General features: G+C 66.4%; 95 protein-coding genes and 1 riboswitch (1 of these 96 running past the window's edge). Of the genes, 60 read left to right on the forward strand and 35 right to left on the reverse strand.

Features of this window, described 5'->3' with window-relative positions:
- Positions 1 to 142: 142 nt before the first annotated feature.
- The 3 genes from ACILRJ_RS15730 to ACILRJ_RS15740 all read right to left on the reverse strand — a co-directional run bounded on the left by ACILRJ_RS15730 (position 143) and on the right by ACILRJ_RS15740 (position 2,777).
- The gene (locus ACILRJ_RS15730) at positions 143 to 694 is read right to left on the reverse strand and encodes a YdeI/OmpD-associated family protein (RefSeq protein WP_395684155.1); all 552 of its coding nucleotides are present in this window, start codon (positions 692 to 694) and stop codon (positions 143 to 145) included.
- A gap of 78 nt (positions 695 to 772) precedes the next feature.
- Entirely contained in the window at positions 773 to 2,206 is a 1,434-nt protein-coding gene (ahcY, locus tag ACILRJ_RS15735) for an adenosylhomocysteinase (RefSeq protein WP_395684156.1), read from the reverse strand.
- Positions 2,207 to 2,269: 63 nt separating this feature from the next.
- Positions 2,270 to 2,356, reverse strand: a riboswitch (S-adenosyl-L-homocysteine riboswitch).
- Between the two features lie 49 nt (positions 2,357 to 2,405).
- On the reverse strand, positions 2,406 to 2,777 hold the full coding sequence (locus tag ACILRJ_RS15740; protein ID WP_395684157.1) for a hypothetical protein: 372 nt from the start codon (positions 2,775 to 2,777) through the stop codon (positions 2,406 to 2,408).
- A gap of 157 nt (positions 2,778 to 2,934) precedes the next feature.
- On the opposite strand from ACILRJ_RS15740, the gene ACILRJ_RS15745 reads away from it, so the two are divergent.
- Positions 2,935 to 4,332, forward strand: coding sequence for a TolB family protein (locus ACILRJ_RS15745; protein ID WP_395684158.1), 1,398 nt, complete (start codon positions 2,935 to 2,937; stop codon positions 4,330 to 4,332).
- Positions 4,333 to 4,429: 97 nt separating this feature from the next.
- Here ACILRJ_RS15745 and ACILRJ_RS15750 read toward each other — a convergent pair whose 3' ends face one another.
- The 9 genes from ACILRJ_RS15750 to pdhA all read right to left on the reverse strand — a co-directional run bounded on the left by ACILRJ_RS15750 (position 4,430) and on the right by pdhA (position 15,079).
- The gene (locus ACILRJ_RS15750; protein ID WP_395684159.1) at positions 4,430 to 7,381 is read right to left on the reverse strand and encodes a hypothetical protein; all 2,952 of its coding nucleotides are present in this window, start codon (positions 7,379 to 7,381) and stop codon (positions 4,430 to 4,432) included.
- 86 nt (positions 7,382 to 7,467) lie between these two features.
- A complete protein-coding gene (locus tag ACILRJ_RS15755) occupies positions 7,468 to 8,505 on the reverse strand; it encodes a hypothetical protein (RefSeq protein ID WP_395684160.1) in 1,038 nt (345 codons plus the stop codon).
- Between the two features lie 143 nt (positions 8,506 to 8,648).
- Positions 8,649 to 9,848 carry a methionine adenosyltransferase gene (metK, locus tag ACILRJ_RS15760; RefSeq protein WP_395684161.1) on the reverse strand — a complete coding sequence of 400 codons (1,200 nt, stop codon included), beginning with the start codon at positions 9,846 to 9,848 and terminating at the stop codon, positions 8,649 to 8,651.
- 105 nt (positions 9,849 to 9,953) lie between these two features.
- Positions 9,954 to 10,340 (reverse strand): VOC family protein, encoded by a 387-nt coding sequence (locus ACILRJ_RS15765; RefSeq protein ID WP_395684162.1) that lies wholly within the window; start codon positions 10,338 to 10,340, stop codon positions 9,954 to 9,956.
- A 20-nt stretch (positions 10,341 to 10,360) separates the two neighbouring features.
- Positions 10,361 to 10,828: a cytidine deaminase gene (locus ACILRJ_RS15770; RefSeq protein WP_395684163.1), complete on the reverse strand. Its 468-nt coding sequence runs from the start codon at positions 10,826 to 10,828 to the stop codon at positions 10,361 to 10,363.
- Entirely contained in the window at positions 10,825 to 12,258 is a 1,434-nt protein-coding gene (locus ACILRJ_RS15775) for a dihydrolipoamide acetyltransferase family protein (RefSeq protein ID WP_395684164.1), read from the reverse strand. The genes ACILRJ_RS15770 and ACILRJ_RS15775 overlap by 4 nt, the downstream gene beginning before the upstream one ends.
- 37 nt (positions 12,259 to 12,295) lie before the next feature.
- Positions 12,296 to 12,652, reverse strand: coding sequence for a DUF1304 domain-containing protein (locus ACILRJ_RS15780; RefSeq protein ID WP_395684165.1), 357 nt, complete (start codon positions 12,650 to 12,652; stop codon positions 12,296 to 12,298).
- Positions 12,653 to 12,909: 257 nt separating this feature from the next.
- Positions 12,910 to 13,890, reverse strand: a complete 981-nt coding sequence (locus ACILRJ_RS15785) for an alpha-ketoacid dehydrogenase subunit beta (RefSeq protein WP_395684166.1) — start codon at positions 13,888 to 13,890, stop codon at positions 12,910 to 12,912.
- Positions 13,891 to 14,002: 112 nt separating this feature from the next.
- The gene (gene pdhA, locus ACILRJ_RS15790) at positions 14,003 to 15,079 is read right to left on the reverse strand and encodes a pyruvate dehydrogenase (acetyl-transferring) E1 component subunit alpha (protein ID WP_395684167.1); all 1,077 of its coding nucleotides are present in this window, start codon (positions 15,077 to 15,079) and stop codon (positions 14,003 to 14,005) included.
- Between the two features lie 187 nt (positions 15,080 to 15,266).
- Here pdhA and ACILRJ_RS15795 point away from each other — a divergent pair, with 187 nt between their 5' ends.
- Positions 15,267 to 16,139 (forward strand): tryptophan 2,3-dioxygenase, encoded by an 873-nt coding sequence (locus tag ACILRJ_RS15795; RefSeq protein WP_395684168.1) that lies wholly within the window; start codon positions 15,267 to 15,269, stop codon positions 16,137 to 16,139.
- 97 nt (positions 16,140 to 16,236) lie between these two features.
- Entirely contained in the window at positions 16,237 to 17,733 is a 1,497-nt protein-coding gene (locus ACILRJ_RS15800) for a peptide MFS transporter (protein ID WP_395684169.1), read from the forward strand.
- Positions 17,734 to 17,819: 86 nt separating this feature from the next.
- Here ACILRJ_RS15800 and ACILRJ_RS15805 read toward each other — a convergent pair whose 3' ends face one another.
- Complete coding sequence (locus ACILRJ_RS15805; RefSeq protein ID WP_395684170.1) at positions 17,820 to 18,260, reverse strand: MarR family winged helix-turn-helix transcriptional regulator; 441 nt, start codon at positions 18,258 to 18,260, stop codon at positions 17,820 to 17,822.
- A gap of 72 nt (positions 18,261 to 18,332) precedes the next feature.
- On the opposite strand from ACILRJ_RS15805, the gene hppD reads away from it, so the two are divergent.
- The 5 genes from hppD to maiA all read left to right on the forward strand — a co-directional run bounded on the left by hppD (position 18,333) and on the right by maiA (position 23,253).
- Entirely contained in the window at positions 18,333 to 19,418 is a 1,086-nt protein-coding gene (hppD, locus tag ACILRJ_RS15810) for a 4-hydroxyphenylpyruvate dioxygenase (protein WP_395684171.1), read from the forward strand.
- Positions 19,419 to 19,441: 23 nt separating this feature from the next.
- Positions 19,442 to 20,746: a homogentisate 1,2-dioxygenase gene (gene hmgA, locus ACILRJ_RS15815; RefSeq protein ID WP_395684172.1), complete on the forward strand. Its 1,305-nt coding sequence runs from the start codon at positions 19,442 to 19,444 to the stop codon at positions 20,744 to 20,746.
- Between the two features lie 12 nt (positions 20,747 to 20,758).
- Positions 20,759 to 21,496: a class I SAM-dependent methyltransferase gene (locus ACILRJ_RS15820; RefSeq protein ID WP_395684173.1), complete on the forward strand. Its 738-nt coding sequence runs from the start codon at positions 20,759 to 20,761 to the stop codon at positions 21,494 to 21,496.
- A gap of 85 nt (positions 21,497 to 21,581) precedes the next feature.
- Positions 21,582 to 22,574, forward strand: coding sequence for a fumarylacetoacetate hydrolase family protein (locus ACILRJ_RS15825; protein WP_395684174.1), 993 nt, complete (start codon positions 21,582 to 21,584; stop codon positions 22,572 to 22,574).
- A gap of 19 nt (positions 22,575 to 22,593) precedes the next feature.
- Entirely contained in the window at positions 22,594 to 23,253 is a 660-nt protein-coding gene (gene maiA, locus ACILRJ_RS15830; RefSeq protein ID WP_395684175.1) for a maleylacetoacetate isomerase, read from the forward strand.
- Between the two features lies 1 nt (position 23,254).
- Here the strand turns inward: maiA and ACILRJ_RS15835 are convergent, their stop codons facing one another.
- The 5 genes from ACILRJ_RS15835 to ACILRJ_RS15855 all read right to left on the reverse strand — a co-directional run bounded on the left by ACILRJ_RS15835 (position 23,255) and on the right by ACILRJ_RS15855 (position 32,100).
- On the reverse strand, positions 23,255 to 23,683 hold the full coding sequence (locus ACILRJ_RS15835; RefSeq protein ID WP_395684176.1) for a CBS domain-containing protein: 429 nt from the start codon (positions 23,681 to 23,683) through the stop codon (positions 23,255 to 23,257).
- A 119-nt stretch (positions 23,684 to 23,802) separates the two neighbouring features.
- Positions 23,803 to 26,835: a hypothetical protein gene (locus ACILRJ_RS15840; RefSeq protein ID WP_395684177.1), complete on the reverse strand. Its 3,033-nt coding sequence runs from the start codon at positions 26,833 to 26,835 to the stop codon at positions 23,803 to 23,805.
- A gap of 28 nt (positions 26,836 to 26,863) precedes the next feature.
- Complete coding sequence (locus tag ACILRJ_RS15845; protein WP_395684178.1) at positions 26,864 to 27,796, reverse strand: glycosyltransferase family 2 protein; 933 nt, start codon at positions 27,794 to 27,796, stop codon at positions 26,864 to 26,866.
- Between the two features lie 66 nt (positions 27,797 to 27,862).
- Entirely contained in the window at positions 27,863 to 28,582 is a 720-nt protein-coding gene (gene mtgA, locus ACILRJ_RS15850; RefSeq protein WP_395684179.1) for a monofunctional biosynthetic peptidoglycan transglycosylase, read from the reverse strand.
- Positions 28,583 to 28,668: 86 nt separating this feature from the next.
- Complete coding sequence (locus ACILRJ_RS15855; RefSeq protein ID WP_395684180.1) at positions 28,669 to 32,100, reverse strand: S8 family serine peptidase; 3,432 nt, start codon at positions 32,098 to 32,100, stop codon at positions 28,669 to 28,671.
- 344 nt (positions 32,101 to 32,444) lie between these two features.
- Here ACILRJ_RS15855 and ACILRJ_RS15860 point away from each other — a divergent pair, with 344 nt between their 5' ends.
- Complete coding sequence (locus ACILRJ_RS15860) at positions 32,445 to 33,434, forward strand: hypothetical protein (RefSeq protein ID WP_395684181.1); 990 nt, start codon at positions 32,445 to 32,447, stop codon at positions 33,432 to 33,434.
- A gap of 348 nt (positions 33,435 to 33,782) precedes the next feature.
- Positions 33,783 to 36,566, forward strand: coding sequence for a TonB-dependent receptor domain-containing protein (locus ACILRJ_RS15865; protein ID WP_395684182.1), 2,784 nt, complete (start codon positions 33,783 to 33,785; stop codon positions 36,564 to 36,566).
- Positions 36,567 to 36,701: 135 nt separating this feature from the next.
- Here ACILRJ_RS15865 and ACILRJ_RS15870 read toward each other — a convergent pair whose 3' ends face one another.
- From ACILRJ_RS15870 to ACILRJ_RS15880, 3 genes are all read right to left on the reverse strand, one after another.
- Positions 36,702 to 38,276, reverse strand: coding sequence for a tetratricopeptide repeat-containing sulfotransferase family protein (locus ACILRJ_RS15870; RefSeq protein ID WP_395684183.1), 1,575 nt, complete (start codon positions 38,274 to 38,276; stop codon positions 36,702 to 36,704).
- A 137-nt stretch (positions 38,277 to 38,413) separates the two neighbouring features.
- Complete coding sequence (locus ACILRJ_RS15875) at positions 38,414 to 40,000, reverse strand: sulfotransferase (protein ID WP_395684184.1); 1,587 nt, start codon at positions 39,998 to 40,000, stop codon at positions 38,414 to 38,416.
- Between the two features lie 229 nt (positions 40,001 to 40,229).
- Entirely contained in the window at positions 40,230 to 41,333 is a 1,104-nt protein-coding gene (locus ACILRJ_RS15880) for a PilT/PilU family type 4a pilus ATPase (RefSeq protein WP_395684185.1), read from the reverse strand.
- 35 nt (positions 41,334 to 41,368) lie between these two features.
- Between ACILRJ_RS15880 and ACILRJ_RS15885 the strand changes: the two genes are divergently transcribed.
- The 8 genes from ACILRJ_RS15885 (at position 41,369) to ACILRJ_RS15920 (ending at position 49,498) form a co-directional block, all read left to right on the forward strand.
- Positions 41,369 to 41,842, forward strand: coding sequence for a DUF4398 domain-containing protein (locus ACILRJ_RS15885; RefSeq protein ID WP_395684186.1), 474 nt, complete (start codon positions 41,369 to 41,371; stop codon positions 41,840 to 41,842).
- Positions 41,839 to 42,480: a hypothetical protein gene (locus tag ACILRJ_RS15890; protein ID WP_395684187.1), complete on the forward strand. Its 642-nt coding sequence runs from the start codon at positions 41,839 to 41,841 to the stop codon at positions 42,478 to 42,480. The genes ACILRJ_RS15885 and ACILRJ_RS15890 overlap by 4 nt, the downstream gene beginning before the upstream one ends.
- A 1,041-nt stretch (positions 42,481 to 43,521) precedes the next feature.
- Positions 43,522 to 43,734 carry a YdcH family protein gene (locus ACILRJ_RS15895; RefSeq protein ID WP_395684188.1) on the forward strand — a complete coding sequence of 71 codons (213 nt, stop codon included), beginning with the start codon at positions 43,522 to 43,524 and terminating at the stop codon, positions 43,732 to 43,734.
- 152 nt (positions 43,735 to 43,886) lie between these two features.
- On the forward strand, positions 43,887 to 45,257 hold the full coding sequence (locus tag ACILRJ_RS15900; protein ID WP_395684189.1) for a pyridoxal-phosphate dependent enzyme: 1,371 nt from the start codon (positions 43,887 to 43,889) through the stop codon (positions 45,255 to 45,257).
- A 58-nt stretch (positions 45,258 to 45,315) separates the two neighbouring features.
- Positions 45,316 to 46,350: a methyltransferase type 11 gene (locus ACILRJ_RS15905; protein ID WP_395684190.1), complete on the forward strand. Its 1,035-nt coding sequence runs from the start codon at positions 45,316 to 45,318 to the stop codon at positions 46,348 to 46,350.
- Positions 46,351 to 46,425: 75 nt separating this feature from the next.
- Complete coding sequence (locus tag ACILRJ_RS15910) at positions 46,426 to 46,653, forward strand: hypothetical protein (RefSeq protein WP_395684191.1); 228 nt, start codon at positions 46,426 to 46,428, stop codon at positions 46,651 to 46,653.
- Positions 46,654 to 46,669: 16 nt separating this feature from the next.
- Positions 46,670 to 47,839 carry a trans-sulfuration enzyme family protein gene (locus ACILRJ_RS15915; protein ID WP_395684192.1) on the forward strand — a complete coding sequence of 390 codons (1,170 nt, stop codon included), beginning with the start codon at positions 46,670 to 46,672 and terminating at the stop codon, positions 47,837 to 47,839.
- 36 nt (positions 47,840 to 47,875) lie between these two features.
- On the forward strand, positions 47,876 to 49,498 hold the full coding sequence (locus ACILRJ_RS15920) for an FG-GAP repeat domain-containing protein (protein WP_395684193.1): 1,623 nt from the start codon (positions 47,876 to 47,878) through the stop codon (positions 49,496 to 49,498).
- 7 nt (positions 49,499 to 49,505) lie between these two features.
- On the opposite strand, the gene ACILRJ_RS15925 is transcribed toward ACILRJ_RS15920, so the two are convergent.
- Together ACILRJ_RS15925 and ACILRJ_RS15930 are read right to left on the reverse strand one after the other, a co-directional pair.
- On the reverse strand, positions 49,506 to 51,203 hold the full coding sequence (locus tag ACILRJ_RS15925; RefSeq protein WP_395684194.1) for a proline--tRNA ligase: 1,698 nt from the start codon (positions 51,201 to 51,203) through the stop codon (positions 49,506 to 49,508).
- Positions 51,204 to 51,569: 366 nt separating this feature from the next.
- A complete protein-coding gene (locus tag ACILRJ_RS15930; RefSeq protein ID WP_395684195.1) occupies positions 51,570 to 51,989 on the reverse strand; it encodes a DUF4124 domain-containing protein in 420 nt (139 codons plus the stop codon).
- 264 nt (positions 51,990 to 52,253) lie between these two features.
- Between ACILRJ_RS15930 and pssA the strand changes: the two genes are divergently transcribed.
- The 9 genes from pssA to rimI all read left to right on the forward strand — a co-directional run bounded on the left by pssA (position 52,254) and on the right by rimI (position 59,971).
- Positions 52,254 to 53,051: a CDP-diacylglycerol--serine O-phosphatidyltransferase gene (gene pssA, locus ACILRJ_RS15935; protein ID WP_395684196.1), complete on the forward strand. Its 798-nt coding sequence runs from the start codon at positions 52,254 to 52,256 to the stop codon at positions 53,049 to 53,051.
- Positions 53,048 to 54,799 (forward strand): SpoIIE family protein phosphatase, encoded by a 1,752-nt coding sequence (locus tag ACILRJ_RS15940; RefSeq protein ID WP_395684197.1) that lies wholly within the window; start codon positions 53,048 to 53,050, stop codon positions 54,797 to 54,799. The genes pssA and ACILRJ_RS15940 overlap by 4 nt, the downstream gene beginning before the upstream one ends.
- Positions 54,796 to 55,140 (forward strand): STAS domain-containing protein, encoded by a 345-nt coding sequence (locus ACILRJ_RS15945; protein WP_395684198.1) that lies wholly within the window; start codon positions 54,796 to 54,798, stop codon positions 55,138 to 55,140. The genes ACILRJ_RS15940 and ACILRJ_RS15945 overlap by 4 nt, the downstream gene beginning before the upstream one ends.
- Entirely contained in the window at positions 55,137 to 55,934 is a 798-nt protein-coding gene (locus ACILRJ_RS15950) for an MlaE family ABC transporter permease (protein WP_395684199.1), read from the forward strand. Before ACILRJ_RS15945 ends, ACILRJ_RS15950 begins: the two co-directional genes overlap by 4 nt.
- A gap of 412 nt (positions 55,935 to 56,346) precedes the next feature.
- Positions 56,347 to 57,147, forward strand: coding sequence for an ABC transporter ATP-binding protein (locus ACILRJ_RS15955; protein ID WP_395684200.1), 801 nt, complete (start codon positions 56,347 to 56,349; stop codon positions 57,145 to 57,147).
- Positions 57,148 to 57,276: 129 nt separating this feature from the next.
- Positions 57,277 to 58,203, forward strand: a complete 927-nt coding sequence (locus ACILRJ_RS15960) for an MlaD family protein (protein ID WP_395684201.1) — start codon at positions 57,277 to 57,279, stop codon at positions 58,201 to 58,203.
- A 2-nt stretch (positions 58,204 to 58,205) separates the two neighbouring features.
- Positions 58,206 to 58,811, forward strand: a complete 606-nt coding sequence (locus ACILRJ_RS15965; RefSeq protein WP_395684202.1) for an ABC-type transport auxiliary lipoprotein family protein — start codon at positions 58,206 to 58,208, stop codon at positions 58,809 to 58,811.
- Positions 58,801 to 59,259 (forward strand): hypothetical protein, encoded by a 459-nt coding sequence (locus ACILRJ_RS15970; RefSeq protein ID WP_395684203.1) that lies wholly within the window; start codon positions 58,801 to 58,803, stop codon positions 59,257 to 59,259. The genes ACILRJ_RS15965 and ACILRJ_RS15970 overlap by 11 nt, the downstream gene beginning before the upstream one ends.
- Positions 59,260 to 59,494: 235 nt before the next feature.
- Positions 59,495 to 59,971: a ribosomal protein S18-alanine N-acetyltransferase gene (gene rimI, locus ACILRJ_RS15975; protein WP_395684204.1), complete on the forward strand. Its 477-nt coding sequence runs from the start codon at positions 59,495 to 59,497 to the stop codon at positions 59,969 to 59,971.
- A 19-nt stretch (positions 59,972 to 59,990) separates the two neighbouring features.
- On the opposite strand, the gene ACILRJ_RS15980 is transcribed toward rimI, so the two are convergent.
- Entirely contained in the window at positions 59,991 to 61,679 is a 1,689-nt protein-coding gene (locus ACILRJ_RS15980) for a Wzt carbohydrate-binding domain-containing protein (RefSeq protein ID WP_395684205.1), read from the reverse strand.
- Positions 61,680 to 61,682: 3 nt separating this feature from the next.
- Positions 61,683 to 64,502, reverse strand: a complete 2,820-nt coding sequence (locus ACILRJ_RS15985) for a valine--tRNA ligase (RefSeq protein WP_395684206.1) — start codon at positions 64,500 to 64,502, stop codon at positions 61,683 to 61,685.
- 190 nt (positions 64,503 to 64,692) lie between these two features.
- On the opposite strand from ACILRJ_RS15985, the gene upp reads away from it, so the two are divergent.
- Both upp and ACILRJ_RS15995 read left to right on the forward strand, forming a co-directional pair.
- A complete protein-coding gene (gene upp / locus ACILRJ_RS15990; protein ID WP_395684207.1) occupies positions 64,693 to 65,328 on the forward strand; it encodes a uracil phosphoribosyltransferase in 636 nt (211 codons plus the stop codon).
- A gap of 197 nt (positions 65,329 to 65,525) precedes the next feature.
- Positions 65,526 to 66,746 carry an RCC1 domain-containing protein gene (locus ACILRJ_RS15995; protein WP_395684208.1) on the forward strand — a complete coding sequence of 407 codons (1,221 nt, stop codon included), beginning with the start codon at positions 65,526 to 65,528 and terminating at the stop codon, positions 66,744 to 66,746.
- A 10-nt stretch (positions 66,747 to 66,756) separates the two neighbouring features.
- Here the strand turns inward: ACILRJ_RS15995 and ACILRJ_RS16000 are convergent, their stop codons facing one another.
- From ACILRJ_RS16000 to ACILRJ_RS16010, 3 genes are read right to left on the reverse strand one after another with little or no spacing between them, the layout of a single operon-like run.
- Complete coding sequence (locus ACILRJ_RS16000) at positions 66,757 to 67,182, reverse strand: DNA polymerase III subunit chi (RefSeq protein WP_395684209.1); 426 nt, start codon at positions 67,180 to 67,182, stop codon at positions 66,757 to 66,759.
- A gap of 3 nt (positions 67,183 to 67,185) precedes the next feature.
- Complete coding sequence (locus ACILRJ_RS16005) at positions 67,186 to 67,635, reverse strand: hypothetical protein (RefSeq protein ID WP_395684210.1); 450 nt, start codon at positions 67,633 to 67,635, stop codon at positions 67,186 to 67,188.
- Positions 67,632 to 69,110: a leucyl aminopeptidase gene (locus tag ACILRJ_RS16010; protein ID WP_395684211.1), complete on the reverse strand. Its 1,479-nt coding sequence runs from the start codon at positions 69,108 to 69,110 to the stop codon at positions 67,632 to 67,634. Before ACILRJ_RS16010 ends, ACILRJ_RS16005 begins: the two co-directional genes overlap by 4 nt.
- A 119-nt stretch (positions 69,111 to 69,229) precedes the next feature.
- Here ACILRJ_RS16010 and lptF point away from each other — a divergent pair, with 119 nt between their 5' ends.
- From lptF to ACILRJ_RS16040, 6 genes are all read left to right on the forward strand, one after another.
- Entirely contained in the window at positions 69,230 to 70,378 is a 1,149-nt protein-coding gene (gene lptF / locus ACILRJ_RS16015) for an LPS export ABC transporter permease LptF (RefSeq protein WP_395684212.1), read from the forward strand.
- Positions 70,375 to 71,454: an LPS export ABC transporter permease LptG gene (gene lptG, locus ACILRJ_RS16020; RefSeq protein ID WP_395684213.1), complete on the forward strand. Its 1,080-nt coding sequence runs from the start codon at positions 70,375 to 70,377 to the stop codon at positions 71,452 to 71,454. Before lptF ends, lptG begins: the two co-directional genes overlap by 4 nt.
- 548 nt (positions 71,455 to 72,002) lie before the next feature.
- Positions 72,003 to 73,136 carry an acyltransferase family protein gene (locus ACILRJ_RS16025; RefSeq protein WP_395684214.1) on the forward strand — a complete coding sequence of 378 codons (1,134 nt, stop codon included), beginning with the start codon at positions 72,003 to 72,005 and terminating at the stop codon, positions 73,134 to 73,136.
- A 107-nt stretch (positions 73,137 to 73,243) separates the two neighbouring features.
- On the forward strand, positions 73,244 to 74,374 hold the full coding sequence (locus ACILRJ_RS16030; RefSeq protein WP_395684215.1) for a PilT/PilU family type 4a pilus ATPase: 1,131 nt from the start codon (positions 73,244 to 73,246) through the stop codon (positions 74,372 to 74,374).
- 122 nt (positions 74,375 to 74,496) lie between these two features.
- Positions 74,497 to 75,264, forward strand: a complete 768-nt coding sequence (locus tag ACILRJ_RS16035; protein WP_395684216.1) for a class I SAM-dependent methyltransferase — start codon at positions 74,497 to 74,499, stop codon at positions 75,262 to 75,264.
- Positions 75,258 to 75,902 carry a hypothetical protein gene (locus ACILRJ_RS16040; protein WP_395684217.1) on the forward strand — a complete coding sequence of 215 codons (645 nt, stop codon included), beginning with the start codon at positions 75,258 to 75,260 and terminating at the stop codon, positions 75,900 to 75,902. The genes ACILRJ_RS16035 and ACILRJ_RS16040 overlap by 7 nt, the downstream gene beginning before the upstream one ends.
- A gap of 126 nt (positions 75,903 to 76,028) precedes the next feature.
- Here ACILRJ_RS16040 and ACILRJ_RS16045 read toward each other — a convergent pair whose 3' ends face one another.
- The 6 genes from ACILRJ_RS16045 to gshB all read right to left on the reverse strand — a co-directional run bounded on the left by ACILRJ_RS16045 (position 76,029) and on the right by gshB (position 81,683).
- The gene (locus ACILRJ_RS16045) at positions 76,029 to 77,696 is read right to left on the reverse strand and encodes a hypothetical protein (protein WP_395684218.1); all 1,668 of its coding nucleotides are present in this window, start codon (positions 77,694 to 77,696) and stop codon (positions 76,029 to 76,031) included.
- A 166-nt stretch (positions 77,697 to 77,862) separates the two neighbouring features.
- Entirely contained in the window at positions 77,863 to 78,819 is a 957-nt protein-coding gene (locus ACILRJ_RS16050) for an aspartate carbamoyltransferase catalytic subunit (RefSeq protein ID WP_395684219.1), read from the reverse strand.
- A gap of 34 nt (positions 78,820 to 78,853) precedes the next feature.
- Entirely contained in the window at positions 78,854 to 79,267 is a 414-nt protein-coding gene (gene ruvX / locus ACILRJ_RS16055) for a Holliday junction resolvase RuvX (protein ID WP_395684220.1), read from the reverse strand.
- Entirely contained in the window at positions 79,251 to 79,814 is a 564-nt protein-coding gene (locus ACILRJ_RS16060) for a YqgE/AlgH family protein (protein ID WP_395684221.1), read from the reverse strand. Before ACILRJ_RS16060 ends, ruvX begins: the two co-directional genes overlap by 17 nt.
- A gap of 52 nt (positions 79,815 to 79,866) precedes the next feature.
- Positions 79,867 to 80,733 carry an energy transducer TonB gene (locus tag ACILRJ_RS16065; RefSeq protein WP_395684222.1) on the reverse strand — a complete coding sequence of 289 codons (867 nt, stop codon included), beginning with the start codon at positions 80,731 to 80,733 and terminating at the stop codon, positions 79,867 to 79,869.
- A complete protein-coding gene (gene gshB / locus ACILRJ_RS16070) occupies positions 80,733 to 81,683 on the reverse strand; it encodes a glutathione synthase (RefSeq protein WP_395684223.1) in 951 nt (316 codons plus the stop codon). Before gshB ends, ACILRJ_RS16065 begins: the two co-directional genes overlap by 1 nt.
- 440 nt (positions 81,684 to 82,123) lie before the next feature.
- Between gshB and ACILRJ_RS16075 the strand changes: the two genes are divergently transcribed.
- The 6 genes from ACILRJ_RS16075 to ACILRJ_RS16100 all read left to right on the forward strand — a co-directional run bounded on the left by ACILRJ_RS16075 (position 82,124) and on the right by ACILRJ_RS16100 (position 93,695).
- Positions 82,124 to 82,480, forward strand: a complete 357-nt coding sequence (locus tag ACILRJ_RS16075; protein ID WP_395684384.1) for a response regulator — start codon at positions 82,124 to 82,126, stop codon at positions 82,478 to 82,480.
- A gap of 54 nt (positions 82,481 to 82,534) precedes the next feature.
- The gene (locus ACILRJ_RS16080; protein WP_395684224.1) at positions 82,535 to 83,143 is read left to right on the forward strand and encodes a chemotaxis protein CheW; all 609 of its coding nucleotides are present in this window, start codon (positions 82,535 to 82,537) and stop codon (positions 83,141 to 83,143) included.
- Positions 83,144 to 83,198: 55 nt separating this feature from the next.
- Positions 83,199 to 85,226 carry a methyl-accepting chemotaxis protein gene (locus tag ACILRJ_RS16085; RefSeq protein ID WP_395684225.1) on the forward strand — a complete coding sequence of 676 codons (2,028 nt, stop codon included), beginning with the start codon at positions 83,199 to 83,201 and terminating at the stop codon, positions 85,224 to 85,226.
- 107 nt (positions 85,227 to 85,333) lie between these two features.
- On the forward strand, positions 85,334 to 91,453 hold the full coding sequence (locus ACILRJ_RS16090) for an Hpt domain-containing protein (protein WP_395684226.1): 6,120 nt from the start codon (positions 85,334 to 85,336) through the stop codon (positions 91,451 to 91,453).
- The gene (locus ACILRJ_RS16095) at positions 91,446 to 93,158 is read left to right on the forward strand and encodes a chemotaxis protein CheB (RefSeq protein WP_395684227.1); all 1,713 of its coding nucleotides are present in this window, start codon (positions 91,446 to 91,448) and stop codon (positions 93,156 to 93,158) included. Before ACILRJ_RS16090 ends, ACILRJ_RS16095 begins: the two co-directional genes overlap by 8 nt.
- 72 nt (positions 93,159 to 93,230) lie before the next feature.
- Entirely contained in the window at positions 93,231 to 93,695 is a 465-nt protein-coding gene (locus ACILRJ_RS16100) for a chemotaxis protein CheW (RefSeq protein ID WP_395684228.1), read from the forward strand.
- 29 nt (positions 93,696 to 93,724) lie between these two features.
- Here the strand turns inward: ACILRJ_RS16100 and ACILRJ_RS16105 are convergent, their stop codons facing one another.
- Complete coding sequence (locus ACILRJ_RS16105) at positions 93,725 to 94,159, reverse strand: RDD family protein (protein ID WP_395684229.1); 435 nt, start codon at positions 94,157 to 94,159, stop codon at positions 93,725 to 93,727.
- 81 nt (positions 94,160 to 94,240) lie between these two features.
- Between ACILRJ_RS16105 and xerD the strand changes: the two genes are divergently transcribed.
- From xerD to ACILRJ_RS16200, 19 genes are all read left to right on the forward strand, one after another.
- On the forward strand, positions 94,241 to 95,224 hold the full coding sequence (gene xerD, locus ACILRJ_RS16110; RefSeq protein WP_395684230.1) for a site-specific tyrosine recombinase XerD: 984 nt from the start codon (positions 94,241 to 94,243) through the stop codon (positions 95,222 to 95,224).
- Positions 95,225 to 95,402: 178 nt separating this feature from the next.
- Positions 95,403 to 96,143, forward strand: coding sequence for a DsbC family protein (locus ACILRJ_RS16115; protein WP_395684231.1), 741 nt, complete (start codon positions 95,403 to 95,405; stop codon positions 96,141 to 96,143).
- A gap of 11 nt (positions 96,144 to 96,154) precedes the next feature.
- A complete protein-coding gene (locus tag ACILRJ_RS16120; RefSeq protein ID WP_395684232.1) occupies positions 96,155 to 96,907 on the forward strand; it encodes a DsbC family protein in 753 nt (250 codons plus the stop codon).
- Between the two features lie 132 nt (positions 96,908 to 97,039).
- The gene (purL, locus tag ACILRJ_RS16125; RefSeq protein ID WP_395684233.1) at positions 97,040 to 100,933 is read left to right on the forward strand and encodes a phosphoribosylformylglycinamidine synthase; all 3,894 of its coding nucleotides are present in this window, start codon (positions 97,040 to 97,042) and stop codon (positions 100,931 to 100,933) included.
- Positions 100,934 to 101,644 carry an exosortase H-associated membrane protein gene (locus tag ACILRJ_RS16130; RefSeq protein WP_395684234.1) on the forward strand — a complete coding sequence of 237 codons (711 nt, stop codon included), beginning with the start codon at positions 100,934 to 100,936 and terminating at the stop codon, positions 101,642 to 101,644.
- 63 nt (positions 101,645 to 101,707) lie between these two features.
- A complete protein-coding gene (gene gspE, locus ACILRJ_RS16135; protein ID WP_395684235.1) occupies positions 101,708 to 103,447 on the forward strand; it encodes a type II secretion system ATPase GspE in 1,740 nt (579 codons plus the stop codon).
- Positions 103,448 to 103,485: 38 nt separating this feature from the next.
- Entirely contained in the window at positions 103,486 to 103,869 is a 384-nt protein-coding gene (locus ACILRJ_RS16140) for a four helix bundle protein (RefSeq protein ID WP_395684236.1), read from the forward strand.
- Positions 103,870 to 103,888: 19 nt separating this feature from the next.
- Positions 103,889 to 105,106 carry a type II secretion system F family protein gene (locus ACILRJ_RS16145; protein ID WP_395684237.1) on the forward strand — a complete coding sequence of 406 codons (1,218 nt, stop codon included), beginning with the start codon at positions 103,889 to 103,891 and terminating at the stop codon, positions 105,104 to 105,106.
- Between the two features lie 11 nt (positions 105,107 to 105,117).
- Positions 105,118 to 105,558, forward strand: coding sequence for a type II secretion system protein GspG (locus ACILRJ_RS16150; RefSeq protein ID WP_395684238.1), 441 nt, complete (start codon positions 105,118 to 105,120; stop codon positions 105,556 to 105,558).
- 121 nt (positions 105,559 to 105,679) lie between these two features.
- Positions 105,680 to 106,147, forward strand: coding sequence for a GspH/FimT family pseudopilin (locus tag ACILRJ_RS16155; protein ID WP_395684385.1), 468 nt, complete (start codon positions 105,680 to 105,682; stop codon positions 106,145 to 106,147).
- Between the two features lie 42 nt (positions 106,148 to 106,189).
- A complete protein-coding gene (locus ACILRJ_RS16160) occupies positions 106,190 to 106,741 on the forward strand; it encodes a prepilin-type N-terminal cleavage/methylation domain-containing protein (protein ID WP_395684239.1) in 552 nt (183 codons plus the stop codon).
- Positions 106,738 to 107,451, forward strand: coding sequence for a prepilin-type N-terminal cleavage/methylation domain-containing protein (locus ACILRJ_RS16165; RefSeq protein WP_395684240.1), 714 nt, complete (start codon positions 106,738 to 106,740; stop codon positions 107,449 to 107,451). The genes ACILRJ_RS16160 and ACILRJ_RS16165 overlap by 4 nt, the downstream gene beginning before the upstream one ends.
- Positions 107,448 to 108,386, forward strand: coding sequence for a general secretion pathway protein GspK (locus ACILRJ_RS16170; RefSeq protein ID WP_395684241.1), 939 nt, complete (start codon positions 107,448 to 107,450; stop codon positions 108,384 to 108,386). Before ACILRJ_RS16165 ends, ACILRJ_RS16170 begins: the two co-directional genes overlap by 4 nt.
- A 2-nt stretch (positions 108,387 to 108,388) precedes the next feature.
- Entirely contained in the window at positions 108,389 to 109,819 is a 1,431-nt protein-coding gene (locus ACILRJ_RS16175; protein ID WP_395684242.1) for a PilN domain-containing protein, read from the forward strand.
- Positions 109,806 to 110,417 carry a type II secretion system protein GspM gene (gspM, locus tag ACILRJ_RS16180; protein WP_395684243.1) on the forward strand — a complete coding sequence of 204 codons (612 nt, stop codon included), beginning with the start codon at positions 109,806 to 109,808 and terminating at the stop codon, positions 110,415 to 110,417. The genes ACILRJ_RS16175 and gspM overlap by 14 nt, the downstream gene beginning before the upstream one ends.
- Entirely contained in the window at positions 110,414 to 111,115 is a 702-nt protein-coding gene (locus ACILRJ_RS16185) for a hypothetical protein (RefSeq protein ID WP_395684244.1), read from the forward strand. The genes gspM and ACILRJ_RS16185 overlap by 4 nt, the downstream gene beginning before the upstream one ends.
- A 22-nt stretch (positions 111,116 to 111,137) precedes the next feature.
- Entirely contained in the window at positions 111,138 to 113,474 is a 2,337-nt protein-coding gene (gene gspD / locus ACILRJ_RS16190; protein WP_395684245.1) for a type II secretion system secretin GspD, read from the forward strand.
- The gene (locus ACILRJ_RS16195) at positions 113,464 to 113,877 is read left to right on the forward strand and encodes a hypothetical protein (RefSeq protein ID WP_395684246.1); all 414 of its coding nucleotides are present in this window, start codon (positions 113,464 to 113,466) and stop codon (positions 113,875 to 113,877) included. The genes gspD and ACILRJ_RS16195 overlap by 11 nt, the downstream gene beginning before the upstream one ends.
- 176 nt (positions 113,878 to 114,053) lie before the next feature.
- Positions 114,054 to 115,343, forward strand: the 5' portion of a protein-coding gene (locus ACILRJ_RS16200) for a hypothetical protein (RefSeq protein ID WP_395684247.1). It continues 183 nt past the right edge of the window; only the first 1,290 of its 1,473 coding nucleotides appear in the window; it begins with the start codon at positions 114,054 to 114,056; its stop codon lies off the right edge, out of view.

The raw sequence follows: 115,343 nt of genomic DNA on the forward strand, positions 1-115,343 counted from the left end.
GCCTACGGCAGTTGGGCAAGTGCGCCAAAGTCGCCATTACCGCCTGCATGCGTGTCTTGCTCGTCCGACTCAACGCCATGGTGCGCGACAAGGTCGAATGGAAAATGCCTGTGACTGGGTGAAGACAGTTGCTCCCACAGCCTCAATCCGCGGCCTTCGGGGCGCCCATGTTGCCCTTGCTGTACATGCCGGAACGATCGAAGCAGCAGGCGCGGCGATTGCCGCAGGCGAGCTTGTCGCAGGCGACGTCGATGCGCTTCGCGCGCGTCTCGGCCTTCTTGCCGGAAGTGATCCAGTGGATCCAGTCGCGTCGTGCGACGGCGGTGATGTCCTTCCAGGTCGCGCGCGCTTCGGGATTGGCAACAAGTGCCGAACGCAAGTCCGTCGGCACCTTTGGCTCGGGCTCCTCGGCGACCGGCGCGATCTCGAGTTCGACCGTTGCGCCGACTTCGGCGCCGGCCGCATCGCGCAACTTCTTCTCCACCTTGAGCCAGTGGCTGCCCGCGCCGTCCGGTTCCAGCGTTGCCTGGAACAGCGCGCCGTCGAGCGTGCCGTCGACCGTGACCATGCTGCGTGTCGGCAGTTTCGCACTCGCGGCCTTCGGCAGCACGAGGAACGACCACGCCGCGTTCTTCGGTTCCGCGGGCCTTTGCAGTTTTGCTTCGAAGCGGATCTTGCCGGAATCTTTGCTCATCGTGAAACGATAGCACCGACGAAACAGAACAGGCGCCTCGCGGCGCCCGTTCCGTTCAAATCATGACCGGCGAGGCGATCAATAGCGGTAGTGGTCCGGCTTGTACGGCCCGTTCACGTCGACGCCGAGATACGCGGCCTGGTCGGCGGTCAGCGTGGTCAGCTTCACGCCGATTTTTTCCAGATGCAGGCGTGCGACTTCTTCATCGAGCTTCTTCGGCAGGATGTATACCTTCGCCTCGTACTTGTCCTTGTTCGCCCACAGATCGATCTGCGCTAGCGTCTGGTTCGAGAACGAATTCGACATCACGAAGCTCGGGTGGCCGGTGGCGCAGCCGAGATTGACGAGGCGACCTTCGGCGAGCAGGAAGATCGCGCGACCATCCTTGAACACGTACTTGTCGACCTGCGGCTTGATGTTGATCTTGGTCACGCCAGCCAGTGCGTTCAGCGCGTCGACCTGGATCTCGTTGTCGAAGTGGCCGATATTGCAGACGATCGCCTGGTCCTTCATCGCCTGCATGTGGGCAAGCGTGAGCACGTCCTTGTTGCCGGTGGTGGTGACGTAGATGTCGCCGCGTCCGAGCGTCGACTCGACCGTGTTGACCTCGAAGCCTTCCATTGCCGCCTGCAGCGCGTTGATCGGGTCGATCTCGGTCACGACGACGCGCGCGCCGTACGCGCGCAAGGAATGCGCCGAACCCTTGCCGACGTCGCCGTAGCCGCACACGACCGCAACCTTGCCGGCGAGCATGACGTCCATCGCACGCTTCAGGCCGTCCGCGAGCGATTCACGGCAGCCGTAGAGGTTGTCGAACTTGCTCTTGGTGACCGAGTCGTTGACGTTGATCGCGGGCACCAGCAGCTTGCCGGCTTCGACCATCTGGTAGAGGCGATGCACGCCGGTCGTCGTTTCTTCCGACACGCCCTTCCAGTCCTTGACCACGTTGGTCCAGAAACCCGGGCGTTCCTTGGCGACGCGTTTGAGCAGGTTCTTGATGATCTGCTCTTCGTGCGACGAGGACGGTTCGTCGACCCACTTCGAACCCTTTTCCAGTTCGTAACCCTTGTGGATCAGCAAGGTCACATCGCCGCCGTCATCGACGACCAGCTCGGGTCCCTTGCCGCCCGGGAACGTGACCGCGTCGAGCGTGCAGTCCCAGTATTCCTCCAGCGACTCGCCCTTCCACGCGAACACCGGGGTGCCGGTCCTGGCGATCGCGGCGGCGGCGTGGTCCTGGGTCGAGAAGATGTTGCACGACGCCCAGCGCACGTCGGCGCCGATGTCCTTGAGCGTTTCGATCAGCACCGCGGTCTGGATCGTCATGTGCAGCGAGCCGGTCACGCGCACGCCCTTGAGCGGCTTGGCGGACGAATACTTCTTGCGGATCGACATCAGGCCCGGCATTTCCTGCTCGGCGATGTCCAGTTCCTTGCGGCCCCAGTCGGCCAGCGAGATGTCGGCGACCTTGTAGTCACCTTCGCTGGAGAAGGTTCGAAGTTGTGCGTTCATGTTGATGCTCCGGTTCGGGATCGAATCCGGCGCGGTGCCGTTGCCGGTTGCGCAGGTCGATCGAGGGTCCGGGCGCCGTTGGAAATAATGGCTCTGCCGAGCCTGGGTTCGTCAACGCGATGCGGACGACATGCAGCGCCCCTCGGCAGAGCAGCCGATTATATCGCGACTTTTGCGGGCCTGCCTCCCGCCCGGTCGATCACGCCTGGGCGGGGACGAACGGGTCCAGATGGAAGACATGCTCTCCGCCGGCGTCCGAACCGGTGGTGACGACGATGCCGATGCCATCGGCCACGGTCGCGTAGCGACCCTCGAAGCCGAGGCGCACGTTGACAATGCCGGTCCGACCGAGCGGGATGTTCACGATCTTGAAGTCCTTTTCCTGACCGTCATCCCACACCGCCACGCGCAGCTGGTCCGTGCCGTCACCGCGGTCGACCGCGCCGGTGACCTTGCCGCGCACGAGAACCTCGACCCGCGATACGCCTGCGGCGGTCACGCTCTGCGTCCCGCTGACGCTCCAGTCCGCGGGCGATGCTGCATCGGTCGGCGCTCTTGCTTCATTCGACATGATCGTGTCCCCTCGTCGCCGCGCGACCGGCGAAGCCTTGGCCATGTCCGCGGTCAGGGTGACGGTAGCCCCATCCTCGTGCGCTGGCAATCCGCCGCGTTGGGGGATTCGACCCACTTCCGCGTAGGAGAGAGCAACCCCTCACTCGGAGTCCGCCATGCACGTCGCATCCGCCGCTCGGCCGCTGGCCTCGGCCCTGATCCTCGCAGGTCTGGTTGGCCTGTCGGGCCAAGCCCGTGCCGACTTCATCTACGCACGTCTGGTGCCTGGAGTCGGCATCCAGCCGAATGGCGCGTCGCGCACCGTCGACGTATCGTCCGGCGGGCGCACCGTGGTTTTCGCGAGCAATGCGAACAATTGGGTCGGCGACACCTACAACGGTACCCGCGCGATCGCCGTCGATCTCGACACCGGCGTGATCGAGGCGCTGTCCGCGCAGGGCAGCAGCGTTTTCCGCGGCGAATCCCCGGTTGTATCGGGCGACGGACGCTATGTGGCGTTCCTGACCTACAACAACACCACCTTCGGGCCGAACTGGCAGGCGTTGCGCAAGGATCGCCAGACCGGTGCGCTGGAACTGGCCAGCGCGACGGCCGCCGGGCAGCCGGCCAGCAGTGGCACCGAGGACAACACGATCTCCATCTCTGCCGATGGCCGCTACGTCGCCTTCCAGGCCGTTGCGAACATGACCGGCCTCGCCGGCGGCGGTGCCGCACCGAGCGGCAGCTCGGGAGAAATCTACGTCAAGGACATGACTACCGGGCAGGTGAAGATGGCCTCGGTCCCTGCGGGTGGCAACTGTGCGCTGGAGCGGCGTGCACTGTCCGGCAATGGACGCTACGTCGCGATGCTCTGCAGCAGCGCGATGGTAGCCGGCGCCAGCGGCGGGCAGGCTTATGTGCGCGACCTCGTCGCGAACACGACCGAGCTGGTCAGCCGCAGCGCATCCGCCCCGAACGGATCGAGCGCGTTCGCATATCGGCCGGCGATTTCGCCCAGCGGCCGCTTTGTCAGTTTCCAGAACCGGGGCTACGGTGGTCTTGGCTACGCGAACGGCGTCGACAGCGCCGGCAACAGCGGTGTCTATCTGCGTGATCGCCAGACCGGTATGACGACCGCTATTCCGCGCCCCGCGCTGCTGCCCTCTGGTTCCTACGACAGTTGCGCCCTGTCGGCCGTCTCCGACGTCGGCAGCGTAGTGTTCCATTGCAACTACAACTGGGTCGGGCCCGGCGCGTATGCGCAGGTGTTCCTGTTCGTGCCGGGCGCCGGGGCACCCGAGCTGATCAGTGGAACGATCGGCGGCCAGCCCGGCAACGCGCAGGCGGGCGACTCGCTCGGCGTGAATGCCTCGGGCCTGTCGATGGCGTGGGACTCGAGCGCCAGCAACGTCGATCCCGACGACACCAACGGCGTGGCGGACATCTTCGTGCTGGTCGACGAGTCGGTGCTTTCGGACACGATCTTCGCCAACGGGTTCGACACCGCGCCGGTGCTGCGGCAAGCAGCGGGATTGCGTGCCATGGCGATCGCGTCCGGCACCCGCGGCGACTGATCCGGTCCGCACCACCATCCGGTGGTGCGGCAACTGTGCAAAAAGAACGGGCCGCTTGCGCGGCCCGTTCCCTTTTTATGTTGTCGCGAGTGCGACCTTACTGGCAGACGTCGACCTTGAAGTTGTCGATCACGAAGCCGTTCGGCGCTGGTGCGACGGTGTTGCCGTCGGAGACCATGCGGAAACGCAACTTCATGTTCTGGCCGGCAAAGCTGCCCATGTCGACCACCGCGCGCGTCGGCACCGAATTGCCGGCCGGGCCCGGATAGCACCAACTCATCAGGTTGCCGAGTGCGGTGTCGTTCGATGCGGCACCGTTGTACGGGTCAGTCAGCATGTGCGTTCCGTCGAGGTAGCTGAACGTCGTGCCGTTGTTGCTCGCTTCCAACACACCCTGATCCCAGCATGCGCCCGGGCCATTGTTCTCGCCCTTGTGGTAGGCGTCGTAGGAGGCGAACACCGCGGCGGCGCCAGCGGGAATCGCGATCGACGGCGTGGTCAGGATGCGATCGCTCGATACTGCGTTGTCCGGCACCTTCCAGACGATCGTGCTCATGCCGGTGCCGGCCGGCGGTGCTGCCTGCGTCCAGCCGACGCTGCCGCTGCCGGCCGCGACCCAGCCGTTGGCGCCGGTTTCAAACGCGTCCTGGTAGACCGTGGTGGCGGTAGTGCCGGCCGGGCAGGTGCCCGGCACGCCGGTCGTGAACGAGAACGTCGCCGACACCGGGCCGTCGCCGCAGTAGTTGTGCGGCGTCACGCGCCAGTAGTACTGCGTGGTCGGACTCAGGAGCCTGTCGACTGTCCAGTTCGTGGTCGTCACGGTCTTGGTCGCGACGATGTTGGTGAAGGCTGCGTCGGTGGCGACGTCGACGGTGTAGCTGAGCGCATCCGGCGGCAGCAGGAGCGGTGGCAACGCGCTGCCGTCGAAGCCGTCGCCGAAGATGCGATCGGTGCTGACGAGGCCCCAGTTGAGGGTCGGGTAGACGTTCACGCCGGTGGCGACGTCGACCGGCGTGACCAGTTGCACCTGGCTCGGGCCGATCGCCGATACGCCGAGTTGCAGTGCGATCGAGCGCGCAAGGCTGCCGCTGGTGCCAGTGACGTCGATCGTGTACTCGCCGGTGGCGGCGGCAATGCCGCCGGCGAGCGTCAGCGTGCTGCTGCCGGGCGCGGCGACCGGGTTGGGCGTGAACTGCGCCGTGGCGCCAGCCGGCAATCCGGTCGCGGCCAGCGACACGTTGCCGGTGAAGCCGTTCACGACGCCGATGCTCAGCGCGTAGGCCGGATCGCTGGTCGCGGTCGCGCCGCACATCTCGACGCGCTTGGGCGTGGTCGTGGTCAGCGCATAGTTCGGATCGCCGCAGCCGGCGAACTTGAACGAGCACACGCGCGTGTGCCAGCTGCTGCCCGCGGTTGCCGGGTAGTACTCGCTGGTGAAATAGAACGTGCACTGGTCGACCGGATCGACGCTCATCGACGAGTAGTCGCCCCAGCGGTTCGAGGTGCTGGTCTGCGAGCCGTTCGCGATCAGGTCGGTGCAATTCGTCTCGTCGCGCATGGTGCCGCTCGGGTCGTCCAGCGTGCGGCCGGTGAACTCGATTTGCGGATGCGTTGCGCCGCTCGACTTGGAGAAGCCGAGGCCGATGTTGCCGCTGCCGTCGATCGCGATGCCGCCCATCCAGCGGTTTTCAGCGTCGGGCGAGTAGGTGCTTTCGTCGACGAGTATCTTGTCGAGGGGCGTCGGCGTGGCCGGATTGGCGCCGTGGTCGTCGAGGTTGAAATGCACCCAGTTGACCGCGGCCTGGCCCTGGTCGGCGAGCACCGCATGATTGATGACCAGCGAGATGTTGGTCGGCGCGCCGGGCGGGAATGCGCGCGCATTGGCGCGATACATCACGTGCGTGCCGAACGAGTCGAGCCCGCTGGCAGTGCCCTGCTGCGGTACCTCGCCACCATACGGCGCGAAAGGCGTGCCGGCGATGTGGGTCGGCGTCGCGGAGAGCGTGCTGTTCCCCGGCGTGGCCCAGTTCAGGCACAGGTCCCAGAACAGGTAGCCGTCGTTGTTGGTGGTGTCGTAGTGCACGAATGACGGGCAGGCGTTGTTCGGTGCCGCCAGTTGGCCGATGAGGTTGACCGGCTCGATGCCGTAGGCATCGTTGCCGCCGAAGCGGATCACCGCCGCGCCCGGGTCGCCGGTCAGCATCTTGTCGCGTTCCATTGCGATGAATGCGGCGCCCGCAAAATTGTTGCCGTTGAACTCGTGGGTGGTCAGGAGATAGGCATCCTGCGTGCCGGTGCCATCGGTCCACACCGCCATCTTCGGGTAGTCGCCGAAGTTCGGCCACTGGAATTCGTAGCGGTTGTAGGTTCCGAACGGATTGCTGGAGGTCGACACCGCGACGCACTGCGCGAAAGGCGCGTTGGTCGTGAACTGGCTCATGACCCAGCGCTGCGCGCGCGGATCCCACAACGCGATCGGATCACCCGCGTTGGTCGTCTCGCACTGGCCACCGAAGCCGACGAAGAACGAATTGCCCTGCACCGGTGCAGGCGTCGCGGGGTCTGGCAAGCCGGTGGTCTTGTTGAACGCCTGCCAAGCCGAGTTCACCCACTGGATGTAGTGCGCGTCGCTGACATCGCCATTCGTGTCCGGCGGCAGGCATCCACAACCAGATGTCACCACGCTGATCGCCTCGAAACCGAGGTCAAGCGCGGGAGCCGGAACGTTGGTGCTCGCGCCCTGCAGGCTGCGGCGCGCCGCCTCCGGCATCTTCGTTGGCGTACCGGTGAGCTTGAGCAGGATGTTCGGGATCGCGTACGGCTCTTCCTCCGTGCCCATCGGCTGCGGCGGCGGCAGGTTGCGCAGGATGTCGCGCATCGGCGCCGAAACGTCGTGGCGGATCGCATGCATGACACGAGGTCCGGCATTGTCCGGTGCCACCGGATGCGTGGACGATGCGCGGTCGTTGCCGCCGGCCGGAGCCGAGGCGGCGAACGCGAGAGACACGGCCGCGCCAAGCGCGACCGACAAGGAACGACGTGGAATCATGAACGGCAACTCCCCAACCAGAACCGCGACGGCGAATCGATGGCTCCGCACAGCGGAGGCCGTCGCCCCGCGGTGGAGATTGACGATCAGCCGGTTCCGTCCTTCCGCGCCGTGGACCCGGCGTCGAGGCGGTCGAGGCGGCGCAGATGATCGTTGAGGAACTTGCGGGTCTTCTCCGGCAGCTTCGGATCGGCCAGCGCTTGCTGGATGGCCGATCGCGCAAGCGCGGGAGAGTGCCGCCACAACATCAGGTTCGACTTCTCGGCGAGAAGGGGATTCGAACTCCAGACCCAGCGCTTCAACGCCTCCGGGGAGTTGTCCGTACCCTGCTTGTCGAGCAGTTCGAGTGCCGCGAGGACCAGTCCGTCTAGGTCTCCAGCCGCGAAAGCATATCCGTCCACGGGCGTGTCCGCCACTATCCGGCGCGCGGCGTCGGCCCACCATTCGCCGAAATCCGCCGGGCGCGTCGCGGCGGCGACCAGCAGGGTGGTTCGCACCCCCGGCGACGTCGCCGCATCGCGCACGGCCTTTTCGATCGCCGCCTGGCCGCCGTCCTCGCGCAGGCGTTCGCCGAATTCGGGCTCCTGCGCGAATTCGCCGGCGGCAAGGACCTGCAGCGCGCGATCCTTGCCGGCGAGCGCCTTGAGCAGCAGGTCGAACAGGTGCCGCGATTCGCGGCCGTGTTCGCTGCGCCCCGCGGCGAGGATCGCGCGCGCTTCCGGCGTGTCGCGGAACAGTGCGGGCTCAAGTCCGATGCTGGCAATCAGGGCCGCGCCATCCGGATTGACGACCAGACTCGTTGGCCGGCGCGGATCGGGGCGCAGGTTCGTGTAGCCGAAGACATATCGCTCACCGATGCGCACGTCGGCGAGGATATCCGCCGGCACACGCACGTCGATCAGCTCGGGCGGTTTCGGTTTGCCGCCGAGCACGTCCTTGCGCTTGAACACCAGGCGCCCGGCCGGATTGATCTCCACCAGCGGGCCGGCGACGAGCAGGTTGCCGGGCGCATACAGCAATTCCAGCGGCGGTTCGACGCGTTCGGCGCTTGCCGACCCTGCGCAGGCGGCGAGCGCGAGTGTGAAGAGCCGGAGGTGGGTACGAAGCAGGCGTGCGATGCGCATGGAACGAGCTCGGGCGAGTGGAGCGTCGAGCTTTTACACCGCAGCGCGGAGTTTTGACAGGCCGCCATGCCGGATGCATGAAAAGGGCCGCACGAAGGCGGCCCGATTCATTTGCGATCCTCCCTGATCACGCTGAGCACGAACTATCTGAGGCCGGCGGCCTTGCGCAGTTCCGCGGCCTTGTCGGTCTTCTCCCACGAGAACGCGGTGAACTTCTCGCCGTTGGCGAGCTTCGTTTCCTGCGGTGTGCGACCGAAGTGGCCGTAGCTGGCGGTGGCCTGGTACATCGGATGCACGAGGTCGAGCATCTTGATGATGCCGTACGGGCGCAGGTCGAAGTGGTTGCGGATCAGCTTCTCGATCTTGCCGTCGTCGATCTTGCCGGTGCCGAACGTGGTCACCGAGATCGAGGTCGGATGCGCGACGCCGATCGCATACGACACCTGCACCTCGCAACGGTCGGCGATGCCGGCAGCGACGATATTCTTGGCGACATAACGCGCCGCATACGCAGCCGAGCGGTCGACCTTGGACGGATCCTTGCCCGAGAACGCGCCGCCGCCATGGCGCGCCCAGCCACCGTAGGTGTCGACGATGATCTTGCGGCCGGTCAGGCCGCAGTCGCCCACCGGTCCGCCGATGACGAACTTGCCGGTCGGGTTGATGTGGAACTTGGTGCCCTTGTGCAGCCACTTCTTCGGCAGCACCGGATCGATGATGTGCGTGCGCACGGCTTCGACCAGGTCCTTCTGCTTGACCGACGGATCGTGCTGAGTCGACAGCACCACGGCGTCGATCGCGGTCGCCTTGCCGTTCTCGTAGCGCAGCGTGACCTGGCTCTTCGCGTCCGGGCGCAGCCACGGCAGCGGCGAGTTCTTCTTCTTGCGGATCTTCGCCTGCTGTTCGACCAGGCGATGCGACAGGTGGATCGCCGCCGGCATGAAGCTGTCGGTCTCGTTGGTCGCGTAGCCGAACATCAGGCCTTGGTCGCCCGCGCCCTGGTCTTCCGGGTTCTTGCGGTCGACGCCCTGGTTGATGTCGGGCGACTGCTTGCCGATCAGGTTGAGCACGCCACAGGTGGCGCCGTCGAAGCCGACGTCGGAGCTGTCGTAGCCGATGTCGAGGATGACCTTGCGCGTGAGCGCTTCGAGGTCGATCCACGCGCTGGTGGTGACTTCGCCTGCGACGATCGCGACACCGGTCTTGACCATCGTCTCGCAAGCCACGCGCGCGCGCTTGTCCTGCGCGAGGATCGCGTCGAGCACTGCGTCGGAGATCTGGTCGGCGACCTTGTCCGGATGGCCTTCGGAGACCGATTCGGAGGTGAACAGGTAGTTGCTCATCGCGGCAAATATCCTTCTATACGGATGTATGGATTTAACGGGCGCGCATCATACATGGCGCGGGTTTCGTTTGCAGTATGCGCGCTGAACGAGCTCGCCGCCTCGTCATGCGGGCCACGCGTTGAGGTGCGGCCCGAACCGGGCGCGCTGGCGCCTCACCACGCAGAAGCGATGCCCGGTCGGCGCCTGCATGACCCACCAGCGGCCGTGGCAGAACGCGATGCGCGTCGCGCCAAGCGCTTCCAGCCGCGCGACCTCGGTGTCGATGTCGTCGGTCTCGATGTCGAGGTGCACGCGCGATTCGTGCGCGACCCGCTGCAGCAGGATGATCGGTTCGTCGTCCGCCGTTTGCAGTTCCGCGTAGCGACCGTCGCCGTCCTGGTCGACGCTTGCGATCGGCTTGCCGAGCGCGCGGCTCCAGAATTCCGCAGCCGGCGCCAAGTCGTCGACCCGGCAGTCCAGAACGAGCGTGCACAGGCGGCTGTGGTGCATGGTGTTCTCCGCTCGTTCGATCAGCGCCAGGGACTGCGTCGCCGTGCGTCACCCGTGTCGAGAACGAATGCGCCCGGCAACAGTGCCGCCGTCGACGTCTCGCGCACGGCGTCGCCCGCGCCGGCGACGAGGAACACGCGCATCCGCCGCAACGGGTCGCATTCGTGCAGCACCTGGCGGCAGGCGCCGCACGGCGCGACCGGTTCGTCGGTGTCGGCGACGACCGCCAGCGCGAGCGGCTCGCCGCGACCTTGCGCGACCGCTGCGAACAGCGCGTTGCGCTCGGCGCAGATCGTCAGGCCGTAGACGTCGGACTCGACGTTGCAGCCCCCGACGAAGCGTTCGCCGCGACCGTCGTCGAACAGCAGCGCGGCGCCGACGTGGAAGTCCGAGTGTGGCGCGTAGGCGCGCAGGCGTGCGGTTTCCGCGGCGGCGATAAGGCCGGGGAATTCCGCCTCGACGGCGGCGCGCGTGGTCGCCGCCTTCATTGCGCCAGCGCGAGGTCGTCGAGCATCACCTTGAGGAAGCGCGCGGCTTCGCCGCCGGTGGCGGCGCGATGGTCGAAGGTCAGCGACAGCGGAATCACGCGGTGCGATTCGAAGCCGCCCATGACGGGCGTCATCTGGTGGCGACCCTTGCCGGCGGCGATGATCGCGACGCACGGCGGCACCACCACCGGCGTGGCGTAGCGGCCCGCGAAAACGCCGAAATTCGACAACGAGATCGTGTAGCCGGAGAGCTCGGTCGACGGGATCGAACGCTCCTCGACCTGCGCGCGCAGGCGGTTCACCGCCGCGCGCACGCCGATCGCGTCGAGCATGTCCGCATTGCGCAAGGCAGGCACGAACAGGCCGTCGTCGGTATCGACCGCGATGCCGATGTCGACGTGCGGATGCATCGTGCGCGTGAGGTTGTCGCCGTCGAACCACGCGTTCAGCGCCGGCACGGCCTTGCACGCGCGCACGATCGCGCGCACGAGGCGGCCGGTGATGTCGTTGCCGGGCAGCCAGGCATGGATGTCGGCGTCGTCGCAGAGCGTGGTCGGCACGACCGCGGCGTGCGCGGCCGCCATCACGCGCGCCATGTTGCGGCGCACGCCCTTGAGTTGTTCCGGCTGGCCGGTTGCCGAGACCGTCGGCGGTGTCGTGCGCATCGGCTTGCCCGCGGCCGACAGCGTCGTGCGTTGCTGCGCAGTCGTCCCCGTCGGCGCGGCTTCAGCCGCGGCGTTTTTCGAACCCGGCCTGTCGACTGCGGCTGAAGTCGCTCCCACGGGAGCTGTGCCGATCCTTGCGGTCCCCGCCGCGGCCGCGGATTTCACATCCTGCAGGGTCACCACGGAGCCAGCGCCACTCGGCGTGACGCGCGCGAGATCGACACCGAGCTTCTTCGCGAGTGCCCGCACCGCCGGCACCGCTTTCACGCCGCCGACACTGGTCGCCTGTTCCGCATGCACGCGGTCGCTCGATTGCATCGCACCGACGACGGTGCCTTCGTCGGCGCGCGGCGCCTTGCCGCCGCTCACGATTTCGCCGCCTTCGTCGGAGGCGACTACGCCCTTGTGGTCGGGCGCTTCGCTGCCGGCGCCTTTCGTCGGCGCGTCCGTTGCTGCGGTTTTCGGGGGCGGCGCGTGGTGGTGGCCGGTTGATTCGGCTTCCGCGCGCTGCGGCAGTTTCGGATCGAGTTCGAATTCCGCGAGCGCGGCGCCGGTCACGATGATGTCACCCGCGTCGCCGTGCACCTTGACCAGCTTGCCGGAAAACGGCGATGGCACTTCGACCACCGCCTTCGCGGTTTCCATCGACACCATCGGTTCGTCGAGCTTCACGGTGCCGCCGACCTGGACCAGCCATTCGACGATCGTCGCGTCGGGCAGGCCTTCGCCGAGGTCGGGGAGATAGAACGTCTTGATGTCGGCCATGATCGATCCGTGGGTTGCGTAACGCGGAGCAGCGCGCTCAGGGGAAATGCAGCAGGACGAGCGCGGCCAACGCCGGCAACGCCTGCACGTAGAGGATCCTGCGGCTGACCGTCCACGCGCCGTACAGGCCGGCGACGATCACGCACGACAGGAAGAACAGCTTGATGTGGAAGCCTCCGGCACCCGCGGCGAGGCCCCAGACGAGACCCGCGGCGAGAAACCCGTTGTAGAGCCCCTGGTTCGCCGCGAGCGCCTTCGACGCCTGCGCGAACTCCGGCGTGGTGCGGAACACGCGTCGCCCGGTCGGCGTGGTCCACAGGAACATCTCGAGCACGAGGAAGTAGACATGCAGCAGGGCGACGATGCCGACGAGGACGTTCGCGATCGTGGTCATGCGTGCGGTCTCGATTGATGGAGGATGAAGATCTGATTGACGAGCAGGGTGACGGCAAGGACGACTACAGGATACGCAAGCCACCAGCAGGACAACACGTTCGCCGAGACGGAGCATGTGGCAGATCGGTTGAGACAATTCGCCAAGTGCCAAGTCGTCAGAGGCAGTATCCCGAGATAGGCAATGCCATAGCACAGGGCATTGACTATGCAGAACATTGCCAGGAGCCCTGCGGCGTAGATCATCGGTATTCCAAGTCAGCTCACAGCGAGCGTGCGCTTGGCCGCACTGACGATGCGATCGACGCTCGGCAGGTATTTCATCTCGAGACGGTAGAGCGGGATATGCGTGTCGTAACCGGTCACGCGCTCGACCGGCGCGACGAGGTCGTACATCGCGTGCTCGGCCAGGCGCGCGGCGATCTCGGCGCCGAAACCCGCAGTGCGCGGCGCCTCGTGCACGATCACGCAGCGTCCGGTCTTGCGCACCGATTCGTGGATGGTGTCGAAGTCGAGCGGCTTGAGCGTCGCGACGTCGATGACTTCGGCGCTGATGCCTTCGCCCGCGAGCGCGTCGGCCGCTTCGAGCGTTTCCTTCACCTGCGCCCCCCAGGTCACGAGCGTCACGTCGCTGCCGTCGCGCAACACGAAACAGACGTCGAGCGGCAGTGCTTCGCCGTCATCGGCGACTTCTTCCTTGTACTGGCGGTAGATGCGCTTCGGTTCGAAGAAGATCACCGGATCCGGATCGCGGATCGCGGCGAGCAGCAGGCCGTAGGCGCGACCCGGCGACGAGGGCAGCACCACGCGCAGGCCGGGAATGTTCGTGAACAGGTGCTCGTTTGCCTCGGAATGGTGTTCCGGCGCGCGGATGCCGCCGCCCCACGGCGCGCGGAACACGGCCGGACAGGTCATGCGTCCACGCGTGCGCGTGCGCAGGCGCGCCGCGTGGCATGCGATGTGTTCCATCATCGGATAGATGAAGCCTTCGAACTGTGCTTCGGCGATCGGCTTCATGCCTTGTGCGGCGAGGCCGACGGTGAGGCCGGCGATGGTCAGCTCGTCGAGCGGCGTGTCGATGACGCGCTCGCTGCCGAAGGTCTGTTGCAGTCCCTGTGTCGCGCGGAACACGCCGCCGTTGACGCCGACGTCCTCGCCGAGCACGACCACGCTCGGGTCGTGCTTCATCTCGTAGGCGAGCGCCTGGGTCACTGCTTCGATGAGGGTTATCTGTGCCATTTGGGTTACCTGTGCGCTCGTCCATGATCGCGGGAGTCAGGAAGCGGCCATCCATGCCCGCACTGTTCATGGAAGCTTCCGCTCGTGCGGAGGAAAAAAGAACCGCGCAACGTCAATGGGACTTGTCCGTGGCGAGCGCGGCCGCGCGCTGCGCCGCCATGTCCGCGGGCAGTTCGGCCCAGGTGTAGTCGAACATCGCCTCGGTCGGTTGCGATTTCGTCTCGAGGTAGGCGTTGACCTCGGCGTCGACCCTGGCCGCGCAGTCGGTCTTCCAGTCCTCTTCCTCTTTATCGGTCCACGCATTCAGCGACATCAGATAGGTCTTCATTCGCTTGAGCGGCTCGCGCGTCCAGGCGGCCTTGACCTCGTCGTCGGGGCGGTAGCGGCGCGCATCGTCTGCTGTCGTGTGATCGCTGAGGCGATAGGTGACTGCTTCGATCACCATGCCGCCGTGGCCGTGACGTGCGCGCTTCACCGCGTAGTCCATGGCCGTGCGCATCGCGATCAGGTCGTTGCCGTCGACCTGCAGGCATTCGAGGCCGGCGGCGATGCCCTTCTGCGCAAGGGTCTTGGCGCCGGTCTGCGCCGTGCGAGGCACCGAGATCGCCCACTGGTTGTTGACGATCACCGCGACCAGCGGCAGCGTCATCGCGCCGGCAACGTTGATCGCACCGTAGAAATCGCCCTTCGATGAACCACCGTCGCCGACCACGGTGACGGCGACGCGCGGTTCCTTGCGCACCTTGAACGCGAGCGCGGAACCGGCCGCATGCAGGCACTGCGTTGCGATCGGCACGCACCAGGCGAAGTCGTGCGCGGGGCCGGAGAAGTCGCTGCCGCGCTCATCGCCGCCCCAGTACAGCAGGACCTCGCGTGGCTTCACGCCGCGCAGGAACTGCGCGCCATATTCGCGGTACATCGGCGCGAACACGTCGTCCTCCTGCATCGCGCTGCCGATCGCGACATGTGCCGCCTCGTGACCGAGGCAGGAGGCATAGGTGCCGAGCTTGCCCGTACGCTGCAGTGCGACCGCCTTGGCGTCGAACACGCGCACGAACAGCATCTGCTTGTACAGGTCGACCAGTTGGCGGATGTCGCGCGCGATAGCGGGCAGGTCGTCGCGGACGAGTTTGCCGTCGGCGTCGAGGTATTGCAGGTATTCGATTTCGAAGGTGGCGGCGATGGGCAAGACAGCCTCCGTTGCGGTGTCGCACGGCGCATCAGCGCACGGGAAAAATTCGCTGCCGGATGGGCCGGTTGCGGCCGCGGCAGGGGACCCGAACAGTAAGCAAGACGACCGCGTGACCGCAAGGCCCGGCGCAACATGCGGGGTTGCGGGGTAAACTGGCCAGCTCCCCGCGAGCCAAGACGATGCGATGAACGAACCGCACAACCTGCGCCCGATCGAACAAGGCATCGAACTCGACCTGCGCGACCGCACGACCTACGGCGGCTACCTGCAGCTGCCGGTGCTGTTGTCGGCGCAGAAGCCGCTCAGCAGGCCGCCGCACCACGACGAGATGCTGTTCATCGTGCAGCATCAGGTCGCCGAGCTGTGGATGAAGCTGATGATCCATGAGCTGCTTGCGGCGATCGAACGCCTGCGCGCCGACGATGTCGACGCGACGCTCAAGGTGCTCGCCCGCGTCAAGCAGGTGCAGCAGCAGTTGTTCGCGCAATGGGGCGTGCTGGAGACATTGACGCCTTCCGAGTACCTCGAGTTCCGCCACGTGCTCGGGCCGGCGTCGGGCTTCCAGTCGCAGCAGTACCGCACGATCGAGTTCCTGCTCGGCAACAAGAACGCCGGCATGCTGAAGGTGTTCGACCACGATCCGGCTGCACAGGCGCAACTGCGTGCAGCGCTCGAGGCGCCGAGCCTGTACGAGGAGGTCCTGCGCTACTTCGCGCGGCGTGGTCATGCGATCCCGGCCGAAAGCCTCGATCGCGACTTCAGCCTGCCGCACGAGCGCACGCCGGAGCTGGTGCCGGTGTTCAAGCGCATCTACGAGAACGCGCGCGAGTTCTGGCCCGAATACCATTTGTGCGAACAATTGGTGGACATCGAGGAGAGCTTCCAGCTCTGGCGCTTCCGCCACATGAAGACGGTCGAACGCATCATCGGCTTCCGCCGCGGCACCGGCGGCTCGTCCGGCGTGGCATTCCTGAAGAAGGCGCTCGACCTGACATTCTTCCCGGAGCTGATCGACGTGCGCACCGAGATCGGCGTCGCGCCGGCGCCGGGCGCATAACAGCTTCCGACCGGCGCGTCCCGCTGCGCTGCGGTTTGACGTCGCTGCTGCCAGCGGTTAAACGTGGGCGATATCAGCAGAAATCCGAGGGGAATCCATGTCCAACGCCCGCGCCGCGGCGCCCGCCGCACCGCCCCAATTCCCGCAGAGGCTCGGTCATCCGGCGCCGCTGTGGATGCTGTTCATGACCGAGTTCTGGGAACGCTTCGCGTTCTACGGCATCCGCTGGGCGCTGACGCTGTACATCGTGGCGCAGTTCTACGACGGCAGCGGCGAGGGTCAGGCGCCGGCAAGCCGCATCTACGGCGCCTACCTGGCGCTGGTGTATGCGGCGGCGATCTTCGGCGGCTATGTCGCGGACCGGATCATCGGTTACCAGCGTTCAATCCTGATGGGCGCGATCGTGATGTCCGCCGGACTGTTCATGATCGCGTTCCCGGACGAACATGTATTCAAATTCGGGCTGGCGACGGTGATCGCCGGCAACGGCCTGTTCAAGCCGAACATTTCCACCATGGTGGGCAAGCTCTACGCGCAAGGCGACGAGCGCCGCGATTCCGGCTTCACTTTGTTCTACATGGGCATCAACCTCGGCGCGATGATTGCGCCGTTGCTGACCGGCTGGATGGCCGAGCACATGTTCGGCGGCTCGCCGCAAATGCCGACGTACAAGATCGTGTTCATCACGTCGGGCGTCGGCATGCTCATAAGCCTGGTGTGGTTCTGGTTCGGCCGTCGCCAGCTCGGCGACATCGGCCGGCCGCCCGCGGGCGATGGCGGCGGGCTGAAGATGCTTTATGTGCTCGGATTCTGCCTCGTGTCGGCGCCGGTCTACTACGCCCTGCTCACGATCGATGCAGCCAAGCTGCAGATGGTGCTGACCGCACTGTTCCTCGCGCTGTGCGCGATGTTGCTCGTCGAGGGCATCCGTGACGGCAAGGTCGCGCGTGATCGCGCGATCGCCATGCTGATCATCTTCACCTTCAACATCCTGTTCTGGTGCTTCTTCGAACAGGCGGGCAGCTCGTTCAATTTCCTCGCCGAGCAGATCGTCAATCGCGACTTCGGCGGCTGGATCTTCCCGGTCGGCTGGTTCCAGTCGGTCAATTCACTGGCGATCATCACGCTGGCGCCGCTGGTCGCGTGGATGTGGGTGAAGATGGGCGCCTACAACCCGTCCATTCCGCGCAAGTTCGGCCTTGGCATCATCTTCAACGGCCTCGCCTTCCTGCTTCTGATGGCGGCGCTCTCGGGCATGGTGGTCGCCGGCAAGATTCCGTTCTGGACGCTGTTCATGGTTTACGTGATCCAGTCCGTCGGCGAGCTGTGTTTGTCGCCGATCGGCTTGTCGATGACCACCAAGCTTGCACCCGTGCGCCTGGTCGGCTTCGGCATGGGCGGCTGGTTCCTCTCCACCGGCATCGGCAACAACCTGTCCGGAATCTTCGCCAGCCATGCGAGCGGCGAATCGGGCATGACGACCGGATCGGCGCTGGCCAGCTACACGCAGGGGTTCTGGATCCTGATGGTCGGCGGCGTCGCGCTGTTCCTGGTCGCGCCGCTGATCCAGAAACTGATGCACGGCGTGAAGTAGCGCCGGAATTGGAGATTCGGGATTCGGGATTCGCGATCGCTTGCCTGCGTCGCGTTCCCGAATCGCCAATCACGAATCCCCGCATTTCACACCGGCGCGAGCTTGTCGAGGATCGCCTGCAGTGCGCGGCGCTCGTCCGCGCCAAGCAGTGCCAGCAGTTCCCGTTCGTGCGCCCGCGCCAGCGGCGCGACCGTGTCGTGCACCTTCCAGCCAGCCGTGCTCAGGCGCAGCACCGAACGACGCTTGTCGCCGTCATGCGTGCGGCGCGACACCCGCTTCGCGGCGACCAGCCGCGAAAGGGCCCGACTGACCGCCACCTTGTCCATTTCCGTGTGCCCGGCGACCTCGCTCGCCGAAAGGCCGTCGCCGTCGTAGCGCGCGAGCACGGCCATCACGCGCCATTCCGTCATAGAGAGGTCGAAGCGGTCCTGGTACTCGCGCGCGATCGCCTGGCTGATCCGGTTCGACAGGATCGACAGGCGGTAAGGCAGGAAACGCTCGAGTTCGAGTGGGAGATGGTCGGCCATGTGGCGGCGCAGCTTGAATCAAGTTTCAATTGAAACTATCTTAGCACGCTCGGATCAGCCGGAGCAGACGCCATGAACGCCCAGCCCAACCTCGGCATGCAGGTCACCACGTTCGACAACCCGATGGGTATCGACGGTTTCGAGTTCGTGGAGTTCGCCGCGCCGGCCGGTCGCGCCAGCGAGCTGCACGCGCTGTTCAAGCGCATGGGATTCAGTGCGGTGCTGAAGCACCGTGCGCGCGCAATCACCGTGTATCGCCAGAATGGCGTCAATTTCCTCGTCAACGAGGATCCGGATTCGTTCGCGGCCGATTTCGCCGCGCAGCACGGTCCGTGCGCCTGCGGTTTCGCGGTGCGTTTCACGCGGCCGGTCGCCGAGGTCGAGGCGAAGGTGCTCGCCAACGGTGGCGAGCGCGTCGCGCACAAGGCGGCGAGCCGTGCGATCGATGTGCCGGTGGTCAAGGGCATCGGAGACTGCATGTTGTACCTGGTGCCCCGCGACGGCGATGCCTACGCGCAGGACTACGTGGCGATCGAGGGGGCCGAGCAAAATCCGGCCGGCTTTGGCCTGACCTTCATCGACCACCTCACCCACAACCTCTACTTCGGCAACATGCAGAAGTGGTCGGACTACTACGAACGCCTGTTCAACTTCCGCGAGATCCGCTACTTCGACATCAAGGGCGCCAAGACCGGTCTCGTGTCCAAGGCGATGACCGCGCCCGACGGCATCGTTCGCATCCCGCTCAACGAATCCTCCGACCCGAAGTCGCAGATCAACGAATACCTCGACGCCTACCACGGCGAGGGCATCCAGCACATCGCGTGCTTCACTGACGACATCTACGCGACGGTGGAAAGGATGCGCGCGGCCGGGGTCGAGTTCCTCGACACGCCGAGCACGTATTTCGACGTGATCGACATCCGAGTGCCGAACCATGGCGAGGACGTCGCGCGCCTGGCCAGGAACAAGATCCTGATCGATGCCGACGCCGAGACCAAGACGCGCAAGCTGCTGCAGATCTTCACCCAGAACGCGATCGGCCCGATCTTCTTCGAGATCATCCAGCGCAAGGGCAACGAAGGTTTCGGCGAAGGGAATTTCCAGGCGCTGTTCGAATCGATCGAACGCGATCAGATCAAGCGCGGCGTGCTGTAACGCGCAGCCGGAAGGGTCCGACGATGACGATCGCAAGCAACGGTTACCAATCCGGCTTCGGCAACGAATTCGCGAGCGAGGCGATCGCCGGCACCTTGCCGGTCGGGCGCAATTCGCCGCAGCGCGTCGCGCACGGCCTGTACGCCGAGCAGTTGTCCGGCACGGCGTTCACCGCGCCGCGGCATGCGAACCGCCGCAGCTGGCTGTACCGAATCCGGCCCGCGGCAATGCACGGTGCGTTCGAACCGTTCACGCAGCCGGCCTTCCACAACGACTTCGGCGACGGTCCGGTCACGCCGGACCAGTTGCGCTGGAACCCGCTGCCGTTGCCGCAACGACCGGTCGATTTCGTCGAGGGCCTGTTCACGATGGCCGGCAACGGTTCGCCGGCCGCGCAGCATGGCGTCGGCATCCACCTGTATGCGGCGAATCGCGACATGCAGGGACGCTGGTTCAACGACGCCGATGGCGAGCTGCTGATCGTGCCGCAGCAAGGCCGACTGCACATCGAGAGCGAGCTCGGCGTGCTCGACATCGAGCCGCAGGAGATCGCGGTGATCCCGCGTGGCGTGCGCTTTCGCGTCACGCTGCCGGACGGCGCCGCGCGTGGCTATGTCTGCGAGAATTTCGGCGCGCTCCTCAAGCTGCCGGATCTCGGTCCGATCGGCAGCAACGGTCTCGCCAACCCGCGCGACTTCCTCATTCCGAACGCCGCGTTCGCGGACGTCGAAGGCGAATTCGAACTCGTCGCGAAGTTCCAGGGACATCTTTGGCGGGCGCCGATCGGCCACTCGCCCATCGACGTCGTCGGTTGGCACGGCAACTATGCGCCGTACAAGTACGACCTGCGGCGCTTCAACACGATCGGTTCGATCAGCTACGACCATCCCGATCCGTCGATCTTCCTCGTGCTGCACTCGCCGGGCGAGCACGAAGGCGTCAGCAACCTGGATTTCGTGATCTTTCCGCCGCGGATTCTCGCCGCGCAGGACACGTTCCGTCCGCCTTGGTTCCATCGCAATGTCGCGAGCGAATTCATGGGTCTGATCCACGGCGCGTACGACGCCAAGGCTGAAGGCTTCGCCCCGGGCGGCTGCTCGCTGCACAACAGCTTCACCGGCCACGGTCCGGATGCGGCGACGTTCGAGAAGGCGAGCGCCGCCGACACCGCGAAGCCCGATTACATCCAGGACACGATGGCCTTCATGTTCGAGACGCGCGCGGTGATCCGACCGACTGCGCAAGCGCTCGCCGCGGCACATCGCCAACGCGACTACCAGGCGTGCTGGAGCAGCCTGCGCAAGCATTTCCATGTTCCCGGCACCTGACGCGGTCGTCCAATGAGCCGCGAGCATGCTGCGCCCACCGATGCATACGCGGGCTACGCGAACTGGAAGGGCTGGGATGGCGCGTTCGCGGCACGCGAACGCGACGCGCGCTATTTCGCGACCGAATTCGCCGGAATCGAGATCGCCGGCAAGCGCGTGCTCGAGATCGGTTTCGGCAATGGCCGCTTCCTGGCTTGGGCCAGGGCCCAGGGCGCGGATGTCTCCGGCCTCGAGATCAACCAGGACATGCTCGACGCGGCGAACCATCATGGTTATGCCGTGCGCAACGCGTCGCTGGCCGACCTCGTCGGCGAGCGGGCGAGTTACGACCTCATCGTCGCATTCGACGTGCTTGAGCACTGGGATACCGACGAGCTGATTGCGAATTTTCGCCACGTCGCCGACTTGCTCGAAGCGGGCGGCGTCTTCCTCGCGCGCTTCCCGAATGGCCACAGCCCGTTCGGGCGCATCTATCAGCATGGCGATTTCACTCACAAGAGCGTGATCTCCGCGTTCAAGATCGACTATCTGGCGGGCCTGAGCGGGCTCGACGTCGTACGCGTCGCGAATGCGCGGCGCGTCTCGTCCAGGCCGGGTGTCATGCGCGCATTGCGGCATCGCTGGATGGCCTTGCGGCGCGCCTGGATCGAGCGCTCGCTCTCGCGCCTGTACGGCACCGAACGTCTGCCGCTCGACCCCAATCTCGTCGTGGTGCTGCGCAAGCCAATTGCGACGGCGGGTGCGCCGTGACGGCTCTCCTATTGATCGAATCGGCGTGGAATACTTGCGCCCCCGCGATCGAATTCCCGAACAACTCCAGCAACGGAATTACGCCATGAAACTCGGATCCCTCAAGGAAGGCGGCCGCGATGGCACGCTGGTTGTCGTCAGCCGCGACCTCAAGCACGCAGTGCGCGCGGGAGCGATTGCGGCGACCCTGCAGCAGGCGCTCGACGACTGGTCGAACACCGCGCCGCGCCTGAACGCGCTTGCCGCCGAACTCGCTGCGGGCGATGCGGCCGGCGCCTTCGATCTGGACATGACGGCACTCGCCGCACCGCTGCCGCGCGCCTACGAATTCGTCGACGGCTCGGCCTACCTGCCGCACGTCGAGCGCGTGCGCCGCGCGCGCGGCGCCGAAGTGCCGGAGAGCTTCTACGTCGATCCGCTGATGTACCAGGCCACCAGTGCCGGCTTCTACGGTCCGCGTGATCCGGTGCTGGTCGCGAGCGAGGACTACGGCATCGACCTCGAAGCCGAAGTCATCGTCGTCACCGACGACGTGCCGATGGGCGTGGCGCCCGCGACCGCATCCAGGCACATCCAGCTCGTCGGCCTCGTCAACGATGTCAGCCTGCGCAACCTGATCCCCGGCGAGCTCGCCAAGGGCTTCGGCTTCCTGCAATCCAAGCCACGTTCGGCGCTGTCGCCGGTGCTGGTGACACCGGACGAACTCGGTGCCGACTGGAAGGACGACAAGCTGCACCGGCCGATGCGCACGTGGATCAACGGCCACTGGTTCGGCGAAGCCGAGACCGGCGTCGACATGCAGTTCAGCTTTGCCGAGCTCGTCGCACACGCGGCGAAGACCCGACCGCTGACCGCCGGCACGATCGTCGGTTCCGGCACGATTGCCAACGAGGACACCGGCAAGGGCGCTTCGTGCCTGGCCGAGCAGCGCACGGTGGAAACCCTGCGCGATGGCAAGCCAGCCACGCCGTTCCTCAAGTTCGGTGATACGGTACGCATCGAGATCACCGACGCCGTCGGCGCTACGATCTTCGGCGCGATCGAACAGGTGATGACGAAGCAGACGCCACGCGGCTGAGTGCGCAACGGGGACTGGCATGTCGACGACGGATCTGGTGCTGTACGACTACTGGCGTTCGAGCGCGTGTTATCGCGTGCGCATCGCGCTGAACCTGAAAGGACTCGCGTACACCCTCAGGCCGGTGCACCTGCTCAAGGACGGCGGCGAGCAGCACGCCGATGCGTATCGCGAGGTGAATCCGCAGGAAGTCGTGCCCACCCTCGTCGACGGCCAGCGCGTGGTCCGCCAGTCGCTTGCAATCGTGGAATACCTCGACGAGACGCGCCCGCAAGAACCTCTGCTGCCGCCGGTGCCGCGCGACCGCGCGCACGTGCGCGGGCTTGCACAGCTGGTCGCGTGCGACATCCACCCGCTCAACAACCTGCGCGTGATGCAGTACCTCGAACGCGAACTGGGTGCCGTGCAGGACGCGCGCGAGCGCTGGACCCGTCATTGGATCGAGGTCGGTTTTCGCGCGTTCGAGGCGATGCTGGATGCCGATGCCGCGACCGGCGAGTTCTGCCACGGCGACACGCCCGGACTTGCCGATGCTTGCCTGATTCCCCAGGTCTACAACGCGAACCGCTTCGGCGTGGACATGACGCCGTATCCGATGATCGGCGCGATCAACGAGCGCTGCCTCGCGCTGCCTGCGTTCGATGCGGCGCGACCGGAGCGGCAACCCGGCGCGGCGTAGGTTATCCCGCGATATAGCGCTGCAGGTGCTCGATCTCCGCACCCTGCTCGCTGATGACCGCCTTGACCAGATCGCCGATCGACACCACGCCGACGACCTTGCCATTCTCAACCACCGGCAGATGGCGCACGCGGCTGTCGGTGCACAAGCGCATGCAGGTGTCGACTGTATCGGCGGGGTTCACGCTGATGACCGGCGACGTCATGATGTCCTGCACCGGCGTGTCGCTGGATGAGCGACCCTTGAGGATCACCTTGCGTGCATAGTCGCGCTCGGAAACGATGCCGACGAGTTCCTCGCCGCGCATCACCAGCAGCGCGCCAATGGTGTGATCGGCCATCGTGCGGATCGCGGCGAGCACGGGTTCGTCCGGGGCGACGCTGTAGATCCTGTTGCCCTTGTCCGCGAGCAGGTGCTTGACCTGGAGCATGGCGGCCTCCGCGCAGCGCGGCGATGGCGCCGCATGGGAGCAGTCTAGCGCCGAGTGTGCAATGGTGCTCGCCGCCACGCAGCACGCGCCGGTCCGGTGTCCGGCGCGTGCATCCGCATTCAGCTGCCGCAGTCGAAGCCGTCCGCGAACATCGACTGCAACAGCGGCACGAGCACGCTCGCGCTGTCGTTGGTCGAGGTCGGATCGACCGTCGCCGCGCTTGCGCCCGCGCTGAACGTCGCCGGGTCGGGCGCGACGTAGCCGCGCGGCACGCAGACGTCCGTCGTCACCGTGCGCGTCTGTCCGACCGCAATGGTCGCGAAGGCGCAGGGATAACCGGTCGTGCAGTCGCCGCTGTTGTGGTGGAACACCAGACCCGCGGGCATCGGACTGTCGAGTTGCACGCTGGTCGCATCGTCGGGGCCGTTGTTGGTCACGCTGACCGTGTAGCGTTGCTGCAGGCCCGGACGCACGCCTTGCGGCGGCGAGACGGTGACCGCCAGATCAGCGCCGCCGCCGGGTGGAACGGGCAACGGCCAGGCCCACGCACCGCGTGAGCGCGTGAACGCGGCCAGCGTGGTGAAGCCGCGATCGATGTTCAGGCTCCACACCATCACGTGCGGCAACCCTTCGAAGCGTTGCCAGACCGGCGTCGCGGCGCTGATGTCGTCCGTGTAGTAGAGGCCCCAGTCCATGCCGACGAACACCTGGTTCGGGATGTGCGGGTTCGCGATCACCGCATTGGCCGGGATGTCGGGCAGGTTGCCGCTCTTGTCCACCCAGCTGAAGCTCGCGCATTGCGCGGTGCAGCTGACCTGGAACACATGGCCCGGCGTCGCCGGCGAATTCGCGCCGAAGCCGCCTACCGCGGCATAGCCGAGCAGGGGATTGAGCGGATCGGTCGCGACGTCGAGGATCGGCCGGTTCGGCAGCACCGCGTTCGCGCCGGTCACGTTGACCGCCGTAGCGCTGCCGCTGCCGGTGCCGAGGCCGAACACGTACTGCACGTTGCCGTCGTTGGTCGCGACCATCGCGACGGTCGGATCGCTGACCGAGTAGTGGATCTGGTTGATGTAGGAGCGGTTGTCGGAGCCGACGATCAGGTTGTTCTTGGTCAGGTCGCCGGTCTTGGCGATCCACGAGGTCGTCGGACTGCCGCCCTGGATCGATTCCCACACGCGATAGGTGCCGAGGATGATGCGCGAGCAGCCGGCACCGCTGGTGCAGCCGCTGCCGGGCGCATCGAGCGTGCCGTAGCGATACAGGTCGAACGGCGTGAAGAAGCTCTTGCGATCTCCGCTGCTCGACGAGCCACCGCCCCAGCCGCCGTTGATCGGGCTCTGCCCGCCGGACGGACCGCTCGAGCTCATGAAGACGTTGGCGTAGTAGATCGACGAATACCAGCGTTGGCCGAGAACGGGCTCGATACGCGACACGATGCCGTCGCCGCCGTTGTTCGACTGCCATGCGGCGGGTCCCGGCGAGCCGCCGAAAAGCGCCGTCGCACTGCCGTTGTCCTGGAACCCCGCAGCGGCGCCGGCATTGGTCGAGCTCGCGAAATTCGCGCTGATGTCGCCGTGGTAGATCTCGATCGTCGGCAACTGCTTGTTGAGGTCGGTCCAGTTCGCGTCGAACGCGCCGGTCGCGGTGAGCGCGTTGTCGACGAAGTAGGCGCCGCCGTCGTTGCCGTTCAGCACCTTGTTCGCATCGCCGCCGACGATCGCGGTCGCGTGGTTGTCGGGATGCACCGGGCCACCGTTGTAGGCCTGGGTCAGGTTGACGTACGAGGAGCCGCCGTTGCTCGAACGGAACAGGTCCACGCTGTTGACGAACAACACGTTCGCATCGGTAGGCGAGACCTTGAGGCCGGCGTCGTACCACATCTGGGTGCCGGCGCCGCTCGGCGTGCCGACCTGGGTCCAGGAGTCGCCACCGTCGATCGTCTTGTAGATGCCGAGGATGCCGCTGCCGGTCACGTTCGAGAACATCGCGTAGAGCGTGAGCGGATCGCTCGGCGCGACCGCGAGTTCGAGCCTGCCGCGGCTCGTGTTCGGCGTGCCGTTGCCGGTGCCGGCGGGAAAGCCGCTCGCGAGCAAGGTCCAGTCGCCGACTGCGGGGCATCCGCTCGCGGGCATGACCGCTCGGTAGACGCCGTTGGCGCCGTTCTTGTTGAGGTTCGGCTGCACCGGCGTGGCGTTGCCGCGCGTGCCGACTGCGGCGTAGAGCCAGGTGGCGCCGGCCCGGTTCACCGCGAGCAGGCCAGTGGTGTCCTGTCGTTGCTCGCCTGCCCCGCTCGTGAACGCATTGGTGTAGCACGGCCCGGTCCAGTTCACGCCCGCGTCGTAGGAAAAATAGACACCGGTCTTCGCGCCGACGATGACGTTGTTCGAATTGTTCGGATCGACGACCACCTTGCCGATCGCCTGGTACTGCGGGAAGCCACCGGCCGACGGGCCGTACATCGGGTTGAACACGCTCGCGCCCAGCAACTGCCAGGTCTCGCCGCGGTCCGTGCTCTTGAGCACGCCGGCGGCGCCGAACGACATCGAGCCGTAGCGCAGGTCGCCGGTGCCGGCATAGAGCACGTCGTGGTTGGACGGATCCATCGTGAGGTCGCCGATCGCCATGCTGGCGATTTCGGGGAAATCGGTCTTCACGGTCCAGGTGGTGTTCGGCGTGCAGCAGTTGGTCGTCTTCCACACGCCGCCACCGTCCGAACCGAGCCACGCCACCGATGCATTATCCGGGTCGCTCACGATGACATTGGTGCGCCCGGCGGCGCGGTCTGCGCCGAAGGATTCACCGGTCAGCGGTTGCGGCCCGAGCAGCGTGAATGCATTCGGGTCGAGCGCGAGCGCCTTGTCGGCCGAACGCCGATAGGTCTTGCTGCCGGACGGTACGCCGGAAGCGATCGCGCGATCCTGGCGCGCCGAGTCCAGCAGCCATGCGGGTTCGAAGCGAAGCCGCTGCGGATCACCGGCATAGGCCACGCGCACCGCCCAGTAGTCGCCTTCGCTCGGCGAGCGTCCTTTTTCGGCTTCCGCGTCAGCGTGCGCGAACATCCGCGCGCCGCGCTCCACGCCAAGCCATACCCCGACACACGCAACAACCGCCACGCTGGCGGCGGTCAGCCACCTGATTCGTATGTTCATCGTTTCCCCGCGATCGGCCGAGCCCGCGTCAGCCCTGCGGCGGATGATACTCGTCGACGAGATAGAGCGGGCGCTGCTTCGCCTCGACGTACAAACGGCCGAGGTATTCGCCGATCACGCCGAGCGCCATCAGCTGCATGCCGCCGAGGAACAACACGACGACCATCAGCGACGGATAGCCGCGTACCGGGTCGCCGAACAGCAATGCCTTGCCAAATACCCACAGCGCGGCGACGAACGCGAGCAGGGCAGTGGCGAGGCCGATGTAGGTCGCGAGCTTGAGCGGCGCGCCGGAGAACGAGGTGATGCCGTCGATCGCGAAATTCCACAGCTTCCAGTAGTTCCACTTGGTCTGGCCCGCGTGGCGCGGGTCGCGGTGGTAGACGACCGGCAACTGGCGGTAGCCGACCCAGGTGAACAGGCCCTTCATGAAGCGCTGGCGCTCGCGTACCTGGCTCAGCGCATCGAGCGCACGTCGAGAGAGCAGGCGGAAGTCGCCGGTGTCGCGCGGGATCGGCGTCGAAGACAGGCGCTCCATCACGCGATAGAAGCCGGCGGACGTCGCCTTCTTGAGCCCGGTCTCGCCAGCGCGCGAAGCGCGCGTCCCGTAGATGACGTCGTAACCCTCGCGCCAGTGCTGCACGAAGGTCGGAATCAGTTCGGGCGGGTCCTGCAAGTCGGCGTCGATGACCACGGCGGCGCCAGTCTCGACGTGATCGAGCCCGGCGGTGAGGGCGAGTTCCTTGCCGAAGTTGCGCGCGAGTTTCAGGGTCGACACGCGCGCATCGGCTTCGCGCAGCGCGCACATGACCGCGTAGGTGTCGTCGCGGCTGCCGTCGTCGACGTACAGCACTGCGGATTCGACGTTCATGCCGTCGAGTACGGCTGCCAGGCGAGCGTGGAAATCGCGCAGGCCCTCGCTTTCGTTGTAGGCGGGTACGACGACGGTGAGTTCAGGCATGGCATTACCGGACGAGGGAGCGAACGGCCGAATGCTAGCGGACTTTCGTCAATCACCGATGACGGTTCATTGTGGCAGGTAGCTGGCGCCGCCGAGCTGGTTCGCCTGGCGCTGGATCCAGGCGGCCCGACGCAGTACGTACGCACTCGGGCGGTCGACGCGGAAGCGGGCCGGATTCGGCAGCACCGCCGCGAGCAGGGCGGACTGGCGTGCATCGAGGCGGTCCGGCGTGGTGCGGAAGAACAGTTCGCTGGCCGCGGCGGCGCCGTAGACGCCATGGCCGAACTCGGCGATGTTGAGGTACACCTCGAGGATGCGCCGCTTCGGCCACAGCGTCTCGATCAGCACGGTGAAATACGCTTCGAGACCCTTGCGCACGAAACTGCGTCCGCTCCACAGGAACAGGTTCTTCGCGACCTGCTGGCTGATCGTGCTGGCCCCGCGCAGGCGTTCGCCGTCGTCGGCTTCGGCGATCGCGCGCTGGATCGCCTCGAAGTCGAAACCGTGGTGGTCCGGAAAGCGCTGGTCTTCGGCGGCGACGAGTGCGACCGGAAGTGTCGACGCGACATGCTCCCATGGCACCCAGCGCTGGCGCAGCATGAAACTGCGGTCGCCGCTCGCCTTCGCGGCGACCCAGTCCTCGAGCATCACCGCCGACAGCGGCGGATGCACGAAACGCAGCACCAGCACGAGCAGCACGCTGCCGACGACCCAGACGACGCCCGCGAGCAGCAGCCAGCGCACCAGGCGGCGGGACCACGAGCGGCGGGAACTGGCTGCAGGCAAGGAGAAGCGCTCCGAAAAAACGACGCCGGCGCGGAAATCCGCGCCGGCGTCCTGAAGCTTAGCCCGCTCGCGCGGTCAGTGGAACGTCACGGCGTGCACGCGTAGCTGCCGCTGCCGGCGGCGCCGCTGACCTGTACCTGGTCGAGGAAGAAGCCGCTGAAGCCCGTGGCCGGATCCGACGAGAAGCGCCAGCGGATCTTCACGTTCTGGCCGACGAAGCTCGAAAGACTCGTGGTGAACGGCTTGAACACGGCTGCTGCGGTACCGTTGTTCGGATCCGCGTTCGATGCCGCCGTGGTAACGCCGTTGAATGCGCCATGGCTTGCAACGTAGCCGCACGCGTTGACGGGCGGGCTGGTCGTCTGCGCGAAGCTGCTCGGATAGCCACCGGTCGGCGGCAGGTCGCTCCACGTCGTGCCGCCGTCCGTCGAGATCTCCTGCACCACGCCGTCCCACTCGAATTCCAGGTCGTACTTCGCCTGGAAGCTCAACGATGCGCCCGCGGTCAGCAGCATCGACGGCGTGGTGATGCTGGCGCAGGTGTTGTCGAGGTACGGTGGCGAATCGGCGCCGTTGTGGTAGCTGAACGCGCCGGCCGAAGCGGTCACGTTCGAGATCTGCCACGGTGCCTCCATCGAGAAATACGTGTGTGTATCGACGTCATCGAGGAAGCTGCCGGGGTCCGGGCCGTCGACGCCGCTCGGCGTCGCGTTCGCCAGCAGCGACGTCACCGAGTTGTTGCCGGCGCCGTCGACCGCGTGGACGCGGTAGTAGTACGGTGCCCCATTGCTGACTGCGCTGTCGCTGAAGCTGGGTGAGGCAAGCGCGGAACCGATCGGCGTCGGCGCGGTGAAGTACGGATTGGTGTCGCGCTCGAGCGTGTAGGTGACCGCGGGCGCGGCTGGGCAATTCGATGTAGCCGTGGCCCACGACAGGTTCACGCTGCAACTCGCGTTGCTTGCGTCGGCTATCAGGGAATGCGTATCGAACGTCGGCTGCAGCGTGCAATCGTCGAGCGAAAGCGCATCGACGCAGGTGGATGCGTCGCCCTCGATGTCGTTCTGCACGCCACGCAGCTTGTACGCGTAGTCGTAGCCTCCTTGCGTCGTGTCGTCGGTCAGCGGCAGGCTGGGGCCGTTCGCGACGAGGTGGAAGTCGCCTGCCTGCGCCGTCGCACAAGTGCCGTCAGCGCGGTAGAGCTGCCAGCTCTGCGGGCTCGCGCCCGTTGTCGCGTTGACCGTAATGCCCGCGGTGCCATTGCTGCCGATGGCTGGCGCGGTTGGAGCCGCGAACGGCGTCGGGTCGGGCAGGGCAAAGGCGGCAGAGACGGCGAGACCGTAGCCCTGGCGATCACTGCCGGCGCGGCCGTTGCCTGGAACGCTGGTGGCCTTCACGCGGATGAGGTAGCTGCCCGCGACCGGAGTGGTGAAGCGCACCTGTTCGACCGTGTTCTTCGCATCGGCGCTGCCGCCGGTGCTGGACACATTGGCGGTGAAATGGTTTCCGAGGTAGGTGCCGCCTGGGCCGACCACTTCGAGATCGAGGTTGTTGACCAGAGTCGACGCGGCGCCGGCCGCTGCGTCCGGATCGAACCAGGCGAGGGTGGCGCGGAACTCGACACCGGCGGCGACGTTCGCGATCGTGTACTCGTTGATATCGCCGGTTTCGAGGCCGGCGGCGTTCGTACGTTCGAATACGCGCAGGCGGCGGCTGTCGTCGCCATTCGGCATCGTGTCCTTGAACCACAGGTTGGAATCGAGCCACGGACGGCCCCAGCCGGTACCGGTGTTGGGGAACGTATTCGGGCTCGTCGTCAACACGGTCCCGTTCAACAGCACTGCCTTCATCAGGGCGCCGGTCGGATTGAGCGCGTCGAGTCCGATCGAAGGCGTGAACGGCGACACGCCATCGAAGCCGTCCGCGAAGAGGAGGTCGGACGGGATTCCGCTGACGGGGGTGCCGCGCGGATAGAAACCGTCGGCGAAGTATTCGCGCAGGAGCACCGCATTGCCGGCGATCGTCGGCGTCGCCATCGAGGTGCCCGAATTGGGCGTGGTGAGCGGTGCAGTGACGGTCGTGGTCACGCTGGTGCCGTTGCGCGCCGAGATCGTGCCGGTACCGGGGCCGGCGACGTCGGGCTTCTGGCGCCCGTCCGCAGTCGGGCCGGCGTTCGAGAAGCCGGCCTTGGCGAGGCTTCCGGCATGGCCGAGCGCGGCGACCGTGACTGCATTCTTCGAATTGCCCGGCGAGCCGACCGCCATCGCGCCGGCCTGGTCGTTGCCAGCCGCGATGACAACCAGAAGCCCCTCGTTCTTGCGTGTTGCACGATCGGTATTGGCGTCTTCGCTCGTGTACTGGCCGGAACTGGCGGAACCCCAGCTGTCGCTATGGATGCGCGCGCCGCCGGTATAGGCCTGTTCGAGCGTGCCCTCGAAGTCCTGCGTGATGACCGCGGTCGCCTGGTTCGGACCGATGTCCTGGAACAGCAACTGCGCGTTCGGTGCCATGCCGTCCGCGAGATCGTGGTTGGGCAAGTACGGCGTCGACGGCATGTAGGTGGTCGCGCCGAACGTGCCGGCCGCATCACCGACGAGGGTTCCGGACGTGTGCGTGCCGTGGCCGGAGACGAAGTCGTAGTCGGTCGGCCCGCCGGGTTGGGTCCAGTACGCGATGATCTTGTTGTCCGGATGCAGCGTGCCGATTCCGGGCAGCACCGGCGGCGGATTTTCCGCGAAGGTGACTTCGGTGTGCGGGCCGTTGCCTTTGTCGAGTGTCGCGAACCATGCGGCGTTCGGTGTGGTGCCGGAATCGGCGAGGCCGATAATCTGGCCGCCGCCGGTGATGCCCTGGTCGAACAGCGGCGTCGCCCCGCAGATCGGCCCGCTGCCGCTGCAGGTGCCCGTAAGGTTGCCCTGGATCGCGCCGATGCCGCCGGCATTCATCGTATGCGGCGCGATCCAGGGCGAGACGAACGCGACCCCATCGATCGAGGTCGCGGCTTCGATCAGCTCGTCGAGCGACGCGGGGGCGACGTTCGCGCGCACGTACGGCGCGGCATCGGCGCGTTCGCTGCGCATCGTGATCTCGACGCCGGCGACGCGTTTCGTCAGCTGCGCCGCGATGCTTGCCGACGAAACGCCGTCGAAGGCCTGGATCAATATTTCGTAGCGGCCGTCCGCCTGCAGAGCGGCGGACGTCGCGCGCGTCGCGGTCCACAGCGCGGGATCGAGCTTCATCGCGGGCACGACCGCGCCGGCCCAGCGCACGTCCGGGTCACCGCCGAGATCTGCGAGCTGCACACCGTTGAGGCGCACGTAGTAGGCATTGTTCGGCACGTAGCCGAGGATTTCCGCGCCACGCGCGACCAGCGCTTTGCTCTTCTTCAGTCGCCCGGGTTCGAATTGCACGATCGCATAGTTCGATCCGGCCGGCGCCGCAGCACCGACATGGCGTGCGTCCAGCATCTGGGTGACAGGGTCGAAGATGCCTGCGCGCATCAGGATGACGGCCGGATTCATGCGCCCGGCCTCGATGGCGTCCAACGAGGGTCGGGCGGCGGGAACGGGGCTCGCCGCGCCGGCAGCGGCCGCGAAAGCGAGAGTCAGGGCGGCGGCGAGGGCGGTTCGAGCGGGCATGGCCTTCATGTGGATCCCCAGGGCAGTTGTGACGGAAGTGGTTGGCTGTCGAATATGCTCCCGCCGCCGCCGGCGGGCATCGGTCTGCGGTTGTACCCGACACCCGTCAAGGGCTGCGCCGCCCTGTTAGTTTTTCGTGAATCGCGCTATGATATCTGCGTCATCCTGCGCGGAACTCCCGCGTTCGAAAATGCTCTGACCAACTACCTTTCGGTCCGATTGCCCTGATGAAGTTGCGCCTCGCCATGTTCGCGCTCGCCCTGTCGTCGATCCCGCTCTCGGGAACGGCGCAGACGTTGCCGTCGCTGGTATCCGCAACGACGTCGCCACTTGTCGAGCAGTTGCTCGCGCTCGACCCGGCCGGGCACCCCATCGTCGAGCGCGCCTCGCCGGTGCTGCCGATCTGGTCGGGTGCAAACGGCCAGTTGCTAGCGGTCGTCGCGCTGCCGCGTGGCTGGAACGAATCCCTGCGCGGGCCCGATGCTGCGAGCCCGGCTTGGCGCCTCGCGGAGGATTTCGCGGGTGCCGGTGGCATGACCTGGCGTTTCGCCAACGGCCTGCACCTCGACGCGATGTTCGCGGGTTTTTCGCCCTCGAATCCGCTGTCGTTCTGCCCGATCGCAGCGGGTTGCGATGATCGGCGCGGGGTACAGTCTTCCGGCGCGCTGGCAGGCTCGCTGGGAATGGGGATTGCGCTCGGCGACAGCGGCCTTGACCTCAGCTATGGCCTGTCCTGGTTGCAGACGTCCGGCAAGGCCTGGCAGTTTCCCGCCCTCGGCGTCGGCGCGTTGCCAACGCTTGCGCTCCCCGATGCTCCCTTGTATTCGCTCGGCAACGAAGCGGCGATGTTCGCGCGTGGTCGCTGGCGGTTTGCGGAGGACGCGTCGGTCGATATCTCGGCCAGCTATGGCCGCAGCCAGTTCGCCGGTCTCGGCGCGTTGGCTCCGACCGTCGACCTCGACCAGCTGTCGCTCAGCCTCGGCCTCGACGCCGGTTCGCTGCGCGGGGCGATCGTCGGTCACGTCCTGAGCAGCGACGACCCGCTCCTCGCGGGCAAGCGCTGGACGACGCTCGATCTGGGTGTGTCGTGGCGGATGCCGTGGAGCGGCGAACTCAGCGTCGGCGCACAGAATCTCTGGTCCGCGCCCATCCATTCGGCGCGCGACAACGACAACCAGGCGCGTACCCCGTACATCCAGTACCGTCAGGATCTCTGACCGCGCCGGCGGGAAGTCTCGCCGCTTGCCGCACCGCCGAAACCGTCCGGCCCGTTGTTCCGATGAGCCCGTCACACTTGGTCGTACCGACCGGATGCACGGTCAGCAGCGGGATGCAAGTGCCGGCGACACTGCGCTGCGGCATTTTACACGCGAGCCAACTTCTTGACTGGAAAGCGAATTTCCAGATTGTTAAGGCCGCGATCAGGGATTCCCAAGGCGTAAGAATCTTGTTAGTATCGTCCACTGCCGAGGGTTTTGGTGGACCGTTTTGGTCGTTCCCAGGGAATGGGAGAGCACATGTCCCGAGCTGTGACAACTCTGACGTTGGAGAGTGTAATGAATTCTATGAGCAACGAGCTTTTCAAGGCCGTGCGCTACGCGTTGTACGCGGGCACCACGGCTGTGGTCGGATTGTCGGCCGCCCCTGCGTTCGCGCAGGATGACAGCACCCAGAAGCTGGACACCATCACCGTAACGGGTTCGAACATCCGTCGCGTCGATATCGAAACGTCCAACCCGGTCATCACGGTCGACCGCGCCGAGATCCAGAAGTCCGGCAAGCTGACCGTTGGCGATCTCATCCAGCAGCTGCCGACGATCGCCGGCAACGCCAACAACCCGAACGTCAACAACGGCGGCGGCACCGGCGGTGCCTTCATCTCGCTGCGTGGCCTCGGCACCAACCGCACCCTCGTGCTGGTCGACGGCAAGCGCATCACCAACAGCGACGTCAACGCGATCCCGAGTGCGGCGATCGAGCGCATCGAAGTCCTGACCGACGGCGCTTCGGCGGTGTACGGCTCGGACGCGATCGCGGGCGTTGTCAACTTCATCACGCGCAAGGATTACCAGGGCGCGGAAGTCCAGTTGAACTACGGCATCTCCGACCGTGACGACGGCGCGCGCAAGGGCTTCTCGATCACGTTCGGCCAGACGTCCGACAAGGGTAGCCTGATCGGCGGCATCGACTACAACAAGACCGACCAGATCCTCGCCGGTCACCGTGACTTCTCGCAGTTCTCCCTGTCCCTCAACCGCACCGGCACGACGGTTCGTCGCGCAGGTTCGTTCACGGGTCCGGGCGGCTACTTCGTCGGCGTGCCGCAGTTCGCGAACTGCAGCTACTACGGCTATGGCGTGGCCGATCCGAGCGCACCGGGCGGCGGCGGCATCCCGCAGGGCTACCGTTGCTACGAGCCGGCGTCGGCGACGAGCACGGGTGACACGTTCAACTTCGCGCCGGTCAACCTGATCACCACGCCGCAGGAACGCGTCAACTTCTTCCTGAATGGCAACTACAAGATCAGCGATTCGATGGAAGCCTACATGCAGGTCTTCCACAACTCGACGAAGTCGGCTGCACAGCTTGCTCCGCTGCCGATCCAGATGGGCCCGTCGGGCGTCACGATCACGGCCGGCAATCCGTACAACCCGTTCGGCGTCGACATCGGTGCCGGCTCGGCCGATGGCTACGACTTCGGCGTGCGCCTGACCGCGCTCGGTCCGCGCATCATCAACTTCAACACGAAGACCGACCAGGCCCGCATCGGCCTCAAGGGCAACATCTTCGACACCAGTTGGCAGTACGACGCGTGGATGAACTACGGCCACAACAACTTCTCTTCCCGCAATGTCAACTACTTCAACGCGGCTGCCGCAGCGCGCGCATTGGGTGACAACTGCAACCTGCCGCAGGCGGGCGTGCCGTTCGACACCAATACCTGCCTCAACATCTTCAACCAGTTTGATCCGAACACCGCGACGCTGCTGCACAACTTCTACTCGCTGAACGTCGACAACGGCGCGCTGCAGACCGAGCGCCAGGGTGGCCTCGATGTCAACGGCACGCTGTTCGACCTGCCGGCGGGTTCGGTTGGCCTCGCGGCCGGTGCGAACTACCGCAAGTTCTATGTGCGCCAGTACGCGGACACGGTGAGCATCACCGATCCGGTCACCGGTACTTGCCCGGCCGGTTCGTCCTCGCTTTGTAACGCTCCGTTCACCGGCGGATACAACGTGAAGGAAGCCTACGTCGAAGCGTTCGTGCCGGTCCTCAAGGATCTGCCGTTCGTGCACAGCCTCAACGTCACGCTCGGCGACCGCTGGTCGAAGTACAGCACGTTCGGCAGCACCAACAACTGGAAGGTTGCGCTTGAGTACCGTCCGATCGAGGACTTGCTGCTCCGTGGCACGGTCAGCAAGGTGTTCCGCGCTCCGAACACGACGGAACTTTTCCGCGGCCTGACCAGCTCGTACGATTCGTACACGTTCAACCCGGCCCTCAACGAACCGCGCTCCACCAGCAACACCCAGGTGCAGACGATCTTCACCGGTGCGGCGATCGCGGGCTTCCCGATCCAGCCTGAGAACGGCAAGTCGTTCGACTTCGGCGTCGTGTACGACCCGCAGTGGCTGCCGGGCCTGTCGCTGAGTGCTGACGTGTGGCGCATCTACCTGGCCAACAACATCCAGCGTCCGACTGGCCAGACGGTCGTCGACCTGTGCTACAGCAGCAATGCCGCGCACACCTACGATCCGAGCAACCTGTACTGCAGCTACATCAACCTCAACGCCCAGGGCACGATCACGAACATCTCGGGCCTGTCGACCATCAACCTCGGTCGTCTGGACGCGAAGGGCGTCGATTTCGCGGGCGTGTACAAGCTGCCGGAGACCTCGTTCGGCAACTTCACGCTCGGCCTGAACGCGACGTACCTCAACGAGTACGACAACGCGGTTCCGGCCAATCCGACTGCGTCCGTCGCTGGCACGTACAACCAGCAGTTCGGCTCGTTCCCGCGCTGGCGTGCACTGGGTAGCGTGTCGTGGCAGATGGGCGACTTCTCGGCCAACTGGCAGCAGCGCTACATCGGCCACCTGAAGAACAACGCTGGTGCGTTCCGCGGCCTGCCGCAGGGCTACCTGCCGATCGGGGCGGTCGTGTACCACAACGTGTCGTTCGGCTACAACATCGAGCCGATCAACACGCGCGTTGACATCGGTGTCGACAACCTCGGTGACAAGCAGCCGCCGCTGTACTACCAGTCGGTCACCAATGCGAACATCGACATCAACACCTACGATCCGATCGGCCGCTACTACTGGGGTCGCGTGACCGTCAAGTTCTGATCCATCGAACTTGCTGCAAGACTTGGAACCGCGCGGCGAAAGCCGCGCGGTTTTTTAATGTCCGTGGAAAGCGATGGTGCTACACCTTGGCGAAGGAGCACGGCAGTGGAGCGACGTCTGCTTCCCGCGTGAGGGCTATTCGTGCGGGGCTGCCAGTGCCTTGCGCAGCGGATCCAGCAACGCCCCGTAGGCAGCGGTACGTGCCGTATTGCGGCGCAAGGGTTCGCGCACCTGGGCGGCGCTGGCCGTGCGCACGCTGCGTTCGACTTCATAGAACCGGAGGCAGGCCTCATCGAACTCGAGGCCGCAGAAGTCGAGCAGTGCGCGCACTTCCTGTTCGGGGTCGGCGAGCAGGTTCTCGTAGACCTGGTCGCGGATGCGCCCCGGCATCTGTTGTTGCCAGTGGCGCATCATGCGGTCGTAGTCCTGCCAGAGCCGCGCGAGATAGCCGAGGTCGTAACTGAATTCGTTGCCGATCGAGAACATCTGCTTGAAGCACGACCAACAGGTCTCGACCGGATCGCGCCGACAATTGACGATGTGGGCCCCCGGCAGCATCGCCATGATCGCCGCGACGAAATACCAGTTGTTCGGCATCTTGTCGGTGGACCGTGGGCGCTTCGTGCGCCAGCGCGCGGTGCGCGCGAGATAGTTGCGGCCGAGCCGGCTCCAGTCCTCGGCGGTCGCGGCCGTTATCCAGTACGGAAAGTCGACACCGCGGCGCTCGGATTCCTCCTGCAGGACATGACTGACGTCACCGAGCTCGCTCGCGCCCTCCACCTCCGGATGGGCGGCAAGAATCTGTTCCGTAAGGGTCGAGCCGGATCGTGGCAGGCTGACGATGAAGATGACTTCTTCGCCGAGGCGCGGATCATCCGCCACCTGATGTGGTCGGTCGAACTCCGCCATCGCGAGGTCCACCAGCGCGCTGAACTTGTCCGCGTCCCAGGGCTTTCGTTCGCTGATGCGCGCGTTCGTCGCGGTCAGGATCGCGAACGCCTCCGGGTAGCGTCCCTGATCCTCGTACGCCTTGGCGAGCACGCAGCCCATTGCGAGTCGATCGCTTTCGCGCACCCCGCTTTCGCGCAGCAAGGCTTCGAGCAGGCGCGTCTCCGCGTCCGTCAGGCGGACGGTCTTGATGTTCGCAAGCCCCCACCACGCCGGTCCGGTGAACGGCGCGCGGCGCAGCACTTCCAGGTACTGCTCGCGCGCCTGTGGGAACTGGCCGAGCAGGACCATCACGTCGGCAAGCAGCGTGCGCGCGTACCCGCTTTCGGGCGACAGCGCGACAGCACGCTCGAGCGCCGGCAGCGACTCCTCGATCCACGCGAGGTCCTTCAAACGGCTGCCGAGGTTCAGCCATCCGGCTGCCTGGTCCGGTTGCAGTTCGCACACGCGCCTCAATGCCGCGAACGCGCCTTCGTTGTCGCCGCCGGCAAACAGCACCTCGGCCAGTTCGGTCAAGAGGACCGGATCATCGGGTTGCTGCGCCAGCGCTCGTTCGACCAGCGCACGCGCCTGCGCGACGTGGCCGGCTCGATGGAGCAGGGCGATTCGCGCGCGCTGCACTTCCGCGTGTCGCGGAGCCAGCGCCTCCACGCCGACGAGGATGCTCTCGGCACGCGCGAAATCGCCGGCCTGCACGCACTGTTCCATCTGCGCGAGCAGGCCGATGGTCGTGGGCGAGAGACCGGCGAGGCGATCCGGCAAAAGCGGTGGGCTTCCCGGGGCGGAGGACCCGGGGAGCGAAGGGGACGGGGAAATCATCCCGCCACCTTACCCAGTCGATCCATGGGCCGCAATCTGCAGCCTGGACGCATGGGCAGCGCACAAGGACGCGGACGATGTCACGTCGCGGCGAACGGCGGCAGCCCCAGTTCCGCGCGCAGCGGATCGAGCAGGGCGCCGTAGCGCAGCGAATGGCGAGTGTCCTGTTGCAGCGGCTCGCGCACCTGCATGGCGCTCGGCGAGCGCACCTGACGCTCGGTCCGATGGAAATCGAGGCAGGCAGGATCGAACGGCAGGTCGCACGCAGCGAGCAGGCGCCGGATTTCCGTTTCGGTATCCGCCAGCAGTCGCTCGTGTACGCATTCGTGGACATGCGTCGGGTGCTGCGCGAGCGCACCACGCGCGATACGGTCGAAATCGCGCCAATGCGCGGCGAGGTCGGGGTACGTGCGCGTGTATTCGTTGTTCTCCAGCATCTGTCGATAGCAGGAAAAACAGGTCTCGAGCGGATCGCGGCGGGCGAGGATGATGCGCGCAGCCGGCAACATCGCGCGGATCGCGCCGACGTAGTACCAGTTGCTCGGCAGCTTGTCGACGAATACCGGACGCCGTTGCCGCCAGCGCGCGGTCCGCTCGATGTAGCGCGTGCCGAGGCGTTGCCAGTCGTCCTTGCCGCAGCCGACGGCCCATTGCTGCAGCGGCGCGCCGCGCCGCCGCGATTCCTCGTTGATGACGAGCGGCAGGTCCGGCAGTTCGCCCGCACCCTCCACTTGCGGATGCGAAGCGAGGATCTGCTCGATCAGGGTCGAGCCCGAACGCGGCAGGCTGGCCACGAACACGATGCCCTTGCCGAGGTTTCCATCGGACGCCGGCACCGTCGCGAACGCGCTTTCGATCGCGGCCACGCTGGCGGAAAATCCGCGTGCGTCCCACTGCGTGTGCCGACGCGCGATCACATTGGCGCGCTCGATTGCGGCGAGTGATTCGGCGTAGCGCCCATGCTGGTCGAGCGCGCGCGCCAGGGCGAATCCGGTCGCGATCGCATCGCGCGAACTCGCGCGCGGGTCGTTGGCCGCGGCCTCGAGCTCGCGCACTTCGGATTCGCTGAACCGATGGGTCCGCAGGTCCGCGAGCCCCCACCAGGCCATGCCCGCAAACGGCGCCTGGGCCAGCACCGCGCGGTATTCCGCGTTGGCCGCATCGGCGTGATTCTCGGCACGCAAAAGATCCGCGAGCTGGATGCGGGCGCCGAAATTGCCGGGCTCGAGCGCGACTGCCTTGCGCAAGGCCTCGGCTGCCTCGTCGTTGCGCATGCTCCGCACCAGCAGTACACCGAGGTTGTACCAGGCGCCGGCCAAGTCCGGCTTCAGGCGTGCCGCCTGTGCGAAGGCCTCGGCCGCTTCGTCGTACCGGCCCGCGGTCGCGAGGATGCTGCCCAGCGTGTTGTGGTAGAGCGGGTCTTCGGGGCGCCGTGCGAGCGCCTGATGCATCGCCGCGATCGCGTCGTCGTGCGCGCCGAACAGGCTGAGAATGCCCGCATGCAGGCGCAGGACCTCGGCGTGCCCGGGATGGCGCTGCAGCAGGGGAACCAGCAAATCGCCCGCTTCGCCGGCTCGCCCCCCATCCAGGGCCTGTGCCACCGCCATCACGCGTTGCGTGGCAGCGGCATCGAGTCCGAGCAGGCGCGAGCCTGCGGCATTTGGCATCACCATTGAGTCTCCGTGGGCGGCGCGGACGCGTGCCTCGCGCGCAACGACTCAGTGTACACGGCGACCAAATCCCGGTCGCGCGCACGCCGCAACTCCTTCGAGTTCGCTCAGGACAGGCGTGCGATCAGGGCGAACGGAATTTCCCGGGCTGTTCGCGTTGCGCGCAGCGCGCGCAGTCGAAACGACTGCGTGGCGAAGCCGCTCGACCCCGTCGAGCGGCGCCGGCTCAGTAGCTCGTCATGTCGAAGTTTTCGGCCATCGGCGAGTCGCCGCCTTCGGCCAGACGCACCTTCAGCGCGAGACCATCGCGAGAGTCGGCATGGTTCAGCGCTTCCTCGAGCTCGATCTTGCCTTCCTTGTACAGCGCGTACAACGACTGGTCGAAGGTCTGCATGCCTTCCTGCAGGCTGCGGTCCATCGCTTCCTTGACCTCGTGCACCTGGCCGCGACGCAGCAGGTCGCGGATGTGCGGCGTGTTCAGCAGCACTTCGACCGCCGGCAGGCGATGTCCGTCCTTGCCCATCACGAGGCGCTGGCTGATCACCGCGCGCAGGTTGAGCGCGACGTTCATCAGGATGTTCTTGTGCGCCGCTTCCGGGAAGAAGTTGAGGATGCGCTCGATCGTCTGGTCCGCGTTGTTCGAGTGCAGCGTCGCGAGGCAGAGGTGGCCCGTCTCGGAGAACGTGATCGCCGCTTCCATCGTCGTCGCGTCGCGGATTTCGCCGATCAGGATCACGTCCGGCGCTTCACGCATCGCGTTCTTCAGCGCCTCGTGGAAGCTGTGCGTATCGAGGCCGACCTCGCGCTGGTTCACCACCGACTTCTTGTGCCGGTACAGGTACTCGATCGGATCCTCGATCGTGAGGATGTGACCCGAGGTGTTCGAATTGCGGTGGTCGATCATCGATGCCAGCGTGGTCGACTTGCCCGAGCCGGTCGCGCCGACCAGCAGGATCAGGCCGCGCGGCTCCATGATGATGTTCTTGAACAGCTGCGGCAGGCGCAGTTGCTCGATCGACGGAATCTCGCTCTTGATCGCGCGGATCACCATGCCGACTTCGCCGCGCTGCTTGAACACGTTGACGCGGAAACGACCGGCGTCCTTGACCGCGATCGCCATGTTGAGCTCGAGCGCCCGCTCGAACTGCGGCACCTGGCCCTCGTCCATCAGCGAGTAAGCGATCTTCTTGACCATGCCGTTCGGCAGGCCGGTGTTGCCAAGCGGATAGAGCTTGCCCTCGACCTTGATGTTCACCGGGGCGCCGGTGGTCAGGAACATGTCCGACGCACCCTTTTCCGTCATCAGTTTCAGGAAATAGCCGATATCCATCGCCGTTCTCGCTCTTGTCTCGTTCGATCCACTGGATGCGCCATTCTGCCAGCGATTGCCAAACAGGCCTTCGCCTTCCCAAAATACACGATCCACCCCTGAATGCGAGCAGCCACGTTATGACACCAGAACGCGGAAAAATCCATGCGCTGGTCGCGGTTCTGGCCTGCGCTGTCGCCGCGGGTTGCGCCCCGACCAAGCCGCCGGTGGACCAGATGGCCGCCGCCTCGCGCGCCCTCGCCGCCGCGCGTCAGGCCGGCGCGGAGCAACTCGCCGCGACGGAATTCCGCGCCGCCAGCTCGCGCCTCGACCAGGCGCGCGCGGCCGAGCGCGACCAGGACTACGACGTCGCCGCGCAACTGGCCGCCGAGTCGCAGGTCGACAGCGAGCTGGCGCAAGCTCGCGCGCGCCTTGCGAAGGCGCGCAGCGAGGTTGAACGGATCACGCGGGAGAATGAAGGAATGGATCGGGACCTCGGCGCAGGCGCAACGCAGGAGCAACAGCCATGAAGATCACCTCCCGCCGTTGCCGGACTGTGGCACTGCTGCTGGTTGCGCTCATCGCCGGCAACGCCTGGGCACGCGACGATGAATACCAGCGCCTGCTCGACCGCTTCAACCAGGTCGCGACCGACCCGGTGCTCGCATCGCACGCGCCGACCGCAATGGACCGCGCGCGCATCGCGCTCGCCAGTCTCAAGGAAGCGCGCCGCGCCGATCGCGAGCATTGGGTGTACGTGACCGAGCGTCGCATCGATGCCGCGCGCGCATCGGCCGAAGCGGAAGTGATGGAGGCGAAGCAGTCCCAACTGCAACGCGAGAATGATCGCCTGCAACTCGCGCTCGCGCGCCGCGATGCCGAGCTGGCGCGTGCGGAACTCGAACGCCAACGGCTGCAGGCGCAGATCCGCGCCGAGGAAGCCGAGAATGCGCGCCGCGATGCCGAAGCGGCGCGCAGCGAGGGTGCGCAGGCGGTCGAGGCCGCGCGTGCGGAGACGCAGCAGGCGAAGAAGATGGCCGCCGCGCAGGCCCGTGCGGCCGCCCTGGCAAAGAAGGAAGCCGAACTGGAAGCATCCCTCGCCGGAAAGACGCCACCCACGAAGGACAAGGGCAAAGGCAAGCCGGCGGCGGGCGGCAAGAAACCCTGAGCCGTACGCGTTGAGCGCCGCGAGCATCATCACATCCGTTCGCGTTGACCGCAGCGAGCGCGAGTGAGCGGAGTCGAAACGCCTGCGAGAGCCCAAGAGCCCCTTCGACTTCGGCCCTGCGGGCCTGCGCTCAGGGTGAACGGGGTTTCTTGAGCCGTTCGCGTTGGGCGCAGCGAGAGCATCACCACATCCGTTCGCGTTGAGCGCAGCGAGCGCGAGTGAGCGGAGTCGAAACGCCTGCGAGAGCCCAAGAGCCCCTTCGACTTCGGCCCTGCGGGCCTGCGCTCAGGGTGAACGGGGTTTCTTGAGCCGTTCGCGTTGAGCGCAGCGAGCGCGAGCGAGCGGAGCCGAAACGCCTGCGAGAGCCCGGAGCCCTTTCGACTTCGGCCCTGCAGGCCTGCGCTCAGGGTGAACGGGGTTTCTTGAGCCGTTCGCGTTGAGCGCAGCGAGCGAGAGCGAGCGGAGTCGAAACGCCGGCGAGGGCCGAATAACTCCTCCGATCCAGGCCCTGGGTGCCCTTCGACTTCGCCCAGGACAGGCCTGCGCTCAGAGCCTGCCCCGGACATGATCCGGGCGCGAACGGGTCAAGGAACGCATGTGCTCGCGGAGCAGGATTCAGGTCGCAACGCTTTGTAATTGAACGATAAAGTGCGCTCCCGAGAAGCGTGCTGCGCGAACGCGTTTTGAACATTTCAGCGGTTGCCAAGGCGGGGGCGGAGGAGTAGCTTCTACTTCCCAAGTGGCCCGGTTCCGTCGGAACCCACTTGGGCCAAAAAGCCTAGCCCATGACTGCAGCGACCGTGACAGAGGACAGCACTCCCTCGGTTCTCCGAGGAACGGGTCGTGCGAACGGACGTTTCCTGGCAGTGGCGTCCGCAGCAAGATCCGTAGGCCTCATCGTCGCACCCGCTGTATCCAGGTTCCAGGCGGCTCTTTCCGAGCCATCGCGCTACTTCGCTGCAACTCGTCCCGCAACGCAAAGGCGTGGCCTCGCGGCCGCGCCTTTGCGTCTGCGGTTTTTGCACTAGAGGAGACTGGCTGATGTTCGAGCAGAACCCGAAAGAAGTCGAAGCGCTGATGCAGAGCAACGCGGAATTCCGCAGTCTGTATCAGCGGCACAAGGAGCTCGACGGCAAGGTCCGCGACGCCGAACTGGGCGTCCTGCCGATGGACGACGTCACCCTGCACAACATGAAGAAAGAAAAGCTGCACGCGAAGGACAAGCTCACCTCGATGTGGGCCGCGTCGCACTAGACCGCATTCCGGTTGCCGGCGTCGCCGCGATTCCGGCGGCGAAGTCGGCAACAAGCTCCTCGGGTATCATTCCGCACTCGCCTCCAGCCGGAGGTGACGAATGCCGTCGGGCCCGCATCCAGCGCGCTCGCGCCCATCCACGCGGAGCCCGCATGACGATCCACCAGAGCGTACTCGAGCTGATCGGCGAAACGCCGATGGTCAAGGCGCAGCGCCTCGACACCTGCAGTTGCGAACTCTTCCTGAAACTCGAGAGCGCCAATCCGGGCGGATCGATCAAGGACCGCATCGGCCTTTCGATGATCGAAGGCGCCGAGAAGGCCGGCAAGCTCAAGCCCGGCGCAACCCTGGTTGAAGGCACCGCCGGCAACACCGGTCTCGGCCTCGCGCTGGTCGCGCAGGCGAAGGGCTACCGGCTCATCCTCGTCGTGCCCGACAAGATGAGCCGCGAGAAGATCTTCAACCTCAAGGCGATGGGCGCCGAGGTCGTGCTGACGCGCTCGGATGTCGCCAAGGGCCATCCGGAGTACTACCAGGACCTTGCCGAGCGCCTCGCGCGCGAGACGCCCGGCGCGTACTTCATCAACCAGTTCGGCAATCCCGACAATCCGCTCGCGCACGAGCAGACGACCGGCCCGGAAATCTTCGAACAACTCGAAGGCAAGGTCGACGCGATCGTGTTCGGTTGCGGCTCGTCCGGCACGATGACGGGCCTGTCGCGCTACTTCGCGCGCGTTTCGCCGCACACCGAATTCATTCTCGCCGACCCGGTCGGCTCGATCCTCGCGCAGTACATCAACGAAGGCACTCTGTCGACGAAATCCGCGAGCTGGATGGTCGAAGGCATCGGCGAGGATTTCCTGCCGTCGATCAGCGATTTCACGCGCGTGAAGAAGGCGTATGCGATCAGCGACAAGGAGAGTTTCCTCACGGCGCGCGAATTGCTGGCGAAGGAAGGCGTGTTCGGCGGCTCCTCGACCGGGACCCTGCTCGCCGCCGCGTTGAAATACTGCCGCGAACAGAGCACGCCCAAGCGCGTCGTCGTGTTCGTCTGCGACACCGGCAACAAGTACCTGTCGAAGATGTACAACGACTACTGGATGCTCGACAACGGCTTCCTCGAGCGCCAGCCGACCGGCGACCTGCGCGACCTGATCCTGCGCCCGTATGCGCACCGGGACACCGTCGTCGTCGGCCCGAACGAGCTGCTCGTGACGGCCTACAACCGCATGAAGCTGTACGACGTCTCCCAGCTGCCGGTGATGGACGGCGACCGCATCGTCGGCATCCTCGACGAGTCGGACCTGTTGCTGCATGTGCATGCCGACGAAAACCGCTTCCGCGACCCGGTGTCGACCGCGATGGTCAGCAAGCTGCAGGTGCTCGACGTGAAGTCGCCGATCGAAAAACTGATGCCGGTGTTCGAGGTCGGACATGTCGCGATCGTCGTCGACGGACCGAAGTTCGTCGGGCTGATCACGCGCATCGACCTGCTGAACTATCTGCGCCGCCGCGCAGGCTGATTCGTATTACACCTGACGACCAGGCGTGCACCGCACGTCCCGAACCAACTGGATTCCCATGAGCGGACTCAAAGCAACCCCAGAAGACGTGCGTCACGCCTATCGCCTGTTGCTGGGGCGCGAGCCGGATCCCGATGGCTTCCGTCACTACTGCGAGATCGTGGCACAGGATCAGCCGGCTCCGGGCTTGATCGCCGAGTACCTGATGGGGTCCACCGAGTTCCGCGAACGGCATGGGGTCCTGACCAAGGTGGATGCGGGCCGGTGCTCCGAGGCGGGCGTAGTGACGTTGATGTGCCAGGCCTGCACCCAAGCGCAGATCGAATCGCCGACGTTTCGTTACTGGGCGGCCAGCCTGCGCGAGAAACCCGGTGGCTTGCACCGCAAGCTGTGGGAGTGGTGCTACATCACGCAGGCACTGTACGAGCGCGGCATGCTAGAAAAGGGTCGGCGCGGACTCGGCTTCGCCGTCGGTACCGAGCCGTTGAGCGCGCTGTTTGCGAAGATGCATTGCTCGATCACCGCCTCGGACATCGGCGAGGAGGTCGCGCGTGACGCTGGCTGGGTCGACACCAACCAGCATGCAAACGGCGCTGACCAGCTCAATCAGCGTGGCCTCTGTCCGCCGGCGGACTTCGCCGAGCGAGTGCGTTTCCGCGAAGTGGACATGCGCGCGATCCCGGTCGATCTGCGGGGTTTCGATTTCCTCTGGTCGTCCTGCGCGCTAGAGCATCTGGGCAGCCTGCAGAATGGGGTGGACTATGTAATCCAGGCCATGGATTGCCTGCGCGACGGGGGCGTCGCCGTGCACACCACCGAGCTCAACTGCGACTCGGACGAGCATACGATCGAGATCGGGGGCTCAGTGGTCTATCGCAAGCGCGACCTGCTGGAGCTGGCCGATCGACTGCGTGCGCTTGGGCATCGCGTCGAACCGTTCAACTTCGACCTGGGCGATTCCGCGGCGGACCACTACGTAGACGAACCGCCTTACCGCGGCAGGACGCATCTCAAACTGCGGCTGGGTCCCTACGCGTCGACATCGTTCGGCATGATCGTGACGAAGAATGCGATGGCGGGCGGTATTCCGTGAGTAGCGAGCGGGCCAGTCTCGACGACGTGCGCTACGCTACTGCCTGCTGCTCGGGCGGGCGCCGGATGCCGCTGGATGACCGAATTTCATCCCAAGTGCCTGCGCGACAATGCACAGGTCGATCCGCTCGATTACGCCGCGACGCTGCTCGACTACGGCGTCGTGACCGTGCTGCATTTCGACGGCCGGCGCTCGGGCTGCCCCGATCCCGAAGCGCTGATGCGCCGGTGGGCGCGCGAGGACGCCGTGCTGAACAACGACGGTGCCGCGCACCTCGACCTGCTCGTAGAACCCCGCTCTTGAACGACGACCGGAACCCATGAAGAAGACCACCAGGAAATCGCAGCGCGCCCTCGGTACCCGCGCCATCCACGCCGGCCAGAGCCCCGATCCGTCAACCGGCGCGATCATGACGCCGATCTACGCGACCTCGACCTACGTGCAGGACAGCCCCGGCGTGCACAAGGGCTACGAGTACTCGCGCACGCAGAACCCGACGCGCATGGCCTACGAGCGATGCGTCGCCGACCTTGAAGGCGGCCGCCAGGGCTACGCGTTCGCGTCGGGACTTGCGGCGGCAGGCACGATCCTCGAGCTGCTCGATACGGGTAGCCACGTCATCGCGATGGACGATCTCTACGGCGGCAGCTACCGCCTGTTCGAGCGCGTGCGCAGGCGCAGCGCCGGACTCGATTTCACTTTCATCGATCTCAACGACGCGGCCGCGCTGAAGGCGGCGTTGAAGCCGAACACGCGCATGATCTGGGCGGAGACACCGACGAACCCGATGCTCAAGCTCGTCGACCTCGCCAAGATCGGCGCGTTCGCGCGCAAGCACGGCCTGATCTTCGTAGTAGACAACACGTTCTGCTCGCCGATGCTGCAACGGCCGATCGAACACGGCGCCGACATCGTCGTGCACTCCGCGACCAAGTACCTCAATGGCCATTCCGACATGGTCGGAGGCATTGCCGTCGTTGGCGGCAGTGCGCATCTGGCCGAAGAGATGGCATTCCTGCACAACTCGGTCGGCTCGGTCGCGGGTCCGTTCGATTCCTTCCTCGCGATGCGCGGCCTGAAGACACTGCACCTGCGCATGCGCGCGCACTGCGAAGGCGCGCTCGAACTCGCGCGTTGGCTGGAGAAGCACCCGGCGATCGAGCGCGTGATCTATCCGGGCCTCAAGTCGCACCCGCAGCATGCGCTGGCGAAGAAGCAGATGGACGGCTTCGGCGGCATCGTTTCTGTCGAGGTCAAGGGCGGCCTGCGCAAGGCGCGCAAGGTGCTCGAACGTTGCGAGCTGTTCGCCCTCGCCGAATCGCTCGGTGGCGTAGAGAGCCTGATCGAGCACCCGGCGATCATGACGCACGCGTCGATTCCGCCCGCGAATCGAAAGCGCCTGGGGATCAGCGATGGGTTGATTCGTTTGTCGGTGGGTGTCGAGGACGTCTCGGACCTGCGTAGGGAGTTGGAACTCGCCTTGTCGTAGACTGCGTCGGGCCGGCCGCAGCATGTGAGGATTGCCATGAACGCCTTCATCATCCGGATGGCATTGTTCGTTCTTGCGGCCGCCTCCACGGGCCATGCATCCGCTGCGCAAATCGCATGTCCGGTCAATACGATCCCGGCTTGCGCCCCCGGATTTCCGGTTGAGTTCGCTGGGGGAACGATTCCGGCCAGCGTCGGGTATGTGCGGTTTTCGAGTCCTGCGGTAGCACGGCTCGGCGTCGTCAACGATGCCAAGCTGGACATCGTCGTAGGCACCACCAACGGATATGTGATCGCGTATCACGGCGACGGTTCTTTCCTCTGGGCGTACCACACCGGATCGATCGAAGTGTCCGGCAAGCCGGCCATCGCCGACATCGATGGAGACGGATCTCCGGAAGTCGTTGTCGGCGCCGGAAGTCCGAGCGCACCGGGCGGCGGCGTCTACGTGCTTCGCGCCAACGGGACTCTGAAGTGCTCATTCACCGCGCTGGACACGGCGCCGCACGCGGGAGGCGTATTCAGTTCTCCGGCACTGGGCCACCTCGATCCACAGCGCCCCAATGAAATGCAGATCGCATTCGGCAGCTTCGATGCGCACGTCCGCGCGATCAGGCCTGACTGCTCGGTCTGGTGGGTGAAAGGAGTCGCGGACGATGTCATCGACACCATCTGGTCGTCACCGGCCCTGTTCGACCTCGATCACGATGGTCGCCTCGATGTCGTCATCGGGATCGACAGCGGCCAGGGAATCCTTCCGAATGGCCGGCGCGTCGGCGGGCAGGTCCGCGCGTTCCACGGCACGGGTTCCGGTGAAGTGTCAGGCTTTCCGATCAAGCTCGATGAGGTTGTGTATTCGTCGCCGGCGATTGGCCCCGTCGACGGCATCGGCAACATGGCGGTGGCGGTCGGTAATGGCCGCTGCTGGGACCTCGCGACCTGCGCACCCGGCGGGAATTCGCAGGTCGTTACGGAAGCGCTCTTCCGCTGGAATGCCAGTGGCGGCACGCCGGCTGGGTGGCCGTATTCCATGCCCAGCCAGAGCACTCGGACGTCGTCGCCCGCGCTCGTCGATCTTGATGGGGATGGCAAGCTGGAAACGGTCATCAGCACCTTGATCAAGACGGGGACGCCGTCGACCAATGACGTCAATGGCTACATGCACGTGGTCCGCAGCAATGGCACCGCCTATCCGGGCTGGCCGGTAATGCCGATGACCGCCGGATCGTGCAGCACTGACGTGAACTGGGGGCCGACGTTTGCTTCGCCGATAGCGGTGGACATCGACGGCGACGGCGTACCCGAGATCATCGAGCCCGTCGCCACTCAGGTGAGCGTATGGTCGCGAGACGGCGTCCAGCGCTCCTACAACCACGTCGATGCATGCGCGCCCACGCCCAACCCGGCCTTCTTCCAACTGCGCACGAACTCGGGGATCTACAGCACGCCGACGGCAGCGGACATCGACGGCGACGGCAAGATCGAACTCGTGGTCGGCAGCGCGTCGACCCTTGGAGGGTCGACCGGTGCGCTGTTCGCGTGGAAATTCCCCAACAGTGTGGCCAGCGCGAAAAACATGCCTTGGCCGCAGCATCGCCACGATGCGCTCAACACGGGTGTGTACATCGGCGATGTGATCTTCAAGAACGGATTCGACTGAGCGCCGATCAGGCGAGCACGTCGAACAGCGCGTCCCGCGCGAGGATGCGGTTCTCGCTTTCACTGCGGCGCCGGTATTCGAACGTGCCGGCGGCGAGGCCGCGTTCGCTGACGACGACGCGATGCGGGATGCCGATCAGTTCGATGTCGGCGAACATCGGTCCCGGGCGCAGGCCGCGGTCGTCGAGCAGCACGTCGATGCCGCGCTCGGCAAGTTCGGCGTACAGCTTTTCCGCTTCCTCGCGCACCTGTGCGTTCTGCACCGCGTTGATCGGGCAGATCGCGACCTGCCAAGGAGCCATCGGCTCCGGCCACAGGATGCCGGCATCGTCGTGGTTCTGCTCGATCGCGGCGGCGACGATGCGGCTGACGCCGATGCCGTAGCAGCCCATCTGCATCACCTGCGCCTTGCCGCCGTCGTCGAGCACGGTCGCGCCGAGCGCCTCGGCATACTTGTCGCCGAGCTGGAACACATGGCCGACCTCGATGCCGCGCGCGATCTTCAATGTCCCGGCACCATCCGGCGAAGCATCACCTTCGACCACCTTGCGGATGTCGGCGACGCGGGTGACGCGTGCATCGCGCTCCCAGTTCGCGCCCCTGTAGTGCGTGCCATCCTGGTTGCCGCCGCAGACGAAGTCGGCGAGAACGGCAGCGCTGCGGTCGACGATGACCGGGATCGATTCCGGCAATCCCGCGGGACCTATGAAGCCCGGTCTGGTGCCGGTGCCGCGAACGATCTCCGCTTCATCGGCGAGCACGGATTCACCTGGCAGTTCGTCGAGTTTCGACGCCTTGACCTCGTTGACTTCGTGGTCGCCGCGCACGCACAGCGCGACCAGGCCGTCCTTGCCGCGCACGATGATCGTCTTGACGCACTGCGCGGGTGCGACGCCGAGCAGCGCGCAGACCTCGTCGATCGTCTTCTGCGTCGGCGTGGCGACGCGTTCGAGCGCGGCGGCGGGCGCCGGGCGCGGTGTCGTCGGCGCGAGGGCTTCAGCCTTCTCGATATTCGCCGCGTAGTCGGAGCCGGTCGAGAACGCGATCGCGTCCTCGCCGGACTCGGCCAGCACCTGGAATTCGTGGCTTGCATTGCCGCCGATCGCGCCGGTATCGGCCTGTACAGCCCGGAATTTGAGGCCAAGGCGCGTGAAGATGCGGCCGTAGGTCTCGTACATGTTGCGGTACTCGGCGGCGAGGCTGTCGGCGCCGAGATGGAACGAGTACGCATCCTTCATGAGGAATTCGCGCGCGCGCATCACGCCGAAGCGCGGACGGATCTCGTCGCGGAACTTGGTCTGGATCTGGTAGAAATTGACGGGCAGCTGCTTGTAGCTCTTCAGCTCGTTGCGCGCGTAGTCGGTGATCACTTCCTCGTGGGTCGGGCCGTAGCAGTAGGACGCTTCCTTGCGGTCCTTGATCTTCAGCAGTTGCCCGCCGAATTTCGCCCAGCGCCCGGTTTCCTCCCACAGTTCCTTCGGCTGGATAGACGGCATCAGCAGTTCGAGTGCGCCGGCGCGGTTCATTTCCTCGCGCACGACACTCGCCACCTTGGTCAGCACGCGCAGGCCGAGCGGCGACCAGGTGTAGATGCCGGCGGCCAGCTTGCGGATCATGCCGGTGCGCAGCATCAGTCGGTGGCTGGCGATCTCCGCGTCGGCGGGGACTTCCTTGACGGTCGCGAGGTGGAAACGGGACAGGCGCATGACGTTCCGGAGAGCAGGGCGGAACGGTCGATTCTAGCAGCGCTGTTTCCAAACCGTTCGCGTCGAGCGCAGCGAACGGTAGCGAGCGACGTCGAATGGCCCACCAACCGTGATGGCCCCTTCGACTCCGGCCTTTCAGGCCTGCGCTCAGGGCGAACGGATATCTATCCGGCCTTTCCAGCCTCTCCGACGGCGCTCACTACAGGCCGGCGCTCAGCGCGAACGGTTTAGCTTAACGCCAGCGAATTCCCCATTCCGTTCGCGTTGAGCGCAGCGAACGGTAGCGAGCGACGTCGAAACGCCCCCGAACCCTGATGGCAAGCCGGGCAGCGCGCTGATGCGAAGGCTGCGCGGGCCTGCCGCCCCTCAGTGGCAGAACAGCTTGATCTGCTGGTTCGCCTTTTCGATCTGCGACTGGCGCGTTTTCACCGCATCGAGGTCGGTCGGATAGCCCTGTGCGTCGACGGCGATTTTGGTGCCTTCGGCGACGCCACGGTTCTGCTTCGCGATATCGCAGTTGCGCTTGATGTCTTCGGGCGAATAGCCGGCCGCCGCGGCGAGTGCCGGGCCACCGGACTTGGCCTCGTCCGCCTTGGCAGCATCCTCGGCCGGTTCGTTCGAGGTCAGGCCACCCTTGACCTTGACCCGCTGTGCCTTGACCGAAGCAGGGGGCGGGGAGTCGGAGAAGTGCTTCGTGCCGTTGGCGTCGGTCCACGAATACATTTCCCCGGCCGCGACCGGAACGGAGAGGGTGAGCAGGGCAAGCAGCAGCCAGTTGTGTCTCATTTGGGGTAACCCTTCATCTTGTCACGCGTGCCAGGGGCAGCACTTGGGCCGACTGGATAGCACCACTTGGGCCGCGACACAAGCCGGGAAACCCCGAAACAAGGCAGCGGTCTCGTCATCCCGGCGAAAGTCGGGATCCAATGCCTTGGTCCTGCGGCGGAAACGGCAAAGGTTTTAAGACCTTCCTGCCCCGAGGCCCCGGCGTCCCGATTGCGGATCACGGTACACTCAGGGCAACGACGTTCACATTGCCGCTGATCGACCATGGACTCACCTTCGACCGGCGCGCGCAAGCCGCCGCGCGGTATCTACCTGCTGCCGAACCTGTTTACCACGGGCGCGATGTTCGCCGGCTTCTACGCGATCGTCGCCGCGATTGGCGGGCACTACACCGACGCCGCGATCGCGGTGTTCGTCGCCGGCATCCTCGACGGCCTGGACGGTCGGGTCGCCCGCCTGACCAATACCCAGAGCGATTTCGGCGTGCAATACGATTCGCTGTCCGATCTGGTCAGCTTCGGGCTGGCGCCGTCGCTGGTGCTCTACACATGGTCGCTGTCGGCGCTGAAGGCGTACGGGTCGGGCTGGGGCAAGCTCGGCTGGGCCGCCGCGTTCATCTACGCAGCCTGCGCTGCACTGCGCCTGGCGCGCTTCAATACCCAGGTCGGGGTGGCGGACAAGCGCTATTTCCAGGGCCTCGCGAGCCCCGCGGCGGCAGGTTTGTGCATGTCGTTCGTGTGGGCGATCGAATCGGGCGGGCTCGGATTCAAGGCCAGCGAGATGGACTTCGTCACGCCCGTGGTGGCGATCGTCGCCGGCCTGCTGATGGTCAGCCGTGTGCGCTACTTCAGCTTCAAGGCGTGGCCGAAGTCGGACCGCGTGCCGTTCATCTGGATTCCCGCCGCCATGTTGATCCTGGTCGCGCTGGCGGTCGATACGCCGCGCGTGCTGTTCGGCATCGCCGTGCTGTACGTGCTGTCGGGGCCGGCCATGACCCTGTGGGGCCTGCGCCGCAAGCGCAGCGAACGCGCGTTGCGCGGCTCGGGTCGGAGCGAGGGGTGAAGGCGCAGCACGCGCACGCACCCGTCGCGCACGCCGCGAGCGGCGTGCGTGCGGTGCGGCCGGGCGCCGGGCAATCCGCGATGGGCGAATCAGGCACGCTGGCGTTCCTCGCCGAGTTGTCGCAGGCGCTGGCGGTATCGCTGGATCTGCGCCAGACCTTGTCCGAGACGGTCACCCGCGTGGTCGACTTCATGCAGGTCGAGGCAGCTTCGCTGTTCCTGCTCGATCCCGCCACGCTCGTGCTCGATTGCCGCATCTGTGTCGGCCCGGTCGACATCACCGGCATTCGCCTCGCGGTGGGACAAGGCATCGTCGGTGCCGCGGTCGCGGAAAATGCAACCCAGATCGTGGTCGATGCCGCAAGCGACGAGCGTGTCTGGCGCGCCGCCGACGACGGTACCGGGTTCGTCACGCGCAGTCTGGTATGCGCACCACTGCGCACTGCCGCCGGCCCGATCGGCGTGCTCGAGATCGTCAATCGCCGCGACGGCGAAGCATTCTCGGTGGCCGATGCGGAATTGCTCGATCTGGTCGCGGCACCGGCCGCCCTCGCGATCAACAGCGCGCGCATGGCCGCAACCCTGCTCGAACAGCAGCGCCTGAAGCGCGAGTTCGACCTCGCCCGGCGCCTGCAGAAATCGCTTCTGCCCAAGCGCCGCCGCGACAATTTCCCGGTGATCGGCGTGAACCGCCCGGCGCACGAGATCTCCGGTGATTTCTACGACCATTTCGAGCTGGCGGACGGGCGCATCGGCTTCGTCGTCGGCGACATATCCGGCAAGGGTCTCGATGCGGCCTTGCTGATGGTGCGCGCGGCCAGCCTGCTGCGCTGGGCCGGCAAGGACGGCCTCGCGCCGGCCGCGTGGCTCGCGCGCGCGAACGAGGAATTGTGCGAGACGACCCAGGACGGACGTTTCGTCTGCGCGCTGGTCGGCTATTGCGATCGTGCCGCGACCCGCGTGCAGTTCGCCGGTGCGGGCTTTCCGCCGGTGATCGTGCAGCAGGGCGGCGCGTTCACCGACTACGCCTCGGGCGGCCCGCCGCTCGGAATCCTCCCGGGCGTCGCCTTCGAGGAGCACCACGTCGAACTCGCCGGCGGCACCCTGTACGCGTTTTCAGACGGCGCGACCGACGTGCGCGACGAGGACGGCCGACCGATCGGCAACGCCGGCGTGCGCACGCTGATCGCGCGTCACGCGCAGGACTCGCTCGAAGTGCGCCTGCGTCGCCTGCTCGCCGACCTCAAGCGCCTGCGCATCGTCGACGACACCACCCTGCTGCTGGTGGAGGCGCCGCGTGCGGAGCGCCCGGAAGTGCTGCTCGCACGCACGGCGCCGGCGCGCGCGGAATCGCTGCGCGAATTGCGCGCCGCGGTGCGCGCCTGCCTCGACACGCTGGGGGTGGAGCCGCAGTTGCGCGATCGGCTCGTACTGGCGGTCGACGAGGCCGCTGCGAACATCATCCGCCACGCCTATGCGGGCGCCTGCGAAGGCGACATCGACGTGCGCGTCCTGCTCGCCGGCGCGCTGCTCACGTTCGAGCTGGTCGACAGCGCTCCCTGCGTCGAGGCGGCCAAGCTGCGTCCGCAACCGCTCGGTGAAACCCGCTGCGGCGGCTTCGGCATCGCCCTGATCGATGAGGTCATGGACGACTGGCACATCGAACCGTTGCCCGCCCAGCGCGGCAACCGCCTGGTCATGCGCAAGCGCATCGAGGGCATCGTCGGCGAGGAGGCGAACGAGGCATGAGCATCCATCCGAACAGCGTTGCGAGCGAAAGGGGAGACGGCTACGTGCTGGTCCGCCTTGGCGGTGAAGTCGACCTGTCGTGGTCGCAGGACGTGCGCCGCGCCGTGCTCGATGCGCTCGCCGGTGGCGAACCGGTCGGGGTCGAGCTGTCGGCGGTCAGCTACATCGATTCGTCCGGCATCGCGGCGCTGGTCGAGGGTTTCCAGCAGGCACGCACGCGCGGCAAGCGCTTCGCGCTCGTCGCGACCAGCGATGCCGTGCGCGCCGTGCTCGAACTTGCCCGCCTGGACCGCGTGTTCCTGCTCGTGCCGAGCGTGGACGCGCTGCTCGCCACCGCGTGAACGCGCTCGCCCGGCCGCTGACGGATATCGGCCGCGCCACCCTCGGCGCGTTCGCCGGGGTCGGCTATGCGGCGATGCTGCTGCTCGAGGCGCTGTACTACGTGTTCACCGGCTGGCGTGTCGGCCAGCCCGTGCGCCTCGCCGCGGTCGCGCGCCAGATGCGCGAGATCGGCGCCGATGCGTTGCCGATCGTCGCCCTGCTCGGTTTCACGGTCGGCCTCATGCTCGGCATCCAGTTCATCGCGTCCTTGAGCGAATTCGGCGCGCAATCGCAGGTCGTCGTTGCGGTTGCCAAATCGGTCACGCGCGAATTCGGCGCGCTGATCACTGCGATCCTCGTCGCCGGACGTTCGGGTTCCGCACTGGCCGCGCGCATCGGCTCGATGTCGGTGTCGCAGGAGGTCGATGCGCTCGCCGTGATCGGCATCGAACCCGTGCGCTATCTCGTTGCGCCCGCGCTGGTCGCGATGCTGGTGATGCTGCCGGTGTTGACGATCTTCGCGAACGCGGTCGCGATCTTCGGCGCCGCGCTGTACAGCGCGCCCGCGCTCAACGTCACCCCGACCGCGTACCTGCTGCAGACGATGTCGCTGCTGTCGACCGGCGACATCTGGCAGGGCCTGTCGAAGAGTGTCGTGTTCGCGCTGCTGATCACCCTGATCGGCGTGAGCACGGGCTTTTCGGTCACGGGTGGTGCCGAGGGTGTCGGCCGCGCGACCACGCGGGCGGTAGTGCTGTCGATCTGCTGGATCATCGTGGTCGACATGGTCTTTTCGTTCTTCCTCAACCGATGAACGGGATCCGCGCGGAGCCGCCTGTTTTCAAGTCCTACCCTTCAAGGGCAGGGTTGGGTGGGGATGGTGTTGCCGTGTTTGCGTCACCGTCTCGTCGAAGACCTTCGCGCGTCCGTGCGTGCTCCACTCGCATCCCTGCGAGCGGGTTCCTTTCTCTTGCTTGTCCAAGAGAAAGGAACCAAAGAGAAGGACACCCCGACAGCGACGCCCACGAGGCTCCTGCCTCGTGGGTCCGTAAACGTCGGCCGGGGTTCGCCGACAGCGCTTCCTGCGCCGACGGCGAACGCGCGTGCATCCGTGCACGCGCCCCTGCGGGCCTTTCCGTCCGCCGTTCACCGTCGCTGACGGGGACCCCGAAAGGCAGCGCGCTCCTGCGCGCACAAGCGACGGCGCAAAGCGGAGGCGTTGATCAATGAACGCTGCGGCGCCGCTGATCGAAGTCGAGAAGCTCGAGGCCTGGTACGGCCGCCGGCGAGTGCTGCACGGCATCGACTTCTCCGTCGCGCCGGGCGAGATCCGCGTGATCATGGGTGGCTCGGGTTCCGGCAAGAGCACGCTGCTGCGCCACCTGCTCGGACTGCAGCGGCCGCTGTCGGGCAGTGTGCGGCTGTTCGGCGTCGACCTGCGCACGGCGAGCGATCGGGAACTGCTCGATGTGCGCAAGCGCATCGGCGTGTCGTTCCAGGGCGGTGCGTTGCTGACCTCGCTCAGCGTCGGCGAGAACGTCGCGTTGCCGTTGCGCGAACACACGACGCTTGACGAATCGACGATCCGCATCATGAGCCGCCTCAAGCTCGAGGTCGTCAACCTCGGCGGCTTCCAGGACCTCATGCCGAGCCAGCTGTCGGGTGGCATGGTCAAGCGCGCGGCGCTCGCGCGCGCGATCGTCATGGATCCACGCCTGCTGTTCTTCGACGAGCCCTCGGCCGGGCTCGATCCGGTCGTGTCGGCCGAACTCGACGAGCTGATCCTGCGCCTGCGAGATGCCCTGCGCATGACGATCGTCGTCGTCACCCACGAACTCGAGAGCGCGTTCAAGATCGCCGACACGATCACCGTGCTCGACCAAGGCGAGATCCTGCTGACTGGACCGGTCGCGGCGGTGCGTGCGAGCGACAACGAGCGCATCCAGGACCTGCTGAACCGCCGCCCGCGCGAGGTACAGGTCGATGCGGATGCGTACCTGAAGCGTTTGACCGGGGAGGAGGCTTAGAATGCGCGGGCTGTCTGTTGGAACGGCGGAAGCCGCGGTGCCCTTCGTCGCTTGCCAATGGAACAAGCATCGCGGCTTCCGCCGCTCCAACATTGCGCCGATGTCGGCATGGGCGAGGGGGCGCCGTCGATGAAACGCGACACCATCAACTACACCCTGGTCGGCCTCGTCGTCGTCGGAGCGGTCGTGCTGCTGCTTGTCGGTCTCGCCCTGATCACCGGCAAGGGCGTCGCGAGCAGCGACTACGTCGTGCGCTACCACAACGTGACTGGCCTGCGTTACGGCGCACCGGTGTTCTACGAGGGCTACCGCGTCGGCCAAGTCGGCGCGATCACGCCCGAACGCGACGCCGACGGCACGCGCTACAAGGTCGCGCTCGCGATCCGGCGCGACTGGCCGATCCCGCTGGACAGCCCCGCGCGCCTGCAGTCGAGCGGCTTGCTTGCCGATGTCTCGATCGGCATTCGCGAAGGCAAGAGCCGCGAAACGCTCAAGCCCGGCGGCGAACTCAAGGGCGAGGAGGGCGCCGACATCTTTTCCGCGATGAACGAACTCGCCGGCGAGGTCAGCACGCTCACGCGCACGCAGATCTCGCCCTTGATCCAGACCCTGTCGCAGCGCGTCGATTCGATCACCGGCTCGCTCGACAAGAGCACACCGCAAATCCTCGAACAGACACGTGCGCTGCTCGATCGCATGAACCATGCCTCCGACGCGCTCAACGACGTGCTCAAGCCGGAGAACCGTGCCCTGGTCGGCGCGATCCTTGGCGAAGTGAAGGGCCTCAGCGGCGAGTTGCGCAAGACGCGCGGCACGCTCGATCAGGCGCTCGGCGAGCTCGGTGCCATCGCCAGGGACAACCGGCCGGACGTGCGCCGTTCGGTGCAGGATCTCTCCAGCGTGCTCGAGGCGCTGTCGAGCCGGATGGACGTGATCACCCATCACCTCGAATCTTCGAGCCGCAACCTCGACGAATTCAGCCGCGAGATCCGCAGCCATCCGAACCGCCTGATCATTGCGCCGAAGGCCGACAAACTGGAGGAGGAACCGCAATGAGGATGCGAGCGCCGATCCTGACCGCCATGTTCGCGCTGGCCGGTTGCAGTGCGCCGGTGGTGCCGGATTTCACCTACTACCGCATGCCGCGCCCGCAACCGGGCGAGCCGCATGCCACGCCGGCATTCGCCGATCCATTGGTGGTCGATGCGTTCGGTGCGGACGGCCTGTACGCGGATCAGGCGTTGATCTACGCGCTCGACCCCGACGCACAGCAGTTGCGCCAGTATCACTATCAACTGTGGACGGACCCGCCGGTGCGCATCCTGCAGCGCCGCCTGATCGCGAGCCTGCGCGAAACACGGTTGTCGGCGCAGGTCACCGACGAATTGCCGGCCAGCCGGCCGGCGGTGCGCATCAGCGGCGTGATCCTGCGCTTCGATCGCGTGCCGACTCTCGCCGGCGGCTGGAATGCGGTGGTCGCGCTGAAACTCCGGGCGGAAGCGCGCGACGGCACGCCGATGGTGGACGACTACTATCGCGCGGAAATGGCGGCCGCAGACGCCAGCATGAAGGCTACGGTCGATGCCTACGGTCGCGCGCTCGATTCGATCTATGCACGATTCCAGGACGATTTGCGCAAGCACGGAGGCGCGCATGCGGGATGAGGCGGACCTGCGTCGACTCGCCGAAATGGGCATCGACGCCTATGCGCCGCGTACGGGCGATGCGCCGACCCGCGTCGCCGCGTCCGCAGCGGGCAGTGTCGCTGCGCCAAATGGAGCGAACGTGGTCCTGCTGGCGGACGGATCGACGCCGCATGCAAACGTGTTGCTCGCTGCGGTCACCCGCGCGCTCGCGTTCGCGCGCGTTGCGTGCACCCAGGCCGACACGGCCGACGAACGCGTCCTCGCCGGGGCGGCGGCGCTCGTCGCGTTCGGCGACAAGCACGCACGCGCGGCCGGTGCGGCGATGAGCGCGCAGCGCCAGGGCGAAGTCGCATGGGTCGTGACCGCGGAGCCTGCGTTGCTCGCGACCGATCCACACGGCAAGCGCGCGCTATGGAGCGAGCTGAAGCGGATCGCGGGCCAGCTCAGCCGGACGAACGGCGCCTAGCGGACCTCCGGGAAATGGCCGTCATCGCCGCGAAAGCGGAGATCCGCGACTTCAAGCCTCTGGGAGATCAGACGCTGAATTCCCGCCTTTGCGGAAATGACAAGAAAGCGAGTTGTTCCTGGGTTCCCAAGCGCGCCACCAGCGTGCTGCGCAAGCCGGCACGCGTTTCGTGGCAAGATGCGGCCGATCCCGGCGTTGCCGGAACAGCACACCAGGGCGAGCGGAGCCGGCCAGCGTGGTCGCGATACTCAAGCAGTCACAACCCGAGTTCCGCCGCATGCAGGCCGACGACCTCGACAGCGTCGCGGCGCTCGAGGCGCTCGCCTACGAATTCCCGTGGAGCCGCGCGATCTTCAGCGACTGCCTGCGCGCGGCCTATGAATGCGTGGTGCTGGTCGACGCCGATGCGATCATCGGCTACGGCGTGCTGTCCACCGCGGCCGGCGAAGCACATGTCCTCAATGTCTGCGTCGAGCCCTCCCTGCACGGCAGGGGACATGGCCGGCGCATCGTCCGGCGCCTGCTCGACATCGCGCGCTGGCATCGTGCCGAGCGCGTCTACCTCGAAGTGCGGCCATCCAATCCGCGCGCGATCGCGTTGTACGACTCGATGGGCTTCAACGAATTCGGTCGTCGCCCGAACTACTACCCGGCGAAGAAGGGGCGCGAGGATGCGCTGGTGATGGCGATCGAGCTGCTCCCCGCGGAGTGATCCACTGTTGCGGCACCGATTACGCGACCTCGACGTCCACCGTCACCGCCGATTCCGGGCATCGACCGTCGAACCAGCCGACGCCTTCCTGCACCAGCGTCCAGCACAGCCGCAAAGCGCCCGAGCACTGCGGCACGCGTACGAAGCAGACTGCACGCAGCGTTTCGCCCGGGGCAACATCGCGTGGCAGCCGCGAACGCACGCCGTCGAACTCGATCATCGCGCCCCCTTCGTCGAGCCAGTGGTAGGAGATGCAGACGGGCTGCTTGCCGTCGCCGGGCCAGGCTTGCACGCCGCTATTGGTGATTTCCAGTTCGACCAGCAGCTCGGTTCCCCTGGACGTCTTGCCGATCGACTGCAGCGGGCGCAGGCTCGCGCGGAAATCTTTGAGCGGCGGATTCAAGCGGCCGACCGAGAGCGCGATGCGCGACGGCACGTACGACGCTGGTGGTGCGTCGATGCGACCGTGCGGGGACAGCGTGGCGAACTCAAGCGACGGATCCATCATGACGCGTCCCTGGAAATACGGTGTCGCCAGCACATGGACGTCGAATCGGAATGCCTGTTCCTTGAGGTGGTGGCAGCCGAGATTCGGCGAGCCGTTGCGGGTCAGGCTCGCGTCGATCGTGTAGTTGCCACTTTCGATCCGGTTCAGCAGGGAAAACGACACGCGATATCGACCGGGCTCGACCGTGCAGGTGCGGCCGAGCAGCAGTGAATTGGTGCCGAACACGGGCAGTCCGCGTTCGTCGCGGATCACGAAGCCGATCGCCAGTTGGGTGGTGGTCTGGTGCGCCTCGAACTCGAGGTCGATCGTCATCTGCTCGCCGACCATCACGGTGCCCAGGCCGGAGGCCGCGCCGCTGACGCGGACGCTGGAAAACTCGACGCGGCGATCGCCGATGTCGCGCGGTGCGGTTGGCGTCGACGCGCGCGGTCGCGCTCGCGTCGCCGTCGTTGCAACGCGCGGCCCGCCCGCGATGGCTTCACGGCGCAGGGTGCGGAAACGCTCCAGCGCATGCGCGTAGACCGTGATGTCAGGTGCGAGGATGTTGTTCAGGCGCTGCCGGGAAGCCTCCGACAGCGAATGTGGTTCACGCCGCTGCGTCACGTTCACGCGTTCCAGCCGCATGTCCGCGGGCCAGCCCAGGCGCGCGCCGAGCATCGCCACGAAATCGTCGATCTCAGCCTGCACGCCGACGAGGTCGAATGCATCCAGCGCGCGGCAGGCGGCCATCGCCTGCTGCGGCCACGGCAACGCGTCCATCGCATCGGCGCCAATCGGATAGAGCATGTGCGTCTGTGCGTTGAGCTCGTCCAAGTCGTCATCGCACAGCGCCTGGATGTAGGCGTCGAGCGGAAGTTCGCGCACGCGCGGGTCGACCGCGCCGTTTGCGGCGTCGTGCTTGCGGAACCAGTAGTACGACAGGAAGCGGTCGATCGGCTCGCGCAGCACCGTGAGCGTGAGGCGGTCAGCCGGCAGGCATGCGCCATGTTCGGGCTTGAAATGGCCGCTGATCACTTCGTAGTCGGCGTAGCGGATCAATGCTTCATGCAGAAGCTGCGCGGCGAGCGGGCGCGTCACGTGTTGCTCGCCGTACTGTCTGGCGAACAGTTCGCGCAATGCCGTGCCCGCCGTCTTCGGAAGATGCAGGAACAGGATCTTCGATGCGGATGCATGCTCTGCATTCGGCGTCGGCTCGTTCATGGATCAGGCCTGGCGCAGGCGATCGAGCTGCTCGCGCAGCGCCGCCTCGGTTGCCGTGAAATCGGCGAGGCGCTGCTTTTCCTGTTCGACCACGGCCGCCGGCGTCTTCTCACCGAAATTCGCCAGCTTCGCCGCGGCCTTCGCGCGCTCGCCGTCGATGCGGGAGATTTCCTTGTCCAGGCGCTGCTTCTCGGCGTCGAGGTCGATCAGGCCGGCGAGCGGGATCAGCACCTTCAACTCGCCGACGACGGCGGCAGCAGACGCGGGTTCGTGTTCCCCGGCTGCGAGCCAGCGTTGGGATTCGGCGCGGGCGAGGAAGCCGATCTGCGCCGCGAATTTGCCCGCGCGTGCGCGGTCGCCGGCGTTGCCGCCCGCGTAGAGCAACGGAATCTCCTTGCGCGGCGCGATGTTCATCTCGCTGCGGATGCGGCGCACCTGGGTCAGCACCGCCTTCAGCCATTCGATCTCGGCACTGGCCGCCTCGTCCACGATGAAGTCGCTCGCGCGCGGATACGCCAGGGTGGAGACGCTGATCGCCTCGATGCCGAGGTGGGGTTTGACTTCGCTCCAGACTTCTTCGGTTATGAACGGCATCAATGGATGCAATGCGCGCAGCACGGCGTCGAGTACGGTCAGCAGCGTACGGCGAGTCGAAGCCGCGGCTGCCACGTCGCCCCCATTGAGCGCAGGTTTGGCCAGTTCCAGAAACCAGTCGCAATAGTCGTTCCAGACGAACTCGTACAGTGCCTGTGCCAGCAGGTCGAAGCGGTAGGTCGTGAAATGCGCTTCGACATCGGCGAGCGTCTGGTGCAGGCGCGTGAGGATCCAGCGCTCCGCTTCGGTCACCGGCTCGGTGGTGCCCGCGGGTACGATCGCTGCCGTTGACGCTCCCACGTTCATGAGCACGAAGCGCGCCGCGTTCCACAGCTTGTTGCAGAAGTTGCGATAGCCGTCGGCGCGCTTGAGGTCGAAGTTGATCGTGCGGCCATAGGTCGCGAGCGCGGCGAAGGTGAAGCGCAACGCATCGGCGCCTACCGCGGCGATGCCTTGCGGGTACTCCTTGCGGATGCGCTTCTCGACCTTCTCGCGCACCTGCGGGATCAGCAGTGAGGCAGTCGACTTCTTCACCAGCGACTCGAGGTCGATGCCGTCGATGAGGTCGAGCGGGTCGATCGTGTTGCCCTTCGATTTCGACATCTTCTGGCCTTCCGCATCACGCACGATCGCGTTGATGTAGACCTCGCGGAACGGCACCTTGCCGGTGAAGTACCGGGTCGCCATGACCATGCGCGCGACCCAGAAGAAGATGATGTCGAAGCCGGTGACCAGCACGTTGCTCGGCACGAACGCCTTGAACTGCTCCCATTCGGTCGCGCGTTCGGGGGTTTCGCCCGGCCAGCCGAGCGTCGAGAACGGCCACAGCGCGGACGAGAACCAGGTGTCGAGCACGTCCTCGTCGCGGCGCAACGCGCCCACCGGCGGGCTCGCCGCGTGCGCGAGCGCGTCGGCTTCGTCCTCGCCGACGAAGATGTTGCCGGCCTCGTCGTACCACGCCGGGATCTGGTGGCCCCACCAGAGCTGGCGACTGACGCACCAGTCCTGGATGTTTTCCAGCCACTGGTTGTAGGTCGTGGTCCAGTTGTCGGGAACAAACCTGATGTCGCCGTCGCGCACCGCGGCGAGCGCGGGCTCGATGATCGCCTTGCGCCCGCCCGGTCGACCATCGGCGAGCGTGTCGCGCGTGAGGTCGAGGAACCACTGGTCGGTCAGCATCGGTTCGATCACCGCATCGGAGCGCTGGCTGATCGGCACCTGCAGCTTGTGCTTCTTCGTCTCGACCAGCAGGCCGGCCGCCTCGAGGTCGGCGAGCACGGCCTTGCGCGCGACGAAGCGGTCCATGCCGCGGTATTTTTCCGGAGCGTTGTCGTTGACCTTCGCATCAAGCGCAAGGATCGTGATCGGCACGAGCTTGTGGCGCGCGCCGACCTGCCAGTCGTTGAAATCGTGCGCGGGCGTGATCTTCACCGCGCCGGTACCGAATTCGCGCTCGACGTAGTCGTCGGCGATGACCGGGATCTCGCGATCGGTCAGCGGAAGCTTGAGGGATTTACCGATCAGCGCCTGGTAGCGTTCGTCCTCGGGATGCACCGCAACGGCGACGTCGCCGAGCATCGTCTCGGGGCGCGTCGTCGCGACGACCAGGCCTTCACCGCCATCGGATGCCGGATAGCGGATCAGCCACAGCGAGCCGTCCTTCTCCTCGTTGTTGACCTCGAGGTCGGACACCGCGGTCATCAGCACCGGGTCCCAGTTGACGAGGCGCCGGCCGCGGTAGAGGAGTCCGTCGCGGAACCAGGTCACGAACACGCGCCGCACCGCGGTGGACAGACCCTCGTCCATCGTGAAGCGTTCGCGCGACCAGTCGACCGAGGCGCCGAGGCGACGCATCTGGTTGGTGATCGTGGATCCGGACTCCTCCTTCCATTCCCATACGCGCTCGACGAATTTCGCGCGGCCAAGATCGTGGCGCGTCCTGCCCTGCGCGGCGAGCTGGTTCTCGACGATCTTCTGGGTCGCGATGCCGGCATGGTCGGTACCGCCCTGCCACAGCGTCCTGAAGCCGCGCATGCGGTGGTAACGGACCAGCGCGTCCATGATCGTCTGCTGGAACGCGTGGCCCATGTGCAGAGTGCCGGTCACGTTCGGCGGCGGCAGCTGGATGCAGTACGGCTCGCCGCTGCCGGCGGGGGCGAACAGGTTGTTCGCTTCCCATCGCGCGTACCACTTCGGCTCGATCTGACCGGGTTCGAAACTGTTTTCCATGCGTGCCGCGGGCCGTCGCGCGGCCCTTCTCCGGAGGGGGTCGGCCATTCTAGCAGGGGTCACCGCGACCGCCTGCGTAGGGGCGGTACGCGCAACGCGCGTGCCGCCGCGGATTGTGGAGCCCATTGGCGGAACGCTACGCGCGTGCCGCCCTACGCGGTATCGTGCTGGAAACGAACGGGGGAATGCGATGGCGCCAGGCGTGGAAGTGATCGACCACCCTCTCGTGCAGCACAAGCTGACCCTGCTGCGGAAGAAATCGACCAGCACGCTGGAGTTCCGCCGCTTGCTCGGCGAGCTGTCCGCGTTGATGACGTACGAGGTCACGCGCGACCTGCCGCTGCGCGAGGTCGCGATCGAGACGCCGGTCGCGGCTACACGGGGCGTTTGCATCGACGGCAAGAAGGTTGTGCTGGTGGCGATCCTGCGTGCCGGCATCGGCATCCTCGACGGCATGCTGAGCGTGGTGCCCGGCGCGCGCGTCGGCCATGTCGGCCTGTATCGTGACGAGGCGACGCTGCACCCGGTCGAGTACTACTTCCGCATGCCGCGCGATCTCGAACAGCGTGACGTCATCGTGGTCGACCCGATGCTCGCGACTGGCAATTCAGCGATCGCGGCGCTCGACCGCATCAAGGCAGGCATGCCTCGCTCGCTGCGTTTCGTGTGCCTGGTCAGCTGTCCGGAGGGCATCGCGAACCTGCGCGCGCATCATCCCGACGTGCCGATCTTCACCGCCGCGATCGACCAGGGATTGAACGAGCACGGCTACATCGTCCCCGGCCTCGGCGACGCCGGCGACCGTTATTTCGGCACGCGGATGTAAGGTCCCGTCCGCGCGTACGACGAACGATTCCGGCGTCTCACGCAGCGACGACGCGTAGCCCGCCGTGGCCATGGCATCGGCATGGTTCGCGCCCGCACGTAATTCCGGTTGCGCGCGGGGCACTGGCAGCGCGGCGTGAAGCGACGCACCATTCGGTGGTCGTGTCCGACCGGATCGAATGTCGCCTGGGAGCGACCATGCCTATGCCTCGCGACACCGTGCGAATCGCAGCGTCCCTGCTCGCCGGCATCGTCACCGCAGCAAGCACTTTTCCGGCCGCGCGAGCGGCTGTGCCCCTGCGTGGCACGAGCCGCGTGTCCGCCGGTGGCGCGCACACCTGCGTGCTCACGACGGCGGGTGGCGTGTTGTGCTGGGGCGCCAACTCCGCCGGGCAACTCGGCGACGGCACGCAGACGGCGCGTCTTGCACCGGTCGGCACGGTCGGCCTCGCATCCGGCGTCCGGGCGATCAGTGCCGGCAGGGATCACACCTGTGCGTTGACCACGGGCGGTGCCGTGAAATGCTGGGGCATCGACTACGACGGCCAGCTCGGCGATGGCACCGGCGCATTCGGCGTGGTGCGCCGGACACCGGTCCAGGTCATCGGCCTGGCGCAGGGCGTGGCGGCAATCGCGGCCGGTGCGTCGCACAGCTGCGCGATCACGTCGGCAGGCGGCGCGAAGTGCTGGGGCCTCAACGACCATGGCCAGCTCGGCGACGGTACGGCGACCAAGCGGCTCGCGCCCGTCGACGTGTCCGGGCTTGCGAGTGGCGTGGCCGCCATCGCGCTCGGCGAGTACCACACGTGCGCACTGATGATGACCGGCGGCGCGAAATGCTGGGGCGACAACGACGACGGCGAGCTTGGCGATGGCAGCAACATCGAGCGACGCACGCCCGTGAACGTTTCGGCTCTCGCCGGCGCGACGGCGATCGCGGCCGGCGACTTCCATGCGTGCGCGCTCGCGAACGGCGGCATGGTCTGCTGGGGCTACAACGGCAATGGCCAGCTCGGCAACGGCACGACGACCGCGTCGCCGCTGCCGGTAGCCGTGTCGGGACTCGGCAGCGGCGTCGCCGCGATCAGCGCCGGCGCGGACTTCGACCATTCCTGCGCGCTGCTGGTTGGCGGCAGCGTGCGTTGCTGGGGCGAGTATTACTTCCCGATCGGAGGGATCTTCCCGATCGCATCGGCGAATCCGCTCGACCGCGGCTTCGCCGGCGCCGCGTCGATCAGCGCAGGCGGCGCCGGCTACGTACTCACGTCGCACGTCTGTGCGGTCGGCGCCGACACGGGAGTGCGATGCCAGGGCGGCAACAGCGAGGGCCAGCTCGGCAACGGCGTGCAGGGGGACTACTCCGAGACTCCGGTCGATGTCCTGCTCGGCGATTCGATCTTCGCGGACGGCTTCGAGTGACGTGCAGCGCTCACATGTCGTGCTTGGCGACTTCGAAGCCCGCGGCCTTGTAGGTTTTCCAGCGTTCGCGCGAGCCGGCGCGTTCCGCCTCGTCGGCCGGGATGACTTCCAATACGCGTTCGAACAGCCCTGGCGCGCATTCGTCGCGCAGGTTGATCACGAGGACGCGGTCGGGTGTCGTCGCATCGGGTGGCACGATCAGCACCGCGGTGATCGCATCGTCCTCGCCGTCACCGACGATCTGGTGTGGAATGAATGCGTTCTCGTCGAACTCCCACAGTTTCTCGTCCAGCGCCTCGGCCTGGTCACGCGAGCGCACGAGGATCAGGGTCGGCTGCTCTCCGGCGAACGCCTTCTTTGCCAGCTCGCAGACCAGCAGCAGCGGATCGGCGCGGAAGCGCGGTTTGTCGATCAGGTAGAAGTCGGCGCGTGGCATCGGTCACGGTCCCTTGATGGCCGGCATCGGCGCGGCGCCGAGTTGCAGCGCGATGATCGCGCCCGCGCTCATTGCGAGGATCGCGCCGAAATAGACGCCGAAGTAGGCGAGGATCGCCGCGCCGCGTTGCCCCGGTGGTCGCGTCTTGTACAGGTAGTACGGAATGAAGATCGACTTGAACAGGACGATGCCGAGATTGAGCCACCACGGACGACGGATCTGCAGCTGGCGCGAGTCGAGCGTCAGCCAGGTGAAGCAGAACCCGAGCGCGATCGCCTCGAACAGCAGGTTGATGCCGGTTCCCTGGATGGTTTCGAGCGTGGCCTGGAACGTTTCCGGGGTCAGCATCCCGGGAAACAGGCCGATCATGATGCCGCCGAGCACGACGTGCGTGCCAAGCCCCGCGGCGATGACGCGCGTCTTCAGGGTCTGGGCCGGATCCGCCCCGGTCATCGCGTGCGATCGATCAGGTACTGCACCAGCAGCGGCACCGGGCGACCGGTCGCGAGGCCCTTGCGGCCCTCATCCCAGGCAGTGCCGGCGATGTCGAGATGGGCCCAGCGGCGGCCATTGGTGAAGCGCGAAAGGAAGCAGCCCGCAGTGATCGCGCCCGCATACTTGCCGCCGATGTTCGCGATGTCGGCGAAGCCCGACTCGAGCTGGCCCTGGTAGTCGTCCCATAGCGGCAGCCGCCACGCGCGATCGTGGGTCTGGTTGCCGGCGGCGAGCAGCTGCTCGGCGAGTTCGTCGTCGCGCGTCATCAGGCCCGATGCGTGCTTGCCGAGCGCGACCACGCAGGCGCCGGTCAGGGTCGCCGCGTCGATGATGACTTGCGGATCGAACGTCTGCGCGTAGGTCAGCGCATCGCACAGGATCAGGCGGCCCTCGGCATCCGTGTTCAGCACTTCGATGGTCAGCCCCGACATGCTGGTGAGGATGTCGCTCGGGCGATACGCGTTGCCGTCCGGCATGTTCTCGACCGCCGGCACGATGCAGACGAGGTTGATCGGCAACTGCAATTCGACCGCTGCGAGAAACGCGCCAAGCACGCCGGCGGCGCCGCACATGTCGAACTTCATCTCCTCCATGCCCGCGCCGGGTTTGAGCGAGATGCCGCCGGTGTCGAACGTGATGCCCTTGCCGACCAGCGCGTACGGTTTTGCCTCGCCCTTGCCTTTCCACTGCAGCACGATGAGCTTGGGTGGATTCGCCGAACCCTGCGCGACGCCAAGCAACGAGCCCATGCCGAGCTTGGCCATGTCGTCGCGCTCGAGCACTTCGAGGGTGACGCCGGAATGACGCTCGGCGATCTGCTTCGCCTGCGCGGCGATCCAGGCCGGGTTGCAGATGTTCGGCGGCAGGTTGCCGAGTTCCTTGGCGAAACGCACGCCGGATGCGATCGCGGCCGCTTCCGCGAGCGCGCGACCCTCGCTGGCGCTGAACTCGATCGTTTGCAATTGCGGCGTCTTCGGCGCGTCCTTGGGCTTGAACGTCGCGGTGTAGCGGTAGGCCTGCGCGTCGGCGGCGAGCGCCGCAGTACGCGACTTCCATGCGACATCGCGGCCGGGAACGTCGAGCTCGGTCAGGGTCGAGTACGCCGACGCGATCGGCAGCCCCTTCAGCGCGCGCGCGGCATCGTTGGCGACGCGGTGGTAGACGCCTGCGTCGAACTTCTTCTGCTCGCCGAGCCCGACCACCAGCACGCGTTCCGCCGCGACGCCAGGCAGGCCGAACAGCAGGGTCGAGGTGCCCGGCTTGCCGGTCGCGTCGCCGTTTTCGAGCAGGCGACGGATCGCGCCGCCAGCGGCGGCATCCACCCGCTGCGCGGCGGCGCCGAGCACGCGTTCCTCATAGATGCCGACGACGAGGCAGGGAGTGGTCGCGCTTTCGGGCGCATCGGAACGGGAGCTGAACTTCAGGACGGTCATTGCGGTTTCCGGCAGGTTTCGATGTTCCTGGGGCGCGCGCGGTTACACTGTCGGAGGTACGGTGACGATGCGGTCGACGCCGTCGATGGAGCCGTTCCGCACGATCACCCGCAGCGCGCATGAAGCCCACTATTCTAAGGCAAAACAATCCGCTTGCCCTGCGCATCGTCGATCGCTACCTGCTGCGCGAGCTGGCCGCCGGGTTCTTCGCCGCGACCGCGATCCTGCTGCTGGTGATGGTCGGCGGCGCGGTCGCGGACCTGCTGGCGAAGATCGCCAAGGGGCGCATCCCGGCCGACCTGCTGTTCACGCTGATCGCCCTGCGCACGGTCGGTACGCTGGCGATCCTGATGCCGCTGGCGGTGCTGCTCGGCGTGCTGCAGGCGTACGGACGCTTGTGGCGCGAGAGCGAGATGGCGGTGTTGCAGTCTTCCGGCCTCGACCTCGTCGGCCTGCTGCGTCCGCTCGCGTTGTTCGTGCTGCCGACGATGCTGCTGCTTGGCGCGATCTCGTTCTGGCTCGGCCCCGCCGCGGACCGCCTCTCCTCGCGACTGTTGACCGAGGCGAACCGCTCGCTGATCGTCGCCGGTCTGGAGCCCGGTCGCTTCGTCGAATTGCCCGGGCGCGACGGCGTCATCTACGTCGGCGAAATGTCCGCCGATGGCAGCCAGTTCAAGCGCATGTTCATCGAGAGCGAGCGGCCCGACGCGAAGGCCGGCAAGACGCGCATCGACGTGATCACCGCGACCCACGGTTTCCTCTACCACGACGCCGACAACGGTCGTTACATCGCCCTGCAGGACGGATTCCGGGTCGAAGGCAAGCTCGGCGAAGACGACTACCGCCTGATGCGCTTCGCACGCAACGACATCAAGCTTCCCGACAGCGTTGGCGACGACAGCGAGGCGGCGCAGAAGCGCAGCGCGCCGACATCGACCCTGCTCGCCGCCGGTGATGACCTGCTGATGCGTTCCGAACTGCACTGGAGACTCGCGGCGCCGCTGTCGGTGCTGGTGCTCGGCCTGCTCGCGCTGCCGTTGTCGAAATCGAGTCCGCGCGAACCGCGCTTTGCGCGCATGCTGCTCGCGCTGCTGGGGTGGCTGGTCTATTACAACGGCCTGCTGCTCGGTCGCGCATGGATCAGCCAGGGCAAGCTCGCGCCCGCCTTCGGCCTGTGGTGGGTGTACCTGCCGGCGCTGGCGATAGCCGCGTGGATGATCTGGAGCAGCCAGCGCCTGAAGGCGCCGCGCAAGGCGAGGGCGGCATGAAGCGCGTCGACCGACTTGTCGCGATGGCCGTGCTCGGCGCGGTCGCGGTCGCCTGGGCGACGATCGTCGGCCTCGACGCATTCCGCACCTTCATCTTCGAACTCGACGACATCGGCCAGGGGCAGTACACGTTCGCGCGCGCCGTCACCTACGTGTTGCTGACCGTGCCACGGCGCGGCTACGAGATGTTCGGCTACGCCGCACTGATCGGCGGGTTGCTCGGCCTTGGTGGCCTCGCCGGTACCGGCGAGCTGACCGCGCTGCGCGCGGCGGGTCTGTCCAAGCTGCGCATCTGCGCCTCGGTCGTGCTTGGCCTTGGCGTGCTCACGCTTGGCGTGGTGCTGCTCGGCGAGACGCTCGGACCGTACGGCGAGCGCAAGGCGCAGGCGTTGCAGCTCGCGGCGAAATCCAAGGACATCGCGCTCGCGCGCGGCGGCGTGCTGTGGGCGCGCGACGGCGGCAGCGTGATCGGCGCGCGCCACGGCCGCACGCATGGCGGAAAGGGCGAAGTCGACCTCGATGGCGTGCGCGTGTTCGAGTTCGATGCGGATGGCCGTCTCGTCGCGCTGACGCTTGCCGACAAGGCCGTGCACGTGGGCGGCGAGTGGACCCTGCACGACCTGCGCCGGACCGAATTCGGCGAAGGCAGTGCGACCAGCCGCAAGGAGGCATCGAAGCAATGGCAATCGACGCTCGATCCCGGCGTGCTCGCGACCAGCATCATCAAGCCGCAATACATGACCTTGCGCGATCTGGGCCAGAACATCGCCGCGCTCGATCGAAGCCAGCAGGATGCATCGACCTTCCGTGACGCATGGTGGGCGCGCGTGTTCTATCCGCTCGACCTGCTCGTGCTGGTGTTCTGCGCGATGCCATTCGCGTTCGGCACCCTGCGCAGCGGCGGGCTGTCCAAGCGCCTGTTCATCGGCATCGTGCTGACCATCGGGTTTTACCTTGCGCAGCGCGCGATCGTGAGCATCGGTGCCGTGTACGGCCTGCATCCGGCGTTCGCGAACCTGATCCCGCCGCTGCTCCTCGTCGTGCTCGCGACCGGCTATTTCCGCCGTCACGCCTGAGTCGAACGCATTGCGGCTGGACGCCGTGCTTCTTTCGCGGAAACCTGCCCGCATCCTTGCGTTTTCCGCTCGCATCCATGCGAGCGGGTTACCTTCTGTGACTCCGGGCATCCTGCCCTCCTCCCTTCGGGCCAGCTGCGCTGTTCGCGCCGCTCCTGCGGCGCAGTGCTTGTCCAAGAGAAGGTAACCCAAGAGAAGGACACCCCCGCGGTAACGTCCGCCGGGCATCCTGCCCAGCGGGTGCGTGAACGTCGGCCGAGGTTCGCCGACAGCGCATCCGTGCGCTGACGGCGAACGCGCGCGCGTCGTGCGCGCGCCCCTGCGGGCTATTTCGTCCGCCGTTCACCGTTGCCGAAGGGGACCCCGGTGAAAGCAGCGCGCTCCTGCGCGCAGAAGCGTACGCCGGACATCTTGCCGCCGCAGGAGCGGCTTCAGCCGCGATGCTCTTCAGCCCGTAGGGCGGTACGCGCACAGCGCGTGCCGCCGCGCCCGGAGTCCGCAGCTCTCGGCTATAGTCCGCCCGCCCAGAACGCACGACGCGAGATGCGATGCGCAGCCCGAACATCCGCTACCTTCCCGCCGTCGACCACCTGCGTGCGTATGCCGCGTTGCTGATCGTGTTCTATCACGGCCTGCACCTGTTCTCGTACCACGCGCGCTTCCAGCAGGACTTCGGCATCGACCATTGGTTGCAGCCCGCCAATCCGTTGCTCGCCGCGCTTGCCGAAGGTCACACCGCGGTCGCGCTGTTCATGGTGCTGTCGGGGTTCATCCTCACGCTCGGCGCGCTCGATGGCGGTGTTTCGGCCTGGGGCTTCATCCGCAACCGGCTTCTGCGCACCTATCCGCTGTTCCTGCTGCTGGTGTTCGCCGGCATCGCCGCGTTTCCGGATCGCTTCACCTGGGCCGGATTCCTGCAGACCATCGGTGGACTCGGCAACCTGCCGGGCGCTCTGGTCACGCCGCCGTTCTCGAGCATGCTGTGGACGATTGCGATCGAGTGGCAGTTCTACCTGCTGTTCCCGCTGCTGGTGCCGGTGCTGCGCAGCGGCTGGACGCGCCAGGTGCTCGGCCTCGTTGCGGTGCTGCTGCTGTTCCGCGGTGTCGCGGTGCTCGCGGGGGGCAACGCGCGCGACATCGGTTACCTCACCATCGTCGGCCGGCTCGACCAGTTCCTGATCGGCATGTGGGCGGCGTGGGCGTTCCGCAGCTGGCCGTTGTCGCGGCGCGCCGGCGCGCTGCTCGCGGGCGCGGCGCTGGCGGTCGTGATCGGCGCGCTGGCGATGTTCAATGCCGCCGGCGGCTGGCCGGCGACACCGGCCTGGAAGATCGCCTGGCCGACGCTGGAGGCGCTGCTGTGGGCCGCGTTCGTGATCGGTTACGTCGCCGCCGCGAACAGCGCGGACGGTCTGTGGTCGCGCGCGGTCGCGCGCATCGGCGAGATCTCCTACTCGATCTATCTCGTCCACTTCATCGTGATTTGGATGCTGGTCCGCTACGACCTGCCGCTCGCATTCACCGGTCGTTTCGCCGTGGATGCCCTGCTCGAAACGGGGCTGGTCGCGTTGCCGGTGACGCTTGCCATCGCCGGCCTGACCTACGCCTTCGTCGAGCGGCCGTTCCTGCGCCTGCGCGGGCGTTACCACCGGGACGCGGTCGACAGCGGCGTGCAGGCCGCCTGAGCGCGCCGGGTGACGCACCCAAAATGTGCCCGGATCGCCGCGGCGCCCGGCTCCGCGCGGTGTAAGATGGCCGCGAGCCGGTAGGAGTCCCGGCACGGGGAAAGGCCATGAGCAGCAGCGTCGATTTCACCTCGTACCTGAAGTTGATGACGCACAAGAAGGCGTCCGACTTGTTCATCACGGCCGGCGTCGCGCCGTCGATGAAGGTCAACGGCCGCATCACGCCGATCACCCAGAACGCGCTGACGCCACAGCAGTCGCGCGACATGGTGCTGAACGTGATGACGCCCTCGCAGCGCGAGGAGTTCGAGAAGACCCACGAGTGCCAGTTCGCGATCTCGGTGACCGGCGTCGGCCGTTTCCGCGTGTCCTGCTTCTACCAGCGCAACTGCGTCGGCATGGTGCTGCGCCGGATCGAGACGAAGATCCCGACGATCGAGGAACTCAGCCTGCCGCCGGTGATCAAGTCGCTGGCGATGACCAAGCGCGGCATCATCATCTTCGTCGGCGCGACCGGTACCGGCAAATCCACATCGCTCGCGGCGATGATCGGCTACCGCAACCAGAATTCGACCGGCCACATCATCACGATCGAGGACCCGATCGAATACGTGCACAAGCACGAAGGCTGCATCGTCACCCAGCGCGAACTCGGCATCGATACCGACAGCTGGGAGAACGCGCTGAAGAACACCCTGCGCCAGGCGCCCGACGTGATCATGATCGGCGAGGTGCGCACGCGCGAGACGATGGAACACGCGATCAACTTCTCGGAAACCGGCCACCTTTGCCTGTGCACGCTGCATGCGAACAACGCGAACCAGGCGATGGACCGCATCATCCACTTCTTCGCGTCGGATCGGCGCGAGCAGCTGTTCATGGACCTGTCGCTGAACCTCAAGGGCGTGGTTGCGCAGCAGCTGATCCCGACCCCGGACGGCAAGGCGCGCCGCGTTGCGATGGAAGTCATGCTCGGCACGCCGCTGGTGCAGGACTACATCCGCCAAGGCGAGATCCACAAGCTCAAGGACGTGATGAAGGAATCGACCAACCTCGGCATGCAGACCTTCGACCAGAGCCTGTTCACGCTGTACCAGGCCGGCGAGATCAGCTACGAGGACGCGTTGCGCCACGCCGACTCGGCCAACGAGGTGCGCCTCAAGATCAAGCTCGCGCAAGGCGGCGACGCGCACACGCTGAGCCAGGGACTCGATGGGGTCGAGCTGGTTGAAACCTGAGCAAGCCGTGATTCGGGATCCGGGATTGGAGTTTCGTGAAAAGCGATAGAAGCGGGCATGCGCCGGGCGTTGCGCGGCCTGCTGTCTCCCCATCTCCGATCCCCAATCCCCGATCCCCGCAGTTGGACCGCCTTCGAAGCGTCTGGGAGACGCTTGGGCGCGACGACCCGCTGTGGGCGGTGCTGTCGCAGGCGGACAAGCGCGGCGGGCGCTGGAATCCGCAGGAATTCCTCGCGACCGGGCGTGTCGAAATCGACTCGCAGATGGCGGCGCTGGCGCCGAGTGGATATCCGCGCAGGCGCGGACTCGCGCTTGATTTCGGGTGTGGTGCGGGGCGCCTGACGCGCGCGCTCGCCGCGCATTTCGAGCGCGTGATCGGGATCGACGTGTCGGCCAGCATGGTCGCCGCGGCGACGCGCCTGAACGCCGATGTCGCCAACGCCGAGTTCCGCGTCAACGCCTCGCCGCGACTCGAAGCGGTGGCGGACGCGAGCGTCGATTTCGTGTTCTCGCACATCACCCTGCAGCACATCCCGGCGAGTCTCGCCGCGGGTTATGTCGGCGAATTCTTCCGCGTGCTCGCGCCGGGTGGAGCGGCGGTATTCCAGTTCACCACCGGGCCCGACCGCAGCCTGCGCGGGCACTTGTTCGACCGCGTGTCCAATCGCTGGCTCAACTTCCTCCGGCGCGTGGCGTGGCGGCGCAGCACCGTGTTCGAGATGCATGGCGTGCGCGAAGCCGAGCTCGCCTGGTCATTGCAGCGATTCCCGCAGCTGCGCCTTTTGACGGCCGGTGACGACGGCGCGGCGGGACCGGGCTGGCACGGACGCCGCTGGTGCGTCGTCAACGATGCGCCGGACGCAGGCCGCGCGCAGGGCGCGCCATGCTGATTTCGGTGGATGTCCCGAAAACGGGAACGGCCTTCAGCGGCTTGCTGCAGCAGCATTTCGGCGAACGCCTGCTGCTCGACTACGCCGATCGCCCGCTGGCCGAGTATTCCGCATGGCGCCGCTGGTCGGCGCGCGTGCAGCGCGTCACCGCGTTCGATGCGAGTGCGTACGATTGCATCCACGGCCACTTCCTGGCCGACAAATACGATTTCCTCGGTTCCGCGACCCGCCATGTCGCATGGCTGCGCGATCCCGCGCAGCGCGTTGCGAGCCACTATCACCTTTGGCGTCGCGTCCCCGACCTGCGCAATGCGGATTGCCGCCGACTGGTCGAGCGGAACCTCAGCCTTGAAGAGTTCGCCGCGCTGCCGCGCATGCGCAATGTTGCCACGCGCTTCTTTGCCGGCAAACGTCCGCGCGATTTTTTCTTCATCGGTCTGGCCGAGGAGGCCGAGTCATCCATCGCACGGTTCCATCGCCTGACCGGCATCGGCGCGCAAGGCCTGCCGGCGGAGAACGCGGACCCGTCCGATGCCCTCGCGCGCGAGTTGTCACCCGTGCTGCGCGCGCGGATCGAGGCGCTCAACCGCGCCGACCGCGCGCTGTATGACGAAGCGGCGAACCTGCTCGGGCGGTAGGTGGTCTCCGACCCGCCGTCCCGGCGAATGCCGGGACGACTTCAACGCATTCGAGCAACGACTCCAGCCCGGCTCAAGGCATGACGACTTGCTCCGGAGCTCCGGGAGCGCCGCTTGAGCGCAGCCTCACGGATGCCTGAATACCACGCCTTCACTGAGCTCGATGCCTTCCGGCGCGAGCGAGACGCGTGCATCGATGTGCTGGAACCACTGCGCGTACATCGCATACAACTTGCGCTGCGTCTCCAGTTGCTTGCGCGTTTCCTCCGGCAGTGCCGCCCCGAAATGATCGATCGCGTCGGCGAAGGTCGCGTAGATTTCGCCGCGCATGTTCATTTCCAGCAGCGTCGTCGACGCGACCGGTGCGGCGGTGACGGCCGTGGACAGGGCCGCCAGTTGGTCCTTGCCGAGTGCGATGCCGAGCACTTTGGTGCCGAGCGCGACGTTGAGGTCGAGGTTGGCCGGCATGCCCGGCAAGGCGTTCGGCGGAATCGCCACCGGCTTGCCGTCCGCGGCGAGCTTGAGGTCCTGCAACGCCGGCACCGACAGTTGCGCGAGACTGGTCATGAACGAGGGGTTGTTGCTGCCGATCAGCAGCGTGCCCGCCACGTCCGGCCGTGCCGTCGCGTCGCCGGAAGGCCAAGCGAGATGGCTGAGCGTCATGCGCACGCCGCTGAAATCGCTGAACGGCGGCGGGATCGTCTGGCTGAGCTTCGCCTTCGTCTCGGCGACACCCGTGTTCGCCGAAGCGAGCAGCGCGCAGCGGAATGGTTCCTTGGCGAGGGCGTCGTATTGCGCGACGATCAGGTCGCGCGCACGCAGCACCGGCAGCGCGATCGCGAAATCGAGCAGCGCATCCGGCGATGCGCTGCCGGGCAGGGATGGCGCAAGCGCCAGCAACGACTTCGCAGTGGCGGGATCGAGGTCGAGGCGCGCGTGCATGGTCATGCCGTCGCCATCGAGCTTGCGATAGCCGAAGCCGAAGCGCGGCGCTTTCGCGGCGAGTGCGTCGAATTCCTGCCGGCAGGTCGCATCGAGCGGTTCGCCTGCCTGATCCGGCTTCATGCTGGCGGCGAGCGCCACGATGCGGCGCGTGTCGATCCAGCCGCTGCCATACGGCAGGTACCCGAGCTGCTTGTTGAAGTCTGCCAGCGCGCGCGCATCGAAACGCTGCGCCGGAAGATCGAGCCCGAGCAGGCGGCGCTTCGACGCCTCGTCGGCACCGCCCGGCGCGAACGCGATGACGAGGTGACGCCCCTCGATTGCAAGCATGCCCGACATCTTGTCGTCGCCGAAGCTGCGCACCTCCTGCTCGCCGATGCGACTGATCGCGAGCGCCTGGCCAGCCTTCTGCTCGATACGCGCCAGCGTCGCGCGGAACGCCTCGGGGTCGGACAGTTCCAGACGCATCACCGGCATCAGGTCGACGCCGTAGATCGCCGCGTGCGCCTTCGGATCGAAGCCGGCCTGTTGCCACGACTCGGGCGTGTTGCGATTGCGGACTTCGTCGAGGATGGCCGCCATCACCTTCGCCGCAGCGGCGCTCTCCGGCTTTGTGGAGAGTTCGGCCAGCGCATGATCCATCGTCTCGACCAGCAGCGGCCACGCGCCCTGCATCTGCGCGCGCCAGTTGGCGAGCGCGGCCTCCGGCACCGGTTCGATGTTCGCGAACACATAGGGTGTGTCGGCCGGCACGAACGCAAGCGGAGCACTCTCGTCGACCTTGCGGCCGCAACCGGCGGCGAGGGCGAGCATGATGACGAGCGCGGCGCCGCGCAGATACGGTGTACGCATGGTGAATTCCCCTGGGGCGAGACGCGCAGTCTAGCGCACGAGGGAGGGAAGCAAGCGCAGGAAAGCCTGAAACACGAAGCACGCTGCGCACCCGAAGGGGAGCAGTCGGGATGGTTATGGAACCCGGTCATGAATCCCGTTTGCTGCGCCGCATTCGCTTCGTGTTTCAGCCGTTCCGCTCTCGTCCCAGCAGCGTCGCCAGTGCGGCCATGCGTGCAAAGATGCCGTTCGCGACCTGCTCGAGGATCACCGATTGCGCGCCGTCCGCGACATCCGCCGCGATCTCGATGCCGCGATTCATCGGCCCGGGATGCATCACGATCGCATCCGATCGCGCTCGCGCCAGGCGTCGGCGGTCGAGGCCGAAGCGCGCGAAGTATTCCGTTTCGTCGAAACCGGGCAGGTGCTCGATGCGCTCCTTCTGGATGCGCAGCATGATGATCGCGTCGACGCCTTCGAGTGTCGCGTCGAGATCGTGCGACAAGGTGCAATCGGCAAACTCCGCCGCGTCCGGCAGCAGCGCCGCCGGTCCGCACAGGCGGATTTCCGCAGCGCCGAGCGCGCGCAGGCCGTGCACGTCGGAGCGCGCCACGCGCGAGTGGCGGATGTCGCCGCAGATCGCGACGCGCAGGCCGTCGATGCGGCCCTTGTGGTCGCGCAGCGTGAGCAGGTCGAGCAGGCCCTGGGTCGGATGCGCCTGGTTGCCGTCGCCGGCGTTGAGAACCACCGCGCGTCGTGCATGTGCGGCGAGGCGCGCCGGGGTGCCGTTTTCCTTGTGCCGCACGACGAATGCATCGGCGTCCATCGCCTCGAGCGTGGCGAGCGTGTCCTCGAGCGTTTCGCCCTTGCTGGTCGAGGAACCGGAGATGTCGAAATTGACGACGTCGGCCCCGAGCCGGCGCGCGGCGAGCTCGAAGCTCGTGCGCGTGCGCGTGGACGCTTCGAAGAACAGGTTCACCACCGTGCGCCGATCGAGCAGTGCGGGCAGCGGCGCGCCCGCGCGCCAGAGCGAGCGCAGTTGTGCGGCATGGTCGAGCAGCGCCTCGATCCGCGCGCGGCCGAGGCCGTCGAGGGTGAGCAGGTGACGCAGGCGGGCATCCTCGGCGGTTTGCAATTCGGACATCGTCGGTCTTCCGTCGGGTATCGGTGGGTGTCGGCTACAGCCAGGCTTCGAGGATGATGGCCGCCGCCAGTGCGTCGATCTCGGCGGCGTCCTTGCGCTTTGCCGCGCCGCTGGCGCGTTGCCTCGCGAAGCGCCGCGCCGCTTCGCGCGAGGTGTTGCGTTCGTCGACGAGGTGCACGACGCGCTGGTAGCGTTGTTCAAGTTGCGTCGCGAACGCGCGTGCGCGCTTCGACATGGCCTGCTCGCCGCCGTCAAGGGTCAGCGGCAGGCCGACCACGAGCGCATCCGGTCGCCAGGTGGCGACAAGCGCGTCGAGGCGTGTCCAGTCGTCGGGTGCGAGTGTGGTGAGCGCGCGCGCGCTGCCGCTCAGGCGGTTGCCGATTGCGACGCCGATGACGCGGGTGCCGACGTCGAAGGCGAGCGCCGTATCCTCAGGCGTGGCCGGCATAGCTCGCGAGCTGGAAAAGGTTCACGCCGACGAGTCCGGCGGCGGCTTCCCAGCGTTCGTCGAGCGGCGTCTCGAACAGCACCTGTTCGGCCGCCGGCGCGGTCAACCAGTGGTTCTCGTACAGTTCCTGTTCGAGCTGGCCCGGACTCCAGCCGGAGTAGCCGAGCGTGACGACGGCGTGACGCGGGCCCTTGCCCATCGCGATCGCGACGAGGATGTCGCGCGATGTGGTAACGCTGATCTGCTCGGAGATCTTGAACGAAGACTCCCAGTCGCCGCCGGGGGAATGCAGCACGAAGCCGCGCTCCGGTTGCACCGGTCCACCGATCAATACCGGTGCATCGGCGACGTCGGCGAGATCGGAATGCATGTTCATCTGCGCGAGCACGTCGCCGAGGCGGTACTCGGACAGGCGGTTGATCATCAGGCCCATCGCGCCGTCCTCGCCGTGCTGGCACAGGAACGCGACGCCGCGCGCGAAGTTCGGGTCGCGCAGCGACGGCATTGCGATCAGCAACTGGTTCGTGAGCGGGGTCGCATCGGTCATGTCGGCATTGTACGGCAGCCGGCACGACCGATCGTGAAGGCGGGGTGACGCGTCAGCGCGTCTGCAGGCTGTCGCCGGATTCGCCGGCAAGGAACTGCCAGGTGCGCGAAATGTACAGCTCGTCGATGTGTTCCTTGCTGTCGGGCAGCGCCGGGAACGGTTCGGCCAGGCGCACGATGCGGATCGCGGCGTCGTCGAGGACCTTGTGCCCACTCGACTGGATCACGTCGATGCTCTTGACCTTGCCCTGGCGATCGATGCCGACGGTCAGCACGAGCTGGCCGTGCAATTGCTGGCGGCGTGCCTCGTCCGGGTAATTCAGGTTGCCGATGCGCTCGATCCGCGCGACCCACGCGCGCATGTACGCGGCGAACTCGTATTCCTGCGTGTTCGCCGAGATGTACTTGCGCTTGGGCCGCTTGGCGTACTGCTCGGACTCGCGCTGTACTTCCTGGGCGAGCTGGGCCATCTCGATCCGGCGCTGCTCGGCTTCGCGCTCGGCGGCGTCCTGCGGCGTGGCTTCCGGCGCCTGGCGGTCCGTCGCGACGGTATAGGAGGACTTGCGCTGGGTCAGCATCTCGCTCGGTCGCGGTGGCGTCGGTCGTGGCGCGCCGTCCTCGATCGGCAGCGGGGCAATGCCGGGCGTCGCCTTCGGCACCGGGCTCGACAGCGGTTGCGCGGGACGGTGCGCCTTGTCCGATTCGCCGCCGCCGCTGTTGCTCGCTTGCGCGATGAAGTCGGCCTTGTCCGGCTTCTCGCTGTTGGCCGACTGCACGAGGATCACGTCGAGCGAGGGCAGGCGCGGCGACGCCTTCTCGAACTGGAACGTGATGCCGAGCGCGAGCACCGCGTGCGCGACCACCGAGAACAGCAGGGTCACGCCGAGGCGGTCGGCATTGCCGGTCGTCGGATCGGACATCACGCTGCCTGCGCGGCTTCGAGCCGGTCGAACAGCAGGCCGGCGATGTTGAGGCCGAATTGCGCATCGAGTTCGCGCACGCAGGTCGGCGAGGTCACGTTGATCTCGGTGAGCCAGTCGCCGATCACGTCGAGACCGACGAAGCGCATGCCGCGCCGGCGCAGCTCCGGGCCCACTTCGGCGGCGATCCAGCGGTCGCGCTCCGACAACGGCACGCCGACACCCTTGCCGCCGGCCGCAAGGTTGCCGCGGAAGTCGTCGCCCTGCGGAATGCGTGCGAGCGCGTAGGGCACCGGCTCGCCGTCGATCATGAGGATGCGCTTGTCGCCGGCGCTGATCTCGGGAATGAACTTCTGTGCGATCGCGAAGCCGTGACCGTTGCCGGTCAGGGTTTCGAGGATTACGTTCAGGTTCGGATCGCCGTGGCGGGAGCGGAAGATGCTGCGTCCACCCATGCCGTCCAGCGGCTTCAGAACGACCTCGCCGTGCTCGGCGACGAACCGCCTGAGTTCGGTGGCATCGCGCGCGATCGCGGTCGGCGGACAGCACTGCGGGAAACGCAGCGAAAACAGCTTCTCGTTGGCGTCACGCAGGCCGCGCGGGTCATTGACGACCTGCACACCGGCGCGTTGCGCCACTTCGAGCACCATCGTGTCGTAGATGAACTGCGGATCGACCGGCGGGTCCTTGCGGGCCAGCGCGAAATCGATCCCGGCCAGTGGCCGCCAGGCTGGCGTGCCCAGGCTGAACCAGTCGTGCGGATCGTCGCGCACGGCCAGCGGAGCCAGGCGCGCCCAGGCGGCGCCGTCACGGATCGCGAGGTCGCCCTGGGTCGCGTACAGCAGGGAGTAGCCGCGGCGCTGGCCTTCGAGCAGCAGCGCGAGGGTGGTGTCCTTTTTCGGGTTGATCGTGCCGATCGGGTCCATCAGCACGGCGAGACTGGAGGGCATGCGGTTTTCCGGGATGCGTCGGGCGAAGCCCGGGAGCCTATCGGGGATGGCGCGCGCGGTCCGCGATTCCGCGGCCGGGAGCGTCACTTTGCGCCGTTTTTCGTTGCGCGCCGCGGGGTGGCGGGCGAGAAGTCTGTCGCATCCACGCGGCACGCTGCATACTACACTCGAAGCGCTCGCCCAATACCTTTGCGCGAGCGCGAACTTTTGCCCAAACCTGCACTTACGGCAACAACTTGACAGCTTCGCTAGCTATGTTGGATAAGGGTTCCGGACGCAAGGTGCGCCAGGTCGAGCGCGCCGTTGTCCGTTCTTTCCGGCATGCCGATTGCATGTATGGGCGACGCGTCCGAATTCACGGCGATGGCCGCGGGCATCCGATGTGGCGAGGGGGTTAGGTGGACGACACGAAAGAAGGCGGCCTCAACGGCGTCAAGGTGATGGTCATCGACGACTCGAAGACCATCCGTCGCACCGCGGAGACCCTGCTGCGCAAGGAGGGTTGCGAGGTCGTGACGGCGACCGACGGTTTCGAGGCGCTGGCGAAGATCTCCGACACGCAGCCGCAGATCATCTTCGTCGACATCATGATGCCGCGTCTGGACGGTTACCAGACGTGTGCGCTGATCAAGAACAACCAGATGTTCAAGAGCACGCCGGTCATCATGCTGTCCTCGAAGGACGGCCTGTTCGACAAGGCGCGCGGACGTATCGTCGGCTCGGAGCAGTACCTGACCAAGCCGTTCACGCGCGAGGAATTGCTGGGTGCGATCCGTCGTTACGTCGACGGAACGTGACACTGGATTGCCATTCGATCAAAGGGGAAGTGATGGCAGCCATGCAGGTGGTCGGTGTCGAAAACGCGGAGCGACGCACTCGTCGCGCCGCTGTTCGCGTTTGTGCGGGTGGCTGACATGGCCGACCGGTTCTCCACCACTCCTTTCGAAGTGCTCGCCGAATACGAGCGGCGCAGCCTGGAACACGCGGCCGGTGCGCCGGAACTGGTCGATGCGCCCGGGCTCTGGCGCGGCATCGGCTTCCGCATCGGCGATCGCCACTTCGTCAGCAGCATCGCCGAAGTCAACGAAATCCTGACGCCACCCGCCGTGACACTCGTGCCGGGCGCGAAGTCCTGGCTGCTCGGCGTCGCGAACGTGCGTGGCAACCTGGTGCCGGTGGTCGACCTGCGCGATTTCATCGGCGCCAGCCACGGCCCCAACACGGATACGACGCGCGTGCTGGTGGTACGCCAGCACGGCGGCAGCGTCGGCCTGATGGTCGACGAAGTACACGGTCAGCGCAGCTTCTCCGAGGAGCAGCTGTCCAAGGCAGTCGGCGAGTCGGACGAGAAGTACGTCCACTACGTCGGCGAGAATGTCCAGTTGGGCGAAGTGCTGTGGGGCCTGTTCAGCATGGCGGCGCTGGTGCGCAGCACCCAGTTCCAGCAGGCGGCAGCATGAAATCCGCATCGGTGACCCGTCCGGGTCGGCGGTGGAACGCAATAGGGGGTGAAGTGTGAGCACTACGTCGGGTTCTGTCGGCGGCGGGCGGACCAATTCGGTCCTGTTCCTCGTCCTCGGTGCGCTGTTCCTGTTCGCGATCGTCGACTTCGCGCTGCTGTACTACCAGAACGTGCAGGACCGCAAGGCGGTCGCGTACACCACGCAGATCCAGGTGTCCTCGCAGCAGCTGGCGAAGTACGCATCCGAAGCGGCGAGCGGCAACGAGCTCGCATTCCAGGAATTGAAGAGCACGAGCGACAACATCAATGCCTACGTCACGGCGCTGAGCAAGGGCGACAAGACCGGCATGCCGAGCTACTCGTCCTACATCGACGTCAAGACCGACAGCCTTACCAAGGCGTGGGAATTGTTGCAGGCCGATGCCAAGAAGATCATCGACAACCAGGCGGTTGTGCTCACCGCCAACACCAATGCGAAGGATTTCATCGACAAGGTCTCGGGGCTGAACTCGCGCATGAGCGAGGTCGTCAACATCCTCACCGACCGCAACGCGAGCGCGTCGCAGGTGTATATCGCTTCGCGCCAGATGCAGCTCGCCGACCGCATGAGCAATCGCGTCACCAAGATCCTCGTCGGTGGCGCCGACACGCAGTCGTCCGCCGACGGCCTCGGTCGGGATTCGCGCCTGTACCAGACGGTCGTGACCGGTCTGCTCGAGGGTGCACCGGAACTCAACATCAAGCCGCTCGACAACGCCAACGCGAAGCAGATCGTCGGCGACGTCGCCCAGCAATGGACGTCGGTGACCGAGCCGGTCAAGACCATCGTTGACGCGGCGGGCAACCTGCAGGCGGTCAAGGACGCCGCCGACAAGACGTTCACGGACAGCCAGGACGTGCTGCTGCGCGCAGTCGCCGCGGCGCAACGCATCGATGCGCGTTCGTCGAGCCAGAACTGGTACAAGCCACCCAGCCCTGTGCTCGGTGCTCTTGCCGCCGCTGCCGCGATGGTGTTGCTGCTGTTCCTCGGCTTCAACCTGCTGAGCGACCAGCGTCGCCGCCTGCAACAGACCAACGAGCTCAACCAGCGCAACCAGGACGCGATTCTGCGCCTGCTCGACGAAATGGGATCGCTTGCCGAAGGCGACCTGACCGTGAAGGCGACCGTCACCGAGGACATCACCGGCGCGATCGCGGACTCGGTCAACTTCGCGGTGGAGGCGCTGCGCAGCCTGGTGACAACCATCAACGAAACCGCCGTGCAGGTGTCGGCCGCCGCCCAGGAAACGCAGGCGACCGCGATGCACCTCGCCGACGCCGCGCAGCACCAGGCGCGCCAGATCAGCTCGGCCTCGGTCGCGATCAACGACATGGCGAACTCGATCGACAACGTGTCGAAGAACTCCGCCGAGAGCGCCGACGTGGCGCAGCGCTCGGTGCAGATTGCCGCGAATGGCGCGCAGGTCGTGCGCCAGACGATCCAGGGCATGGACAACATCCGCGACCAGATCCAGGAAACGTCCAAGCGCATCAAGCGCCTCGGCGAGTCCTCGCAGGAGATCGGCGCGATCGTCGAACTGATCAACGACATCTCCGAGCAGACCAACATCCTCGCGCTCAACGCGGCGATCCAGGCCGCGTCCGCCGGTGAGGCAGGCCGCGGATTCGCGGTCGTCGCGGATGAAGTGCAACGACTAGCGGAACGCGCCTCCGGCGCGACCAAGCGCATCGAGACGCTGGTGCAGACGATTCAGTCCGATACCAACGAGGCGGTCAGCTCGATGGAGCAGACCACCTCGGAAGTGGTTTCCGGTGCGCGCCTCGCCGAGGATGCAGGCCATGCGCTGGGCGAGATCGAAACGGTTTCGAACAGCCTCGCCGACCTGATTCAGGGCATCTCGACCTCGGCGCGCCAGCAGTCGGCCGCCGCGACGAACATCTCCGCGACGATGAACGTGATTCAGGAAATCACCTCGCAGACCTCGGTCGGCGCCAGCCAGACCGCCGAGTCGATCGGCAACCTCGCGCAGCTCGCGTCCGACCTGCGCCGATCGGTTGCCGACTTCAAGTTGCCGGGATGAGCCGACACGCATGAAGCCACGCCTGACCACTCTTCCCCAGTCCATCGCGGGCGCGCCCGGCGCGTTGCGCGCAGCGCACGCCGGTCGTCGCAGTCGAGGCTAGACGCATGAAACTGTACGACGATGGCGAATTCACTGCCCTCAACTGGGTCAAGCCGGCGCTCGATGCGACGCTTGCGCAAGCGCGCGAGGCGCTCGAGACCTATGTGGACGAGCCCGACAACCGCGCGTTGATGCGCGTCTGCGCCGAGCACCTGCACCAGGTGCAAGGCACTTTGCGCATGGTCGAGCTGTACGGCGCGGCAATGGTCGTGGAGAACATGGAGCGGCTCGCCGAAGGGCTGGTCACCGACTCCGTCAAGCAGCGTGACGAAGGCTATTCGGTGCTGATGCGCGGCATGGTGCAGTTGCCCGATTACCTCGAGCGCCTGCAGAGCGGCCACAAGGACATTCCGATCGTCCTGCTGCCGCTTCTCAACGACCTGCGTGCGGTGCGCGGCGAGAACCTGCTGAGCGAATCGGCGCTGTTCTCGCCCGACCTCGCCCTGCCGCTGCCGGAAGCGGCTGCTGGTAGCGCCGTGGCGCTGCCGCAGAACGAACTGCGCGCGCAGGCGTTGCGTCTGCGTCTGGCATTCCAGGCCGCGCTGCTGAAGTGGTTCCGTGACTCGTCCGCTGGCGAGCACCTGCGCCGCCTGATCGAGGTGCTCGACCGGCTGCGTTCGATTTCGCATGGGGTCGAAGCACGTCGCCTGTGGTGGATCGCCGCTGGCGTGATCGAGTCGGCCGAATCCGGCGAGCTCGATCCGACCGTAGCGGTCAAGCTCCTGTTCGGACGCGTCGATCGCGAAATCCACCGCTTCGCCGAAGTCGGCGAGGGCGGCTTCGCGGCGCGCGCGCCGCGCGAGCTCACCAAGAATCTCCTCTACTACGTGGCGCATGCGGGTTCGACCGGCAGCGCGCCGCTCGGTGAACGTAGCGCGCTCATTCGCCGCACCTATCGCCTCGATACGTTGCTGCCGACGCAAAGCGAACTGCAGCATGCGCAAGGCTCGATGACCGGGCGCAACAAGAATCTGCTCGGCACGGTTTCCGCGGCGATCAAGGACGACCTCGTCCGGGTCAAGGAAGCGCTCGACATCTTCCTGCGCGGCCACAGCACCGATGCGTCCGAGCTCGCCGCGCAGGCGGACGTGCTGAACCGGGTCGGCGACACGCTCGGCATGCTCGGCCTCGGCGTCCCGCGCCGCGTGGTCGGCGAGCAGCGCGAGATCATCGAGGAAATGTCGCAGCAACGGCGCCCGGTCGACGAAGGGTCGCTGCTCGACGTTGCCGGCGCGCTGCTGTACGTCGAAGCGTCGCTCGATGACCACATCGAGCGCCTCGGCGACGGTGGCGAAGGCGAAGCGGGCAGCACCAGCGAACTGGAATTGCCGAAGGCCGAGGTGCGCAAGATCCTCGACGCGCTGATGCGCGAAGCCGCGGTCAACATCCAGCAGGCCAAGCAGGACATCATCGCGTTCATCGAGTCGCCGTGGGACCACCAGCGCGTGCAGCAGATCCCGCGCCTGCTGGAGGAAATCGCCGGTGCGCTGCGCATGCTTGGTCTCGCCAATGCGGGCGAGTTGATGACGGCGCTGGTGCGCTTCGTCGAAGTCGAGCTGATCGCGCACAAGCGCGTGCCGACCGCGGAGCAGATGGACAAGCTCGCCGATGCGCTGGCCGCGATCGAGTACTACCTTGAAGCGACGCGCGAACAACGGCGCAACCGCGACAAGATCCTCGACGTCGCGCGCGAAAGCCTCGAGTCGCTCGGCTATTGGCCGTTGCCGCCCGCGGAAGTGCGCGAGATGCCGGCGCCGAAGCCCGCCCCGCTCGCGCACGAGCAGGTGCCGGCTGCGCAGACGTTCCGCGCCGCGACGGACGAACCGCGCGGCGAACCGGCGATCCTGGCGGATACCGCGTCGCTCGGCGTGCCGACCATCGACGTGCTGCCCGGGCGCGACCTCAACGACCTCGTTGTCGGCGAGGCGCGCACACCGGAGCAGGCGGCGCACGACCTGTCGGGCCTGAAGCTCGCACAGACCGGCGCGACCGACGCGGTCGAAGAGCACTGGATCGAGATCGAGGAGGAAATCGAGGAAGAGGTTCCTGCCGGAGAACAGTCGCTCGCCGGATTCGAGGGCAGCGCCGGCGAAGAGATCGACGACGACATCCGCGACGTCTTCCTCGAGGAAGTCGAGGAGGAAATCGCCAACCTCACCAAACAGCTTCCGGTGTGGAAGCGCGATGTCACGAATTTCGAGGAACTGAAGCCGCTGCGCCGTTCGTTCCATACCCTGAAGGGGTCGGGACGCCTGGTCGGTGCGCTCACGCTCGGCGAATTCAGCTGGAAGGTCGAGAACCTGCTCAACCGCGTGCTCGACCGCACAATCGTCCCCGGCGATGCGGTGCTGGCTCTGGTCGACAAGGCCATGGGCGCGCTGCCGGCGCTGCTGGCGGCGTTGCGCGGCGACAATTCCGCGCACGCGAACATCTCCGGCATCATGGATGCCGCCGATCGTATTGCGGCTGGCGAGGACGCCTACGTTCCCGCGGCGTCGGGCGGCACGCGCACCGAGCGTCGCGTGGTGCGCCGCCGCGTCCCCGCGCCGCAACGCGAGATGCCGACGCTGCATGACGACATCGTGTCGGCACCGAGCTTCGCAAGTGATGAACAGGTCGTACGGACTTCGGGGCAAGTGATCGCCGGGCCGCTGCCGAACATCGATCCGGTCCTGTTCGACATCCTGCAAAGCGAAGTCGCGGCCCACCTCGGCGTCGCAGACGAGTACCTGGCCAATTGCACGCCGACGCCGGTCCGTGCGAGCGAGTCGCTGCTGCGCGCGGTGCACACGCTCAATGGCGCGATCGCGATGGTCGACATCCCGTCGATCGGCAACGTGCTGGCCCCTCTCGAAACCTACATCAAGCGCTTGCGCGCCGCCGATACGCTGCCTGGGGCGGACGGTATCGCCGCGATGCGCGACACGGTGGCGTTGACCCGAGACGTGATGCATCGCCTCGAATCAGGCAATGCGCAACTGCCCGACTCCAGTGCGCTCACCGCGCGCATGATGGCATTGCGCGATGCACTGCCGGAGCCCGAAGCGTCGCTGGCCTGGTACACCGATGACCCTGATCTGCATCGTCCGACGTCGTCGGCGACGTCTGCGTCCGCGCTCGGCGGCGACGTGGCTGCGCCATCGGTTGGACATGATGCGGGCGAGATGGACCGCTGGCTGAGCGATGCCGCCCAGCTGGATCTGCCGGAGGAGCTGCCGCCGCAGGCGCAGATTCCCGACGATCTCGCGGCCGCCCTTGCGGAATTCGAGAAGATGCCGAGCGCGCCGGCCAGTCGTCCGGAAACGTCGGCGGCTGCCGATGCGTCGTTCGACTCGATGCCGGGCGAACTGCAGATGGAGGAGATCTCGCTCGAGGCTCCCGACTACGTCGTCGAACAAGAGCCGGAAGCGCCGATCACGTTGTCGGACGACGAGACGGTCGAATTGGCCTCAATGCCGGAATTCGTGGTCGAGGCCCCGGTCGATGTCGAGCATTCGTTGCCCGTCGCCGAGCCGGAGTCGCAACCGCCGCCACCACCTGTCGCGCCCGCGGTCCCCGAAGTCGCCAGCGTGTCCGTTGCCGCGCCGGCGCCCCTCATCCCGCCGGCCAAGGTCGAAACGCCGCGTGCGGCCGAACCGCCAAAGGCGGCGCCGATCGCGCACGCACCGTTGGCTGGGCATGAGGCGCCCGCGTTGTCGGAAGACGTGCAGCCTGATGGTCCGCTCGAGGCCACCGATGCGGATGACGACCTGCTCGACATCTTCGTCACGGAGAGTGAGGACATCCTCGACCACGCCGATTCGGTCGTGGCCGGACTGCGCGAGTCGCCGCACGAGCGCAGCCATATCGTCTCGTTGCAGCGTGACCTGCATACGTTGAAGGGTGGCGCGCGCATGGCCGGCCTGGCACCGATCGGCGACCTCAGCCATGCGATGGAATCGCTGGTCGATGCGGTCGGCGACGGACGCCTGTCGGTGGATCGCGTCGCCGTCGAGTCGCTCGAGCGCGGCTTCGACCGGCTGCACGTGCTGGTCCAGCGCGTGTCGCAGCGTCGTGCGATCGCGATGCCGATGCATGCGATCACGCGCTTCGAGGATCTGGTGGCCGGCAAGAACCTCAGCGCAGCGGTCTCCGCTCCCGATGCGGTTGCTGGCCCCGCGGCGGAAACGGCAAGCCCCGCCGCAGCCGCACCGGCTCAGCCGGCGCGACCGGCGCCGGCACCGCGCCACCTGACCGCGATGGACCAGGAAGAAGTGGTCCACGCGCCGCAGGAAATGATCCGCGTACGCTCGGAATTGCTCGATTCGCTGGTGAACTTCGCCGGCGAGGTTTCGATCTACCGTTCGCGCCTGGAACAGCAGATCGCGAACTTCCGCTTCAACCTGGTTGAATTCGAACAGACCGTCAGCCGACTGCGTGAACAGCTGCGCAAGCTTGAAATCGAAACCGAAGCGCAGATCATCGCGCGCTACCAGCGCGAGCAGCATGACAGTTCGAGCACGTTCGATCCGCTCGAGCTCGATCGCTTCTCGCAGTTGCAGCAGCTGTCGCGCGCACTCGGCGAGTCGGTCTCGGATCTGGTGTCCATCCAGGGCATCCTCGACGAACAGACGCGCCAGTCCGAAACCCTGCTGCTGCAGCAGTCGCGCGTGAGCTCGGAGTTGCAGGAAGGTCTCATGCGCACGCGCATGGTGCCGTTCGACTCGCTCGTGCCGAACCTGCGCCGCACCCTGCGGCAGGCGGCGCAGGAAGTCGGCAAGCGCGCCCAGCTCAAGGTCGACGGCGCACACGGAGAAATGGACCGCAACCTGCTCGAGCGCATGAAGGCGCCGTTCGAGCACATGCTGCGCAACGCACTCGCGCACGGCATCGAGAAGCCGGACGAGCGCACCGCCGGCGGCAAACCGCCCGAAGGCACGGTCAACATTGCGGTCAGTCGCGAGGCGACCGAAGTCGTGCTGCGCATCACCGACGACGGGCGCGGCATGGACCGCGACGCGATCCGCCGCAAGGCGATCGACCGTGGTCTGCTCAAGCCCGAAGCGCAACTGTCAGATCGCGATCTGTACGGTTTCATCCTCGAAACCGGGTTCTCGACCGCCGAGCAGGTCACCCAGCTCGCGGGTCGTGGCGTCGGCATGGACGTCGTCAACAACGAGATCAAGCAGCTCGGCGGTTCGCTGACGATCGACTCGACGCGCGGCAAGGGCTCGCAGTTCACGATCCGCCTGCCGTTCACGCTGGCAGTGACCCAGGCGATCCTGGTCAAGCTCGGCGAGAGCAGCTACGCGATCCCGATGTCGTCGGTTCAGGGCGTAGCGCGCATCGCACGCGACGATCTGGAAAAGCGCATCGCCGATGGCAACCCGAAACATGCCTATGCGGGCGAGGAATACGTCATCTACGAGCTGTCGCAACTGCTCGGCGTGCCACGCCCGCGCGTGGCCAGCGACGATACCCAGGTGCCGTTGCTGATGACGCGTACCGGCGACCAGCGCGCCGCAGTGCGCATCGACGGCGTGGTGGGTTCGCGCGAAATCGTCGTCAAGTCGGTCGGTCCGCAGGTCAGTTCGGTGCCGGGCATTTTCGGCGCGACGATCATGGGCGACGGTTCGGTCGTGATGATTCTCGATCTCGCCCCGCTGGTGCGTCGCCTGGCCGCACTGCGCGCGCGCATCGACGCGGGCACGGTCGAGGAACTGCCGGCCTTCATGGCGCCGGAGCCGGTGCAACCGGTCGACGTGCGCACCAAGCCGCTGGTCATGGTCGTGGACGACTCGATCACCATGCGCAAGGTCACCACGCGCGTGCTCGAACGCGCCGACTTCGAGGTTCACACCGCGAAGGACGGCCTCGATGCGCTCGAGAAGTTGCAGGACACGGTGCCCGACATCATGCTGCTCGACATCGAGATGCCGCGCATGGACGGCTACGAGCTGGCGACCTACATGCGCAACGACTCGCGCCTGCGCAAGGTGCCGATCATCATGATCACGTCGCGCACCGGCGAGAAACATCGCCAGCGCGCACTCGAAATCGGCGTCGAACGCTATCTCGGAAAGCCCTACCAGGAAGACGACCTGCTGCGTCAGGTGCAGGAAGTGCTGAGGCGCGAACGTGTCTAGTCCATCTGCCATGCCGGTTGCACTGTTGTACCAATCCGCTGCGCAGTCGCGGCATGTGCGCGAAACCCTCGTCGCGATCGGAACGCCGATCGCCTATGAGGCCGTCGCGGGCGCGCTGGATGCCGACGCCCTCGCACGATCGCGCGCGAGCGTCGTCGTGGTGAACCTCGAAGACGAGGACGATCCGGGCCTGGATGCGGTGTACGCGCTGCTCGACGATGCTCGCTATACCGTGATCTTCAACGACAGCGGCGTTAGCAGCGGCCTGTCCGGCTGGGACCATGCGCGCTGGGTGCGCCACCTGTCGGCGAAGGTGCTCGGCGATGCCGATCTCGACCCGCCGCGACCCGCCGGCGCAGAGCCCGTGCCGGCGCGTGCGAAGGTGCCCGCCCAGGTCGCGCCTGCCGTGGCGGAAGCCGTCGTGGCGGAAAAGCCAGCCATGGCGATCGAATCCGAACCGGTCGAAGTGCCACCGGCTGCTCCACCGCAACCCGAGTTCGATCCGACCGAATTCATCGACCTGCTTCAAGAAGCGGCGCCCTCCGATCCGCTTCAGGGGGGCACCGAAAAGGTGCTGCCGACGATCGACATCGATGGCATCGACGGCAACCTCGAGCTTTCCGGCATCGACGATCTGCTCGCCGATTTCGAGGTGAGGGCGCCAGAACCGATGATCGAACTGGATTCGGTCGACGAATTCATCGTCGACATCGCGCCCGAGGATGTCCCGGTCGCCGCCGGAATCCGTTCGAGCGAGCCAGTGGCGGAACCCTCCGCCGCGATGGAACTGCCAGCAGGCTTTGACCTCGACTTCGACCTGGACGAAGTCGTTGGCACTGCGGCGCCGGCGCCGCCACCGGCGAAGCCGGCGATCGGCGCTCTGGCTGATTCGTGGTCTCTGGAGGACCTCACCGAAGAGGCGGCGCCCGCACCGGTCCCGACCGGTCCGGCACAGTTCGGCATCGAAAAGGTCAGCGCCAGCGATTACCTTGCGCCGGAAGGCGGCGACGAAGCGAAGCAACCGCCGATTCCATCGTTGTCGGAGCTGTCGCTCGAACTGATTCCGCTGGAAGAAGCGGTCTCGCCGACGCGCGAAACCCTCGATCACGAGAACTGGTTCGACCCCGATTCGGTCAAGGCGAAGATCCAGGCCGTGTGGGTGCTCGGCGCATCGGTCGGCGGCCCGGAATCAGTGCGCGAATTCCTGTCGGAATTCCCGCGCGACTATCCTGCGCTGTTCCTGCTCGCGCAGCATCTGGGCGACGAATTCGTCGACATGATGGCGAAACAACTCGGGCGCGCGACGCAGATGACGGTGCGCACGCCTGCGCATGGCGAGCGGGTGGCGCACGGCGAAATCATCATCGTGCCCAACTCGCACCGGCTGCAAGTCGATCCGATGGGCGTGGTCCTGCTCGAGAAAAACACCAGCGAAGCGGCCTACCGCCCGTCGATCGACCGCGTGATCGAGGATGTCGCGAACCGCTACGGCGAGCAAGCCGGTGCGATCGTGTTCTCGGGCATGTCCGACGACGCGGTCGCGGGCTGCCGCCATCTGGTCGAGAAAGGTGGCAAGGTCTACGCGCAGTCGCCGGAAAGCTGTGTGGTCAGCACGATGGTCGACGGCGTGAAAGAGGCGGGCCTCGTCAGTTTCGAGGGAACGCCGAAGGAACTGGCAGCCAAGCTGATGGCGGAACGTACATGAGGGGCGGAGCGCACGCGCTTCGCTGATCCGATGCAGGCGCGTTCCGCCGGAACGCGTCGAAGGGGACAAGAGATGGCTGAACTACCACGCGAAATCCGCGGCGTCATGGTGCCGATCACCGACGGTCGCGTACTGCTGCCGAACGCGACCGTCGCCGAAGTGATCAGCTACACCAAGCCGGAGACGATTCCGAATGCGCCGGCATGGCTGCTCGGTCGCCTGCCGTGGCGTGGCTGGCGCCTGCCGCTGTTCTCGTTCCCGGTCCTCACCGGTCAACTTGCCGAGGAAAGCCGGACGAATGCCCGCGTCGCCGTGTTGAAGGCGCTGGGCAACAATTCCGGCATGCCGTTCATCGCGCTGCTCGCGCAGGGCTTCCCGCGCCTGACGACAATCACCCAGGAACTGCTGATCCAGACCAGCGACGAGCATCCGCATGCCCCTGGCGTGCGCGCCGAAGTGCTGGTGCGCGACGACCGCGCAATCATCCCGGACCTCGATGCCATCGAAGAGATGGTCGCGCGCGCGCTCGCGGTGTAGGCGTTCGACTTCGCGCCTTCGTCGGCGCTTCAGCGCTCGATCCGCACCAGCTCGCTGCGCGCGATGATGTCGTGCCAGGCGCGGCCTCGGCGATCAAACAGGCACCACGCGAAGCCGAGGCCGAATGCGAGCAGCGACACCAGCGCCAGCGAAAACCTCAGCAGAGCACGCGGCCATGGCAGCGCTCGACCCTCCGTCGACACCACCCGCGTGCGCCACGCGCGCATGCCGATGGTCTGGCCGCCGCGCGACCAGGAAGCAACGAAGTAGGTCGCGGTCACCGCGAACAGGGCCATCTGCAGCAGCGCGCGCCATGTTGCTGGCGGATGCGCCGCGTCGACGTCGCCGTGCGCGATGAGCATCGCGAGTGCGGCCGTCAGCATCCACAGGCCGATCAGCGGGAACAGGTCGTAGACGACAGCGGCGGCGCGCAGCCACAGGGAAGCAGGTGTTGCCGAAGGCATGATCGCGGGGTGCGGAAGTGACGGAGCCTAGCGTCGCGGTTTAGGCTCGACCGCGCAAGCCGAACAACCACGGGATGAGCCTTGCCCAAGCGTTCGATCGAAGTCGCAACTCCGTCGCCCCGCAAGCGCGGGCGTCCGCCCCCGCCCGCGGTGCAAGGCGCGGATGGCGCCCTGATCGCATTCTTTCTCGAACGCGCATGGTCGGAGCTGGGTCTCGCCGACAACACGCTCGCCGGCTACCGGCGTGACCTCGAAGGCTATGCGCGCTGGCTCGCCGCTGCGGGAAGATCGCTCGCGAACGCCGATCGCGAATCGTTGCAGCGCTACCTCGGCGCGCGCGCGCGCTCGGGCGGCCGCACTGGTGCCGGATATCGCGCCCGCTCGAATGCGCGACTGCTCTCGGCGCTGCGCCATTTCCATCGCCTGCTGGTGCGCGAGGGGCGGCTTGTCGCCGATCCGACCCTGCTGGTCGATGCGCCGAAGTTGCCGCGTAGCCTGCCCAAGGCGTTGTCTGAATCCGAGATCGACAGCCTTTTGCGCGTTCCTCCCGATACGCCGCTCGGCCTGCGCGATCGCGCCATGCTCGAACTCATGTATGCGACCGGTCTGCGCGTGAGCGAACTGGTCGGCATCACCGCGGCGCAGGTGAATCTGCGCCAGGGAGTGTTGCGCGTGCTCGGCAAGGGCGGCAAGGAACGCCTGGTGCCGCTTGGCGAAGAGGCAGCGCATTGGCTGCAGCGCTATGTCGCGGATGCGCGCCCGCTGCTGCTCAAGGGCGGCCGCAGCGACGCGCTGTTCGTCAGCAACCGGCGCGCTGCAATGACGCGGCAGATGTTCTGGACGCTGGTGCGCAAGCACGCGCTGGTCGCCGGAATCCCGGCCACGCGCATCTCGCCGCATGTGCTGCGCCACTCGTTCGCCACCCATCTGCTCAACCATGGCGCCGACCTGCGCGCGCTGCAGCTCATGCTCGGCCACACCTCTCTGTCGACCACGCAGATCTACACCCTGGTCGCGAAGGAGGGGCTCAAACGCCTGCACGCGCGCCACCACCCGCGGGGCTGACCTGCGCCCGGGAGCTGCTTCACTGTTCGCCGGCGGCCGCGCATGCCAGAATCCGTCGTTGGTCCCGGGAACCTTGGCGCCCGTCGCAGGGTCTTTCCTCCCGGCTGCTGGCGCGGCGCAAGCTGATCGCCCCTGCTCCGGTCCTTCGGACCGATTCCTTTTCACGCGCGAGGTCTTCATGCGTTTTCCGCTATTTGCAACCGGCCTGCTGCTGGCCACCGGGGTGTTTGCCGCGACGCCCGAAGAGACGGTCCGCCAGGCGACGGTGCAATTCGCGCCGAATGTGAAGGTCGAGGCGGTGCAGGAATCGCCGGTGCCCGGCTTCTACGAGGCCATCGTCGGTGGCGAATTCGTCTACGTCAGCAAGGACGGCCGCTACATGCTGAACGGGCGGGCGTTCGACGTCGCCGGCAAGCGCGACATGACCGAGGCCTCGCGCGCGAAGGTGCGTCAGACGGCACTCGCGAAGATCGGCCCGGACAAGCGCATCGTCTTCGCGCCGCAGGCGCCGTTGGCAACCAGGCACACCGTCACCGTGTTCACCGATGTCGATTGCCCGTTCTGCCGGCGCTTCCACGAGCAGATCGCGCAGTACAACGCGAAGGGCATCGCGGTCGATTATCTGTTCTTCCCGTTGTCGATTCATCCCGGCGCGGACAAGAAGGCCGAGGCCGTATGGTGCTCCAAGGATCGTCCGGGCGCGTTCACGCGCGCGATGGCCGGACAGGATCCGGGCAAGGCGACGTGTCCGAATCCGGTGGCGGAGCTGAGCGAGCTCGCACAGGCGATCGGCATCGGCGGCACGCCGACCATGCTCGCCGCGGACGGCACCGCGATTCCGTCGCAGGTTGCGATGTCGCCGGACCGCCTCGCGGTCGAACTCGATCGCATGGCGCAAGCCAGCGTCGCCAAGAATTGAGGATGCATGTCATGAATCGATTCCAGCAGGCAGGCACCGCGCTTGCCGCAATTCTCGCCTTCCACGGCGTTGGCCATGCCGCCGAATCGGCTGCCGATGCCGCCGCGCGCAAGGCGCTGAGCGAACTCGTGCCGCAAGCGAAGATCGACGCGATCGAGCAGGCGCCGCTTCCCGGCTACCGCCAGGTCATCGTCGGCGGCCAGATGGTTTACGTCAGTGATGACGGCAAGTACCTGTTGCAGGGTTCGCTGTTCGACACCAAGAGCAAGCGTGACCTCACCGCAACGCGTCTCGCGGTCGACACCAAGCACAAGGTCGATGCGGTGCCCGAAGACAAGCGCATCGTGTTCGCGCCGTCCGGCAAGCCGAAGTACAAGGTCACGGTGTTCACCGACATCGATTGCGGCTACTGCCGCAAGCTGCACTCGCAGATCGCCGAGTACAACCAGCGTGGCATCGAAATCGACTATCTGTTCTTCCCACGCAGCGGCATCGGCACGCCGTCGTACGACAAGGCGGTCTCGGTGTGGTGCGCCAAGGATCGCAAGGCCGCGTTCACCGCCGCCAAGGCGGGCGCCAATCCGGCACCGCTGAAGTGCGACAACCCGGTGGCCGACCAGTTCACGCTCGGCACCAAGGTCGGTGTCGACGCGACACCGACGGTACTGGCCCCGGATGGCACGCGCATCGGCGGCTACCTGCCGCCGGATGAGATGCTCGCGCGGCTGCAGGCCGTCAGCGCTCCGGCGCTTGCCGGCAACTAGAGCCGTTGTGGCAATCTCCGACGCCCGGCCCACGCCGGGCGTCGTCGTTTCCGCGGACGAAGCGGCCGCAGAGCCGGGCCTTGGCGGAGCACTATCGGCTAGAATAGGCGGCTCCCCATCGCCGCCCGCGCCATGATCGCCCTCGACGGCCTGCCCGCGCTTTCCCCGTTCCGCGTCGACCGCCTCAACGCCGACCTCGCACGCCAGCTGCCCGGCGCATGCGTACGCGCGACGCGGCACGTCTATTTCGTCGCCGCCGAGCCGGATGCCGCGCTCGACCTGCCGCACCTGTGCGAAGTCATCGAGGCCGACACGGCGCCCGTGCGCGCGGCGTCGCTGTGGGTTGTGCCGCGCATCGGTACGCGTTCGCCGTGGTCGAGCAAGGCGACCGACATCCTCGTCGGCTGCGGCTTCCCGGTCCGGAGCATCGAGCGCGGCCTCGCCTTCGAGCTCGACGGCGCGCCTGCGCGTGGCAGCGACGACTGGCAGCGCCTCGCGCGCATCCTGCACGACCCGATGACGCAGTCGGTCGTCGACACGCTCGACGCTGCCGCGCATGCGTTCGATGCGGGAGCGGTGCAACCGCTGGTGCGCGTCGCGCTCGGCACGGATGCCGGCGCGGCCTTGAACGAGGCCAACGCCCGCCTCGGCCTCGCCCTGGCGCCGGATGAGATCGACTACCTCGGCGATCGTTACGGCGAGCTCGGACGCGATCCGACCGACGCGGAACTCATGATGTTCGCCCAGGCGAACTCCGAGCATTGCCGGCACAAGGTGTTCAACGCGTCGTACGAGCTCGACGGCGTCGCGCAGGCGAAGTCGCTCTTCGCGATGATCCGCAACACCCACCAGCAGTCGCCGGCGCATACGCTGTCGGCGTACCACGACAATGCGGCGGTGATTGCAGGCAATGCGGCGCGTCGCTTCTTTGCCGATCCCGCCGACGGTGTGTTCCGCGCGCACGCCGAAGACGTGCCGTACGCGATCAAGGTCGAGACGCACAACCATCCGACCGCGATTTCGCCGTACGCGGGCGCGTCGACCGGCTCGGGCGGCGAGATCCGCGACGAAGGCGCGACCGGTCGCGGCGGAAAGCCGAAGGCGGGCCTGGTCGGCTTCAGCGTGTCGAACCTGCGCATCCCGGGCCTCGCGCGGCCGTGGGAGCGCGAGCGGCCGCTGCCGCCGCGTTTCGCCAGTGCATTCGAGATCATGCGTGACGGCCCGCTCGGCGGCGCTGCGTTCAACAACGAATTCGGTCGGCCCTGCCTTGGCGGCTATTTCCGCGCGTTCGAACAGGAAGGCGAGGTGTTCGGACTGCATCGCGGCTACGACAAGCCGATCATGATCGCGGGCGGCCTCGCCAACCTGCGTGCGCCGCACGTCGACAAGCGTACGTTGCAGGACGGCGACGCAGTGATCGTGCTCGGCGGTCCGGCGATGCTGATCGGCCTCGGCGGTGGCGCCGCTTCGTCGGTCGCGGCGGGCTCCAGCTCGGAGCAGCTCGACTTCGCCTCGGTGCAGCGCGACAACCCGGAAATGCAGCGACGTTGCCAGGAAGTCATCGATGCGTGCTGGGCGCGCGGCGGGACCAATCCGCTCGTGTCGATCCACGACGTCGGCGCCGGTGGCCTCTCCAACGCGATCCCCGAAATCCTCAACGATTCCGGCGTCGGCGGCCGCATCGAGCTGCGCGCGATCCCGAGTGACGATCCGCAACTGTCGCCGATGCAGATCTGGTGCAACGAATCGCAGGAGCGCTACGTGCTCGGCGTGCGTCCCGCCGACCTCGCCGAGTTCGAGGCAATCTGTGCGCGCGAACGCTGTCCATTCGCCGTCGTCGGCCACGCCACCACTGAACGCCGCCTCGTCGTCACCGACTCCCGGTCTGGCTCTCCCGAATCACCAGTCACCAATCACCAGTCACCGCTTCACGTCATCGACCTCCCGCTCGACGTGCTGTTCGGCAAGCCGCCGCGCATGCAGCGCGACGCGCATCGCCGCGGCGGTCGCATGGACGTCGTGCCGGACGTCGACGGCATCGCATTGAACGAGGCGCTCGAGCGCGTGTTGCGCCTGCCGGCGGTCGGCAGCAAGGCGTTCCTCGTCACGATCGGTGACCGCACCGTCGGCGGCCTGTGTTCGCGCGACCCGATGGTCGGCCCGTGGCAGGTGCCGGTGGCCGATTGCGCGGTGACGATCAGCGACTTCGACGGCTATGCCGGCGAGGCGATGGCAATGGGCGAGCGCACGCCGCTCGCGCTGCTCGACGCAGCCGCCAGCGCGCGCATGGCGGTCGGCGAGGCGCTGACGAACCTGGCCGCCGCCGACGTGAGGCTCGACGAAGTGCGCCTCTCCGCGAACTGGATGGCGGCGGTCGGCCACGATGGGGAAGACGCCGCGCTTTATGACGCCGTGCACGCAGTCGGCATGGAGTTGTGCCCGGCGCTCGGCGTGTCGATCCCGGTCGGCAAGGACTCGATGTCGATGCAGGTTCGCTGGCAGGATTCGGCAGGCGAGCAGCGCACCGTTTCGCCGGTGTCCTTGATCGTCAGCGCGTTCGCGCGTTCTCGCGACGTGCGCCAGGCGCTGACCCCGCAGCTCGTGCTCGACCAGGGCGACAGCGACCTCTGGCTGCTCGACCTTGGCGCCGGACGCAATCGCCTCGGTGGCAGCAGCCTGTTGCAGGCGTTCAACCGCGGCGGCGGCGAGCCGCCCGATCTCGACGATGTCGCGCGCTTCAAGGCGTTCTTCGCCGCCGTGCAGCAGGCGAATGCAGACGGCCTGCTGCTCGCCTATCACGACCGCAGCGACGGCGGCGCACTGGTCGCGCTGATCGAAATGGCGTTCGCCGGGCACTGCGGCCTCGACATCGGGCTCGACGGCTGGGGCGACAGCGTGCTCGCCTCCTTGTTCAGCGAGGAACTGGGCGCACTCGTGCAGGTGCGTGCAAGCGATCGCACGGCGTTTTCCGCGCTGCTCGCACGCCACGGCATCGGCGACATCGCGCATCGCATCGGCACGCCGACGAAGAAGCTGCGCCTGCGCCTCGCGCTCGATGGCGAGACGTTGTTGAAGCGCGAATGGCGCGAGCTGATGGCGGCCTGGTCCGAGACAAGCCATGCGATGCAGCGCCTGCGCGACAATCCCGCGACCGCGGATGCCGAGCACGCGTGGCGCTGCGATGAATGCGATCCCGGCATTGCACCCAAGCTCAGCTTCGATCCGGCGGACGACATCGCGGCGCCCTACATCGCGATCGGCGCGCGACCGCGCATCGCGATCCTGCGCGAGCAGGGTGTCAATGGCCAGGTCGAGATGGCGGCCGCGTTCACGCGCGCCGGCTTCGATGCGGTTGACGTGCACATGAGTGATCTCGCGGCCGAGCGGCGCCGCCTGACTGATTTCAACGGCTTCGCCGCCTGTGGCGGTTTCAGTTACGGCGACGTGCTTGGCGCGGGCCGTGGCTGGGCCGCATCGATCCTCTACAACGCGCGCCTGCGCGACGAGTTCGGCCGTTTCTTCGCCGATCCTTCGAAGTTCGCACTCGGCGTCTGCAACGGCTGCCAGATGATGGCGAGCCTGAAGGCGATCATTCCCGGCGCGGAGCATTGGCCGCGTTTCGTGCGCAATGCGAGTGAGCAGTACGAAGCGAGGCTGGTCACGCTCGAAGTGCTCGATTCGCCGTCGATCCTGTTCACCGGCATGGCCGGATCGCGCATTCCGGTTGCGGTAGCGCACGGCGAGGGACATACGCTCTACGCGCATCCCGCCGACCTGCGCCGCGCGCAGGCAGCGGTGCGTTTCGTCGACAACGACGGCCGCGCGACCGAGCGCTTCCCGCTGAATTCGAACGGTTCGGCCGGCGGCAACGCGGGCTTTACCGCCGCCGATGGTCGCGTGACGATCCTGATGCCGCATCCGGAGCGCGTCGTCCGCAGCGTGCAGCTGTCGTGGCGACCGCGGGAGTGGGGCGAGGACTCGCCATGGATGCGCATGTTCCGCAACGCGCGGGTGTGGGTCGGCTGAATGGCGCTCTCGCCGATCCGCGAGTTCGGCCTGAAGGCCGTATTGTGGCTTCCGCTCGCATTCGTCGTGTGGTTCTGGTGTGCGCCGCTGTGGGTGTGGCCGTCGATGCTGCTCGCCAAGCAGGTGCTGCTCGGTCATTGGGGCGACTTGTTCGAGAGCGTCAGGCTTGGTGGTGAGGTGCTCGACGAAGCGGGACGCGTGATCGCGCGCGCCGGCTATCTGGTCAGCCTCGGCACCCGCGTGATGGTGACGGTGCCGGCAGGTCCGGAGGGTCCCGGCGGCGTCGGCGTGCTCGAGCCGACCTTGAACCCGATGGTCTACGCGTACTCGCTGCCGCTGTTCGCGGGGCTCGCGATGGCGACGCCGCTGACCACGCGACGCAGGCTGCTGCAACTCGCGCTCGCGCTGGCGGTGATCTGGGTGTGCCAGGCGTTCGGCATCGTCGCCGAGAGCCTGAAGCGGATCGCTTTCGACGCCGGGGTCGAGGGAGCCGCGGCGATCGCGAGGGCCGGCCTCAAGCCGGATGCGATCGCACTTGTCTACCAGTTTGCCTCGCTGATCCTGCCGGCTGTCGTCCCGGTTGCCCTGTGGATTGGCCTGAACCGCGATTTCATCGAACGCCTGGTCGGGCGCGAGCGGGAACCCGCGGCAGCTCGCGAGGGTCACAGTACCGGCAGAAACGGCGATCCTGGCCCCGATGGGGCAGGATGAACCGAAGCCGGGCGCCGATGTGGAACAATGCGGCCCCCATCGCCTTTCGCGCAACAGGAACCCATGGTCGCCGTCGTCCCGACAGAACATGCCGCCCCACCGGCGGCCGAGGTCAGCCTCGATGAGCGTATCTGCCAGTTCCTGGTCGCGCGCGGCCGCCTGAAGGAGACCGACCTCGCGCGTGGCCGGCGCCTGCACGAGGAGGACCCTGCCTCGGGCAGCCTCGTCTCGCTGCTGACCCGCCTCGGGCTGGTGTCTGAGCGCGAGATGGCCGAGGGCGTGTCCGAGCTGCTGAAACTGCCGTTGCTGTCGGCGAAGGAGTTCCCGGAGACCGCGCCGGCCAACGTGCAGACTTCGGTGCGCTTTCTCAAGCACCACCATGTCTGCCCGATCGCCGAGAGCGACCACGACGTGACCTTGCTGGTCGCCGATCCGGCCGATGCGTTTCCGCTGCAGGCGGTGCAGCTCGCCACCGGCCGCGCGGTGAAACTCAACATCGGCCTGCGCAGCGAGATCGATGACCTGATCGAGCGCTATTACGGGTCCGGACGTTCGGCGATGGGCACGATCGTCGAGAACCTCACCGACGACAACAACCGCAGCGAGGACGACATCGAGCACCTGCGCGATCTCGCGTCGGAAGCGCCGGTGATCCGCCTCGTCAACCTGGTGATCCAGCGTGCGGTCGAGCAGCGCGCGTCGGACATCCACGTCGAACCGTTCGAGAGCCGCCTCAAGGTGCGCTACCGCATCGACGGCGTGCTGCACGAAGTCGAATCACCGCCAGCGGCCTCGACCGCTGCCGTGATCTCGCGCATCAAGATCATGGCCAAGCTCAACATCGCCGAGCGTCGCCTGCCGCAGGACGGTCGCATCATGATCCGCGTGCAGGGCAAGGAGCTCGACCTGCGCGTGTCGACCGTGCCCACCGCACACGGCGAGTCGGTAGTCATGCGCATCCTCGACCGCGAAGCGGTCGTGTTCGACTTCCACACGCTCGGCTTCACCGACCAGTTCCTGCAGAAGTTCATCAACGTGCTGGAGCTGCCGCACGGCATCATGCTCGTGACCGGCCCGACCGGTTCGGGCAAGACCACCACGCTCTACACCGCGCTGTCCAAGCTCAACACGCCGGACGTCAAGATCATCACGGTCGAGGATCCCGTCGAATACCAGATCGAAGGCATCAACCAGATCCAGGCCAAGCCGCAGATCGGCCTCGACTTCAGCCACGCGCTGCGCTCGATCGTGCGCCAGGATCCGGACATCATCATGATCGGCGAAATGCGCGACCTCGAGACCGCGCGCATCGCGATCCAGTCCGCGCTGACCGGACACCTCGTGCTGTCGACCCTGCACACCAACAATGCCGCCGGCGGCATCACGCGCATGCTCGACATGGGCGTGGAGGACTACCTGCTGACCTCGACCGTGAACGGCATCCTCGCCCAGCGCCTCGTGCGCCGCCTCGACCGCTCCGTCGCGGAAACGTACGAGGCGTTGCCGGAAGTGGTGAAGGAATTCAATCTCGAAAACTTCACCGACGAGCGCCCCATCAAGCTGTACAAGCCAGGCTCGAGTGCGGCCAATCCGACCGGCTATTTCGGTCGCACCACGATCATGGAATTCCTCGTGATGTCGGACGCGATCCGCCGCCAGATCATGCAGCACGCCGGCATGGGCGACATCGAGCAGCAGGCCCGTGCCGAAGGCATGCGCACGATGTACGAGGACGGTCTGGTCAAGTCGCTGCAGGGGCAGACCACGATCGAGGAAGTCCTGCGCGTGACGCAGGAGAGTTAGGGACTAGGGACTAGGGACTAGGGACGGGAGTGGTGCACATGATTCAGAGTTATCGCGATCTGCTGGTCTGGCAAAAGGCGATGCAGTTGGCCGAAGAGGTTTATGCGATGAGCACGCGATTGCCTGACATAGAAAAATATGGTTTGGCGAGCCAGATGCGGCGCGCCGCCGTTTCAATTCCATCATCGCTCGCAGAAGGGCATGCGCGGTCCTCCACGAAGGAGTTCGCCCGCTATGTCTCTATTGCAATGGGATCCCTCGCAGAAATCGATACGCAATTGCAGCTTTCTGCACGCTTGGGTTACATGAGCGAAGCTGACATTTTCTCGTTGCTCGAGCGTTGCGACGAGCAGGGGCGAATGCTCCGTGGCCTCAGAAAATCGCTCGACTCCAAGATTGATCAATCGCGCTCCAGCCCCTAGCCCCTAGCCCCTAGCCCCTATGACGTTGTTCTACTACAAGGCGGTCACCGCGGCCGGCGAGACGCTCGAAGGCCAGTTCGACCTCGCCACGCGCGATGAGGTGATCGGCAAGCTGCAGGACGCCGGCAACATCCCGCTCGACGTGCGCGAGGCTGACAGCGGCGATTCGGGCAGCCTGTTCGGTGCGTTGTTCAAGCGTGCGACCCTGCGCGATGCGCAGGTCGTGCAGTTCACCCAGCAGCTTTCGACCCTGCTCAATGCCGGCCAGCCGCTCGATCGCGCCTTGCAGATCCTGCTCGACCTGCCCGAAACCGAGAAGGCCCGGCATTTGCTCGAACGCGTGCGCGACCAGGTGCGCGGGGGCACGCCATTGTCGGACGCGCTCGAGGCCGAACACGGCAATTTCTCGCGCCTGTACGTGAACATGGTGCGAGCGGGCGAGGCGGGCGGATCGCTCGGCGATACGCTCGCGCGCCTCGGCGATTACCTCGAGCGCAGTCGCGTTCTGAAGGGCAACGTGATCAATGCGCTGGTCTATCCGGCATTCCTGATCGGGATGGTGCTGATCTCGCTGTTCGTGCTGCTGGTCGTGGTGGTGCCGCAGTTCCAGGTCATGTTCGCCGACATGAATGTCGAGATGCCGCTGATCACGCGCATCGTGGTCGGCGTCGGCGCGACCCTGAAGAGTTTCTGGTGGCTGATCATCGGCCTCGTCGTGTTCCTCGTCAGCTGGTTCCGCAAGCGCATGGCGGAGCCGGTGTCGCGCCTCAAGTTCGACGAGAGCTTCCTGCGCATGAAGATCGTCGGTGACCTGATCCGCAAGATCGAGACCGCGCGCCTGTCGCGCACGCTCGGCACCCTGCTGAAGAACGGCGTGCCGCTGCTGAGCGGGCTTGTCGTCGCGCGCAACGTCATGGTCAACACCGCGCTGGCGCAGTCGGTCGACGCGGCCACCGACGAGGTCAAGTCCGGCGGCGGACTCGGCCATGCGCTGGCGCAGTCCAAGCGCTTCCCCAAGCTCGCACTGCAGATGATCAGTGTCGGCGAGGAATCCGGCGAGCTCGACTCGATGTTGTTGAAGGTCGCCGATACCTTCGATATCGAGGTCAAGAACACGCTCGACCGCATGCTCGCCGCACTGGTGCCCGCCACCACCGTACTGATGACCGTCGTGGTCGCCGTGATCATGATGGCGATCATCATGCCGATCCTCAGCCTCACCGGTTCGATCCAATGAAGGAGTCCAACATGAAAGCTGTCAGCTTCAAGCGTGCGCGCACGCTCCAGCGGCGAGCCCGCGGTTTCACCCTGGTCGAGATGATCGCGGTGATCGTGCTGCTCGGCATCGTCATCACGGTTGTCAGCGGACCGATCATGAACCGCTTCAGCGGCGCGAAGTACAACGCGGGCAAGGTCGGCGCCGGCAATCTTGCGCAGGCAGTGCAGAACTACCAGATGGACAATGGTGCATTTCCCGCGCAGTTGGCCGACCTGGTGACTCGCCCGGGCAACGCCTCGAACTGGCTCGGCCCGTACACCAAGGAAGCGAACCTGAAGGACCCGTTCGGCCATGCCTATGTGTACAAGGTCCCGGGCGACGGCGGTGCCGACTTCGACATCATCTTCCTCGGCAAGGACGGCCAGCAGGGCGGCACCGACATGAACGCGGACTTCAACGCGTCCAAGTGACGGTGGAAATGCGCACCACGGCAGCTCGACCATGAGTAACCGCGAATCGGAAATTGGCGATCGGGAATCGATGTCTCGTGGCGTACTGCCGCGTCCTCTGACTGGCCATTCGCCAGTCCCCATTCTCCATTCCCGGCGGCGTGCATCCCGGCCACGCGGTTTCACCCTGATCGAAATGATCGCCGTGATCGTGCTGATTGCGATCGTCCTGACCGTGGCGAGCCTGTCGTTGTCCAAGAGCCTTGCCAGCGCGAAGGTGCGCGCCGCGAGCAAGGACCTCGTCGCGGCGTTGCGCTATACGCGCGGACAGGCGATCGTGAAGGGCAAGCCGCAAGTGCTGGTGCTGAACCTCGACGACAATTCCTACCTCGCACCCGGCAAGAAGGCGGTCAGCCTGCCCAAGGACATGGTGATGCGCCTTACCACCGCGGAAACGGAGCAGACCGGAACCAATGCGGGCGGCATCCGTTTCTTCGCCGACGGCAGCTCGACGGGCGGGCATATCTCGGTGCTGATGGGCAAGCGCGAATGGCGGGTCAACGTCGCCTGGCTGACCGGCGAAATCGAACTCGACGAGAAACCCGAGTAGCCTCGCGCGAACTCGGCATACCTCCCGCTGTCCACTGATGCAATGAATCGCTCCCTCCGACCCATCGCCCGTCGCACGCGCGGCTTCACCCTGATCGAGATGATCGCGGCGTTCCTCGTGTTCGCGATCTCGATCGGCCTGCTGATGCAGGTCCTCGCGGGAGCGATGCGCAACGCGCGGCAGTCGTCCGACTACACGATGGCCGCGTTGTGGGCGCAGTCCAAGCTCGATGGTGTCGGCGTGGTCGAGCGGGTGGAGGAAGGGCAGAGCAGTGGCCGCTTCGACGACACGTTCTCGTGGAGCCTCGACGTCAAGCAAGTCGATCCGCACGATGTCGAACCACCGCCGCAGGCGCTCGCCGCCGGTCGCGGCGGCGCCGGGCCCGCGACGACGTCGGGTGCCGATGCGGGACTGGGAGGCGGCATCGAGGTGCAGCCGTTCGACCTCTACCAGGTCGACCTCGTCGTGACCTGGGGCGGCGGCATCGGCAAGCAGCCCCGCAACGCCCGCTTCGGTACCTTGCGCGCCGTCAATCCGCAGCCTGACCAGGCCGATGGCGCGCCGCGTCTTCCGCGCATGGGCAGCCGGCGATGAACGTGCATGCACGCATGCGCGCGCGCGGCTTCACCCTGATCGAGGTCACGCTCGCGATCCTGCTGTTCGCGCTGCTGCTCGCCGGCTCGTTCGGGTCGATCCGCACAGCCGTGCGTTCGATCGATTCGGGCGAGCAGGCGATCAATCGCACCAACCGCTTGCGCGTCGCGCAGGAATTCATGCGCCACCAGATCAGCCGGGCGATGCCGTTGCCGTTCGGGCGCGACAAGCACACGAACTCGAATTTCGTGTTCGAGGGCGAGCGCGACACGATCCGCTTCGTCGCGCCGATGCCGGGCTATCTCTCCAAGGGCGGGCCCTATGTGCAGACTCTCGCATTCGTCGGCAACCGCGGCGGCGGGCGCCGGCTCGTGTTCAGCGACGAAATGCTCAACGGCTTCGATCTCGACGCGAAGAACAACGACAACGAACCTTCGCTGCTGCTCGACCAGATACAGGAAGGGCGCTTCGAGTTCCGCACGATCGACGAGAACGGTGAGCTCACCGACTGGTCCGACAAGTGGGACGATCCGGGCGTGACACCGGTGATGGTGCGCGTCGTCGTGCGCATGCTGCCGCAGGCGCGCGTCGACTTTCCCGAAATGCAGATCCCGCTGATGCTCGATGTCGGCGCGCGCCGTACGGCGCCCGGCCAGTTGAACGCGGCGGGCCGACTCGGCGCCGCCGCGCCGATGGTGCCCGCACAATGAATTCGTCGAAGCGGCTTCCGCGGGGATTGCCGCGCGCACCCGAGCGCGGCGTCGCGTTCCTGCTGGTGTTGTGGGTGGTCGCGATGCTGTCGGTGTTGCTGGGCAGCTTCGCCTTGGTCGCGCGCACCGAGCTGACCCAGTCGCGTCATCTGTTCGACACCACCCAGGCGCGTTACGCGGCGGAGGCCGGTCTGGATCTGGCGGTGTACGAATTGCGCAAGAGTGATCCGATGATGCGCTGGGTCGGCGACGGGCGACCGTATTCGTTCGGTTTCGGCGATGCCGACGTGGAAGTCCGCATCACCGACGACTCCGGCAAGATCGACCTCAACGCACCGAACGAACAGATGCTGACGAACCTGTTCGCCGCGCGTGGACTCGACCCCGACCGGGCGCAGGGCCTTGCGGCCGCGATCAAGGACTGGATCGACCCGGACGACGACACCACCCTGAACGGCGCCGAGCTTGCGCAGTACAAGGCCGCCGGCCTTTCCTACGGCCCGCGCAATGCGCCATTCGACACGGTGCTCGAACTGCAGCAGGTGCTCGGCATGAACTACGAACTGTTCAGCAAGGTCGAGCCGGCGCTGACGATCTATTCCGGCCAGGGCGTGCCGAATCTCGCGAACGCGCCGATCGAGGTTCTCGACGCGCAGGAAGGTGGTTCGGCGGACTGCTCGGCGCAGATCGTCGAATGGCGCCGGTCGTTCCAGCCGGGCGATCCGGCCGCGCCGCCGCAGCCCGAATGCGCGACCCAGGCCGGCATGTCCATCCCGATGGCAGCCGGCGGGGGCCTCACGTATAGTGTCAAGTCCCGTGCAAAGCTGCCGAATGGCGCCAGCACGACCCTGGATGCGACCATCCGCATGGGCGGAATCAATGCGGCCGGCAGGCCCTATGTGATTCTGCGCTGGCGCGATGGGGAAAATTCCTGACCGTGAATCCGACTCTCGACAGACAACTGGCGCGTCTGCGGACGCGCCTTGCCAAGACACCGCTGCCGGGCTTCTTCGCCTGGTGGGGGCGCGAACTGCTGGCTTGCCTGCCGGCGCGCTGGCGCGCCCGGCTGTCCGAGCGCTCCGAATCCCTGCTGCTCGACCTCGAGGGCGAGGAAGTGGTCGTGTGGCGCGAGAAGGGCGATGCGACGAGCGAATACGCGCGCATCCGCCGCGACCTGCCGGCGGATGCGCAGGCAGCGGAATTCCGTCGCCTTCGCGCTGCGCTCGACGATCCGCAGGTACGCACCGTTTTCTGCATTCCGGCCGAGCGCGTGCTCACGCGCGTGCTCAGCCTGCCCGCGGCGGCGACCGAGAACCTGCGCCAGGTGCTTGCGTTCGAGATGGACCGGCAGACGCCGTTCAAGGCCGACCAGGTGTATTTCGACAGCCGCGTGCTGGGCCACGATGCGAGTGGCCGCAATGCACGGGTCGAACTCGTGCTGATTCCGCGCGGCCAGCTCGACCAGGAATTGTCCACCCTGGCCGCGGCTGCAACGGAACTCGACGGCGTCGACAGCTGGAAGGGAGCGCCCGGCGCGGGGCGCCACCAGACCAACCTGCTGCCACCGGAAAAGCGCGCGCGTAGGCGCGACATGCGCCTGCCGCTGAACCTTGGTCTCGCCGCACTCGCGATCATTCTGCTGTTCGTCAACATGGACGAGTCGGTGGCCAACCGCGCGTCGGCGTTGACGTCGATGCAGGCCGAAGTCGAGAAGGCCAACAACGAGGCGCGCCAGGTCGCAGCCCTGCGCAAGACGCTGGCCGACTCGATCGCCGGAGCGAATTTCCTCACCGACAAGAAGCGCAGGATTCCGCTCACCATCGCCTTGCTCGACGATCTCACCCAGCGCCTGCCGACGGATGCCTACCTCGAACGCCTGCAGATCGAGAACAAGCAGGTGCAGTTGCAGGGCCAGGCCACCGAAGCGGCGAAACTGATCGCGCTGCTCGGCGCATCGCCGTGCCTGGGCAATCCGGGATTCCAGGGCCAGGTGCAGCCGGATGCGCGCACCGGCAAGGAGCGCTTCCAGATCAACGCCGACCTCAAGGAATGCAGTCCGCACGGTGTCGCGAAAGCGGATGCCGGAGCGACGCCGGCGAAGGTGCCGGCACCCGCTGCGCCAACGCCGGCGGCGAAGCCCGCAGCCGAGAAGCCCGCGCCGCCCGTTGTGCCCGCGCCGCCGAAAACCGCGCCAGCGGCAGGCGCACCTGCTTCCCGGCCAGCATCGGGCGACGCGACCGCGCGCGGCCCATTGACGCCCGAGCCGATCGAGAGCAGGGAAGTGAACAAGCAGCGCCCGCGCGAAATCCGCGAAGGCGAGGCCGCAGGGAACCGCAAGGACGCGGAGGTCACGCATGGCAAACAGTAAACTCCAGCCGAAGGACGGTCGTTTTCTCGCGGTGGTGCTGCTGCTGATTACCCTCGCGCTCATCTATCTGGTCGGCATCCACTGGTGGTTCGTCGCGCCGCATCTGGAGATCGCCGGGCAGATGCAGGAGTTGCGCGAGCAGCAGGCGCGTTTCAGTCGCGCGATCGCCGAGCGGCCCGAAATCGAAAAGCGCGTCGCCGAAGTCAAGGCGTACGAGCAGGGCAACCAGGCGTTCCTGTCGGAGACGGATCCGAATGCGGCGTCGGCGGCGCTGATCCAGCGCCTCAAGGCGGCGATGAGCGACCACGCCAAGAACGAAGCTCGCTGCCAGAACGTGAGCACGCAGAGCTACAACGGCGGCGAGGATGAGCTGTACAAGCGTGTCACGGTGCAAGCGCGCCTGAAGTGCGACCTCGAACCGCTCGCGGCGATCCTGTACGACCTCGAGAACGGCAAGCCGTACCTGTTCGTCGACCAGGTGATGATCTACAAGCAGCAGACCTACACGCCGCCGGGCGCGAAGACCGTAGCGGTGCCGCTCGACGTGCGCTTCAACGTGTCGGGCTACCTGCGCGAACCGGGCAAGGCGGCGAAATGAACATCCGCACCGCACGCCTGACCACGAACATCCTCGGCGGCCTCTGTGCTGCGCTGGTGTTGCTCGCGATCCTGCAATACGCCGGGTTCGGCCGCGGCTATGCGTGGAGCAGCGACGACGGCGGCGGCGAAGGCAATGCGGTGCCGGGCAGCATCGACAAGCAGGCATTGCAGATGCCGCCCGCGTCCGCATTCGCCGCCGTGGACGAGCATCCGCTGTTCAACGACGATCGCATGCCGACGCCGGTCGATGCCGCCGGCAGTGCCGACACGCCGCCCCCGAGTCCGCTGAACGTCGCACTGACCGGCGTCATCCTCGACGAGGAGAACCACGTGCGCGTCGCCATGTTGCAGGACAAGGCGCGGAACCAAGCGGTTGCGCTCAAGGTCGGAATGCCGCTGGAAGGCGAGCAGGCGAGCTGGACGCTGGTCGAGGTCAAGCCACGCCTGGTCGTATTCAGGAATGCGGCGAACGAAAGCGCGGAAGTGGAACTGGAGACCGCGCTGAAGCCGAGTGCCGCGAGTCCGGCGCGTGGCGGCAAACCGTCCGCGCCGGCCGCTACGCCGCGGAACGCCGCGGCGCCTCCGAAGAAAACCGAGGATGCGAGCAGCGACCTGGCGCGCCGCATCGAAGAACGTCGCAAGCAGATGCGCGAAGATGCCGAACGCCTGCGCAATGGCGCGAAGCCCGCGAAATAGACCGAATGATGGAGTGAGCCACGTGCGATCCCGATTGACGACCCTCCTGCTGAGCCTCGGCCTCGCGCTGCTGGCCGGCTGTGCCTCACCGGGGGTGAAGGTGCCTGCGCGCGACAGCGACGTGCTGACCGCCGAGACCATCCTCAAGCCCGCCGCGCCGATCGCGGCCGAAGACGGCGCAAGCGGGATCTCGATCTCGCCGAAGACGGATGCGAACCGTCCGCCGCCGAAACCCGAGATCGAGGTCGGCACCGCCAAGTTCTACAAGCCGCAGCCGGTACCTTCGCGCGGCGGCGGCGAGGGCCAGGTCACGTTCAATTTCGAAAACCAGCCGGTGCAGGCGGTGGTCAAGGCGATCCTCGGCGACATGCTGCAGGAGAACTACACGATCGCACCGAACGTCGGCGGCAACGTCACCTATTCCACTTCCAAGCCGATCCGCCGCGAAGACGCGATGCCGGTGCTCGAGATGCTGCTGTCGTGGACCGGCAACGCGATGGTGCGCGAGGGCGGGCGCTACACGGTGTTGCAGTCGAAGGATGCTATCGCCGGCAAGTTGACGCCGCGCGTCGGCGCAACCCAGCAGCCGGGCTACTCGCTGCGCATCTTTCCGCTGAGTTACATCTCGGCGAGCGAGATGGCGAAACTGCTCAAGCCGTATGCGAAGCCGGATGCATTCGTCAGCCTCGACCCGAACCGCAGCCTGATCGTGATGGCCGGCAATCCCTCCGAGCTCGACAACTACCAGCGCACGATCGACACCTTCGACGTCGACTGGCTCAAGGGCATGTCGGTCGGCGTGTTCACGATGCAGCACGTCGACGTGACGAAGCTGATGCCCGACCTCGATGCGCTCTTCGGCAGCAAGGGCGAGTCGCCGCTCGCCGGCATGTTCCGCTTCATGCCGATCGAACAGACCAACGCGATGATCGTGATTACGCCGCAGCCGGAATATCTCAAGCAGGCCGAAGAGTGGTTGCGTCGCCTCGATCGCGGTGGCGCCGAGAATTCGGTGCAGCTGTACGTCTACAACGTGAAAAACCTGAAGGCGCCGGATCTCGCCGATTATCTCAGCCAGATCTTCCTCGGCACGTCGTCGGGCGGCAGTCGGCGCAGCAGCACGTCGGGCAGCGTGGGGCAGGGTCTGCGTCCAGTCACGATCGGCGGCATCGGGGGGCGCGGCGGCAGCTCGATGAGCTATCAGAACTCGACGCGCCCGCAGGCGAAGGACGAAAAGGCGACGCCAGCTGCCACGCCTGCGGCCACCGGCAGTGGTGGCAACAAGGATTCGGACATCCGCATCTCGGCGATCGAGGAGAACAATCAGCTGATGATCATGGCGCAGCCCGTCGAATGGGATCAGATCGAAGCTGCGATCAAGAAGCTCGACGTGATTCCCCTGCAGGTGCAGATCGAGGCGAGGATTCTCGAAGTATCGCTGACCGGTGCGCTGCAGTATGGCGTGCAGTGGTGGCTCGGCAATCTGCAGAGTGCCAATGGCACCTACGACAATCCACGCGGCCCGTATCCGTACCCGAACGAGCACGATCGGCACGGAGCGCTTGCCGGATCGGTCGGGCCGCCCTCGACCTGCAGTGGATCGAGTTGTACGCCAGCGACGATTTTCTGGTCCTTCATCAACAGCAAGTTCCAGGTGCAGTTGAGCGCACTCGAAACATCGGGGCAGGCAAAGTCGCTGTCGGCTCCTTCGCTGGTCGTAGCCAACAATCAGGAAGCGCAACTGAGCGTCGGTCAGCAGATTCCGGTGCAGCAGATTTCCTATACCGGCCTGACCGGCGTCAATAACGGCACGAATCAGCTTTCGGGTCTTTCGAGCGTGCAGTACCTCAATACCGGCGTCACGCTCGACGTCAAGCCGCGCGTCAATCCGGGTGGCCTCGTTTATCTTGAAATCAGCCAGGAAGTGAGCAATCCGGGCCCGGCGTCGGCGGGTACGAATCCACCGATCAATCAGCGTCAGATCCAGACCCAGGTTGCGGTGCAGAGCGGCCAGACGGTGCTGCTCGGAGGCCTGATTCGCGATGACCAGGGCGATACCGATTCAGGTGTTCCCTTGCTCAATCGCGTGCCGCTGTTGCGCAATCTTTTCGGATCGACCAACAAGACCAAGAACCGCACTGAACTCATCGTGCTGATTACGCCGCGCGTGATATCGAGCGTCGACGAGGCGCGTGAAATGACCGCGGACTACGCGCGCCAGTTCGAGTCGCTTCAACCGTTGCGATCGAGTTCGCCGCCGCCGCCCGTCGCAGCGCAACCCGCACCACCCGAACGCGCAAGAACATACCCGACCCATGACGACGCGAAGCCGCAAGAGGATCATCCGAATGACAACTAGACTGCCGCAAATCTTCGGCATCGCGGCGCTCGCACTTGTCGCACTGGTCGCCGCGGGCTGCACCGATCATTCGAATCCGGACAGCGTCGATCGGCGCTCGGTCGAACGCTGGAATTACCTGATCGCGCATGAGGCGGAGAAGGCCTACGACTACCTGACGCCCGGCTACCGCGCCACCCAGACGCGCGAAGCGTATGCCGCCGCCATGAACAATCGGCCGGTGCAGTGGAAGGGTGCGAAGTTCAAGCAGAAGACCTGCGACGGCGAGCGTTGCCAGGTCGAGGTCGATGTCACCTACAGGCTCATGACGCCCGGCATGGGCGGCAAGGCGATCGAAACCACCAGTACCCAGGCGGAGATCTGGATATACTCCCAAGGGAACTGGTATTTCCTTCCCAACTGATTGAATTCGCTGGCATGTTGAGGCGTTGGTCGAAGGGATTGCACCGCCCTTTCCTTTGCCTTAACATGGCGGCGCTGTTGCCTGACCCTGCCCATGCCCTCTGGGGTATGCCTGTTGTACGTGCGGGGTCGGCGGTAAAGCAAAAAGCCCTGTGATCAAAATTTAGGAGTGTTGCGATGAAGAAGAACACCTTGACGACTGCCGTCGTCGCCGGTATTGCCGGCGTCGCTGGCTTCGCGGGCCTGGCGAATGCCGTCGACCTGAATCCCGATGGTCTCGGCCAGGTTCTGATCTACCCGTACTACACGGTCAACAATGGCCAGGACAGCCTGTTCTCCGTGGTCAACACCACGGACCAAGGCAAGGCCGTGAAGGTGCGCTTCCTTGAAGGCTACAACAGCCGCGAAGTGCTCGACTTCAACCTGTTCCTGTCCCCGCACGACGTGTGGACGGCGGCCGTGACGGCCACCGGCGCGGACGATGCCTCCGGCGCCAAGCTCATCACGAGCGACCACAGCTGCACCTACCCGGCCATCCCGGCCGGCGGCCAGCCGTTCTCGAGCGCGGCCTACACGGGCGGCTCGATCGCTCCGTTCAATGTGAAGGACGCGGGTCCGCAGACCATCGCTCGTACGCGCGAGGGTTACCTCGAGCTGATCTCGATGGGCGACATCGTCCCGACCAGCGCCCTGTTCGACACCACGCTGCATGCGCAGACCGGTACCCCGAACGAAGGCACGCCGGAGTGCGACAAGCCGACGCTGCTCGCCGCTGCTGGCGCGCTCGTTCCGCCGACCTCGGGCCTGTTCGGCTCGGGCTCGATCGTGAACGTCAACGAAGGCACGTTCCACGGCTACAACGCTGACGCGGTGGACGGCTTCACCTCCACCACGCTGTTCTTCGGTTCGTCGGCCCTCGAGCCGTCGCTGCAGAACGCGAACTCGGCCGAGTCCGCCCTGGCCGCTCGTGCGTACGTGTTCGTGAACGGCGCGCTGGTCACCGCTGACTACGCTCTCGGCGTCGACGCCGTGTCCGCCGTGTTCATGACGGACCACCTGTACAACGAGTTCCTCGTTTCCGAAGGTCTCGGCGCGAACACCGACTGGGTTGTCACGTTCCCGACCAAGCGCTTCTACGTCGACCAGCTGGCTTACCCCACTGCGCCGCGCGCTCCGTTCGTCGAGAAGTTCGCCGCCCCGGGTGAGTCGAACGTCGCCGTCGGCATTGGCCTGTACGACCAGGAAGAGTACTTCACGACGTCGGAAGAGGGCTTCTCGCCGCCGGTCGGCTCGCGTCCGTCCTCGCTGCCGTACGAAGTCAACGTCATCAGCTTCCTGAACGACACCGCCGCTGGCGATCCGTCGGGCGTGTTCGGTTCGCACCTGCGTCCGAACATCACCCCGCTCGGCGAAGCTGGCTGGTTGGATCTCGGCCTGAACGACGCGATCGAACCGCACGCGCTGGGT

This window comes from Dokdonella sp., assembly GCF_044227025.1.
Taxonomy (GTDB): Bacteria; Pseudomonadota; Gammaproteobacteria; order Xanthomonadales; family Rhodanobacteraceae; genus Dokdonella_A.

What these genes read in the sequence shown, in the direction of transcription:
- ACILRJ_RS15730 (WP_395684155.1), bottom strand. Translation starts at nt 694, where the DNA reads ATGAGCAAAGATTCCGGCAAGATCCGCTTCGAAGCAAAACTGCAAAGG.
- ahcY (WP_395684156.1), bottom strand. Translation starts at nt 2,206, where the DNA reads ATGAACGCACAACTTCGAACCTTCTCCAGCGAAGGTGACTACAAGGTC.
- ACILRJ_RS15740 (WP_395684157.1), bottom strand. Translation starts at nt 2,777, where the DNA reads ATGTCGAATGAAGCAAGAGCGCCGACCGATGCAGCATCGCCCGCGGAC.
- ACILRJ_RS15745 (WP_395684158.1), top strand. Translation starts at nt 2,935, where the DNA reads ATGCACGTCGCATCCGCCGCTCGGCCGCTGGCCTCGGCCCTGATCCTC.
- ACILRJ_RS15750 (WP_395684159.1), bottom strand. Translation starts at nt 7,381, where the DNA reads ATGATTCCACGTCGTTCCTTGTCGGTCGCGCTTGGCGCGGCCGTGTCT.
- ACILRJ_RS15755 (WP_395684160.1), bottom strand. Translation starts at nt 8,505, where the DNA reads ATGCGCATCGCACGCCTGCTTCGTACCCACCTCCGGCTCTTCACACTC.
- metK (WP_395684161.1), bottom strand. Translation starts at nt 9,848, where the DNA reads ATGAGCAACTACCTGTTCACCTCCGAATCGGTCTCCGAAGGCCATCCG.
- ACILRJ_RS15765 (WP_395684162.1), bottom strand. Translation starts at nt 10,340, where the DNA reads ATGCACCACAGCCGCCTGTGCACGCTCGTTCTGGACTGCCGGGTCGAC.
- ACILRJ_RS15770 (WP_395684163.1), bottom strand. Translation starts at nt 10,828, where the DNA reads ATGAAGGCGGCGACCACGCGCGCCGCCGTCGAGGCGGAATTCCCCGGC.
- ACILRJ_RS15775 (WP_395684164.1), bottom strand. Translation starts at nt 12,258, where the DNA reads ATGGCCGACATCAAGACGTTCTATCTCCCCGACCTCGGCGAAGGCCTG.
- ACILRJ_RS15780 (WP_395684165.1), bottom strand. Translation starts at nt 12,652, where the DNA reads ATGACCACGATCGCGAACGTCCTCGTCGGCATCGTCGCCCTGCTGCAT.
- ACILRJ_RS15785 (WP_395684166.1), bottom strand. Translation starts at nt 13,890, where the DNA reads ATGGCACAGATAACCCTCATCGAAGCAGTGACCCAGGCGCTCGCCTAC.
- ACILRJ_RS15795 (WP_395684168.1), top strand. Translation starts at nt 15,267, where the DNA reads ATGAACGAACCGCACAACCTGCGCCCGATCGAACAAGGCATCGAACTC.
- ACILRJ_RS15800 (WP_395684169.1), top strand. Translation starts at nt 16,237, where the DNA reads ATGTCCAACGCCCGCGCCGCGGCGCCCGCCGCACCGCCCCAATTCCCG.
- ACILRJ_RS15805 (WP_395684170.1), bottom strand. Translation starts at nt 18,260, where the DNA reads ATGGCCGACCATCTCCCACTCGAACTCGAGCGTTTCCTGCCTTACCGC.
- hppD (WP_395684171.1), top strand. Translation starts at nt 18,333, where the DNA reads ATGAACGCCCAGCCCAACCTCGGCATGCAGGTCACCACGTTCGACAAC.
- hmgA (WP_395684172.1), top strand. Translation starts at nt 19,442, where the DNA reads ATGACGATCGCAAGCAACGGTTACCAATCCGGCTTCGGCAACGAATTC.
- ACILRJ_RS15820 (WP_395684173.1), top strand. Translation starts at nt 20,759, where the DNA reads ATGAGCCGCGAGCATGCTGCGCCCACCGATGCATACGCGGGCTACGCG.
- ACILRJ_RS15825 (WP_395684174.1), top strand. Translation starts at nt 21,582, where the DNA reads ATGAAACTCGGATCCCTCAAGGAAGGCGGCCGCGATGGCACGCTGGTT.
- maiA (WP_395684175.1), top strand. Translation starts at nt 22,594, where the DNA reads ATGTCGACGACGGATCTGGTGCTGTACGACTACTGGCGTTCGAGCGCG.
- ACILRJ_RS15835 (WP_395684176.1), bottom strand. Translation starts at nt 23,683, where the DNA reads ATGCTCCAGGTCAAGCACCTGCTCGCGGACAAGGGCAACAGGATCTAC.
- ACILRJ_RS15840 (WP_395684177.1), bottom strand. Translation starts at nt 26,835, where the DNA reads ATGAACATACGAATCAGGTGGCTGACCGCCGCCAGCGTGGCGGTTGTT.
- ACILRJ_RS15845 (WP_395684178.1), bottom strand. Translation starts at nt 27,796, where the DNA reads ATGCCTGAACTCACCGTCGTCGTACCCGCCTACAACGAAAGCGAGGGC.
- ACILRJ_RS15855 (WP_395684180.1), bottom strand. Translation starts at nt 32,100, where the DNA reads ATGAATCCGGCCGTCATCCTGATGCGCGCAGGCATCTTCGACCCTGTC.
- ACILRJ_RS15860 (WP_395684181.1), top strand. Translation starts at nt 32,445, where the DNA reads ATGAAGTTGCGCCTCGCCATGTTCGCGCTCGCCCTGTCGTCGATCCCG.
- ACILRJ_RS15865 (WP_395684182.1), top strand. Translation starts at nt 33,783, where the DNA reads ATGAGCAACGAGCTTTTCAAGGCCGTGCGCTACGCGTTGTACGCGGGC.
- ACILRJ_RS15875 (WP_395684184.1), bottom strand. Translation starts at nt 40,000, where the DNA reads ATGCCAAATGCCGCAGGCTCGCGCCTGCTCGGACTCGATGCCGCTGCC.
- ACILRJ_RS15880 (WP_395684185.1), bottom strand. Translation starts at nt 41,333, where the DNA reads ATGGATATCGGCTATTTCCTGAAACTGATGACGGAAAAGGGTGCGTCG.
- ACILRJ_RS15885 (WP_395684186.1), top strand. Translation starts at nt 41,369, where the DNA reads ATGCGCCATTCTGCCAGCGATTGCCAAACAGGCCTTCGCCTTCCCAAA.
- ACILRJ_RS15890 (WP_395684187.1), top strand. Translation starts at nt 41,839, where the DNA reads ATGAAGATCACCTCCCGCCGTTGCCGGACTGTGGCACTGCTGCTGGTT.
- ACILRJ_RS15895 (WP_395684188.1), top strand. Translation starts at nt 43,522, where the DNA reads ATGTTCGAGCAGAACCCGAAAGAAGTCGAAGCGCTGATGCAGAGCAAC.
- ACILRJ_RS15900 (WP_395684189.1), top strand. Translation starts at nt 43,887, where the DNA reads ATGACGATCCACCAGAGCGTACTCGAGCTGATCGGCGAAACGCCGATG.
- ACILRJ_RS15905 (WP_395684190.1), top strand. Translation starts at nt 45,316, where the DNA reads ATGAGCGGACTCAAAGCAACCCCAGAAGACGTGCGTCACGCCTATCGC.
- ACILRJ_RS15910 (WP_395684191.1), top strand. Translation starts at nt 46,426, where the DNA reads ATGACCGAATTTCATCCCAAGTGCCTGCGCGACAATGCACAGGTCGAT.
- ACILRJ_RS15915 (WP_395684192.1), top strand. Translation starts at nt 46,670, where the DNA reads ATGAAGAAGACCACCAGGAAATCGCAGCGCGCCCTCGGTACCCGCGCC.
- ACILRJ_RS15920 (WP_395684193.1), top strand. Translation starts at nt 47,876, where the DNA reads ATGAACGCCTTCATCATCCGGATGGCATTGTTCGTTCTTGCGGCCGCC.
- ACILRJ_RS15925 (WP_395684194.1), bottom strand. Translation starts at nt 51,203, where the DNA reads ATGCGCCTGTCCCGTTTCCACCTCGCGACCGTCAAGGAAGTCCCCGCC.
- ACILRJ_RS15930 (WP_395684195.1), bottom strand. Translation starts at nt 51,989, where the DNA reads ATGAGACACAACTGGCTGCTGCTTGCCCTGCTCACCCTCTCCGTTCCG.
- pssA (WP_395684196.1), top strand. Translation starts at nt 52,254, where the DNA reads ATGGACTCACCTTCGACCGGCGCGCGCAAGCCGCCGCGCGGTATCTAC.
- ACILRJ_RS15945 (WP_395684198.1), top strand. Translation starts at nt 54,796, where the DNA reads ATGAGCATCCATCCGAACAGCGTTGCGAGCGAAAGGGGAGACGGCTAC.
- ACILRJ_RS15955 (WP_395684200.1), top strand. Translation starts at nt 56,347, where the DNA reads ATGAACGCTGCGGCGCCGCTGATCGAAGTCGAGAAGCTCGAGGCCTGG.
- ACILRJ_RS15960 (WP_395684201.1), top strand. Translation starts at nt 57,277, where the DNA reads ATGAAACGCGACACCATCAACTACACCCTGGTCGGCCTCGTCGTCGTC.
- ACILRJ_RS15965 (WP_395684202.1), top strand. Translation starts at nt 58,206, where the DNA reads ATGCGAGCGCCGATCCTGACCGCCATGTTCGCGCTGGCCGGTTGCAGT.
- ACILRJ_RS15970 (WP_395684203.1), top strand. Translation starts at nt 58,801, where the DNA reads ATGCGGGATGAGGCGGACCTGCGTCGACTCGCCGAAATGGGCATCGAC.
- ACILRJ_RS15980 (WP_395684205.1), bottom strand. Translation starts at nt 61,679, where the DNA reads ATGAACGAGCCGACGCCGAATGCAGAGCATGCATCCGCATCGAAGATC.
- ACILRJ_RS15985 (WP_395684206.1), bottom strand. Translation starts at nt 64,502, where the DNA reads ATGGAAAACAGTTTCGAACCCGGTCAGATCGAGCCGAAGTGGTACGCG.
- upp (WP_395684207.1), top strand. Translation starts at nt 64,693, where the DNA reads ATGGCGCCAGGCGTGGAAGTGATCGACCACCCTCTCGTGCAGCACAAG.
- ACILRJ_RS15995 (WP_395684208.1), top strand. Translation starts at nt 65,526, where the DNA reads ATGCCTATGCCTCGCGACACCGTGCGAATCGCAGCGTCCCTGCTCGCC.
- ACILRJ_RS16000 (WP_395684209.1), bottom strand. Translation starts at nt 67,182, where the DNA reads ATGCCACGCGCCGACTTCTACCTGATCGACAAACCGCGCTTCCGCGCC.
- ACILRJ_RS16005 (WP_395684210.1), bottom strand. Translation starts at nt 67,635, where the DNA reads ATGACCGGGGCGGATCCGGCCCAGACCCTGAAGACGCGCGTCATCGCC.
- ACILRJ_RS16010 (WP_395684211.1), bottom strand. Translation starts at nt 69,110, where the DNA reads ATGACCGTCCTGAAGTTCAGCTCCCGTTCCGATGCGCCCGAAAGCGCG.
- lptF (WP_395684212.1), top strand. Translation starts at nt 69,230, where the DNA reads ATGAAGCCCACTATTCTAAGGCAAAACAATCCGCTTGCCCTGCGCATC.
- lptG (WP_395684213.1), top strand. Translation starts at nt 70,375, where the DNA reads ATGAAGCGCGTCGACCGACTTGTCGCGATGGCCGTGCTCGGCGCGGTC.
- ACILRJ_RS16025 (WP_395684214.1), top strand. Translation starts at nt 72,003, where the DNA reads ATGCGCAGCCCGAACATCCGCTACCTTCCCGCCGTCGACCACCTGCGT.
- ACILRJ_RS16030 (WP_395684215.1), top strand. Translation starts at nt 73,244, where the DNA reads ATGAGCAGCAGCGTCGATTTCACCTCGTACCTGAAGTTGATGACGCAC.
- ACILRJ_RS16040 (WP_395684217.1), top strand. Translation starts at nt 75,258, where the DNA reads ATGCTGATTTCGGTGGATGTCCCGAAAACGGGAACGGCCTTCAGCGGC.
- ACILRJ_RS16045 (WP_395684218.1), bottom strand. Translation starts at nt 77,696, where the DNA reads ATGCGTACACCGTATCTGCGCGGCGCCGCGCTCGTCATCATGCTCGCC.
- ACILRJ_RS16050 (WP_395684219.1), bottom strand. Translation starts at nt 78,819, where the DNA reads ATGTCCGAATTGCAAACCGCCGAGGATGCCCGCCTGCGTCACCTGCTC.
- ruvX (WP_395684220.1), bottom strand. Translation starts at nt 79,267, where the DNA reads ATGCCGGCCACGCCTGAGGATACGGCGCTCGCCTTCGACGTCGGCACC.
- ACILRJ_RS16060 (WP_395684221.1), bottom strand. Translation starts at nt 79,814, where the DNA reads ATGACCGATGCGACCCCGCTCACGAACCAGTTGCTGATCGCAATGCCG.
- ACILRJ_RS16065 (WP_395684222.1), bottom strand. Translation starts at nt 80,733, where the DNA reads ATGTCCGATCCGACGACCGGCAATGCCGACCGCCTCGGCGTGACCCTG.
- gshB (WP_395684223.1), bottom strand. Translation starts at nt 81,683, where the DNA reads ATGCCCTCCAGTCTCGCCGTGCTGATGGACCCGATCGGCACGATCAAC.
- ACILRJ_RS16075 (WP_395684384.1), top strand. Translation starts at nt 82,124, where the DNA reads ATGGTCATCGACGACTCGAAGACCATCCGTCGCACCGCGGAGACCCTG.
- ACILRJ_RS16090 (WP_395684226.1), top strand. Translation starts at nt 85,334, where the DNA reads ATGAAACTGTACGACGATGGCGAATTCACTGCCCTCAACTGGGTCAAG.
- ACILRJ_RS16100 (WP_395684228.1), top strand. Translation starts at nt 93,231, where the DNA reads ATGGCTGAACTACCACGCGAAATCCGCGGCGTCATGGTGCCGATCACC.
- ACILRJ_RS16105 (WP_395684229.1), bottom strand. Translation starts at nt 94,159, where the DNA reads ATGCCTTCGGCAACACCTGCTTCCCTGTGGCTGCGCGCCGCCGCTGTC.
- ACILRJ_RS16115 (WP_395684231.1), top strand. Translation starts at nt 95,403, where the DNA reads ATGCGTTTTCCGCTATTTGCAACCGGCCTGCTGCTGGCCACCGGGGTG.
- ACILRJ_RS16120 (WP_395684232.1), top strand. Translation starts at nt 96,155, where the DNA reads ATGAATCGATTCCAGCAGGCAGGCACCGCGCTTGCCGCAATTCTCGCC.
- purL (WP_395684233.1), top strand. Translation starts at nt 97,040, where the DNA reads ATGATCGCCCTCGACGGCCTGCCCGCGCTTTCCCCGTTCCGCGTCGAC.
- ACILRJ_RS16130 (WP_395684234.1), top strand. Translation starts at nt 100,934, where the DNA reads ATGGCGCTCTCGCCGATCCGCGAGTTCGGCCTGAAGGCCGTATTGTGG.
- gspE (WP_395684235.1), top strand. Translation starts at nt 101,708, where the DNA reads ATGGTCGCCGTCGTCCCGACAGAACATGCCGCCCCACCGGCGGCCGAG.
- ACILRJ_RS16140 (WP_395684236.1), top strand. Translation starts at nt 103,486, where the DNA reads ATGATTCAGAGTTATCGCGATCTGCTGGTCTGGCAAAAGGCGATGCAG.
- ACILRJ_RS16145 (WP_395684237.1), top strand. Translation starts at nt 103,889, where the DNA reads ATGACGTTGTTCTACTACAAGGCGGTCACCGCGGCCGGCGAGACGCTC.
- ACILRJ_RS16150 (WP_395684238.1), top strand. Translation starts at nt 105,118, where the DNA reads ATGAAAGCTGTCAGCTTCAAGCGTGCGCGCACGCTCCAGCGGCGAGCC.
- ACILRJ_RS16160 (WP_395684239.1), top strand. Translation starts at nt 106,190, where the DNA reads ATGAATCGCTCCCTCCGACCCATCGCCCGTCGCACGCGCGGCTTCACC.
- ACILRJ_RS16165 (WP_395684240.1), top strand. Translation starts at nt 106,738, where the DNA reads ATGAACGTGCATGCACGCATGCGCGCGCGCGGCTTCACCCTGATCGAG.
- ACILRJ_RS16170 (WP_395684241.1), top strand. Translation starts at nt 107,448, where the DNA reads ATGAATTCGTCGAAGCGGCTTCCGCGGGGATTGCCGCGCGCACCCGAG.
- gspM (WP_395684243.1), top strand. Translation starts at nt 109,806, where the DNA reads ATGGCAAACAGTAAACTCCAGCCGAAGGACGGTCGTTTTCTCGCGGTG.
- ACILRJ_RS16185 (WP_395684244.1), top strand. Translation starts at nt 110,414, where the DNA reads ATGAACATCCGCACCGCACGCCTGACCACGAACATCCTCGGCGGCCTC.
- ACILRJ_RS16195 (WP_395684246.1), top strand. Translation starts at nt 113,464, where the DNA reads ATGACAACTAGACTGCCGCAAATCTTCGGCATCGCGGCGCTCGCACTT.